At 53.3% G+C, this 115,343-nt stretch carries 113 protein-coding genes and 3 pseudogenes (2 of these 116 cut by a window edge); 73 read left to right on the top strand and 43 right to left on the bottom strand.

What is annotated here, in order from left to right; all coding sequences use genetic code 11:
- Positions 1–768 carry the 3' portion of an ATP-binding protein gene (locus tag OES20_00285; protein MDH3633118.1) on the top strand. 747 nt of this gene lie to the left of the window's left edge, so the window shows 768 of its 1,515 coding nt (coding positions 748–1,515); the start codon falls outside the window, past its left edge; it ends in the stop codon at positions 766–768.
- Between the two features lie 19 nt (positions 769–787).
- Positions 788–2,179, top strand: a complete 1,392-nt coding sequence (locus OES20_00290; protein ID MDH3633119.1) for an amidase — start codon at positions 788–790, stop codon at positions 2,177–2,179.
- Here the strand turns inward: OES20_00290 and OES20_00295 are convergent.
- From OES20_00295 to OES20_00305, 3 genes are all read right to left on the bottom strand, one after another.
- Positions 2,069–2,971: a divergent polysaccharide deacetylase family protein gene (locus OES20_00295; protein ID MDH3633120.1), complete on the bottom strand. Its 903-nt coding sequence runs from the start codon at positions 2,969–2,971 to the stop codon at positions 2,069–2,071. The two genes, OES20_00290 and OES20_00295, sit on opposite strands and share 111 nt — an antisense overlap.
- An 8-nt stretch (positions 2,972–2,979) precedes the next feature.
- Positions 2,980–4,278 (bottom strand): S41 family peptidase, encoded by a 1,299-nt coding sequence (locus OES20_00300; protein MDH3633121.1) that lies wholly within the window; start codon positions 4,276–4,278, stop codon positions 2,980–2,982.
- A 165-nt stretch (positions 4,279–4,443) separates the two neighbouring features.
- Positions 4,444–5,622, bottom strand: a complete 1,179-nt coding sequence (locus OES20_00305) for a peptidoglycan DD-metalloendopeptidase family protein (GenBank protein MDH3633122.1) — start codon at positions 5,620–5,622, stop codon at positions 4,444–4,446.
- A 61-nt stretch (positions 5,623–5,683) separates the two neighbouring features.
- Between OES20_00305 and OES20_00310 the strand changes: the two genes are divergently transcribed.
- The 4 genes from OES20_00310 (at position 5,684) to OES20_00325 (ending at position 7,953) form a co-directional block, all read left to right on the top strand.
- Entirely contained in the window at positions 5,684–6,016 is a 333-nt protein-coding gene (locus OES20_00310) for a metalloregulator ArsR/SmtB family transcription factor (protein ID MDH3633123.1), read from the top strand.
- 63 nt (positions 6,017–6,079) lie between these two features.
- Entirely contained in the window at positions 6,080–6,481 is a 402-nt protein-coding gene (locus tag OES20_00315) for a rhodanese-like domain-containing protein (protein MDH3633124.1), read from the top strand.
- A 3-nt stretch (positions 6,482–6,484) separates the two neighbouring features.
- Positions 6,485–6,955, top strand: coding sequence for a protein-export chaperone SecB (gene secB, locus OES20_00320; protein ID MDH3633125.1), 471 nt, complete (start codon positions 6,485–6,487; stop codon positions 6,953–6,955).
- A 5-nt stretch (positions 6,956–6,960) separates the two neighbouring features.
- Complete coding sequence (locus OES20_00325) at positions 6,961–7,953, top strand: NAD(P)-dependent glycerol-3-phosphate dehydrogenase (GenBank protein ID MDH3633126.1); 993 nt, start codon at positions 6,961–6,963, stop codon at positions 7,951–7,953.
- A 5-nt stretch (positions 7,954–7,958) separates the two neighbouring features.
- On the opposite strand, the gene OES20_00330 is transcribed toward OES20_00325, so the two are convergent.
- A complete protein-coding gene (locus OES20_00330; protein MDH3633127.1) occupies positions 7,959–8,417 on the bottom strand; it encodes a tRNA (cytidine(34)-2'-O)-methyltransferase in 459 nt (152 codons plus the stop codon).
- A 235-nt stretch (positions 8,418–8,652) separates the two neighbouring features.
- Here OES20_00330 and OES20_00335 point away from each other — a divergent pair, with 235 nt between their 5' ends.
- The 10 genes and pseudogenes from OES20_00335 (at position 8,653) to OES20_00380 (ending at position 18,596) form a co-directional block, all read left to right on the top strand.
- Positions 8,653–9,606, top strand: a complete 954-nt coding sequence (locus OES20_00335) for a hypothetical protein (GenBank protein ID MDH3633128.1) — start codon at positions 8,653–8,655, stop codon at positions 9,604–9,606.
- The gene (locus OES20_00340) at positions 9,603–10,205 is read left to right on the top strand and encodes a PilN domain-containing protein (GenBank protein MDH3633129.1); all 603 of its coding nucleotides are present in this window, start codon (positions 9,603–9,605) and stop codon (positions 10,203–10,205) included. The genes OES20_00335 and OES20_00340 overlap by 4 nt, the downstream gene beginning before the upstream one ends.
- Positions 10,198–10,854 (top strand): hypothetical protein, encoded by a 657-nt coding sequence (locus tag OES20_00345; protein MDH3633130.1) that lies wholly within the window; start codon positions 10,198–10,200, stop codon positions 10,852–10,854. The genes OES20_00340 and OES20_00345 overlap by 8 nt, the downstream gene beginning before the upstream one ends.
- The gene (locus OES20_00350; GenBank protein ID MDH3633131.1) at positions 10,855–11,271 is read left to right on the top strand and encodes a hypothetical protein; all 417 of its coding nucleotides are present in this window, start codon (positions 10,855–10,857) and stop codon (positions 11,269–11,271) included.
- A complete protein-coding gene (gene mshL / locus OES20_00355; protein MDH3633132.1) occupies positions 11,268–12,965 on the top strand; it encodes a pilus (MSHA type) biogenesis protein MshL in 1,698 nt (565 codons plus the stop codon). The genes OES20_00350 and mshL (OES20_00355) overlap by 4 nt, the downstream gene beginning before the upstream one ends.
- On the top strand, positions 12,965–13,768 hold the full coding sequence (locus tag OES20_00360; protein ID MDH3633133.1) for an AAA family ATPase: 804 nt from the start codon (positions 12,965–12,967) through the stop codon (positions 13,766–13,768). Before mshL (OES20_00355) ends, OES20_00360 begins: the two co-directional genes overlap by 1 nt.
- On the top strand, positions 13,765–15,141 hold the full coding sequence (locus tag OES20_00365; GenBank protein ID MDH3633134.1) for a hypothetical protein: 1,377 nt from the start codon (positions 13,765–13,767) through the stop codon (positions 15,139–15,141). Before OES20_00360 ends, OES20_00365 begins: the two co-directional genes overlap by 4 nt.
- Positions 15,141–16,879: pseudogene (locus OES20_00370) on the top strand (ATPase, T2SS/T4P/T4SS family). The gene OES20_00365 and the pseudogene OES20_00370 overlap by 1 nt, the downstream one beginning before the upstream one ends.
- Positions 16,879–18,102: a type II secretion system F family protein gene (locus tag OES20_00375; GenBank protein MDH3633135.1), complete on the top strand. Its 1,224-nt coding sequence runs from the start codon at positions 16,879–16,881 to the stop codon at positions 18,100–18,102. The pseudogene OES20_00370 and the gene OES20_00375 overlap by 1 nt, the downstream one beginning before the upstream one ends.
- Positions 18,099–18,596, top strand: coding sequence for a hypothetical protein (locus OES20_00380; protein ID MDH3633136.1), 498 nt, complete (start codon positions 18,099–18,101; stop codon positions 18,594–18,596). Before OES20_00375 ends, OES20_00380 begins: the two co-directional genes overlap by 4 nt.
- Positions 18,597–19,049: 453 nt before the next feature.
- On the opposite strand, the pseudogene OES20_00385 reads toward OES20_00380, so the two are convergent.
- Positions 19,050–19,163, bottom strand: a pseudogene (locus tag OES20_00385) (prepilin-type N-terminal cleavage/methylation domain-containing protein).
- 169 nt (positions 19,164–19,332) lie between these two features.
- Between OES20_00385 and OES20_00390 the strand changes: the two are divergent.
- From OES20_00390 to OES20_00460, 15 genes are all read left to right on the top strand, one after another.
- On the top strand, positions 19,333–19,809 hold the full coding sequence (locus tag OES20_00390) for a prepilin-type N-terminal cleavage/methylation domain-containing protein (protein ID MDH3633137.1): 477 nt from the start codon (positions 19,333–19,335) through the stop codon (positions 19,807–19,809).
- Positions 19,810–19,885: 76 nt separating this feature from the next.
- Complete coding sequence (locus OES20_00395; GenBank protein ID MDH3633138.1) at positions 19,886–20,338, top strand: prepilin-type N-terminal cleavage/methylation domain-containing protein; 453 nt, start codon at positions 19,886–19,888, stop codon at positions 20,336–20,338.
- Positions 20,338–21,204, top strand: coding sequence for a prepilin-type N-terminal cleavage/methylation domain-containing protein (locus OES20_00400; GenBank protein MDH3633139.1), 867 nt, complete (start codon positions 20,338–20,340; stop codon positions 21,202–21,204). The genes OES20_00395 and OES20_00400 overlap by 1 nt, the downstream gene beginning before the upstream one ends.
- A complete protein-coding gene (locus tag OES20_00405; GenBank protein ID MDH3633140.1) occupies positions 21,201–21,602 on the top strand; it encodes a pilus assembly protein MshP in 402 nt (133 codons plus the stop codon). The genes OES20_00400 and OES20_00405 overlap by 4 nt, the downstream gene beginning before the upstream one ends.
- A gap of 210 nt (positions 21,603–21,812) precedes the next feature.
- Positions 21,813–23,207, top strand: a complete 1,395-nt coding sequence (locus OES20_00410; GenBank protein MDH3633141.1) for a sigma-54 dependent transcriptional regulator — start codon at positions 21,813–21,815, stop codon at positions 23,205–23,207.
- Positions 23,208–23,210: 3 nt separating this feature from the next.
- Positions 23,211–24,920, top strand: coding sequence for an AAA family ATPase (locus tag OES20_00415; GenBank protein ID MDH3633142.1), 1,710 nt, complete (start codon positions 23,211–23,213; stop codon positions 24,918–24,920).
- A gap of 28 nt (positions 24,921–24,948) precedes the next feature.
- Complete coding sequence (gene mshL, locus OES20_00420) at positions 24,949–26,529, top strand: pilus (MSHA type) biogenesis protein MshL (protein MDH3633143.1); 1,581 nt, start codon at positions 24,949–24,951, stop codon at positions 26,527–26,529.
- A gap of 10 nt (positions 26,530–26,539) precedes the next feature.
- Positions 26,540–28,660, top strand: coding sequence for a tetratricopeptide repeat protein (locus OES20_00425; GenBank protein MDH3633144.1), 2,121 nt, complete (start codon positions 26,540–26,542; stop codon positions 28,658–28,660).
- Entirely contained in the window at positions 28,657–30,363 is a 1,707-nt protein-coding gene (locus tag OES20_00430) for an ATPase, T2SS/T4P/T4SS family (protein ID MDH3633145.1), read from the top strand. Before OES20_00425 ends, OES20_00430 begins: the two co-directional genes overlap by 4 nt.
- Before the next feature lie 2 nt (positions 30,364–30,365).
- Positions 30,366–31,571: a type II secretion system F family protein gene (locus OES20_00435; GenBank protein MDH3633146.1), complete on the top strand. Its 1,206-nt coding sequence runs from the start codon at positions 30,366–30,368 to the stop codon at positions 31,569–31,571.
- A gap of 43 nt (positions 31,572–31,614) precedes the next feature.
- Positions 31,615–33,180: a hypothetical protein gene (locus OES20_00440; GenBank protein ID MDH3633147.1), complete on the top strand. Its 1,566-nt coding sequence runs from the start codon at positions 31,615–31,617 to the stop codon at positions 33,178–33,180.
- A complete protein-coding gene (locus OES20_00445) occupies positions 33,173–33,769 on the top strand; it encodes a hypothetical protein (GenBank protein MDH3633148.1) in 597 nt (198 codons plus the stop codon). Before OES20_00440 ends, OES20_00445 begins: the two co-directional genes overlap by 8 nt.
- Positions 33,759–34,220: a hypothetical protein gene (locus OES20_00450; GenBank protein ID MDH3633149.1), complete on the top strand. Its 462-nt coding sequence runs from the start codon at positions 33,759–33,761 to the stop codon at positions 34,218–34,220. The genes OES20_00445 and OES20_00450 overlap by 11 nt, the downstream gene beginning before the upstream one ends.
- A gap of 2 nt (positions 34,221–34,222) precedes the next feature.
- Positions 34,223–36,271: a hypothetical protein gene (locus OES20_00455; GenBank protein MDH3633150.1), complete on the top strand. Its 2,049-nt coding sequence runs from the start codon at positions 34,223–34,225 to the stop codon at positions 36,269–36,271.
- A complete protein-coding gene (locus OES20_00460; GenBank protein MDH3633151.1) occupies positions 36,268–37,131 on the top strand; it encodes a type II secretion system GspH family protein in 864 nt (287 codons plus the stop codon). Before OES20_00455 ends, OES20_00460 begins: the two co-directional genes overlap by 4 nt.
- 118 nt (positions 37,132–37,249) lie before the next feature.
- On the opposite strand, the gene OES20_00465 is transcribed toward OES20_00460, so the two are convergent.
- Positions 37,250–38,929, bottom strand: coding sequence for a HAMP domain-containing histidine kinase (locus OES20_00465; protein MDH3633152.1), 1,680 nt, complete (start codon positions 38,927–38,929; stop codon positions 37,250–37,252).
- A 17-nt stretch (positions 38,930–38,946) separates the two neighbouring features.
- On the opposite strand from OES20_00465, the gene OES20_00470 reads away from it, so the two are divergent.
- From OES20_00470 to OES20_00485, 4 genes are all read left to right on the top strand, one after another.
- A complete protein-coding gene (locus OES20_00470; GenBank protein ID MDH3633153.1) occupies positions 38,947–39,726 on the top strand; it encodes a hypothetical protein in 780 nt (259 codons plus the stop codon).
- Positions 39,726–40,463: a hypothetical protein gene (locus tag OES20_00475; protein ID MDH3633154.1), complete on the top strand. Its 738-nt coding sequence runs from the start codon at positions 39,726–39,728 to the stop codon at positions 40,461–40,463. The genes OES20_00470 and OES20_00475 overlap by 1 nt, the downstream gene beginning before the upstream one ends.
- 103 nt (positions 40,464–40,566) lie before the next feature.
- Complete coding sequence (locus tag OES20_00480; GenBank protein MDH3633155.1) at positions 40,567–41,229, top strand: prepilin-type N-terminal cleavage/methylation domain-containing protein; 663 nt, start codon at positions 40,567–40,569, stop codon at positions 41,227–41,229.
- 85 nt (positions 41,230–41,314) lie between these two features.
- Positions 41,315–42,034 (top strand): ABC transporter ATP-binding protein, encoded by a 720-nt coding sequence (locus OES20_00485; protein MDH3633156.1) that lies wholly within the window; start codon positions 41,315–41,317, stop codon positions 42,032–42,034.
- Positions 42,035–42,124: 90 nt separating this feature from the next.
- Here OES20_00485 and OES20_00490 read toward each other — a convergent pair whose 3' ends face one another.
- The 14 genes and pseudogenes from OES20_00490 to OES20_00555 all read right to left on the bottom strand — a co-directional run bounded on the left by OES20_00490 (position 42,125) and on the right by OES20_00555 (position 54,757).
- Entirely contained in the window at positions 42,125–42,769 is a 645-nt protein-coding gene (locus tag OES20_00490) for a response regulator (GenBank protein MDH3633157.1), read from the bottom strand.
- Positions 42,766–43,845, bottom strand: coding sequence for a nitrogen regulation protein NR(II) (gene glnL / locus OES20_00495; protein MDH3633158.1), 1,080 nt, complete (start codon positions 43,843–43,845; stop codon positions 42,766–42,768). Before glnL ends, OES20_00490 begins: the two co-directional genes overlap by 4 nt.
- Before the next feature lie 92 nt (positions 43,846–43,937).
- Positions 43,938–45,347: a glutamate--ammonia ligase gene (gene glnA, locus OES20_00500; protein MDH3633159.1), complete on the bottom strand. Its 1,410-nt coding sequence runs from the start codon at positions 45,345–45,347 to the stop codon at positions 43,938–43,940.
- A 131-nt stretch (positions 45,348–45,478) separates the two neighbouring features.
- Positions 45,479–46,612 (bottom strand): cation diffusion facilitator family transporter, encoded by a 1,134-nt coding sequence (locus tag OES20_00505; protein ID MDH3633160.1) that lies wholly within the window; start codon positions 46,610–46,612, stop codon positions 45,479–45,481.
- Entirely contained in the window at positions 46,602–46,841 is a 240-nt protein-coding gene (locus tag OES20_00510) for a sulfurtransferase TusA family protein (protein MDH3633161.1), read from the bottom strand. The genes OES20_00505 and OES20_00510 overlap by 11 nt, the downstream gene beginning before the upstream one ends.
- On the bottom strand, positions 46,838–47,881 hold the full coding sequence (locus tag OES20_00515) for a tRNA (5-methylaminomethyl-2-thiouridylate)-methyltransferase (GenBank protein ID MDH3633162.1): 1,044 nt from the start codon (positions 47,879–47,881) through the stop codon (positions 46,838–46,840). The genes OES20_00510 and OES20_00515 overlap by 4 nt, the downstream gene beginning before the upstream one ends.
- A 90-nt stretch (positions 47,882–47,971) precedes the next feature.
- Complete coding sequence (locus OES20_00520; protein MDH3633163.1) at positions 47,972–48,295, bottom strand: type IV pilin protein; 324 nt, start codon at positions 48,293–48,295, stop codon at positions 47,972–47,974.
- A pseudogene (locus OES20_00525) lies at positions 48,293–48,373 on the bottom strand (prepilin-type N-terminal cleavage/methylation domain-containing protein). The gene OES20_00520 and the pseudogene OES20_00525 overlap by 3 nt, the downstream one beginning before the upstream one ends.
- Positions 48,374–48,396: 23 nt before the next feature.
- Positions 48,397–48,705, bottom strand: coding sequence for a hypothetical protein (locus tag OES20_00530; GenBank protein ID MDH3633164.1), 309 nt, complete (start codon positions 48,703–48,705; stop codon positions 48,397–48,399).
- Positions 48,702–52,196, bottom strand: coding sequence for a PilC/PilY family type IV pilus protein (locus OES20_00535; GenBank protein MDH3633165.1), 3,495 nt, complete (start codon positions 52,194–52,196; stop codon positions 48,702–48,704). The genes OES20_00530 and OES20_00535 overlap by 4 nt, the downstream gene beginning before the upstream one ends.
- A gap of 26 nt (positions 52,197–52,222) precedes the next feature.
- Complete coding sequence (locus OES20_00540; protein ID MDH3633166.1) at positions 52,223–52,780, bottom strand: PilX N-terminal domain-containing pilus assembly protein; 558 nt, start codon at positions 52,778–52,780, stop codon at positions 52,223–52,225.
- Positions 52,777–53,781 carry a PilW family protein gene (locus OES20_00545; GenBank protein MDH3633167.1) on the bottom strand — a complete coding sequence of 335 codons (1,005 nt, stop codon included), beginning with the start codon at positions 53,779–53,781 and terminating at the stop codon, positions 52,777–52,779. Before OES20_00545 ends, OES20_00540 begins: the two co-directional genes overlap by 4 nt.
- On the bottom strand, positions 53,778–54,254 hold the full coding sequence (gene pilV, locus OES20_00550; GenBank protein ID MDH3633168.1) for a type IV pilus modification protein PilV: 477 nt from the start codon (positions 54,252–54,254) through the stop codon (positions 53,778–53,780). The genes OES20_00545 and pilV overlap by 4 nt, the downstream gene beginning before the upstream one ends.
- Complete coding sequence (locus tag OES20_00555; GenBank protein MDH3633169.1) at positions 54,248–54,757, bottom strand: GspH/FimT family pseudopilin; 510 nt, start codon at positions 54,755–54,757, stop codon at positions 54,248–54,250. The genes pilV and OES20_00555 overlap by 7 nt, the downstream gene beginning before the upstream one ends.
- A 131-nt stretch (positions 54,758–54,888) precedes the next feature.
- Between OES20_00555 and trmB the strand changes: the two genes are divergently transcribed.
- A complete protein-coding gene (gene trmB / locus OES20_00560) occupies positions 54,889–55,569 on the top strand; it encodes a tRNA (guanosine(46)-N7)-methyltransferase TrmB (GenBank protein MDH3633170.1) in 681 nt (226 codons plus the stop codon).
- Here trmB and OES20_00565 read toward each other — a convergent pair.
- A complete protein-coding gene (locus OES20_00565; GenBank protein MDH3633171.1) occupies positions 55,559–57,478 on the bottom strand; it encodes an SLC13 family permease in 1,920 nt (639 codons plus the stop codon). The genes trmB and OES20_00565 overlap by 11 nt on opposite strands.
- Positions 57,479–57,803: 325 nt before the next feature.
- Here OES20_00565 and OES20_00570 point away from each other — a divergent pair, with 325 nt between their 5' ends.
- On the top strand, positions 57,804–58,697 hold the full coding sequence (locus tag OES20_00570) for a phosphoribulokinase (GenBank protein ID MDH3633172.1): 894 nt from the start codon (positions 57,804–57,806) through the stop codon (positions 58,695–58,697).
- 4 nt (positions 58,698–58,701) lie between these two features.
- A complete protein-coding gene (locus tag OES20_00575; protein ID MDH3633173.1) occupies positions 58,702–59,463 on the top strand; it encodes a TatD family hydrolase in 762 nt (253 codons plus the stop codon).
- A 196-nt stretch (positions 59,464–59,659) separates the two neighbouring features.
- Here the strand turns inward: OES20_00575 and OES20_00580 are convergent, their stop codons facing one another.
- The 3 genes from OES20_00580 to OES20_00590 are packed head-to-tail and all read right to left on the bottom strand — an operon-like array spanning position 59,660 to position 62,404.
- Positions 59,660–60,418: an SDR family oxidoreductase gene (locus OES20_00580; protein ID MDH3633174.1), complete on the bottom strand. Its 759-nt coding sequence runs from the start codon at positions 60,416–60,418 to the stop codon at positions 59,660–59,662.
- A 22-nt stretch (positions 60,419–60,440) separates the two neighbouring features.
- Complete coding sequence (locus tag OES20_00585) at positions 60,441–61,646, bottom strand: TauD/TfdA family dioxygenase (GenBank protein ID MDH3633175.1); 1,206 nt, start codon at positions 61,644–61,646, stop codon at positions 60,441–60,443.
- On the bottom strand, positions 61,643–62,404 hold the full coding sequence (locus OES20_00590) for an NRDE family protein (protein MDH3633176.1): 762 nt from the start codon (positions 62,402–62,404) through the stop codon (positions 61,643–61,645). The genes OES20_00585 and OES20_00590 overlap by 4 nt, the downstream gene beginning before the upstream one ends.
- A gap of 133 nt (positions 62,405–62,537) precedes the next feature.
- Between OES20_00590 and sbmA the strand changes: the two genes are divergently transcribed.
- Complete coding sequence (sbmA, locus tag OES20_00595) at positions 62,538–63,533, top strand: peptide antibiotic transporter SbmA (GenBank protein MDH3633177.1); 996 nt, start codon at positions 62,538–62,540, stop codon at positions 63,531–63,533.
- Here the strand turns inward: sbmA and hemH are convergent.
- Complete coding sequence (hemH, locus tag OES20_00600; GenBank protein MDH3633178.1) at positions 63,530–64,489, bottom strand: ferrochelatase; 960 nt, start codon at positions 64,487–64,489, stop codon at positions 63,530–63,532. The two genes, sbmA and hemH, sit on opposite strands and share 4 nt — an antisense overlap.
- A gap of 544 nt (positions 64,490–65,033) precedes the next feature.
- Here hemH and OES20_00605 point away from each other — a divergent pair.
- The 3 genes from OES20_00605 to OES20_00615 all read left to right on the top strand — a co-directional run bounded on the left by OES20_00605 (position 65,034) and on the right by OES20_00615 (position 69,968).
- Positions 65,034–67,229: a primosomal protein N' gene (locus OES20_00605; GenBank protein ID MDH3633179.1), complete on the top strand. Its 2,196-nt coding sequence runs from the start codon at positions 65,034–65,036 to the stop codon at positions 67,227–67,229.
- 481 nt (positions 67,230–67,710) lie between these two features.
- A complete protein-coding gene (gene argS / locus OES20_00610; GenBank protein ID MDH3633180.1) occupies positions 67,711–69,462 on the top strand; it encodes an arginine--tRNA ligase in 1,752 nt (583 codons plus the stop codon).
- A gap of 8 nt (positions 69,463–69,470) precedes the next feature.
- Positions 69,471–69,968 carry an SPOR domain-containing protein gene (locus OES20_00615; GenBank protein ID MDH3633181.1) on the top strand — a complete coding sequence of 166 codons (498 nt, stop codon included), beginning with the start codon at positions 69,471–69,473 and terminating at the stop codon, positions 69,966–69,968.
- 25 nt (positions 69,969–69,993) lie between these two features.
- Here OES20_00615 and OES20_00620 read toward each other — a convergent pair whose 3' ends face one another.
- Positions 69,994–70,725: a M48 family metallopeptidase gene (locus OES20_00620; GenBank protein ID MDH3633182.1), complete on the bottom strand. Its 732-nt coding sequence runs from the start codon at positions 70,723–70,725 to the stop codon at positions 69,994–69,996.
- 9 nt (positions 70,726–70,734) lie between these two features.
- The gene (locus OES20_00625) at positions 70,735–72,693 is read right to left on the bottom strand and encodes a monovalent cation:proton antiporter-2 (CPA2) family protein (GenBank protein ID MDH3633183.1); all 1,959 of its coding nucleotides are present in this window, start codon (positions 72,691–72,693) and stop codon (positions 70,735–70,737) included.
- Positions 72,694–72,894: 201 nt separating this feature from the next.
- On the opposite strand from OES20_00625, the gene OES20_00630 reads away from it, so the two are divergent.
- The gene (locus OES20_00630) at positions 72,895–73,719 is read left to right on the top strand and encodes a sterol desaturase family protein (protein ID MDH3633184.1); all 825 of its coding nucleotides are present in this window, start codon (positions 72,895–72,897) and stop codon (positions 73,717–73,719) included.
- Complete coding sequence (locus OES20_00635) at positions 73,716–74,876, top strand: methyltransferase (protein MDH3633185.1); 1,161 nt, start codon at positions 73,716–73,718, stop codon at positions 74,874–74,876. Before OES20_00630 ends, OES20_00635 begins: the two co-directional genes overlap by 4 nt.
- Before the next feature lie 65 nt (positions 74,877–74,941).
- Here OES20_00635 and OES20_00640 read toward each other — a convergent pair whose 3' ends face one another.
- From OES20_00640 to OES20_00660, 5 genes are read right to left on the bottom strand one after another with little or no spacing between them, the layout of a single operon-like run.
- The gene (locus OES20_00640) at positions 74,942–76,828 is read right to left on the bottom strand and encodes a DUF2207 domain-containing protein (protein ID MDH3633186.1); all 1,887 of its coding nucleotides are present in this window, start codon (positions 76,826–76,828) and stop codon (positions 74,942–74,944) included.
- Positions 76,825–77,352 carry a LemA family protein gene (locus OES20_00645; GenBank protein ID MDH3633187.1) on the bottom strand — a complete coding sequence of 176 codons (528 nt, stop codon included), beginning with the start codon at positions 77,350–77,352 and terminating at the stop codon, positions 76,825–76,827. The genes OES20_00640 and OES20_00645 overlap by 4 nt, the downstream gene beginning before the upstream one ends.
- A complete protein-coding gene (locus tag OES20_00650; protein MDH3633188.1) occupies positions 77,349–77,705 on the bottom strand; it encodes a TfoX/Sxy family protein in 357 nt (118 codons plus the stop codon). The genes OES20_00645 and OES20_00650 overlap by 4 nt, the downstream gene beginning before the upstream one ends.
- 14 nt (positions 77,706–77,719) lie before the next feature.
- Complete coding sequence (locus OES20_00655) at positions 77,720–78,928, bottom strand: L,D-transpeptidase family protein (protein ID MDH3633189.1); 1,209 nt, start codon at positions 78,926–78,928, stop codon at positions 77,720–77,722.
- Complete coding sequence (locus OES20_00660; GenBank protein ID MDH3633190.1) at positions 78,925–79,830, bottom strand: tetratricopeptide repeat protein; 906 nt, start codon at positions 79,828–79,830, stop codon at positions 78,925–78,927. Before OES20_00660 ends, OES20_00655 begins: the two co-directional genes overlap by 4 nt.
- 91 nt (positions 79,831–79,921) lie before the next feature.
- Here OES20_00660 and OES20_00665 point away from each other — a divergent pair, with 91 nt between their 5' ends.
- The 8 genes from OES20_00665 (at position 79,922) to speB (ending at position 86,460) form a co-directional block, all read left to right on the top strand.
- The gene (locus OES20_00665; GenBank protein MDH3633191.1) at positions 79,922–80,818 is read left to right on the top strand and encodes a flap endonuclease; all 897 of its coding nucleotides are present in this window, start codon (positions 79,922–79,924) and stop codon (positions 80,816–80,818) included.
- Positions 80,819–80,822: 4 nt separating this feature from the next.
- On the top strand, positions 80,823–81,359 hold the full coding sequence (locus OES20_00670) for a pseudouridine synthase (protein ID MDH3633192.1): 537 nt from the start codon (positions 80,823–80,825) through the stop codon (positions 81,357–81,359).
- Positions 81,356–82,228 carry a fructosamine kinase family protein gene (locus OES20_00675; GenBank protein MDH3633193.1) on the top strand — a complete coding sequence of 291 codons (873 nt, stop codon included), beginning with the start codon at positions 81,356–81,358 and terminating at the stop codon, positions 82,226–82,228. Before OES20_00670 ends, OES20_00675 begins: the two co-directional genes overlap by 4 nt.
- Before the next feature lie 112 nt (positions 82,229–82,340).
- A complete protein-coding gene (locus tag OES20_00680; GenBank protein MDH3633194.1) occupies positions 82,341–83,126 on the top strand; it encodes an ATP-binding cassette domain-containing protein in 786 nt (261 codons plus the stop codon).
- A 61-nt stretch (positions 83,127–83,187) separates the two neighbouring features.
- Positions 83,188–83,961 (top strand): ABC transporter substrate-binding protein, encoded by a 774-nt coding sequence (locus OES20_00685; GenBank protein ID MDH3633195.1) that lies wholly within the window; start codon positions 83,188–83,190, stop codon positions 83,959–83,961.
- 74 nt (positions 83,962–84,035) lie between these two features.
- Entirely contained in the window at positions 84,036–84,728 is a 693-nt protein-coding gene (locus OES20_00690; protein ID MDH3633196.1) for an ABC transporter permease, read from the top strand.
- Entirely contained in the window at positions 84,721–85,500 is a 780-nt protein-coding gene (locus OES20_00695) for an ABC transporter permease (GenBank protein ID MDH3633197.1), read from the top strand. The genes OES20_00690 and OES20_00695 overlap by 8 nt, the downstream gene beginning before the upstream one ends.
- A 3-nt stretch (positions 85,501–85,503) precedes the next feature.
- Positions 85,504–86,460 (top strand): agmatinase, encoded by a 957-nt coding sequence (speB, locus tag OES20_00700; GenBank protein ID MDH3633198.1) that lies wholly within the window; start codon positions 85,504–85,506, stop codon positions 86,458–86,460.
- Positions 86,461–86,594: 134 nt separating this feature from the next.
- Here speB and bmt read toward each other — a convergent pair whose 3' ends face one another.
- The 4 genes from bmt to OES20_00720 form a co-directional block, all read right to left on the bottom strand.
- On the bottom strand, positions 86,595–87,620 hold the full coding sequence (gene bmt / locus OES20_00705) for a betaine--homocysteine S-methyltransferase (GenBank protein ID MDH3633199.1): 1,026 nt from the start codon (positions 87,618–87,620) through the stop codon (positions 86,595–86,597).
- Positions 87,617–88,618 carry an octaprenyl diphosphate synthase gene (gene ispB / locus OES20_00710; protein MDH3633200.1) on the bottom strand — a complete coding sequence of 334 codons (1,002 nt, stop codon included), beginning with the start codon at positions 88,616–88,618 and terminating at the stop codon, positions 87,617–87,619. Before ispB ends, bmt begins: the two co-directional genes overlap by 4 nt.
- A gap of 55 nt (positions 88,619–88,673) precedes the next feature.
- Positions 88,674–89,858, bottom strand: coding sequence for a sulfate adenylyltransferase (gene sat, locus OES20_00715; GenBank protein ID MDH3633201.1), 1,185 nt, complete (start codon positions 89,856–89,858; stop codon positions 88,674–88,676).
- A gap of 107 nt (positions 89,859–89,965) precedes the next feature.
- Positions 89,966–90,784 (bottom strand): zinc ABC transporter substrate-binding protein, encoded by an 819-nt coding sequence (locus OES20_00720; protein MDH3633202.1) that lies wholly within the window; start codon positions 90,782–90,784, stop codon positions 89,966–89,968.
- Positions 90,785–90,832: 48 nt separating this feature from the next.
- Here OES20_00720 and OES20_00725 point away from each other — a divergent pair, with 48 nt between their 5' ends.
- The 9 genes from OES20_00725 (at position 90,833) to OES20_00765 (ending at position 97,364) form a co-directional block, all read left to right on the top strand.
- Positions 90,833–91,330 (top strand): transcriptional repressor, encoded by a 498-nt coding sequence (locus OES20_00725; protein MDH3633203.1) that lies wholly within the window; start codon positions 90,833–90,835, stop codon positions 91,328–91,330.
- Positions 91,320–92,072, top strand: a complete 753-nt coding sequence (locus OES20_00730; protein ID MDH3633204.1) for an ATP-binding cassette domain-containing protein — start codon at positions 91,320–91,322, stop codon at positions 92,070–92,072. The genes OES20_00725 and OES20_00730 overlap by 11 nt, the downstream gene beginning before the upstream one ends.
- Positions 92,065–92,877, top strand: a complete 813-nt coding sequence (locus tag OES20_00735) for a metal ABC transporter permease (protein MDH3633205.1) — start codon at positions 92,065–92,067, stop codon at positions 92,875–92,877. Before OES20_00730 ends, OES20_00735 begins: the two co-directional genes overlap by 8 nt.
- Before the next feature lie 379 nt (positions 92,878–93,256).
- On the top strand, positions 93,257–93,568 hold the full coding sequence (gene rplU, locus OES20_00740) for a 50S ribosomal protein L21 (GenBank protein MDH3633206.1): 312 nt from the start codon (positions 93,257–93,259) through the stop codon (positions 93,566–93,568).
- A gap of 10 nt (positions 93,569–93,578) precedes the next feature.
- Positions 93,579–93,833 carry a 50S ribosomal protein L27 gene (rpmA, locus tag OES20_00745; protein ID MDH3633207.1) on the top strand — a complete coding sequence of 85 codons (255 nt, stop codon included), beginning with the start codon at positions 93,579–93,581 and terminating at the stop codon, positions 93,831–93,833.
- A gap of 78 nt (positions 93,834–93,911) precedes the next feature.
- On the top strand, positions 93,912–94,931 hold the full coding sequence (obgE, locus tag OES20_00750) for a GTPase ObgE (protein ID MDH3633208.1): 1,020 nt from the start codon (positions 93,912–93,914) through the stop codon (positions 94,929–94,931).
- On the top strand, positions 94,918–96,030 hold the full coding sequence (proB, locus tag OES20_00755) for a glutamate 5-kinase (GenBank protein ID MDH3633209.1): 1,113 nt from the start codon (positions 94,918–94,920) through the stop codon (positions 96,028–96,030). The genes obgE and proB overlap by 14 nt, the downstream gene beginning before the upstream one ends.
- Positions 96,031–96,033: 3 nt before the next feature.
- On the top strand, positions 96,034–96,567 hold the full coding sequence (locus tag OES20_00760; protein MDH3633210.1) for an NAD(P)H-dependent oxidoreductase: 534 nt from the start codon (positions 96,034–96,036) through the stop codon (positions 96,565–96,567).
- Positions 96,564–97,364 (top strand): dioxygenase, encoded by an 801-nt coding sequence (locus tag OES20_00765; GenBank protein ID MDH3633211.1) that lies wholly within the window; start codon positions 96,564–96,566, stop codon positions 97,362–97,364. The genes OES20_00760 and OES20_00765 overlap by 4 nt, the downstream gene beginning before the upstream one ends.
- On the opposite strand, the gene OES20_00770 is transcribed toward OES20_00765, so the two are convergent.
- Entirely contained in the window at positions 97,361–98,359 is a 999-nt protein-coding gene (locus OES20_00770; protein MDH3633212.1) for a DMT family transporter, read from the bottom strand. The genes OES20_00765 and OES20_00770 overlap by 4 nt on opposite strands.
- A gap of 118 nt (positions 98,360–98,477) precedes the next feature.
- On the opposite strand from OES20_00770, the gene OES20_00775 reads away from it, so the two are divergent.
- Positions 98,478–99,338 carry a LysR family transcriptional regulator gene (locus OES20_00775; GenBank protein MDH3633213.1) on the top strand — a complete coding sequence of 287 codons (861 nt, stop codon included), beginning with the start codon at positions 98,478–98,480 and terminating at the stop codon, positions 99,336–99,338.
- A 95-nt stretch (positions 99,339–99,433) separates the two neighbouring features.
- Here the strand turns inward: OES20_00775 and OES20_00780 are convergent, their stop codons facing one another.
- Together OES20_00780 and OES20_00785 are read right to left on the bottom strand one after the other, a co-directional pair.
- On the bottom strand, positions 99,434–99,604 hold the full coding sequence (locus OES20_00780) for a rubredoxin (protein MDH3633214.1): 171 nt from the start codon (positions 99,602–99,604) through the stop codon (positions 99,434–99,436).
- Between the two features lie 10 nt (positions 99,605–99,614).
- Complete coding sequence (locus OES20_00785) at positions 99,615–100,133, bottom strand: gamma carbonic anhydrase family protein (protein ID MDH3633215.1); 519 nt, start codon at positions 100,131–100,133, stop codon at positions 99,615–99,617.
- 94 nt (positions 100,134–100,227) lie between these two features.
- On the opposite strand from OES20_00785, the gene ubiA reads away from it, so the two are divergent.
- Positions 100,228–101,097, top strand: coding sequence for a 4-hydroxybenzoate octaprenyltransferase (ubiA, locus tag OES20_00790; protein MDH3633216.1), 870 nt, complete (start codon positions 100,228–100,230; stop codon positions 101,095–101,097).
- A gap of 12 nt (positions 101,098–101,109) precedes the next feature.
- On the opposite strand, the gene OES20_00795 is transcribed toward ubiA, so the two are convergent.
- Both OES20_00795 and OES20_00800 read right to left on the bottom strand, forming a co-directional pair.
- Positions 101,110–101,550: a GAF domain-containing protein gene (locus tag OES20_00795; protein ID MDH3633217.1), complete on the bottom strand. Its 441-nt coding sequence runs from the start codon at positions 101,548–101,550 to the stop codon at positions 101,110–101,112.
- Between the two features lie 249 nt (positions 101,551–101,799).
- Positions 101,800–102,711 (bottom strand): LysR substrate-binding domain-containing protein, encoded by a 912-nt coding sequence (locus OES20_00800; protein ID MDH3633218.1) that lies wholly within the window; start codon positions 102,709–102,711, stop codon positions 101,800–101,802.
- A 108-nt stretch (positions 102,712–102,819) separates the two neighbouring features.
- Between OES20_00800 and OES20_00805 the strand changes: the two genes are divergently transcribed.
- The 10 genes from OES20_00805 to OES20_00850 all read left to right on the top strand — a co-directional run bounded on the left by OES20_00805 (position 102,820) and on the right by OES20_00850 (position 112,614).
- Positions 102,820–103,959 (top strand): aromatic ring-hydroxylating dioxygenase subunit alpha, encoded by a 1,140-nt coding sequence (locus tag OES20_00805; protein MDH3633219.1) that lies wholly within the window; start codon positions 102,820–102,822, stop codon positions 103,957–103,959.
- 200 nt (positions 103,960–104,159) lie between these two features.
- Positions 104,160–105,287, top strand: coding sequence for a hypothetical protein (locus OES20_00810; protein ID MDH3633220.1), 1,128 nt, complete (start codon positions 104,160–104,162; stop codon positions 105,285–105,287).
- A 15-nt stretch (positions 105,288–105,302) separates the two neighbouring features.
- A complete protein-coding gene (locus OES20_00815; GenBank protein ID MDH3633221.1) occupies positions 105,303–106,244 on the top strand; it encodes a flavin reductase family protein in 942 nt (313 codons plus the stop codon).
- Between the two features lie 196 nt (positions 106,245–106,440).
- Positions 106,441–107,154 carry a corrinoid protein gene (locus OES20_00820; GenBank protein MDH3633222.1) on the top strand — a complete coding sequence of 238 codons (714 nt, stop codon included), beginning with the start codon at positions 106,441–106,443 and terminating at the stop codon, positions 107,152–107,154.
- A gap of 36 nt (positions 107,155–107,190) precedes the next feature.
- Positions 107,191–107,805 (top strand): DUF1638 domain-containing protein, encoded by a 615-nt coding sequence (locus OES20_00825; GenBank protein MDH3633223.1) that lies wholly within the window; start codon positions 107,191–107,193, stop codon positions 107,803–107,805.
- Positions 107,793–108,107, top strand: a complete 315-nt coding sequence (locus OES20_00830; GenBank protein MDH3633224.1) for a virulence factor — start codon at positions 107,793–107,795, stop codon at positions 108,105–108,107. The genes OES20_00825 and OES20_00830 overlap by 13 nt, the downstream gene beginning before the upstream one ends.
- 12 nt (positions 108,108–108,119) lie before the next feature.
- The gene (locus OES20_00835) at positions 108,120–108,590 is read left to right on the top strand and encodes a methylenetetrahydrofolate reductase C-terminal domain-containing protein (GenBank protein MDH3633225.1); all 471 of its coding nucleotides are present in this window, start codon (positions 108,120–108,122) and stop codon (positions 108,588–108,590) included.
- A complete protein-coding gene (locus OES20_00840) occupies positions 108,587–109,594 on the top strand; it encodes a methylenetetrahydrofolate reductase (GenBank protein ID MDH3633226.1) in 1,008 nt (335 codons plus the stop codon). Before OES20_00835 ends, OES20_00840 begins: the two co-directional genes overlap by 4 nt.
- Before the next feature lie 56 nt (positions 109,595–109,650).
- Positions 109,651–110,562: a dihydropteroate synthase gene (locus OES20_00845; GenBank protein MDH3633227.1), complete on the top strand. Its 912-nt coding sequence runs from the start codon at positions 109,651–109,653 to the stop codon at positions 110,560–110,562.
- 57 nt (positions 110,563–110,619) lie between these two features.
- A complete protein-coding gene (locus OES20_00850) occupies positions 110,620–112,614 on the top strand; it encodes an ASKHA domain-containing protein (protein MDH3633228.1) in 1,995 nt (664 codons plus the stop codon).
- Here the strand turns inward: OES20_00850 and OES20_00855 are convergent.
- Positions 112,611–113,618 carry a GlxA family transcriptional regulator gene (locus OES20_00855; protein MDH3633229.1) on the bottom strand — a complete coding sequence of 336 codons (1,008 nt, stop codon included), beginning with the start codon at positions 113,616–113,618 and terminating at the stop codon, positions 112,611–112,613. The two genes, OES20_00850 and OES20_00855, sit on opposite strands and share 4 nt — an antisense overlap.
- A 361-nt stretch (positions 113,619–113,979) precedes the next feature.
- A protein-coding gene (locus OES20_00860) for a trimethylamine methyltransferase family protein (protein MDH3633230.1) crosses the window boundary here: on the bottom strand, positions 113,980–115,343 show its 3' portion. It continues 202 nt past the right edge of the window; 1,364 of the gene's 1,566 nt are visible here — the last part of the coding sequence; its start codon lies beyond the right edge, outside the window; the stop codon is at positions 113,980–113,982.

Here is a 115,343-nt window from a genome sequence, read left to right on the forward strand (position 1 = left end):
CGCGGCAGTTACCGCGATGAAAAATTCAAGATCCTGTTGCAGGCTGATAGCGAAATGCTCGGTAATGAAAACCACATGGTGTTGCTGATCGAGAACCTGCTCAACAACGCGCTTTTCTATGCGCAGCAGAAAGCTTACAAGAATCGCTACAGCAGCGTTTCGATACGCCTGGCACAACGTGGCGGTGAAGTGGTACTGGAAGTCTATAACCGGGGTCCGAGAATCAACGATGACGAAAAAGACAAGATCTATCAGCTCGGTTTTTCATCGCGGCGTATCCGCGAACATCACGGCAAGGGTCTTGGACTGTATTTTGTCAATGAAATCACCAAGGGCTTTGAAGGCTCGATCGTGTTTAACAATATCGACAATCGGGAAGACAGTATTTCGCTCAGCATCAAGCTGGTCAACGGCGAAATTCATAAGGAACAGCTTGAGATCGTCGAGGTAGATGGCAGGCCGATGTGTCGGCTCACGGGGTCGGAAGACAAGCATGCCAGACGTAATGAATGGTCATACGCTGCTCCGATTGCAAGCATAGAAATCAGTCCGGGCGCGGTAAAAAAACCACAGGTTATCTCCGGGTTGAAGAGTGGCGAGGATAGCAGCTACTTAGATGCAACCGATTCATTGCTGCCGCGCTGGGTGCTCGACGTCAAAAATCGCAAGCGCTCAGCGAAGCTGGTATTTATGCCGCTCGACGTGCGCGGTGTCGAGTTTGTAGCGCGCGTCCCCACCGCCAAATCAAGACTGGATAATCAGGACTAAGATCTCGATAATCAGCATCATGTCCGATGCTATCTACTGGTCAGCGAGCAGAATTGCACGTGAAATTCGCGCAGGTAACCTGTCCGCGCGAGAAATGGTTGATACCTGTCTCGACCGCATCGATCAGGTTAATCCCAAAATCAACGCGGTGGTGCAGCTGGCGTGCGAACGCGCCCGCAGCGAGGCCGACGCGCTCGACCGGCAGGCGGCCCGCGGACAATTCAAAGGACCGCTGCACGGGGTGCCAATTACGGTCAAGGATTCGCTCGATACCGAGGGTATAATCTCGACTGGTGGTACCCTGGGACGAAAATCATTTACCCCGGTGCATGATGCACCGGTTGTTGCACGGTTACGTAACGCGGGCGCTGTTTTGCTGGGGAAGACCAATACGCCGGAGCTTACCTTCAGTGGTGAAACCAATAACCTGATTTATGGCAGGACCAATAATCCCTATGATCTTGAGTGCAGTCCGGGTGGCAGCAGTGGCGGTTCAGCTGCCGTGATCGCTTGCGGGGGCTCGGCGCTGGAACTGGGGTCAGATACTGGCGGCAGTATTCGCGAACCCGCGCACCTTTGCGGAATCACCGGGATCAAACCGACTTCGGGGCGTACCCCGCGCACTGGGCATATCGTACCCTTTGGCGGTGGTGTGCTTGATTCTTTAACCCAAGTTGGGCCGATGGCGCGCAACGTTGAGGATCTCACATTGGCATTGCCGTTGATTTGTGGTCCTGACGGAACGGATCCCGCGATAGTGCCAGTCCCGATGCGCGATTCGCATGACGTGGATTTGTCGGCGCTGCGCATTGCCTGGTATGCCGATAACGGTATTGTCTCACCGCACGAAGATATTCAGCGTGTCGTCACCGAGACCGCCCGGGTGTTGCAACAGCGGGGATTAAACCTGACGGCCCAGTTGCTGCCGGGCACACGCCACCTGGTCAACCTCACCACACAATTGCGCGAAGCAACCAATGCCGGTTTCATCCTGCGCCTGCTGGAGCGTTATGGCACCGTTCGGCATGGCCCCGAGCTTGACGGCTACCTGACCGAACAAGGTATCGCCAACGCCAATCATCTTGACCCGGCCCTGCTCGAACAGGTAGACGAGGCGCGCAGTCGTGCGCTGGGATTTTTTAAGGATTTTGACGCGATTCTCTGCCCGGCTTCCTTCGCGGTTGCCCGACCTCACCAGGCTTCCCATGCTGACAGCTTTGACGACTGGGGTTATATCCAGATTCATAACCTACTGGGATGGCCGGGAGCGTCGGTACGTGCCGGTACCAGCACCGGGGGATTACCCGTTGGTGTGCAGTTGATTGCCGCGCCCTGGCGCGAAGATATCGTGCTGGCGCTGGCGCAGGAAATTGAAATGGTGATGGGTGGTTTTCAGCCACCAGGCCTGTAATAACGGGATTACCGACTGCAGTGTGGTTAACGGATTGAGCCAGTTTGCGGACAAACGTCGAACTTCTCGCTCGCGGATCAATTGCGAAAGGTGCATGAATTTAAAATTCCGATCGGCCTCAGGCAGGTTTTGACGCAATACATCGATGGTATGCGTATAGGGGTGTCCAATCGCAATAGCCGAGCCACGTTCGCGCGCCCGGGTTAGCCAGATATTGTACTGCAACCGGATTGCCTCGGGATTGGCGTCGTTGTCGAGAAATATATCGCGCGTGGTTGAACTCAGGCCAGCGTTGAGCGCCTGTGCGTATGCCACGCTGCGGGGTGAAGTGCGGCTATCGAGGAAATACAGCCGGGGATTGTAACCACGAATGCTTTCCATAACCGGGCGCATGAAAAAATCGAACTCGGTCAGGTGGCTGCCCATGTGGTTGTTAACGCCGCGGACAAACGGAATCTGTGCCAGCAGTGAATGTACCCTGGTCGTTAATTCGTCTTCGTCCATCGCCTCATTCAGCGCATTGGCTTCATGGGCTGCTTTCGAATGAATCGATTGCATGGGTAAATGCAGAATAACTTCCTTGTTTCGACTGTGCGCGAGGCGGGCCAGTCGTTGACTATAAACTGCACCCGGGAGTATCGCGTAAGTGTGATCGCCATCGAGGCCGATGGCAGCCTGACCGCTTTCCAGTGAGTACCCGAGATCGTCGATGACGAGCGACAGAACCGGACGCTGATCAGCCTGTGCCCCGAATGCAAATACGATTAGCAGAATCGACCAGGTTCGGGGCATCGCGCGAGCTAGCTGCTGATATTGTTCATGATGATCAGGCCCTTCAGCAGGTTGAGTGCTTCGTACAGCTGGAAGTCGGTTTTGGCTAATGTCTCGCCTTCATCTTTTTCATTGCCTGCACCAGATTTCTCACCGTTCGGATTGCTCAGGCGCCCCTCAAGATCACTCTCGGAATAGGTATCACGCGCTTTTTCGTCAGCTTCCGACAGTTTCACGGTGCTCAATTTGATATCGGGTTCGATACCGGTGGCCTGGATTGAGCGCCCGTTCGGCGTAAAGTAACGCGCGGTGGTCAACTTTACTGCCGAGCCGTTACGCAATTCCTGGATGGTCTGCACCGAGCCCTTGCCGAAAGATTTGGTTCCCATGATGATGCCGCGTTTGTGATCCTGTATCGCGCCGGCTACTATCTCCGAGGCCGAGGCCGAGCCACCGTTGACCAGTACCACCAGCGGCGCGCCATTGAGGCTATCGCCGGGCGTGGCCAGGTAGCGATGACTGGAATCATCGATGCGCCCTTCCGTGTAGACGATCAGGCCATCGTCGATAAACGCGTCGGAGACACCCACGGCACCGTTCAGGACACCGCCCGGGTTATTACGCAGGTCAAGCACCATGCCCTTGAGCCGCTCCTCTTTTTGCAGGTCGGAAACGGCCTTCAGTAAATCGGTGGTGGTGCGTGACTGGAAGTTGGTGATGCGAACATAACCAAATCCCGGTTCAAGCATACGATTCTTGACACTTTTAACCCGGATAATTTCACGCGTTATTGTAATCACCAACGGCTTTGGCTCACCCTCGCGTACGATGGTCAGGTCGATTGAGGTATTGGGCTTGCCGCGCATAATCTTGACGGCTTCGTTAAGCGTCATCCCTTTTACCGATCGCTCGTCGAGCTTGATAATCAAATCGCTAGCCTGCACGCCAGCACGTGATGCCGGGGTATCGTCAATGGGTGAAATAACCTTAACGAAACCGTTTTCCATACCGACCTCGATACCAAGACCACCAAACTGGCCGGTGGTGCCGATTTTCAAATCACTGAATTCACTGGTATTGAGGAATGCCGAGTGCGGGTCGAGCCCGCTTAGCATGCCACGGATGGCGTCTTCGATTAGCTTTTTATCGTCAACCGATTCGACGTAGTCTGATTTAACCTTGGAAAAAACCTCGGTAAAAGCCTGTAAATCCTCGAACGGGATTTGATCGTTTTCCTTGAGCGCATAAACACTGTGGCCGACCGCCAGTGACAGGCCAAGTAAGGTTCCACTCAAAAACCAGGTGGATGTTCGCAGATTTTTTAACATTCGTTTCTCCGATGGCGCGCGCTGTCAGCGGTCGTGATTAAGTATAATAGACCAGATATTGCCGTATAAGTTGTAATCAGTTCAAAAGTTAGGGTTATGACAGACGAATTCTACGGCAAAATTCGAGAATTTTCAGATTTATGACTCTGGCTGACGGGATCAGGGCTAACCCGAAGCAAACTTGTTACGCGCTTTACACCAGCCCGTAGGATTCTGTGGCTTACCCTTTTTACGTATTTCGAAGTAGAGACCGGGTTTTTTCTGTCCACCACTAGTGCCGATCGTGCTGATGATATCGCCGGCTTCAACCCATTCACCCGCGGTTTTAAATAGCGATTCATTGTGGCCATAAAGCGACAGGTAGGAATTGCCATGATCGATAATGATCAGGTTTCCAAGCCCGCGTAACCAGTCAGCGAATGCAATCCGTCCATGAGAGACTGCCTTGACCTCGCGACCGCCGGGTGCCTCGATCATGACACCCTGCCAACGCAGTTGAGACAATGGCTTGGTGCGACCGAAAAGTTTCTTGAGCTTACCCTTGACAGGCCAGGCCAGTTTTCCTTTTAACTCAGCAAAGGCTTTCTGTGAAATCTCGGATTCGGGTGCATCGACGAATATCTCCTCGATCGACTTGATCAGATTCTGTAACTGCCTGGCCTCGTCTTCCAGCCTGGAGAGACTGCCGCTGTGTTGTTTTAACTCTTTGTCGAGTGAACCAATGATTGTTTTGCGTTTTCCGAGATCGACACCCAACTCCTTTTTCTGTTGACCGAGTTGTTGCTGGTTTTTCTCCAGGTCTGCCTTTGCCTGCTGAATCAGCTGCTCTGTTTCGATAATTTTATCGATATTGCCCTGCACTTCATTGATCAAAGCGACCCGGGCGTTTGAAAAATACTGGTAGTAAACAAGGTTACGTTGCAGCGCCTGCGGGTCCTGCTGGGAGAACAGCAGCTTTGCTTTTTCCTGTCTGCCAACGGTAAATGCCGCGTATACCTGTTCGGCCAGGTAATCGTGCTCCTTGCTGAGTTGACGTTGATGTTTCGAACGCGTGGCTCGTAACTTGGAGAGTTCCGATTTCTTGGCCTTGATTTTCTTACCTGTCGCCCTTATTTGTTGATTGACCTTGCCAATCTTGCGCTCAATCGATTTAAGTTCCTTGATTGAACTCGATTTGCTGTCTTCCTTGCGATCGATGTTCTGTTTTAATTTATCAATCTTGCGCAGCAGCGTTTTGAGCTGTTTCTCCTTAGCTGACTTGTCATCCGCCATCGACACCGGATGCACCACGAGAGTGATAAGCAGCAATGGCAGTAACAGTTTATAGAGCGGTGATGTAGACATTGGCTCGATGTTTATCCATAATTATTCTCTAATATTAACGTTTGGTAATACTCCTAGGCAAATGAAAACTGAATCCCAGGCAGCAATTGATAGCGAGCAGCTACTGGCGCGAGCAGCAGACATCGAAGTTGCTTCACGCTCACTGAAGGCCATGTCGCACCCATTGCGACTGAAAATCCTCTGTACACTCGGGAATCGGGAAGTCTGCGTGCAGGGAATCGTCGAAAATGTCGGCACTTCGCAAAGTAATATCTCGCAACATCTCGCCATTTTAAGGGATAAAGGTATACTGTCGTCGCGCAAGGATGCGAACAAGGTTTTTTACCGTGTCGGTGATGAACGCACCCTGCGTCTGATCGGAATGATGCAGGAAGTATTTTGTTCCGCCGACTGAAACTTTACCCCTGACGATTCGTTTTTTTCAGCACGTATGTTGACTCAAATTTCTGAATTTGCGGTGAATCATCCATATCTGGTGATGGCATTTGTGGTGTTGCTGGCGCTGGTTTTTTTTAACGAGTTGAAAATCGCGACCCAGCGCTTTGCCAGCCTGACACCGGCCGCTGCGGTACAGTTGATGAATAAAGAAGATGTCGTCGTGCTCGATGTGCGCGAACCATCCGAAACGGTTGGTGGAAAAATTGCGAAAGCAATCCAGATTCCCGTTAGTGCGATCGCTAAACGCGTGGGTGAACTGGAAAAATATAAAGACAAGACCCTGCTGGTTTACTGTAAATCCGGCGCCCGTGCCGGTATTGCCTGCAAGGAGCTCAGCAAGAGTGGGTTCGACAAGGTGTACAGTTTGAATGGTGGTTTGTCAGCGTGGCAGGATGCCCACTTACCCGTGAGCAATAAATAGCAAATGAACGAGACAACCGAAGCAACAAAGCAATTCGCCATCCAGAAGCTGTATGTCAAGGATGCTTCTTTTGAATCGCCGAATTCACCACGGTTATTCGGTTTTGAAAAGTGGAATCCCAAGATTGAGTTGAACATTAGCAATGAGCAGAAGCACATCGAAGAAGACCTTTACGAAATCGTGTTGAAAATCACCGTAACCGTGTCTCACGAGGATGAAACAGCATTCCTGGTCGAAGTTCAACAGGCCGGTTTGTTCAAGGTTGGTGGTTTTGACGAGGACCAGAAAAAATACCTGCTCGGCAGCCAGTGTTTGAACATTCTTTTTCCCTATGCCCGCGAAGCTATTTCAGATCTGTCGGTGAGAGGGGGTTTTCCGCCCCTGACCCTGTCACCGGTTAGTTTTGACGCGCTGTATCAACAGCACCTGCAGCGACAGCAGGCAGAACAGGGCGAAACAGACGCCACCCATTAGGGCCGATGGCTGAAACCATTGCCGTACTCGGTGCAGGATCCTGGGGAACTGCGCTCGCGATACAGTTGGCACGCAACGAATTACAGGTCAGGCTCTGGGGTCACGACTCTGCTCATATAGAACGTTTACAGACGCTGCGAGAAAATACAGACTACCTGCCCGGCTTCGCCCTGGCTGAAAACATTGATCCGGTAGCGACCCTGGAAGCGGCCGTTGCCCAGGCGCCTTATCTGGTGATCGCCATTCCGAGCAAGGGATTTCGTATGCTGCTGAAGGAATTAAAACCGCTGATAACTGAAGACCAGGCCCTGTTCTGGGCCAGCAAAGGATTCGAGATCGAAACTGGTATGCTTTTGCACGAGGTTATTGACGAGGAACTACCGCTTCATCGCTATGGCGTGATTTCGGGCCCGACTTTTGCAACCGAGGTGGCCAGGGGGCTGCCAGCGGCGATTGCCTGTGCCGGCAATGATGCGCAAACCACGGCAGCCATTGCAGAGCGGCTCCGCGGTCATCATTTTCGCGCTTACACGACCGAGGACATTATTGGCGTCGAGCTTGGCGGGGCGCTTAAAAACGTACTTGCGATAGCGGTTGGGGTTGCGGATGGGCTGGGTTTCGGCGCTAACACGCGGGCTGCCTTGATGACCCGTGGGTTGTCGGAAATCATGCGCCTGGGGAAGCAACTCGGCGCCCACCAGGAAACCATGATGGGACTGGCCGGGCTCGGTGACATTATTCTTACCTGTACCGATGACCAGAGCCGCAATCGGCGCTTCGGGCTGGCGCTTGGGCAGGGTAAAACGATAGCGCAGGCCGAGATCGAAGTCGGTCAGACGGTCGAGGGTCTGCGTGCTGCCAGCGCCATACATAACAAGGCGAAACAGCTCGGGCTCGACTTACCCATCATTCAGGAAGTTTACAGCGTGCTCTACGAGAACAAGGACCCCCATGACGCCGTGCGTGATCTCGAAAAGCGTCCCCAGGGCCACGAGTAGTATCGCTAACGCTTAAAATCCATTTGTCGCCAGGCTTCGTAAACCGCGATCGAAACCGTATTGGACAGGTTCAAACTGCGGGAAGTCGACACCATCGGGATCAGAAGTTTATTGTCACCATTAAGTGACTCGAGAATTTCGAGTGGCAACCCACGACTTTCCGGACCAAATAACAGTGCGTCCCCGGGGCTGAATGTGGCCTCGCTATAAATTCTGCTGGCGCGGGTCGTGAATGCATATAAATTATTGAATTCACAGTTATTTATAAACGCTGTGTAACTTTCGTGACGCTCGGTATCGGCCCATTCGAGATAGTCGAGACCGGCACGACGCAACTGTTTATCGTCAAGTTCAAATCCCAGGGGCTCGATCAAATGTAAGCTGAATCCGGTATTTGCCGCCAGGCGCATGATATTGCCTGTATTAGGCGGGATTTCAGGCTCAAAAAGAACGATGTTCAGCATACCGGGAATTATTTTAGCTAATAACTTGAATAAACCCCACTATGATCTAATATTTCTAGCAATGACAATAAGTTAGGTCAATTTTCTGAAGGAAACTCTAGACTAAATTCGAGTCGGAATGGAGTCATCACCTTGCGTGCTATGCAACGCAAGGTGATTTGCTCGAAGGCAGCCGGTGATCGTGTCCGCTTGCCTGGTCAGCATTAGGTAATAGTGATAACACTTGGAGTAAAAAGTGGGTCTGTTTTCCGCTGCACAAAAAGAGTCTCAAATCGGCGTTGATTTTCTGCCGACTGGAGTAGCAGTCACCCAGGTGCACACCGGGAAGAAGGATCCGGGTGCCGTCATTCGCAGTGAATTCATCGCGGCTGCTGGGACCCAGGCCCAGGTTCAGGCTCTGAAGCAATGGGTGAGCGACAACAACCTGCAAAAAACGCCCTGTGTTTGCCTGGTTGCTGACGATGACTGCGATATATACCAGGTAGAGAGACCCGAAGTCGATGATTCCGAGATGATTCAGGCGGTGTCCTGGAAAATTAAAGACCTTATCAACTATGACGTCACCAATGCGGTAATCGACAGTTATCCCATGCCGGCTTCGAGCAAAAAAAAACAGCAGCAGGTGGGGGTGGTTGCCGCCCGGGAAAACGTTGTCAGTAGCTATGTCGAAAGTATCAAGGCTACCTCCCTCGAGCTGGAAGCACTCGATGTTCATGAACTGGTGCGTTCCAATCTTGAGGCAGTACAAAAAAGCACCGGAGAAAGCCTGACGCTGCTGACGCTGACCTCCGACAAGGGATTACTCAGCGTCTACCACGACACCGATTTATACGTGTCACGCGAGTTCATGATCGGTATCGATCAGCTAGCACAGGCTTCCAGTGACGACCAAGGCATTTTCGATGCATTGTTGCTCGAAATACAGCGCTCGCTGGATTACTTCGAAAGTTTTTACGGTATGGGCAACGTCACCAGTTTGCGCATATTCCCGCAGCTTGACGTGACCGAAAAAATGGCGATGTATCTGCAGAATTTTTCCAACCTCGATATCGACTTTTTGAGCTTCAATAGTGCTCACAATGGAGCGATAAATGACGGGCACACTTCCGGTGAGGTTAAAGAAAGGCCTGTACTCGAACAGCAGTGCTTTCATGCTTACTGTGCAGCCCTGAGGGATTTAAGCCTGTGATCGTTCAGCAAATCAATCTTTACCAGGAACGATTCAGGGAGAAAAAACTCTGGATTTCGGCGACCCAGGTAGCGGCAACATTGTTGATCGTGCTAGCCGCTGGCCTGATTTGGAGTCTCGTGTTGAGCTTCGAGCTGGGTCAGACTGAGCAGCGTAACCTGGCGCTCAAAGCAGACCGGGACAGCGTCGCGGTTGAAGTCGCAGTGGTTAATTCCGAGCTTGCCGAACTGCTTGAAGACAAACGGCTCGATCAGAAAATCGAAGGTACTGCACGCCAGATTTCTGCGCGCAAGCGGGTGTTAAAATTTGTCGAAGCCAACCGGTTTGGTTCTGGAGAAGGGTTCGCGGATTACCTGGTCGCGTTATCGAACCTGCAAGTCGACAATATCTGGCTTAACCGGATCAGGCTGTCAGAGAACTTTGTTCAGCTCAAAGGTAGTGCACTGAGTGCCACGGAGGTTCCGAGTTACTTCGATAGTTTTGGTGAAGAACAGATATTTCAGGGCAATCGCTTCGATTTGTTTCAGCTAAGCCGCGCCAAGGACAGCGACTGGAAAGTGGATTTTGAAATCGCAACCAGTGGTGACTTCAATGAATGACAAGCTGAAACGTTACGCACAGCAGTTTAACGCATATTCCATGCGCGAGCGTGGATTGATTGCGATTTCGATAATTGTTGTGATCTGCTTTTTATGGTGGATTAATTACGCTAGCCCGATGATGCAGAATGTCGAGGCTCTGCAAACGGAAAATCAACGTATCGCTCGCGAAATTGAAAGTAACCGTGCCATTGTGCGCAATACCCGCCAGGCCATCGAAGCAGGAGTTTACCAGGAGAAAGAAAAACAGATACTCAAGCTAAGCAAAGAATTAGCCGCGTTGGAGGATCAACTACAGGTAACCACAATCGAGTTGATCGATCCTGAAAAAATGTTCCTGTTAATGAACGAACTGATTTATCGGGATTCACGCCTGAAGTTGCTAAGTCTCAAGCGCCGTGAAGTCAAACCTGCGATTCCTCCGATCAACGAAGAAGAAGTCGATGAAGTAAGTATTTTCCGGCACGTGCTCGAAATCGAATTTGCCGGTAAGTATCTCGATATTCTCAAGTACATGCAGAAACTCGAGGCGCTCGACTGGAAACTGCTCTGGGACGAGATTGAACTTGCAAGCGACGAATATCCGAATGTTACCGTCAAGGTAGTGATTTCGACATTGTCGACACGCAAAGAATGGGTTGGGATCTAGATGCCGCGCATTGATGCAACATATGTCACGTTAATTGTCTTGATGGCGCCCGCGTTTTCTGGTTTCGGTACTTTGGCCTCGGCGCAGGAACTGCGCGACCCGATGCAACCCCCACCATTTGCGTTGCAGAAATTTCGCGAAGCCAAATGGGCTGGCAAGCCCACGACCTCTAAAGAAAAGGCGGAAAAACCAAAACAGAAACCCCTGCAACTCACATCAATCCTTTATGCAAAGGATCGCAAAATCGCGATCATCAATGATCAGATGCTCGCGGTCGGAGATCGTATCAGGGGTGCCGAGCTGGTTAAGTTGACCCGTGCAACAGCACGCCTTGTGCGCAAGGGGAAGGTGATAAATTTGAGTCTAGACAACAATTTAACAGCGATCAAGAGAAAAGCTGTCGAGAGTGACTTATGATTAGACGACACTTGAGTATTATTTTACTGGCTGGTTTTTTAAGCGCCTGTGCCTCCTCACTAAACCGGGAAATCGCACAACAGAATCGACAAAGCATCGATGATGCATTAAACGAAGCTGCCGCGGTAGCAATACCTGACGTGGAATCACCATCGGATGAAATCCTTGACGACCTGGTGCCGGGAAGCAGTATTGCGGTGCCGGGCCTCGATCAGGATATCGAACTCGAAATCGCATTCGATGTCTCGGTGTCTAATGCTCCGGCGCGTTTATTTTTCATGAGCCTGGTGAAAGATACCAGCGTCAACATGGTGGTGCACCCGAGCGTGGAAGGTGTAATTTCGCTGGATTTGAAGAATGTCACGGTGCGCGAAGTCATGAATCTTACCCGCGAAGTTTATGGCTACGAATACCAGCAAAACCAGACCGGCTATATTGTTTTGCCAGCGCGCATTCAATCGCGAATTTTTCCGGTCGACTATCTCAATGTCAGTCGCGCCGGCGAATCGCTAATGACCGTGAGTTCGGGTCAGATTAAAGATAACGACAACGGAGGCAGCGACAATAATTCGAATTCTGGCTCGACTTCACTTAAATCAAGCAGTATCAATACCATCAGCAAAGCAGATTTCTGGTCTGAACTGCAGTCCACTCTAACTTCGATCGTCGGTGCCGGCGAAGGGCGTTCGATCGTGGTAGATCGTCATTCCGGCCTGGTCATCGTGCGCGCCATGCCGGGTGAGTTGCGTGATGTTGAAGCCTATCTCAATAATGCGCAGGATAACTTGCAGCGCCAGGTGATACTCGAGGCCAAGGTGATCGAGGTCGATCTCAACGACAGTTTCCAGTCTGGTATTGACTGGGCCGCGATATCGTCCAGTCGCGACCTGGCGGTCGGTAACGCCGGTGTAGTCAGGGGCACCGGGCGAGTGCTTGCGGACGAGGCCGGCGCACCCCTGCTCAATGCGGCTGGCGACGCGGTGATTTCATCCGGCCTCGATGTCAGCAATATTCCGTACGCTAATTTGTTTGCCGTGGGCAGTTCTTCGAGCACCTTTGCCTCGCTGATTACTTTTCTCAGCACCCAGGGTAACGTACATGTATTGTCGAGCCCGCGTGTCTCCACGGTCAATAATCAAAAGGCGGTGATCAAGGTGGGCTCAGACGAATTCTTTGTTACCGAAGTTTCCTCCGACAGTACCAGTACAGCCAGCGGGACTACCACGACTCCCGAGCTGACTTTGACCCCGTTTTTCTCGGGAATTGCGCTGGACGTAACGCCACAGATTAGCGAGAAGGGTGAAGTTATATTGCATATCCATCCAAGTATTAGCGAGGTCGACGACCAGTTGAAGGTCATAACCCTGGGTGGCGAAACCTTTGAGCTGCCGCTGGCGTTAAGCACGGTGCGCGAATCGGACTCTATCGTAAAGGCCCAGAACGGTCAGGTGGTTGTCATCGGTGGGCTCATGAAAAACATTACCAGCGATGAGCTCGGCGCGGTTCCGGGTGCTGCCGATATACCGTTTTTCGGCGAGGCATTTAAGCAAAAGCGCAAACTCAATCGACGCAGCGAGCTCGTAATCCTGTTACGGCCGATTGTCGTCGACAATAACAAGGTCTGGACTAACTATATTCAAAAAAGCGCTGAGCGCGTTCAACAGATCAATATAAATCCTGTGAAAGGTGAGTAATGTACGAACAATACTATGGACTCGCTGAAAAGCCATTCGACCTGACCCCGGATACCGGATTTTTCTACCAGTCAATTACCCACAGGGAAGCACTCAACGTCTTACGGGTGGCTATCAGATCCGGTGATGGATTCATCAAGGTGACCGGCGAGGTAGGCACGGGCAAGACCCTGCTGTGTCGAAAATTGTTGCAGGCGTTAGAGAAAAATTTCGATACCATTTACATCCCCAATCCCTACATGGGTTGCAATGCGTTGTTCCACGCAATTTTAGTCGAAATGGGCATCACGGATAGACTGAACAAGGCCAATTATCTTACCTGTATCAACGAGTATTTAATCGAAAACGCGCACCGACATCGCGGCACGGTCATCATTCTCGATGAAGCGCAATCGATGCCGCAAGAGAGCCTGGAGGCGATTCGATTACTCAGTAACCTCGAAACGCGCAAACGGAAACTGGTACAAATCGCTATGTTCGGTCAACCCGAGCTCGATGTCAGGTTGGCACAAAACACCAGCCGGCAACTCAAACAGAGAATCGTGCATTCTTATCAACTCAAACCTCTAAACCAGGCGTCAGTTCGATCGTATCTTCAGCACCGCATCAAAGCGGCGGGCTATCGTGGACCGGAGTTATTTGATAATGCTGCGCAACGTCGGCTTTACAAACACAGCCACGGAATTCCCAGAGTTATCAACGTCTTGTGCAACAAGGCACTGATGCTTTCCTACGCCAGTGGTGAATTCTACGTCAAGGGCAGGCACATTGAGGTCGCCGCTGCCGACAGCCAGATGCAATGAGTGTTATTAATAACGTTCTCAAGGATCTTGAAAGCAGGGAAAGTCAGTTTACCCCAATCGAAATTGATGCGGTCGGACTCAGGCCCGCCCCGGCGCGTGATCTGAAACCACTGTTATTGGCTGGATTGTTGCTATTGCTATTGATGGTGGCGGCAGGGATTTACCTGCTGGATCATTTCACCGGCAGTCAGGTTTTTCCGTCAACGGCGATGCCCGGCCCGGCCCCATCAGTCGCTGAACAGCCGGTGACGGAACCAGAAATCAAGGAAGTCGTGGTCACGGATCAAATGATCGGTAATCAGATTATCGGTTTGCAGATCCGCGAATCCGAAGACGATATGCGTATGGAGTTCGCGTTGCGCGACAAGGTAGTAGCGTTCCTGAAGGAGCGTGGCGAAAATAGGTTTAGTTACCATTTGCGTGATATCGAAAGCCAGATATTGGCACCGGTGATAAGCGATAACCGCTGGATCCGGAAACTCGTTATCACTTCCTCTGATTCAGGGGTAGACGTCAGTTTTCAGACCGCAGAGGATATCCTGGTCGAAACTCGCCAGAGCCTGGTTAACGGCGAACCGAACTGGGTCATTAATTTGCGTAAGCCTGCTGAGCCGGTGGTGATCGATACCGCGGTTAAAAATGTTGCCGTCGATGAACCTGCCACGATCGATACGAAGCGGGTTTTGGAAACAGTAGAACTTGAAGCAAACCAAACAGCTGTGGACGAAGTCGAACCAGAGTCGCGACAATCCCTCGCCCCCGAGGAGTCAGCCGTTGTTAGTCTTGATATAAAATCGACCAATCCGAATGCAAAATCGATCAATCAACTCGGCTATGCGCTCGAATTAATCAACAAACGTCGGTTTGCGAAGGCCCAGGCGATATTGCAGGAACTACTGGGTGGTAGCGAGGACTACGCGGCCCGCCAGCATTTGCTCGCACTTTACAACAGCCAGAATCGGAGCGATCGATTTCGGCGCCTGATACGCGATTCGATGGCGAAGTATCCCGACGATACACTGTTTAAAACCGAGTACGCTCGGTCGCTATACCAATCAGCAGCTTACACCGCGGTGGTCCAGCTGTTTGCCACCGAGGATCCGGTGGACGCAAATCAACAGTCGCTGTTGGCGGCCAGTTATCAGCGCCTTGACGAGCATCAAAATGCGATCAGGCATTACCAACTCGCGCTCGAGCAGGATGTGACCAATGCCAAAAACTGGATCGGACTCGGCATTTCCCAGGAGCACACTGCAGCGTTTGAAGACGCGCTGAACTCTTACCAACGTGCCGCGAAACTGGGTAATTTGAATGCTCGCCTGCAGGCATTTGTTGACAAGAAACGTCGCACGCTAGCGCAGGTGTTGAATTAATGGCGTTCACCAAAAAAATCAGGCTGGGTGATCTGCTCGTTGATAAAGGGCTGATCACCGAGCAGCAGTTGCAGCACGCGCTTAGCGAGCAAAAGAAACTGGGTCGAAAACTCGGTGGCACTCTAGTAGAGCTGGGCATGATCGATGAAGACAGCCTGCTCAATCTGCTGGCCAGCCAATTGAGTATTCCGTTAATCGATATCAATAACTACAACTACAATAACGACGTTGCCAAGCTGTTGCCGGAGTCGATTGCGAGACGCTACCGAGCGCTTGTAATCGAAGATCGTGATCGCGATTACCTGGTGGAATGGCGGATCCCACCGATATTTACGCGCTTGATGAAATTCAGTCCAAATTGAAAAAACCGGTGAGTCAGGCGATCGTGCGCGAGTCCGCGCTACTAGAAAACTTTGACCTGGTTTATCGACGCACCGAAGAAATCAGCGCACTGGCATCCGAGCTCGGACAGGATCTCACCGAATCGGCTACTGATCTCAATGAAATGTTGCAGTCCGAAATGGTCGATGCACCAGTTGCGAAACTGTTGCAATCAATTTTCGAAGATGCGGTTCAGGTTGGGGCTTCGGATATCCATATCGAACCCGACCAGCATGTGATTCGAGTACGTCAGCGAATCGATGGCGTGCTTTACGAGCAAGTCATGCAGGAAACCCAGATCGCGCCGGCGGTAGTGGTGCGCTTGAAACTCATGTGCGGGCTGAATATCTCTGAAAAAAGGCTGCCGCAGGACGGTCGCTTTCACGTATTAGTCAACCATCGCGATATCGATGTGCGATTGTCGACCATGCCGGTGCAATACGGCGAATCGGTGGTCATGCGCCTGCTAGATCAGACCAGCGGTGCGCTTGATCTGGAACAACTGGGTATGCCGCCGGAATTGCTGCACCGATTTCGAAAAAATTTCCATTTGCCCAACGGCATGGTTCTGGTTACCGGGCCTACCGGAAGTGGTAAAACCACCACGCTCTACGCTGCGCTTTCGGAATTAAACGTAAAAGAGTCGAAAATTGTCACGGTTGAAGACCCAGTCGAGTATCGTCTCGATCGCATCAGCCAGGTGCAGGTTAATCCGCGCATCGGCTTAAGCTTTGCCAGCGTACTGCGTTCCGCCTTGCGCCAGGATCCGGACATCATCATGGTAGGTGAAATGCGCGATGCCGAGACCGTCGAAATTGGTGTTAGCGCGGCGATGACAGGGCACCTGGTGCTGTCGACACTGCACACCAATGACACCATATCGACAGCAACTCGCCTCATGGATATGGGTGTCGAGGGTTATTTACTCGCCTCCACGTTGCGTACCATCATTGCCCAGCGCCTGGTGCGTAAGGTTTGCCCAAGCTGTAGTGAAGACTATTCCCCGACCGAGTTCGAGGCCGGTTGGCTGCGCGATGATCTGTTGATTGATATCAACCAGTATCGATATAAGAAAGGCAACGGTTGCAAGCAATGCGGAGAAACCGGGTACCAGGGACGTATGGGTGTTTACGAGCTGCTCGACATGAATGCGGAGTTAGCCGAAAAACTACGCCATGACGATTCGCAGGGTTTTGTCGAGGCGGCCGAGCGCGCGCCCGGCTACCAACCGCTGGTCATGGTCGCACATACTCACGCTGCTAGTGGCCTGACGACGATCGAAGAAATGCTGCGCCTGGCCGGTGAAGTGCCTGATGATGTGCTCGATCATCCTCCGGTGCGGGATATAAACGACTAATGCCTTTTTACGAGTTCAAGGGTAGAAATAGCAACGGGCAACCGGTCGACGGTGAAATCGAAGGCTCGAGCACCAACGCCGTCGCGGGCCTGTTGATGGATCGCGGCATTATCCCGATATCGATCGTCGAAAAGACAGAGCAGATAGACGTCATTGAGGTTATTAAGGATCGCTTCGATCTGCACAAGATCAGTATCGAGGAACTGCTGATGTTTACCCGGCAGATGGGAGCGTTAATTAAGGCGGGTATTCCGATTACGCGAGCGATCACGGGGATCCTTGAATCGGCAGAAAATCCTCTGCTGATAAGATCCTTGCGAGATATCCTTGAACAACTCGAATCGGGGCGCAGCCTGTCGATTTCATGCGCTCGTCATCCCAAGGTGTTCTCGAATCTTTACATCAGCATGATCCAGGTTGGTGAAAATACCGGTCGCCTGGAAGAGTCATTTACATTGATGGCGGACTATATCGATCGTAATCGACGCATCACGCAAAATATCAAGACCGCATTACGTTATCCGACCACAGTGATAATTGCGATTGCAATTGCGATGGCGATTGTTAATTTGTTCGTGATTCCCAAGTTTGCAAGTTTTTTCGAGGCAAACAAACTCGAATTGCCCTGGCAGACGCTGTTGCTGCTGAACACCTCCAACTTTGTCGTCGAATACTGGATGTATATCGGCGCCGCGTTAATTGTCGCAGTTTTAGGATTCAAGCATTACATCAATACCCCGGATGGACGCTACCGATGGCACAGATTTATCGTCAAAGCACCTGTTGTTGGCGAAATACTGCACCGCTCGTTTATGGCACGTTTCGCGCGCTCCTTCGCGATGGCTTATAGTGCCGGGGTTCCAATTGTTCAGGCGATGGGTGTGATTTCACGCTCGATCGGAAATGATTATATTTCAGGTCACGTCAACGGTATGCGCGAAGGCATCGAGCGTGGCGAGGCGTTAACACGAACCGCAAATCAGACTCGCATGTTTACGCCGGTGGTCATGCAAATGTTTGCAGTTGGTGAAGAAGCCGGTAATCTCGACGAAATGATGACCTTCATTGCTGACTTCTATGAAGAAGAAGTCGATTACGACGTCAAAACCCTGTCGGATAAAATTGAACCATTGATCTATGTCGCAATCGGCGGACTGGTGCTGGTGCTTGCACTGGGTATCTTCGTGCCGATGTGGGATGTGGCGAAGCTCGCGGGGCGATGAATACGATCGGCTCCCATCCGGGGGCGATACTATTTCGGCTCAGTATCATGGTTATCCTGATTGCGATCTTGACAGTAATATTCTTTTCCTATGTCGACGATACCGAAAGAGAGCTGGAACGCGCGTCTGTGCTGCAGACCAAGAAGATTATCGATAGCGCGCTTGCGGTTGTTTTTGCAACCTACGCGACCAAGAATCGTCTGCATCAGCTGAACGAACTTGATGGCGGCAACCCCTTCGTTTTTCTCAAGGAATACCAAATACTGCCGCCCGCCTATGTCGGTGAAATCGGCCATGATTTGAGCACAGAAGAGATACCAGGCTGGTATTACCTGAGGCATCGCAGGCAGGTTGTTTACCATTCGAATTTCAATCAACCCGATAGCTATTTCACAATCGTGTTGAACTACCAGGACAACGACAAGTCAGGCTCATACGAGCCAGCTACCGATAAGTTTCAAAGTCTTCGATTCGTCAAGATTGCTGAATTATGAGTTGGTATCACTTTCACCTCGGCGTGCAATAGTTCAAAAGACAGGTAAAAACTGGAGGCCTGTCGGCCAGCTTTACAGGTATTTGATTGGAACGTGACTTGCAGCCAACACAAAAAACCCGCGACTGGCGCGGGTTTTTATTGTGTAGGCAGGAATATCTTCTTAAGGACCGGTGCACACCACTGTGGCGGTAGCTGCTACGCCAAGGGCGGCAGTATCCGTGATGGTGCAGGTATAAGTGTCGCCCGCCGCAGCACAAGCGCCCGCGCCGGCCGCACTGTCGATACCAGTGGGGAAGGCTCCAGATTGAAATAAAGGCGCAAGGCTTGCTTCGGCGCAGTCGTCGTTGGCGCTGGTCATGGCCACGCCACCGCCGTTGACAATGTTGGCTGCATAGTTGATTGCCGCGGCCGATGAAATTTCGGCAGCTACACCACTATTGGCGGCATTGGCGGCATCGCCCGACAAATCTTCGAACTTACCCAGGGCAGTAACTCCGAGAATTCCCAGCAGAACGATAACGACGACCAGTTCTACCAGCGTGAAACCCTTTTGTGTCTTATACATGTTTTATACTCCCTACCGTAGAGTAAAAATGTTTGATGACTTTTTGAGTATAGTTCAAATAATCCAAGTTAAAGTAATATAGGCTATAAATGCTATAAGTAAATGATTTCTGTCAGATTTATTTTGTGAAATTATTCAAAATTGGACCTGAAACGGTGACCTGAATCACATGAGTCTAGTAAAAAATTACCACAATGCAGGATTTTCTCTGGTCGAGTTGTTAACCGTGATTTTATTGCTCGGAATACTCGGTATCGTCGCGCTGGGGCGCTTCACCGACCAGAACTTGATCGCTGCAAGAGGATTTTTCGACGATACCGTGAACGCGGTGCGTTTTGCGCAGAAACTCGCGCTCAGTACCGGTTGTGACGTGCGCGTCATCACCACCGCGAGCAGTTATCAACTGCGTCAATCTTCGACCTGTACTGCCAATGACTTCACCAACCCGGTTGTCAATCCGGCGAATCGTGGCAATAACTACCAGAACGTCGATATTCCCTCAGGTTTTTCGTTGACTGCCGGTAACATCACGTTCGATGCACGTGGCCGACGCGAAGGGGCAACTTCGGATTTCACCGTCAGCGACGGCTCGACAACCTACAGCTTTCGCGTGCACGCCAGCACCGGCCTGGTCGAGGTGCTCTAGTTCGTGTCCTGTTCTCCTTACGGTCAACGTTTTCAAGCCTCGTTGAACTCGACGTTATCAGGGGTATAGAGCACTGATGCGTCGGCAATCTGCTTTCACCCTGATCGAAATTATCGTCACCATCATCGTGATCGGCGTCGCTGCCACCGCATTGTTGGGCGTATTTGCCAACATGATTCGTGGCAGTGCTGATCCGATGATCCAGCAACAGGCAACTACGATTGCCGAAGCCTATCTGGAAGAAATCATGCTGCGGGCATATGACGATCCACAGGTGGCCGAATCGGGCGGGGCCGAGGCCGGTGAAACCCGTCCGACCTATGATGATGTGCAGGATTACAATAGCCTCGGTACTACGCAGGTGCGTGATCAGAACAATAATCCAATCGCTGCATTGAGCGATTACCAGGTTAGCGTTACTGTCAACGGGGCTGTACTCAATGCGGTTGCGGCGATGCAGATTGATGTCAGTGTTAGTCATCCGGCAACGGGTACTATCGTGTTAAGCGCCTTCCGGACCGATTACTGATGCATAGGCCCATCGCTCAATCCGGATTCTCGCTGGTTGAACTGATCGTCGTAGTTGTAGTGCTCGGGGTGCTGGCGGGTGGCGCCGGGCTTTTGATTCTCCAGCCAATCGAAGCTTACGATGACCAGGTGCGTCGCCAGCAACTCGTCGACCAGGGTGAAATGGCGCTGCGCCAGATTGCGCGTGATGTACGCCGGGCGTTGCCGAACAGTGTTCGTGTCGCGCCTTTCGGGGCGGGATTTGCGGTCGAAATGGTGAATACGGTTGACGGCGCCCGCTATCGCGACGAGGTGGGCGGTGAATTCATTACCGCCAACGATACGCTCGAGTTCGCCACAAGTGATACCGATTTCAACCTGCTTGGCCTGTTCAATACTCCGGGCGTGCTCACCCCCGGACGCCGCCTGGTAATTTACAATACCTCGGCCGCCGGGATTTATACCGACGCGGCGTTAAACAACAATCCGGGTATCGTTACCACCGTCGGAACCACGTTAACCCTGTCGACTGTTACGCCGGCAACCGAGGACGACGAACACCATATCAACATGAACCCGGCATTTCAGTTTGCGCAGCAGTCGCCGGGGCAGCGTGTTTTCGTGATCGACGGGCCGACCAGCTATATTTGCGATCCGGCCACAAATCGGATGCTGCGATACAGTAACTACGCCTTTAGTGCGGCGCAACCAACGCCTCCGGTGGGCGGCACCAGCGGTGTGGTCATATCGCAGTTGAGCGGCTGCAGTATGACCTATAGCCCGGGAACCTCGCAGCGAGGCGGTATACTGACCATTGAAATCACCGTTACTGACAGCGGTGAATCGATTAATTTATTGCACCAGGTGCACGTGGTGAACGTGCCATGAAAACTCTGCAGCGCGGTTTTTCGCTGATTACGGCAATATTCCTGCTGGTCGTCGTTGCCGCCCTGGTGGTCTATATGACCAATATACGCGCGGTACAGCAGACCACGCTGGTTTACGGGGTGCAGGGTGCACGGGCAACCCAGGCGGCTCGCAGCGGCATTGAATGGGGAATTTACCAGTCAATTGTCAATGGCAGCTGTGCCGGGTCGGCGAGCTTCACCGATCCTGCATTCGCAGGCTTTAACATCGAAGTCCAATGTGGCCAGACTACCCATATCGAAGGTACTACGCCGATCGATACGTTTCAGTTAACCGCGATCGCGAGCAGCGGCATCTATGGTTCGCTCGACTACGTTCAACGTCGAATCCAGGCAACCGTTTCTCAGGATCCGCCCTAGTGGTATCCGCTTATCAGCGAGAAGCGAATGAGAAACCTTGAAGCAGTTAACAGAGATGCGCGGTTATTGTCGATAAACTCGACACTTACTTGCAGTTCAACTTAAATTTCCTTTTATATTTCAGATACTTTTAATTCAATATTAAAGTATGATTTGAGTTGTTGAAATATAGACACTATACTTGATTGATTAAACGCTGGGTTACTTCGAATGCCGCTGGACAGTGAAAAGAAACCAACACTGTTACTGGTCGACGATGATGCAATTATCGCCGACAGTCTCGAGTATGTGCTCAGTGAAGAATATGAAATCGAGCGCGCTTCAGATCGAGCCTCCAGCTTCCAGTTGATGAGCCAGATGACTGACTCGCCGACGCTGGCACTGGTCGACCTCGGGCTACCGCCCAATACGCATCGTCCCGATGAAGGTCTGGCGGTAATCAGAAAGATATCGCAGTTGCATCCGTCCACCCGTATCCTGGTCCTGTCCGGACAGGACAACAAGAAACACCTGTTTCAGGCCAAGGCCGACGGTGCTGTCGATTTTATCGCCAAGCCCTGTGATATCGCTGAAATCAGGGTGCGCCTGAAACGCCAGATCATCGCCGGCGGTGGCGCCGATTCAGGGCACGATGATATCGAAGGCATTGTCGGTTCCAGCGAAGAAATCGAACTGCTGCGTATGCAAATTCGCCAGCTGGCAGATTCACCCTACCCGGTGCTGATCGAAGGTGAGTCTGGAAGTGGCAAGGAAGTGGCCGCGCGCAATCTACATCGCTGCAGTTCGCGCAACCAGGCACCCTTCATGACCCTGAATTGCGCCGCCTTCAACGGTGAATTACTCGAGTCGCAGCTGTTTGGGCACGTCAAGGGTGCATTTACGGGGGCCACCGACACCAAGAACGGATTTTTTGCAGAGGCTGGCTCGGGGACTTTATTGCTTGACGAAGTGGCCGACCTGCCGCTGGATCTGCAGGCCAAGCTACTGCGTGTACTTGAAAATGGCGAGTACTATCGGCTTGGCGAAACCCAGCCGCGACACTCCTCGGCACGGGTTCTGGCGGCCACTAACAAGGATATTTTTTCGGCCATCAAGAGTAACCAGTTCCGTGAAGATTTATACCATCGCCTCAGTGTTCTGACCCTACGCGTGCCCTCGCTTAAAGAACGCAACGGCGACAAGAATGAATTACTGTTTTACTTCATGCAGCAGGTCGCTGAAGAAGTGGCTGCATTTCAGCTCGATGAAGATGCACTAAGGCTTTGGAATGATTATACATTTCCGGGAAATGTGCGAGAATTGCGCAACATAATAATCAGGCTTTCAGCGAAGTATCCAGGACAGACCATAAAACCTGAGGTGCTGAAGAGGGAAATGTCAGGACTACAGCGACACAACGGTTCGTCTAGCAACGAAGACTGGCTTAATAATGCCTTGCACGACAGCGGTTTTCAGCTTGATCAATTGCTCAAGGCGGTTGAAAAAGAAGTGATCGATCTGGCGATGCACAAGCACGATGGCAATGTCAGCAAGGCGGCTGAAATGCTGGGCATCAACCGGACGACCCTGTATGGCCGCATGGACCGGCTCGAGGTCAAGGAATAGATCATGTACGAAGACTATTTCGGCCTCGAACGTCCGCCGTTTAAAATTACTCCGGACACCAGCTTATTCTACGAAGGCGGCAAACGTGGCGATATTCTCGCCGCGCTGGTATACGCAATTCATCGCGGTGAAGGCATCATCAAGGTTGTCGGTGAAGTCGGCAGCGGCAAGACCATGCTGTGTCGAATGCTGCAGCTCAAGTTACCGGACACGATAGAAATCGTCTACATCGCCAATCCGAGTGTATCGCCTGAGGATATTCTGTTTGTCATCGCACACGAGTTGGCGCTGCCGGTGACCAAGGATGATTCCAAGCATGAAGTCATGCATCTGTTGCAGGATTACCTGCTGCAGCGGCACATGGAAAACAAGCAGGTGGTCCTGTTCATCGAGGAGGCGCAGGGCATGCCGCTCGATACGCTCGAGGAAATCCGGCTGTTGTCAAATCTCGAGACGGATCAAAACAAGCTGCTGCAAATCGTCCTGTTCGGGCAACCTGAACTGGATCACAACCTGGCACAACAGTCGATTCGACAATTACGTGAACGGATTACGCACAGTTTTGATCTTGAGCCATTGACGCAGGATGAAATACATAATTACCTGAATTTCCGCATGCGGGAGGTGGGTTACACCGGCCCAGAATTGATTAATCCCACGGTCGCGAAGAAGGTCGAGCAACATTCGAATGGACTATTACGCCGCATCAATATCATTGCCGACAAAATCCTGCTGTCGGCGTTTGCAGAGGGTACCCACAACCTCAGCGCCAAGCACGTAACCGCGGCCGTTAACGATAGCACTTTTAATCCGAAGGTGCCGCGCAGATCCCGCGCTTTGTGGTGGCTCGGCATTCTGGTCGTCATTGCGCTGGCCGTGGCACTTTACCAGACCCGGTCACAATGGACCTCGATCCAGGTTTCGGATTTGTGGACTTCGACCCAGGCCTCGGATCAGATGCCCAAATCGGAAAATGCTGCAGAAATTGACAATCCGGTCACAGATATTGCGCCCCGGGCATTAGAAACTGATGCGACGTTAAAAACGGATGGGAGCGCTGAAGCCGACTCTAGTGATGCACCGGTTAAGGTTGCTACAGAGCCCGTATTGAGCACGGATGCAACACCGGCCGAAACGGTGACCCAGGAGAGCATACAGACACCAGACCCGTTGGTGCAGGAAGCTGCAGTATCGGATCAGCCGTCCGAAAAAAAGATTACAAAGGTCGATGTGGCCGTGCTGCAGGCGACGGAAAAGGAACCGGTTGAAGCTGCACCGGTACCGGTTGTAGAAGACGAAGTCCTGCAGAGTGCGCTTGATCAGGCCGCCTCGAGCGATGCGCTCGTGACTGATAGCAGCAGTGATCTGGGCTTGACCGCGGATTACGATCAGTGGCTAAATGCAAAGTTGCGTGAGAGCCGTGACTGGCTGGTGAACGCAAACCGGGATAACGTGTCGATCCAGGTCCTGATGCGCAGTAAATCCGCCGCGCGAGAACTGGTCTATTATTTACGTAATGAATGGCCGCTGGATTTGTCGCAAACGTATTTGTACGAGGTAAACACCGATACCAGAAGCATCTATCGGGTTTTTTATAGCGAGTTTAATTCTCTATCCCTGGGCAGGAATCAACTGGAACGTCTGCCCGATTCGGTAAAGAAAAATTCGCCTTACCTGCATTCGGTTTACCGGATGCAGAAAGCCTTGCTGTAGCAGTCCGTAATATAACTGGAATAAAACGATGAAAAAAATTGTATTGTTACTTGCTCTCGTAAACCTGGTAGCCTGTGCGAGTCTCATGGAAGACAGAGACGAACGCCTCAAGGTCGTGGATAGCCACGTCGATACGCCGCCTCCGGCAGTTGAGCAGGCCGCCCCTGGAATACCTCCAGTGGTCGAGCAGGTACCAATCATAGCGGCGCCTGAGCCTGCGGAACCCATGCAAACCTACACCGTCGTTGCGACCGATTTACCGGCGAATGAATTGCTGTTTGCGCTGGCTCGCGATGCCCGACTGAATCTTGATATCGATCCCGCGATCGATGGCCGTGTCAGCATCAATGCCATCGACCAGACCTTGCCCCAGATATTGAAGCGGATCTCGCGCCAGGTTCAGTTGCGCTATTATCTCGACGGCCCGAACCTGGTAGTCGAACAGGATCGACCCTTTGTCCGCCTTTACCGAATTGAATATCTTAATATGTCGCGAGTAACCACCTCTAGCGTTGGTATCGAGACAGCATTAGCTGCTGGCGACGAAGACACCGGCAGCACTGGTGATTCGTCCACCTCGGTCAGTAATGAATCCAATAACGATTTCTGGCAAACTCTGGAGGCGAATATCGGTTTGCTGGCCAATAGCGGCGACGTGGAGGGCACGGTTATCTCGAACCGGGAATCCGGTACCATTTCGGTACTGACAACCTCCAGCGCGCATGAAGATATTCAGCGATTCATTGATTCAGTGATGGGCAGCGCGCGTCGGCAGGTGCTGATCGAAGCCACGGTGGTTGAAGTTACCCTCAACGATGAATTTCAGGCCGGCATCGACTGGAGGCGAATGGCCGTCGGCGATGGTTGGACGGTGGGACAGGAACTGCTAGGCTCGACAACGACGCTCGGATCGCTATCCGGGGGAGGACCCGTTGTGGAGGCCGCTTACCTCAACACCAATTCAGACCGGGATATTACCGCCGCGATAAGGGCGCTGGATACCTTTGGCGATGTATCGGTTATGTCGAGCCCGAAAATCATGGCCCTGAATAATCAGACTTCGTTGCTGAAAGTTGCCGACAACACGGTTTATTTTGAAATAGATGCAACCACTGATACCGATGAAGGCGTGACAACCAGAACCTTTAATACCAATATAAAAACAGTTCCGGTTGGCTTCGTCATGAATGTAACACCGTTCATAACCGCAGATAATGAAGTCATCCTCAATATTCGTCCTACCATCACGCGGATACTGAGATTTGTAAATGATCCCAACCCTACCCTCGCGGAAGCAGGTGTTACATCACAGGTTCCGGAAATCCAGGTCCGTGAAATGGAATCCGTGCTCAGGGTAACAAGCGGTGATACCGCGGTCATCGGGGGCTTGATGCAGGATACCGCCAGTAAAAATGACGCTGGGTTACCAGGGCTGCACGATGCCAAGGGATTCGGACTGTTGTTTGGCACGAAAACACGTGAATTCGATAAATCAGAGCTGGTTATTTTCCTGCGGCCACGGATATTGGACAATGCCAGCATCGAGACCAACCTGAGCGACTTTAAGAAATTTTTGAAACCCGAGGCATTCTCTGGGACCGCGGAATAAGAGATAACTGATGAGTTTACTGCTAGACGCGCTCAAGAAAGCCGCCGAGCAAAAGGCGAAAAAGAGCAAGGAAGATATTCCGGGGGCGGAAACGTCCGACGAGACCATTGTGGTTTCGGCCCCGGAAGATATTTCCGAGCTTGAAGATACGGATCGCAATCTTCAGAAATCTCAGCGTGACATGCAGGATCAGACGGAATTTGACGAATCCAGGTTACAAACTCAGGTTGAAGATACGCATGTTGAGCGCGATGATGAAACTATCGTCGAAACCGCCGACACACAGCTGACGGATTTAAGTACCCAGATGCAAACCGGCGAGGATGAAACCATTGTCTTTGCCGAGGAAGATGTCTCGGATTTTATGGGAGAACCGGAACTAGTCAGGCGTGAGGCAGAAGATGTTACCGAACTGAGCCAGGTTACGACAAGCGAAGATCGAACCGAAGTTCAGACGCATATCGAGCCCGAGGATGAACCTCCAGTTGGCGAAGATACCGAATTTGATCAGACCGCCCTTCAGACGCAGTTGGAATCAACCCAGATCGAGGCGGACAGGGACGAAACCGAGTTCGATCAAACCCTTCACCAAACTAATGTCCAGGCTGATGATGCAGAGTCCACCCGTGCTGAAGTCGAGGATGACCTGACCGAATTGCAGGAAGACATGTCCCTATTACTGGTGGAGCGTGACGACACGCATTTTACCAGTCATACATCGCTGACCGATCCCCGGCAGCAGACGGAGCAGATCCCGGGCGATGCTACCGAAACCGATGGTCTCGGGCTGATGGATACCACGCGGCATCAACCTCCTCCCGGCGAAGCAACCCAGACCAAATCGGCAACACAAACCGGCGTCACCGGTACTGCGCTTGATACCCAGTCGACCGCCACGCGCACAGATTCTACCGGTACCTACACCTATGCCCCGGATAACTACGATCGCACTTTGATGAAACTGCCAAGTGACGATGCGTCCCGATTATTTGCCGGTATGAAAAATGATTCCGAGGCGGTAATGACGCCAGACTATGCGAAGAAGGTTTTTCGCAGCAAATCGTCAGCGCAGCGCATGCATAATGCCAAAATTTACACAGGTATTGCAATCGTGATCATTCTCGCAATCGGCATCTTTGGCGCCTTCGAGTTTCAGTTTGAATCGGACCAAATTGACACCAGTTTACGCCCGTTAAAGCGTGATCCCATGCCGGGCTTGATAAAGTCCGGAAGCCAGGATCAGGATTCGAATTTGTTTGCGCAGCCCGAACCCAGTGTAGACACGCGTGCGATGGAAATAATCGAAAGTGCCGAAAGCACTACCGATACAGGTGAAGTTGCGGTCGGATCTGAAGAAATCGAAGCGGCGATCGAGCCCGAGGCTGTGATCACGGAACCCGAGCCCGAGGTTGCTTATGTAAGCCCGGAGCAGGTTCAGGTTCAGCCTCAAATGGACCAGGCCACGAATACCGAGGTCGCAAGTATAGATCAGGCCGAAACCCCGGCGAAAGAGCCTGAAGGCGCTGTGTCAAACCTCCAGATTTCATTGAGCAGCCAGGTTGGGCAAAAAGATATCTGGCTGCGTGAGGCCTATGCTGCCTATAAATCCGGTAATGACGAACTGGCGATGACGCGCTATAACCAGGTGCTTGATATAGATCCCGGTAACCGCAATGCACTCCTGGCGCGGGCAGCTATCAATGTTCAAAATGGCAACAGCAGAGCCGCGTTTGAGGACTACCAGGCACTGTTGCTGGCTAATCCCAAGGATTCGCTGGCGATGGCATCGTTAATATCCGTTGCCAATTATTCTCCCCTGGAAACCGAGTCGCAGTTGAAACTGATGCTTCGCGATGAACCCGGTTCGCCGCATTTGAATTTTACGTTGGCAAATGTCTATGGCGCGCAAAATCGCTGGCAAGAAGCGCAGGGCTATTATTTCAGGGCGCTGCAGAGTAATCCGGGCGATCCGAATTACGCCTATAATCTTGCCGTAAGCCTGGAACACATTTCCCAACCCGCTAGTGCGATCACATACTATCGACGCGCGCTGGATAATTTCGAGAATGGACCCGCGACGTTCAGCAGAGACGTCGTCGACCAGCGACTGGAGTTGCTAGCAAAACAATGAACGCGGAAAACAAGCCCAAGCGTTTAGGCGAGATCCTGATCGATGAAGGTGTTATCACCGAAGATCAGCTGAACATCGCCCTGACCGAACAGAAGAAGGTTCACGAACCGCTAGGCAAGTTGCTGGTCAATCTGGGATTTGCGACCGAAGCCATCATGCGTTCGGCGCTCGGAGAAGCGCTCGAGCAGGAGAGCGTTGACCTGTCGCGCGTGGTACCTGATCCCGATGCGATCAAGATGATCAATTCGGATACCGCGCGCAAGCACAAGATCATACCGCTCAACTATGACCCGATCCGCAGCACGTTGACGATCGCGATGTCAGATACCTTCAACCTGTTTACGCTGGACCGGATTCGAATTCAGATTGGTCAACATATTGAATTATTACCAGTACTTGCCGGCGAGGCTGAAATCTCCAACGCGATCGACCAGTTCTACGGTTACGAACTGTCGATTGATGGCATTCTGCGTGAAATCGAAACCGGGGAAGCCGACTACACCAATTACCAGGGTGATATCGAGGAGTATAGCCAGCCGCTGGTGCGTCTTGTCGACGTTATGCTTTCCGATGCGGTCAAGCGCGGCGCCTCCGATTTACACTTTGAACCCGAAGAGAGCTTCCTCCGCATCCGTTACCGTATTGATGGCGTGTTGCGCCAGATTCGAAGCCTGCACAAGACTTACTGGCCGGCGATCGCAGTACGTCTCAAGGTCATGGCGGACATGAACATTGCCGAAACCCGGGCGCCGCAGGATGGTCGTATTTCGCGCACCATCATCGGTCGCCAGATCGATTTCCGCGTTGCTTCTCAACCGACCATTCACGGTGAAAATATCGTGCTCAGGGTGCTCGACCGTGAGAAAGGTGTAATTCCACTCGAAAATCTGGAATTGCCCGCGGAGTCATTGCGTACACTCAAAATCATGATGTCGCGCCCGGAAGGTATCATCCTCGTAACCGGTCCAACCGGTAGCGGTAAAACCACGACGCTATACTCGTTGTTGAACTATCTGAGCAGCGAGCAAATTAACGTCATGACACTCGAAGATCCGGTGGAATATCCGTTCCCCTTGATTCGACAGACCTCGGTTAACGAGGCTGCAGGCATGGATTTTGCGAGTGGAATCAAGTCGCTGATGCGCCAGGACCCGGATGTTATCCTCGTGGGCGAGGTGCGTGACGAGGAAACGGCTGAAATGGCGTTTCGCGCCGCCATGACGGGTCACCAGGTCTATTCGACGTTGCATACCAATTCCGCGATCGGTGCGCTGCCGCGACTTCGGGACATCGGTATTATCCCGGAAATCATGGCGGGAAATATTATCGGCGTCGTCGCTCAGCGCCTGATACGCAAGCTGTGCAAGTTCTGTAAAGTTGCTTACGAGCCCAGCAAGGAAGAAATGCAAATGCTCAGCAACTCTCGCGGTGATGTTCCCGCCAAGATTTACCGGGCTAAAGGTTGCACCAGCTGCGATAACACGGGTTTCAAAGGACGTATGGCCCTGCTCGAAATCCTGAAGATGAATTCGGACCTCGACGATCTCCTCGCGCATGGAGCGACCACTAAAGAGATTAGGGACGCGGCTTACAAACAGGGATTTTTCACGCTTGCCGATGATGGAATTCGTCACATCATCGAGGGCGTTACGTCAATCAAGGAAGTCGCGCGTGTTGCCGATCTGACCGAGCGGATGGAATAGGCGTGCCGCTCTATCAATACAAGGCCATTGATGCCAGCGGCAAATTTATCTCGGGCAGTCTCGATGCCGGTAATATCAATGATCTCGAGGTGCGTCTTGAAAAAATGGAGATGGACCTCGTTACCTACAAACAAAAGGATCTGGGTTCAGACCTGTTTGGGCGCAACAAGATCGGCCGCCGTGACTTAATCAACTTTTCGTTTTACCTCGAGCAACTAACCCGTGCCGGGGTGCCGCTGCTAGAGGGGCTAGCCGATTTACGTGATGGCGAAGAGAATCCGACTTTTCGAGATATTGTTACCGGTCTGATTGAAGCGATCGAGGGTGGTAACTCGTTTTCGCAAGCGCTGGATCTATACCCCAAAGTTTTTGACGATGTATTCATCAGCCTGATCCGTGTAGGCGAGCGTAGCGGCAAGATGAGCGAGGTTCTGGTCGACATTACCGAAACCCTGAAGTGGCAGGATGAACTGCTTTCCAAGGCCAAGAAAATAATGACCTATCCCGCGGTTATCGGCACGCTGGTGTTGTCGGTCATCATGTTTATGATGATCTTTGTTGTGCCGGACATCATGGATGCGATTGTCTCGCTGGGCGGAGAGATTCCGTTCGAAACACGAATGTTGATCATGGTGTCGAACTTTCTGATCGATTACTGGTACTTGGTGATTGCCGCACCTTTCGTGATTTTCTTTGTTCTCAAGTATCTCTACCGGACGAGCAGCAAGGCGCGCTTCCGACTGGATGGCCTGTTGCTGAAACTGTGGGTGATTGGTCCGGTAAATGAAAAGATCAAAATCTCGCGCTTCACGCGTTACTTTTCGCTGATGTTTGCCTCGGGAATTACGGTACTGGATGCAATCGACCTGAGTAAGGGTGTCGTCAGTAACGCCGTGCTTGAGGACGGTATCGACCGCGCCTGGCAGCAGATTTCAGAAGGTAGCAGTATTAGCGAAGCGTTCAAGAATATCGGGATATTCCCGCCACTTGTCGTACGCATGTTGCGGGTTGGCGAATCCAGTGGTCAGATGGACAAATCTTTGAATAACGTGAGCTACTTTTTTGATCGTGACATCAACGACAGCATCGAGAAAATGGAGCCGGTATTGCAGACTTCCTTGATGGCAACTATCGGCATCATCGTTCTTTGGCTTGCACTTTCTGTACTGGGGCCGATTTACGACACCATCTCGACGATCGATTTTTAACGGTATAGACATGAGAAGAGTCCTATATTTCACAGGTTACAGAATGGTTGCGCAGGAATGGTCCGGTCGTAAACTAATGAGCAGCGTTTACTTCGAACCCGATGACCAGGGCCTTGATCTGTTCAGTGCCTACCTGCGTTCATTCAAGAACGAGCCGGTGCGCCTGCTGGTTGATTTGATCGAAGAAGAATTCCGTCAAGTCAGGGTGCCGTTACTGAGAGGTTCCGATCGTCAGGCTATCCTGAATCGTAATTTTGCCAAGTATTTCCGCACCTCGGAATACAAGTTTGCGATATCGCAATCGGTGGAGAAGAAAACCCGCAAGGAAGAAAAGCTATTACTGATTGGTCTTACCAATCAATACCTGCTTGAGCCTTGGCTCAAAATAATCGAAGAAACACGTACCCCGTTGTCAGGCATCATCAGCTTGCCCCTGTTATCTGAAAATTACATCAAGGAACTTCAGTCAGATAACAGGGCAGTAATCCTGGTTAGTCAACAGGTACCCAGCAATCTGCGTCAATCGGTCTTCGTCGATGGCAAACTGGTGCTGAGTCGTCTGGTTCCGATCGCAAGCTTTTACCAGGGTGATTATGCTTCTGATGTGCTGCGCGATGTCGAATCGACGCAGCGATACCTGATCAGCCAGCGCATTGTTGAGCGCTCGGAAACCGTGGCGGTCCACATTCTCACCAATAAACGGCATTTCGATAAATTGACGGTACGCTGTGAGCAGGAGAGTTACTTCGACTTCAAGATTTATGAAATCAACCAGTTGCTTGAACGCGAAAAAATCGACGTTGATGACGAACAGGATTTCAGTTCGGGGCTTTATTGCTACCTGGCGAGTAAAAAATTAATGCTCAATCATTATGCCAGACCGAACGAACGCCGCTATTTTCAGCACCATCGTGCAGGACTGGCACTGCGTTTTGCCAGCATCGCGTTGCTTGCGCTGGGATTAGGCATGGCGTTAACCAGCGGGGTCAAAGGCTGGCTTTATCAGGACACCATCAACGAAACGACGCTGATCGAGCAAAAATACAAGGCCAAGTATAATCAACTCAGCGAGAATCGGATTGATTCGACGACGTCGACCACGAGCATGCAGCATGTTGTGCAAACCGTGGACGCTATCCAGGATCGATACCTGCGGGATCCGGAAGAATTGCTGGCCCTGATCAGTAACGATGTCAGCATTTTTCCCGACATTCGCGTCAAAAAGATCGACTGGTTTGTCTCGAACTATTCGGACAGTAAGGTCTATCGAGAAGTCAGCTGGGGCAAACCCAGAAAACGCAGGCGCACGACTGATAATAAGGCAAAGAACCTGCCTAAACCGAAAAAGGGATATTTTGAAATCGCATTGGTTGAGGGCGAATTCCTCAATTTTGACGGCAACTATCGTTATGCACTAAGCGCAGTAGAAGACCTCGAAAAAACGTTGGCCGAATCGGGGAAATACTATTCGGTTGAAATCACTAAGCGTCCACTGAATATAGAATCGGAGAATCAACTGGCTGGCGATGCGGGCACAGGGCGCAGGGACAGTGTGTCGGTTGCTGAACTAGCGTTTCGTGTTGTCAGGGAGGTGCCAGAGAATGAATAAGATAGACTGGTTTTACCTGAGGCGACCCCTGATCATGTTTGGGGTGGCAATCCTGATTGCAGCAGCACTCGTGGTCGCGGGTTTCCAGTATGAAAAGGCGCGGCAGGAAGAATACGAAAAAGCGGTTTCCACGTTACGCTCAACTCATAAACTTTACAGCAATATTATCAACGATATTGACCTGCTCGAGCAGTACCGCAATCTGTATAACGGGTACAAAGCTTCGGGGTTGATTGGCAAGGAACGCCGCCTGAGCTGGATCGAAAGTCTGGAAACCACCAACGAGGTTTTGCGTTTGCCGACTCTGACCTACAACCTGCTTCCCCAGGAAGAATTCAAGCGCCCTGGATTCAAGGTAAAACGCGGCGTTACGGTAAAGAGTTCGCCGATGAACCTGAACATTGGTTTACTGCACGAAGAAGACCTGTTTGCGCTGTTGGAAGGATTGCGCCTGTCGATAAAAAACCTATTTACGGTAGATAGTTGCTCGATCAGTCGGAATACCAATATCAATCGCTCGCTTGATACAAAAAGAGCAAACCTGAGTACCGATTGCACTTTTCGCTGGGTGACCATCGATGCAAGTTAAAAGCGTAAAACAACAGGCAAACACGGGGCTGGTAGCCTTGCTTTTGTTGGTGACGCAAGTGGCAAGCGCGGCCGAATTGTCGACATTGTTCACGACGCCAGAAGAGCGCCAGATTATCAATTCAAATCGTTATAAGAGTGACGAGATAAAGCAAAAACAACTGGTTGTGGTGGAGGAACCGATCGAAGGGCCAATTCAGGCTAGGTTCCAGGAAGAAGTTATCCGCGAATATAAAATTTCTGGAATTACGATTTCGCGCGACGGATCACGCACCGTATGGATTAATTCGCAGGCCTACGAGGATGGCGCGGCACTCGATAACAACAGCAAGATCAGGGTAATGATGAACGGCGATATCCGGGTCAGGATTACCGCACCAGATGGTAAGCATTACTATGCTGCCAGTGGCGAAACAATTGAGATTACGTTCTTGGCCCCTGTCGAGAATTAGTCGTGATGGGTAGCGGCGACAATAGGCAAAACGGTTACGTACTATTGTTGACACTGTTGGCGTTGATGGGAATCGGTGGCGTTGTGGTTGCTGGCTTCACCCAGGATGCCAAGCAGCAGGTTGAACACGAGAAATATCTTCACAACAAGCGCGTACTCGCTGAGGCCAAACAGGCCCTGCTGCAATTCGCTTATAACTACCCGGCGACTAACCAGCGCGGACCGGGGCGCCTTCCCTGTGCGGATACTGATAATGATGGTACACCGAACACGGTTATTGGCACCTGTATACAGCTGGGGAGACTGCCCTGGGGCCAGCCTGATTTAAATCTCTACGATATACGTGACGCCGACGGGCAACGATTGTGGTACGCGGTATCTGATAGTTTTGCAACCAATGTTGCAGGTGGTAATGTCATCAACAGCGACGCTTTCGGTACGATCACCATTCGCGATCAGGTTGGCAATATCATTTTTGATGGCTCGACTGGAAACGGCGTGGCCGCGGTGATTATCGCTCCTGGCGCCCCCACTGCCCGCGCCGGAGTCACTCAGGATCGCAGCATTGCCAACGCCGATGATGCTTTTGATACCACTGCGGATACGGATCCCGGTATTATCAACCCTGTTAATTATCTTGACCTTTTTTTCGGCATCGAGGACAACGCCCAGTTCGCTCAGAGCGCAACCAACGGCTTTATCCTCGGGCGGGTTGACGATCTGACGTCGGCGTCGATTATCGTCAATGATCAATTCGCGGTGATCACCGCCGCGGAAGTGATCGAAGTCGCGGAAAAAGCGACCCTGCAGGCTTATCGAAATGCGTTTACGGCCTACGATTTGCGAATCGATAACGACGTGGCGGCTGGCGATAATTACCCCTGGTTGTATAACTACGCGGTCAATGATTTGGGCGGTGGATACCCGGAGCTCGACGACTATCCATCCGACCCGGTGTTTGCAACCGAGCAGGCTAATTTTCTGGGGCGTATCGGGCGCGTCCCGTCCATTTACAGCAATTACTTTATTGAAGCGGGAAGTCAGCCTATCGAGTCCGAGCTTCAATTTGATTTCAGTCTGAGCTACCCGGTTACCCCTACGAAGGTCGGTTTCGATCAGCTTACCCCGATAGTTACAACCGGTACTTTCGACTTTAACGCGGGAGCTCAGCACGTCTTTAGCGCGATATCGACACTGCCACAAACGATTTCCTTTAATGATATCGCGGATGTGGTCGGGGATGACGGCCGCTTATCGGCTACCGCAATCGTCAATGAGACTTTCCAGGTCGAACGCTGGTTCTGGGATGAGAATGCTCTGGGCCCAGCTACCGGCATTTGGACCATATGCCCTGCCGGTGGGGACCAGTTGTCGGACTGCAATCGTGATGCGATCGGTAATCCGACACCGGGAAGCCCCAATAACCTGGCCGCTGTCGAGGCACTTCGCGTGATTGCCGAAATAGATTTTCCGGTGGGTACGCCGGTCAATTTCGATATGGATTACACCAATGCGCCTGTTATAACAGCTACCAGTGCCGCCGATGGCGGCAGTCACGCGACGATCCAGGGTGTTTATCTTGGGGCGGATATGTTGGCTGTACCGGTAACCTTAAGCTATGAAATCGATCGGTTTTACTTAAATAATTTCGACATACAGGAAACCGGCACCCTAGTGGCCGGCGATATGACTGTCGGTAACGTTACACTTGGTTTGCGCTACTACCCGGAGCTGCCCGACTGGGCCTTTAGCGATGCCTGGTATGACAGTATTCAGATGGCTTACGCCAGCGATTATCTGCCGGGCGGAGCTGGCGGACCCTGCACCGCGGGAACCGACTGCCTGCAGGTCGAGAACTTGGCCGGCGGTAATAATGACAAGATATCGATCCTCGCGATAGCCGGTCAACATGACTGGGTGGATGAAGCTTTGGATAATTTAAGTAATGATGTTAGCGATGTTTTCGACCTTGAGAACGATGATATAGATGATAACTTCGATGTCAGGGCCTTGAACGGCAATGATAAAATCCTTGTGGTGGACGAGTTATGAGCAGGAAACAAGGCCAACTGGGTTTTACCCTGGTCGAAATTGCAATCGTACTGTTGATTGTGGGAATTTTACTCGGCTATACGGTGGCTTTGTTTCCGAAGCAGCAGGACTTGAAAAAGTATCGCGCGGTCGAGGTGGAAATGGACCGGGTGATCGAGGCGATCATCGGCTTTGCGCAGGTTAACGGTCGCTTACCCTGCCCGGCAATTCCGAACTCGAACGGCAACGAAGATGGCGGTGGTGGAGTCGATTGTAACAACTACGGCGGCTTTGTCCCGGTAAATACACTGGGGCTTACCGGAAAACTCAATCAGGATACCCTGTTGCTCGATCCCTGGGGTAATCCCTACCGGTATTATGTGACCAATAATGATGCCAATGGTGCGGGTGGTTCCGATTTTGTGCGAAATGGGCAAATGCGTACCGTTGGATTGGTGGATGTGTTACCTGGTCCACCGGATGGATACATTGATCTCGACGGTCGCTACCTGATCTGCGATGACAATGGCACCACGACCGATGACGAGTGCACCGGGGCGAATCAAGTGTTCGGCAATGCCAACGGTGTCGGAGCTTATGCGGGCGCGCCATTTGTGTTGCTTTCGCAGGGCAAGAACTGGAATGCGGTTGTTCCGGTCAACGATGAACTGGAGAACATTGGAAGTGTTTTAACTACTACCAACCTGGGCATGGTACTCGGACCCAGTGGCAACGAGTACCTGCTCAAGGATGTTGGCGTCGGTCAAACCACGTTCGTACGTCGTCCCACCGGTTTTGCCGACGATTTCGACGACGTCGTCAGGTGGGCATCACCGCATGTCCTCTACTCGAAGATGATCGAAGCAGGCCAACTCCCCTGAAACCTCGCATTCCGGGCAATCGCGCCCTGACCCGGGATCCCATCTTGCAGGAGCCTGGAGTTTTAATGGTACTACTGTTGATACGCGCAGCCCGTCGCCGAGGGTCGTAACCGGTTATTCACTCCCCCAGTTGCTGAATTAAATTGAAGCAAACACGACCGTGTTCATTCTGGCTGAGTTCGAGTTCGTAGTTGAACGCCAGTGCCATGATGGCCGACTGGTACAAGCCGATACCCATGCCACTCCCGGACGATACCGGTTGCATAAACAGGTTCTTTTCGATTTCGGGTTCGATCGCCTCGCCGTCATCGCAAACGGATAACACGATAACGTCTTTGCTGGATAACAGGCGCAGATCGATCAGCTTAGCGGATGGTTTGTTGAGCGCGTTGTTGATCAGATTATCGGCGACGCTGTCGAACAAATCGACCGGTACCGCCACGTTATTGTCAATATCGTGGTGAAAATGCAGGCGCGCGATTGCATTATGCCGCTTGGAAATGCGTTTGATCCACTTTTCGCAATCGACCAGGGTGATCTGGGTGTTGAGCTTTGGTGCTTTCAGCTTGTTGAGCGTATTTTCGAGGCGAATCCCAATTTGATTCAGGTTGGTTTGCAACAGTTTTTGTGAATCTGCGGTTCCACTATCCGTATCGAGAATATCAATCGAGGTTTTGATTGATTGCAGTATGTTCTTGATGTCATGCGTCAGCCGGGCGCCGGTGTGGTGGATGGTAGCGAAATGTTCCTGCGCGCGTATTTTTTCCTGATTTAGTTTGGCCAGATAGAACTGGTAGGCCATGCGGACTAAAAGAAAGGTGTGTTGCTCGAGTGCAGTGCCTGGATCGGCCTTGAAGTAAAGTACAACGCTCAGTTTGTCATCTAGTTGGTGTTTGAGCCGGGTGCCGATTTTTTCACCGGCGCCGATCTTGAAGTGCTCAAATGACCATTCAATCGCGTTGAGCCAGTCGTTGTTGACCAGGTGTTCGCAGGCGGCCTCGAGATATTCGCTAGGCGTCAGGTAGCGCTCTTCAATCAGGGTGGTCAAAGTGTTAATCCAGGCTTCAAATGGTCCCCCGATCGTCATTGCATAGCGATTCCACAAAACTCCAATGCCGGAATAACCCACTCCTGGATTCCAGAACCAGCTAATGCCGATAGTCAGGGTTGCAACGATAAATACCGTCAGCAGCAGGCCATCAATGTAATCAACCCCGTAAAGCAGGTTGATGACAATACCACCCAGTAACACGATAAACAGCAGGGTTGATGCCAGCAGTCCATGCATCAAGTCTACCTGGCTGCGGCCCTGCGTCTGGTGGTCGGGATTGGGCGCAAAGAAAAACAGCAGCACCGGCACCAGGATCACGGTTTGCATGTACTCTGCAAATAAGGATGGTAACTGGATCTGTGGAAACGCTTCCGGAATCACTCCAACCGACATTTCGAGCGTGATAATCAGCAGCGCCAGCAGGTCAAAGGATCGGAATGCGGTCTGACTGAGTAAGCGGCTGCCAATCAAACCGGACAAAATGAGGCCAAAGAAGACCAATGATTCGTCGGGAAAAGAATAAGCCAGCCCCATGAATACCAGTGCCAAAAAAACAACTGGCGCCCGCTTGATTGTTACTTTCTTGCTCCACAGTGGTTGCCAGAGCAGGAATAGGCCATACAATATGAAAGTTAGACTAAACTGCTGTAAAGGCTGATCCACCGCCCAGATCAGTAAATGGAAAAGCAACAAGATGGAGGCCAGGATTTGCTGGCCATGTTGCAGTAACGAATTGATTCTAATCAAAGGTGCAGGAAACTCATATGCTCGCTCAAACTATATCATTGTTCCGTTACCTGATGCTTGGAATTATGAGTAGACGATTGCTTGTGTTGCTGATACTTCTCGTGCTTGCCTCGGTATTGACGGGAAGCTTCATCAGTGAACTGGCAATCATTAATGGCAAGGCGATCGCGAGTGCTTTTATCGCCGATTTTTTACGCTACAGCCTTGCGCTGCTGGCCCTGTTGACGATAGCCATCAGCGTTGCCGAAGACTATGAGTCGGGCCAGTTTGAGCGTTTATTGACAATGCCTCTGGCACGTTGGCAATACGTAGCGGCACAAACCCTGGTGATTGCGAGCCTATGCCTGTTGCTGGTATTACCGGTATTGATGCTGGTGTCGATGTACAGCGGTATCGCAATCGGATTTTACTGGGCCACGGCCCTGTGGATGGAGCTGTTTTTACTGGGTGTGCTCGGATTGCTCGCTATCTTGAGCCTCGAAAAAATACCGCAGGCGGTGTTCTTTGCGCTGGCTATATACCTGCTGGCAAAATTGTCCGGACTGATAACCCTGATGTTGAGCGAAACGGTCAGACTATCAGAAGGCAGTGCTACTAGCCGTGCGATTGAATTTATTTTCAGCTCGATACTCTATATCGTACCGGGCGTCAATAGCTTTGCCGAAAATGATGTTTTCTTTGGCGGCGTCGATCTGTTGACAACGCTGGGGGACCAGTTTGTCACGGTGGCAATCTATGCGCTGTTCATCCTGGCGGTCTGCCTGGTTGATTTTTATCGCAAGGAAATCAGTTTCTAGTGCATCGATCCGAACGTCCGATTCTACAGTTACCGCGACCCGTACTGCTGGGATTCCTGGTTTTACTGGGCATTCAGATCTGCTACTACCACACTGGTAAGTCACGCTTCGAAACCAGCTTCAGAGCGCTTGCGCCACCGTTTGACGCCTCGATTTATCGCAGTATCGCGATGGGGTCGGAACAATTGCTGGGATACTTGCTGGCGGTCCGCCTGCAGCTGCACGATAGCCAGGCCGGGCAACACTTCGTCTACAGCCAGATCGATTACCATGTGCTGATCGATTGGCTCGAGCAGATCACTCTGGTCAGCCCGGGGACAGAGTACCCAATGCTGCTGTCGTCCCGGATTTACACGACAACGCGAGATCATCAGCGGCTGCGATTGATTCTCGATTTTATCCAGCGCCGCTTCGACGACAATCCCCAGCTACACTGGCGCCGGTTGGCGGAGGCCAGCGTGATTGCCAAGCACCGTCTCGCCGACCTGGAGTTGGCGCTGAAACTGGCCGAGAAAATCGCACAGCAACCGACCCACCTGAAAATCCCGCCCTGGGCGCGAGATATCCAGTTCTTATTGCTTGCCGACCTGAATGAACTGGAATCAGCAATCGCAATCGTCCAGTCATTGCTGCAGACGAGTGCGGTGCACGACCCGGACGAAAGGCGTTTTCTCGAAAGTAAGCTGTTGGAATTTCAACAAAAGCTGACTGAATCCCGACAATCAACCCTCAATTGAGTAAAAAATCTGCTGTGTGGCTAAGAATTACATAGATTTATTCGTTTTGGCATGTTAAATGCATACATATTTTTAGACACAACCGAAACATAGGGAGAATTACATGCAGTTAATAAAACAAAAAGGTTTCACGCTTGTAGAAATCGCCATCGTACTGGTTATCGTGGGCCTGCTGATAGGCGGCGTCCTGAAGGGCCAGGAAATGATTACCAATGCCAAGCTCAAGCGTATCGAAAGCGATAACGCGGGTATCGCTGCGGCCATGTTTTCTTACCAGGACCGCTATCTGCAGCTGCCGGGGGATGACAGTGACGCCGTAAATAGGTTCACAGTATACGCGCCCGCCGATAACCCCAATGGTAACGGCGACGGCGTTATTGGTCTTGGAAATGACTGGGATGCTCCCATAGCTGCCCCTCCCTGGGCTGTCGGCGCTGATGAAACGCTAAAATTTTATGCTCATTTGCGCGCGGCGGGACTGGTTCCAGGCGATCCGAAAGACACTACCCGTCCATCCAATGCCTACGGTGGCCAAATCGGGGTCCAGGATGGATCACTGGCGATTTCCGGTCATGTCACCATTTTTGGCGCAATTGAGGGGCCGATCGCGAAAATTATCGAGGGCAGGCTCGATGACGGGACCCCAGATTCCGGGCGTATCCAGTCGGATGTACCTCCCGCACCAATGGATGCTGGCGCGGTTAATACCCAGGCCGGCCTGCCTTATGATGACAATGTGCGCTACAATATGGCTTTTCGTCTATAAATCACAATCTTAGTTTGCCACAATGGCCTGCCCGTTCGGCGGGCCATTTTTGTTTAGGACGGAGATTTTTGAATACTGTTAATTTATGACCCCGGCGCTCTCGATTTCCAATATCAGTTACTCGGTTTCGGGCCTCGAAATCCTTAAAGCCCTCAACCTGGAAGTGGACGAACAGCGATACTGCGCGATCGCGGGTGTAAACGGTGCCGGCAAATCAACCCTGATCAAGCTAATTCTCGATCTAATCCGGCCTCAACCCGGTGGTGAGATACGTGTCTTCGGTTTCGATAACCAGGATCGGCAATGCCGCGATCAACTCACTTACCTGCCGGAAAAATTCAACGTCAAGAAAAACATTACCGGGCGCCAGTACCTCGATTTTATCGCCGCGGTTTACCATCAGAATCCCGGCCGTAAAAAAATAGACGAACTCGCTGAACGCCTCGACTTTCCGTCCCGGCGGCTGGATTCCAGGGTAGGCGGGTACTCCAAGGGCATGGTGCAGAAACTGGGATTGGTAAGCTGCTTCATGCTTGAGCGGCGGTTGCTGATCCTCGATGAACCCTTAAGCGGTCTCGACCCGCGTGCGCGTTACCGGTTCAAGGAATTGATGCGCGATGAAAAATCTTCCGCGCGCACGGTTTTGTACAGCACCCATCTGCTCACCGATGCTGAAGATCTTTGCGATCGGTTCGGAATTTTGCATGATGGCGAAATGAAGTACCAGGGTACCCCGGACGATTGCCTGCAGCACTACCAGGCGGAAACGCTTGAACAAGCCTACATGAAATGCATTTCCGAATGATTCGTTGCTCCTGTGACCTATTCCTGGGTAGCGGGATTTTTTCGCGCGTCCATTAAAGACTGGATTCCGGCTTGTGCCGGAATGACAATTCTAGCCGAGTTCCTTTAATTTACGCGTCAGCGTATTACGACCCCAGCCGAGCAATCGTGCGGCATCCTGTTTACGTCCACGCGTGGCCTCGAGGGCGCAGTCGAGCAGGGTTTTTTCAAAGGTCCGGGCGGCATTTTTCAGAATGTCGGTTTCGCCCTGGGACAATTGCTGCTTCGCCCACAGGCGCAGCTGTTCCTGCCAGTCGCTGATTTGGGCCGGCAGTCGCGATGGCCCCGGGCTGGCTTCGATCACCGGGTCGCAGGCGCGTGCCACGAGCTCGAGCGCGTCGTCGATATCGAAGGGTTTGGGAAGATACTCGAAAGCGCCATCGTGAAACGCCTGCACCGTGGTATCGAGATCGGTATAGGCCGTCATCACGATGATCGGTGTTTGTGGTGATATGTTTTTGATTTGCTTGAGCAATTCAAATCCGTTGATTCCGGGCATGCGGACATCGGTTATAATCAGGCTTGGTCGCGCCCCGGGATCGGTGCGCTTGAAACTTGCCAGTGCTACCGAGCCGGATTCAAAGGCCCTCACCTGGTAGCCATTATTGGTCAGGGTCTTTTCCAGTACCCAGCGCATTGATTGATCATCATCGATGACCCAGATTAAGACAGGTACTTTATTGGTCGCTTGAGTCATGTTTTTTCCATGGGCAAAATGGTGCTGAAGGTCGTTCCGGTTTCCGAACTGTGCAGGTGGATGGTACCCCCGTGTCGGGAGATGATTTCCTGGGCAATCGGCAGACCCAGGCCACTGCCTTCGGGCCTGTCGGTAATCATCGGCAGAAATATAGTTTCGCCGAGATCTGGCGGAATGCCGCGGCCGCTATCAATGATATCGACCTGTACCACCAGCGGATGAGTGACCCGGCCGATTGTAAACTGACGTCCTACGCGGGTTTTGAAGATTACCGCACCGCTTCCGTCGATTGCCTGTACCGCGTTGCGCACGATATTCAGGAAGGCCTGGATCAGCATGTCACGATCCGCCATGATTTCCGGAATGCTCGGGTCGTAATCGCGCTCTATCGTTATTCGATCGGGCTCGGCCGCCAGTATGATCCTGCGGATATGCTCCAGCACCTCGAGGATATTTACCGGTTTGCGCTGCATTTTGTTGCCGGGCACCAGCATCTTGCTGGTCAGGGATTGCAGGCGATCGACCTCGCTGACGATGATCTCGGTATACTCGTTCCACTCGGGACGATCGAGCGCGCGTTGTAGCAATTGTGCCGCACCGCGAATGCCACCCAGCGGATTGTTGATCTCGTGCGCGATCCCGCGCGCGAGCTGCTGAGTGGCCTGTTTCTGCAACTGATTGAGTTCGTCCTGTGCAAACTGTGCCTGGTGCTCGTGCTGACGAATTTCAATGACGAGCGCGTCATCCGACTGCCCCCCGTCGAGCGGATAGATGCTGTAGCTGGCCGTAATGGCCTTACCATTTTCAAGAGTGATCACCGCTTCGTGCTCGGTAAACGCAATTGAGTCGAGTTTCAGCTTCGAGAGGATACTGGAAGGTTCTACCTGGCTCAGCAGGCTGTCGAATCTGCGCCCGATCAGGCTCGAGGCGCTGCTTTCGAACAGCACTTCTGCGGCTGTGTTAACGTAGGTGATGCAACGCTCGCCATCGAGACAGAGTATCGACGAGTTAAGCGTATCGAGAATACGATAACCGTTGTCGATCTCCTGGACCGAATTTAGTTTTGGCTGCTGCATTTAATCGCTGCTGACTCGAATCATGATCATACGGTTGCAGACAAAAAAGGCCCCGCGCGAGGGGCCTTTTTGTCGGTCGTACAAACGAAAGCCTAGCAGCTGTAGTAAAGGTCAAACTCAACCGGATTGGTCGCGAGGCGAAGACGCTGTACTTCCTCGTCCTTCAGTTCGATGTAGCCGTCGATCACGTCATCGGTGAAGACGCCTCCGGCCTTGAGGAATTCGCGATCCTGGTCCAGCGCATCCAGCGCCTGGTCGAATGAAAAGGCGACCTGTGGAATTTCGGCCTCTTCCTCGGGCGGTAAATCGTAGAGATCCTTGTCCATCGCTTCACCCGGGTGCAGCTGGTTCTTGATGCCATCCAGTCCCGCCATCATCAGTGCGGCAAACGCGAGATAAGGATTGGCGGTTGAATCCGGGAAGCGTACTTCGATACGGCGTGCTTTCGGATTACTGACGTAGGGAATACGTATCGAAGCGGAGCGATTGCGCGCGGAGTAGGCGAGCATGACCGGAGCTTCGAAACCCGGTACCAGTCGTTTATAGCTATTGGTGGCAGCATTGGCAAAAGCATTGATCGCGCGCGCGTGCTTGATCACCCCGCCGATGTAGTACAACGCGGTATCCGATAAACCGCCATAGCCTTCGCCGGCGAACAGGTTAACCCCGTCCTTGACCAGGGACATGTGCACGTGCATACCGTTACCGTTGTCACCGACCAGTGGCTTCGGCATGAAGGTTGCGGTCTTGCCGTAGCTGTGTGCGACGTTGTGGACACAGTATTTCAGCACCTGGATTTCATCGGCTTTACGCACCAGGGTATTGAATTCCACACCTATTTCACACTGTCCCGCGGTTGCGACCTCATGGTGGTGAACCTCGACCTTGAGGCCCATTTCTTCCATCGCCAGGCACATTGCCGAGCGAATGTCGTGTAACGAATCCACCGGGGGTACCGGGAAATAGCCCCCTTTAACGCCTGGCCGATGTCCGATGTTGCCGTCTTCGTACATTTTAATCGAGCTCCAGGCGGCTTCCTCGGACTCGATCTGGTAAGAGCAATGCCCCATTTCGGTCGACCACTTGACGTCGTCGAAGACAAAAAACTCGTTTTCCGGGCCGAAGTAAGCAGCATCGGCGATTCCGGATGCCTTCAGGTAAGCCTCGGCGCGCTCGGCAATGGAGCGAGGGTCGCGCTCGTAGCCTTCACCCGTGGCGGGCTCGACCACGTTACAGGTAAGGTTGATGGTGGGTTCATCGGTAAACGGATCCAGCACCGCGGTTGCCGGGTCGGGCATCAGGATCATGTCGGATTCGTTTATGCCTTTCCAGCCAGCCACCGAGGAGCCGTCAAACATTTTGCCTTCGGTAAAGGTATCTTCCCCGAGGGTACTTGCCGGGACCGAGACATGCTGCTCCTTTCCCTTGGTATCGGTAAAGCGGAAATCGACGAATTTCACGCCGTACTCGTTAATCTTGCTCAACACATCAGACGCAGACATGATTCAGTTCTCCAAAATCGGGGCCAAAAACAGGGCAGATTGTACCGATTAATGCCTCGATGCCAACTTATCGTGCAAAAATCCGGGTTTGGGAGTCAATTATGACAAAATTGCACCAATAAAGTGCAAAATCAAGCGACGTAGTAGATATTCACCTTACCCACATAGTCGAGGCTGGCGGCCGCATGCTGCAATTTGCCTATAGTTGCTGCCTGCTCTGGTGTGCACATCGATACCGGCAGCACCAGGTCGACCTCGATGAGCTCATCCAGGTAATGTAGCTTGGTCTGGATGATTTGCGCATGCCCGGGCAATTTATCCCAGGCATGTTGAAGATCCTTTTCGATGGTGTCGCGTTCGGGAAGTTTCGCGAGCACCGAATCCTTGACCGCATCGTCCAGCGGGTCGATGTGGATCTGCACGTCGATGATCTTCGGGAACTGCTTTTTCACGAGATGTTCTATGTTGTGCGCGATAAAATGCGCCTCGGAAACGGTCAGATCCGAATCGACCTCGATATGGGCGTCAATATACCCTAAACCGCCCATCGAGCGGGTGCGCAGGTTGTGGATTCCAACAACGCTCGCGTTAGCCAGCATCGCCTGGCGCACTTCCTCAACCAGGTCGAAGTTGAGACCCGTATCGATCAACTCATACAGTGCTTTCTGTCCCAGGCGAAATCCCATTACCGAAATCATCACGGCGACCACGATCGCGGCCAGTGCGTCCATGTATGGAACACCCAGCAACTGCGCCGAAATACCGATCACGACGACGATCGACGAGAGTGCATCGGAACGGTGATGCCAGGCGTTGGATTCGAGCAGCGTCGAATGCGTTTTACGCGCAGCTCGCAGCGTGTAGTGGTAAAGACCTTCTTTCGCCACGACGGCAAGCAGCGCAAAAACAACAGTTATAACCTCGGGATTTACCGTTAGCGGGGCAAGTATACTTTCTACTCCGCGCAGGCCAATGCCGACCCCGACCATGATAAGAATGCTACCCAGCAGCAGCGATGCCAGGGTTTCGATACGACCGTGGCCGTAGGGATGGTCCTCGTCCGCTTCCTTGGCGGCGCGCCCGGACGCGTAAAGCACGATAAAGTCGGTGCTCAGGTCGGAGAGTGTATGAAATCCATCGGCGAGCAGCGCCTGTGACTTACCGAGAAGACCAAAGGTGATTTGCAGCGCCGCAAGACCGCAATTGACTGCTGCTCCGGTGAGTGTAACCCGGCGCGTTATACGGTGGCGCTGTTTAATTTCCATCGAGGTCTTTTTGCACCAGAAAGACAAACTCCTGCTCCAGTTGCTCGCTCACAAGCACTCGGTGCCCGTTGATCCGGCACCAGGTCGGGATATCGATCATGGTACCCGGATCGGTGCAGGTAATCCTGACCTTAGCGCCGCTGGCCTGTTTCTCGACGCAATCCTGCAAGCGAATCACCGGCATCGGGCAAAGCAGACGACGTGCATCGAGCTCCACCACAGGGCTCATACAATGACCCAGTCCGGATTGATCTGTGCCGCGGGCAGCGGCTTGACGTGAATGCTGCGCGATCCCTGTTCACGGTCGCTGAAACGCAACTCGACCGAATCGGCGTCGCGGCCCTTGCTGTAACGGGCGGTGATCGCGCAGGCGAGTTCCAGCTGTTTGGAATCGAGCGCTTCGCCTTCGATCAGTGTCAGCGGACCGGCATGGCTCACGGTGCTGATCGTCTGAAATTGTCGCTTGTAACCGCTCAGGAACCGGTTTTCGCCTTCTTCACGCGCGATAATCAGTTTGAAGGCCTGGCTCGGGCGTATGTGACGCCCGACTTTGAGCAGCATGATGTCGTCCAGATCGTAAGCGCGTTGACCGCGGTTATCCCAGAGATCCTGCAGTTTGACCGAGTAACTGTGATCGGTCAGAAAGCAGCAGCCCCCAGCGGGTTGCGCATAGTCCTCGAACCCGAGTTCCGCGGCCAGTGTTATCTGGGGTTTACGCGAACGTCCGCCAAAATCCTTCAGTTGTTCGCGATCGATCCAGCCCTCGATTTCGGGCAGCGTCGGCGGCAGGTTCATGGCGCATAACGGCCGCAGCAGCAGATCCTCGGCACCCGATTCCGTCGCCACCACCGGCATCAACCGTTTACGCTGGGATTTGGGTCTCTGACCGATGACTTCACCGGTCACGATAAAGTCGAAATCATGTTGTTGTAACCATTCATAAGCCTTGCGCACCATGAAAATCTTGCAATCCAGGCAGGGATTTAAATTGGCGCCGTAGCCGTGCCTGGGATTGATCACGACGTCCTTGTATTCGTCGACGATGTCGATGATGTGCAACTTGATACCGAGCTGTTCGGCGACCCAGAGCGCATTGTTGCGTTTCGCCCGATTGCGATCGTGCTTGCGAATCGCATGGGTATGTCCTTCGACGCAGAAGCCGGTAAAGAAATTGATACCTTCGACCTGGATGCCTTGTCGCTGGACCAGGCTGGCGGCCAGCAGGGAATCGAGGCCGCCGGAAATAAGCGCAACAGCTTTGCGGGTCATGCGTTTACCCTGACAGGTTAAAACGCGAAGTATACCAATAACAAACGGAGTCGATAAATCGACTCCGTGGTTAGCAGTAAAAAGTCTAGCTTACCAGCATTCAGCGGGGACGGCGCCGGTTCCGGCCTTGACGCCGGTATGGGTCAGTGACAGGCTGGTGCAATCCGTATCGTTTGCCTGGGGCTGACCACCAACCGGGGTTGCGACCAGCGTAAACTGGGTGTTGTTAAGCGTCGTAGCGCTGATCGTGTAGTAGTTGGTAGTCGTGGTAAACGGCAGAATCAGGGTGCAATTGGCGTGGTTGTAAGCGCCGTACAGGCTCTTGCATTTCTCCAGCGTTGCCGCTGCCTGGGTCAATGCCCCGCGACCGTCGGAACGGTTTGCGGCAATAACGTTACCGCCGTAAAAGCTCATGGCGATGGCGCCGAGAATGCCAATAATCGCAAGCACGATCATCAATTCGATCAATGTAAAGCCTTTTGAGTATTTCATAGTATTGCTCTGCATGTAATTGACTAGGACGGTTCCGGAGTATAGTAGATGATCAAATCGACCCAATTGACTCCATTAAGTATCTTGCCCTTTAAATAGATTTCGTCTCCTTTCTTAAAATCCGAAAACTTTTTTCGACTGGCAACACTACTGTGAAGCTTGGCGCCAGAGGCAATTCTGTACACTTGACCATTTACGACAAGCTTGCCAGAACCGATTGAATAGATTCCGCCGGCCTGTTCGAAAGTCTCCTGCGCTTCCGTGGTTGCCCACGGAAGCATCAGAGCCGTAATAACCAGTAGCTGGGTCAGGAAAGATTTAAACTGTTTCATTGGATTAACTCCTGCCACCCGAAGCGGCCGGTTGGGGGTTCTGGAAGCTCAATTACCTTGGACGGTGTTTCCGCGGTATAGGCAATGTCTTCGATAAATACCGGTTCCGGCAGGAAGCCTTCCTGGCGAATCGCGGCAATGGTATCGGTGTTACCCGAACCATCGGACGCCTTGTCGTTGTCATCGATAACACCATCACCGTTAACATCGACCGCGACCTCGTCGGGTGAACCGCCGCTAATCATATCGACGGCAAAGCGATAACCGAAGCCACCGACCGAACAGGGGTCGCTGACCGGGACAAAGCTGTTGAAGAACACGAGTCCGCCCCTTACCACGGGATTGGTCACCGAGCGCTCACCATTAACATCCAGTTCGAAGAACCAGCCGTATTTGCTGCCCAGGTAGTCGACCGCAGTTCGGGTCAGCACGCGTTCGGGCGCATAGGCCGGAATGAAGGTCTGCTCCTGCAGGTCTCCGTCGTCGAGATCGTAATCGCCCCGGTCCCAGACACCGTAGAAGTAGTTGTCATTGATGCTGGCCTTGTCAGCATCAACCAGGTATTGACCTGAACCGAAGTACACCATGACATTCGGCGCATTGGTGCCATCACTCGAGACGGTTGGATGCAAGGCGAGCGTCGGCTTGGAAGTGATTGGCTCATCGCCCTTGGTGGTGAACAACGGCTTGCCGCTGGCATCCGCAAGGTCCCAGGCACCGGGGGAGGAGTTGCTCAGGTCGAACGCCCACATCTGGCCCTTCAAATCGCCGGCATAAACCCGATCGACATCTCCGTCACCGTCGAGATCGGCCAGTGCTGGGGTCGCGAGGCCATTGCGGTCGACGCCGGTCCCACCGGAATTGGTGGTGATTTTGTAGTAGTCAGTACCGAGGATCCAGGCTCCGCCTGTAGTCTTGGCAATGTCAACGATGAAAAGTTTCGCCTTACCATCACCGGTGTCGTTATACCCGTTTCCGAATATCGCAACCCAGGTACCGGCGTTAGTCAACGCGATCTGTGGTCGACTATAGGTGTAACCCATGTCAGCATCATCTGCATTGCTGAATTCCCAAAGTGCGATCTTGTCTGCGTTTACTTCAGAAAAACCACTCGGAACGGTTACATCGAGCGCAAAAATGCCACGCCCGCCACCACGTTGTCCACTGATAAGCACGGTGCTCCATTTGAGACTACTGCCAAGATCGGCATAGATATCGGAAACCGTGGGAGTCAGGTCGTTGTAATACCTGTGACCGTAATTCGGATCGGTCAGGTAGTGTAAACCTGCACTGCTCGCAGTCGAAAACAGGTTGCTGGGAATATAGGCGAGCTTCTCTTCGCCATCTGCCTCGGCAAAACCGTGCAACATGCCGCCGTTGGAACCGGCGTAAACGATGCCGGCCCGGGTCTTGGCCGGACCGTTCTTAAAGTCCGAGTAGCGCTCACCGGGCGCGCTTGGGAAAGGCGCCGTGTCGGGCCAGTTCAGCGCAGGCTCACCGACGAATACCGGGCCGGAATTAACCAGGTCGCTCAGTAACGACAGGCGTTCACGGAAAAAGTATCCGCTACCCTCGTTAGTACGGTCTCCGCGCAGGTACTCAAGGCGCGCCAGGCCGACCGCATCAGGATCAACGCCGCCCGCCGGATTGGTCTTGAGATCATCCTTTTGCAGGGCGCTCAGGTCGGTCCATTGAAACGGCGCACCGTCAGTACCATCGTGGGTCAGGATGGTGCGCGGGTTGGTCACAATATTGCGAGCGTTGAGCTGGTCTGCCGCGGTCCACTCAGGAGTCGGGGAGAGCTCGCCGGTGTCCAGATCGATGATCTTGAAGGCGAATATATTACCTTGCCAGCGGTTGGTATTGAATTGCGCCAGGTAGACTACCGACTGGGTCGTCAGCTTGGCCGAGTTGATCGATACCGCCGCCGCGGTCGCGGTACGTTCCGCGATATCGGCGATTGCCGCATTCAGCGAGTCCTTGAGCTGTTCCGGATCCTGTGCGCTCAGGTACGCACCACGTCCGTTGTAAGCCGCATGCCACATATCGTCAACGGTTGTGTTCGTATTGGCAACCGGTGTCGGCCACCCGGGAAAGCCGACTGCGAGTGGATCATCAACCGTCGGATCGAGCGTGCCGTTCAGACCGAAAGCAATGGTATAGGTCACCAGGTGCTGGTGATCGGCTTCGTCGATGCCGGGTTGAGTCGGTACGTTATCCGCCAGGTCGCCGCGCAAGTCTCGTTCATAATTATACATCGCGACATCGGCCAGGGTGTTGCTGTCGGTATCGGCATAGTTTCCGCCATCGTTGGATTGGGCAGCGTTACCATCGAATATCGTATCATTACTGCCGCCATCACGGTCCCTGTTACCGACATTGGGGCTACCACCATTCCAGAAACCATCCGACATCAGGATGTTGAAGTTTTGCTGACACTCACCACCGCTGGCCGCATCCAGGATCGGCGCACTGCCACCGGTGTCATCAAAGTAATTTCCGGTTGCCAGCAGCGAGGTTCGCGCCGGGGTGCCCTGGCGTTGTGTAACATATTGATAGAGTGTGTCTAGCAGGTCGCGCTTTTTAGCGGCATCACTCATGGTTTCCATGTCTTCCATGTGTCCCGTGTTGAACATGCGCATACCCATGCGTGACGCGTCGGTATTGTTAATGGTGCTACCGATGATCGCCTTGGTTGCATTCATTCTCGAGCGGTAATACTGGAACCAGTTGGCAAAATTCTGCATTTCCGTCGTACCGGCGGCAATCGTTACCCGGTGTGCGGCAATATCAGCTGGCAGGGTGAAGTCGGTGTCTTCGATAATACCATCGCCATCACCGTCGGTCGGGGCCCAGGTATAGTAAACCGGGATCCACTGCGTGACGGTCGCGCCCATATTAGGCGAGGCAGGATCAGTACCGCAGTTAAAGGGCTCGGTATAGAGGTGCGGTACTGTCAGATCGATACTTTCGCCACCCGGATTGTCGGGATGCTCCAGCGCATTGGTCGGATCCGCATCGAGATACATCGGCGAACCATCCGCCTTGGTACCAGGCCAGGGCTCGTAGGTGATGTTGGGATTATAATAATTCCGGTTCGCGAGGTGGGTACGAACGATCCATGCCCGGTCCCATTCGGGAATGACGCCGTTGGTGAACGGCGGCACCATGAAGTACTCCCGGCAGGGGTCATACAGATTATTAAACGTCGGGGTGTAATAAGCGCGACGTCGGGTATCGATAATCGGCAAGCCACCACTCGGAGCGGCTGAAGGGGGAGAGATGCTCGAAGCCGCCTGCATCGGATTCCAGTCCATACTGCCCGAGTCATCGAGCGTGAAATACACGTTGGGCTCGACGATGGTGGACAGGAACAGGGGTGCTGTCGCCAGCGTGCCTGGTCCGGCATAAGCCGACTGGATTGTTGACATACTGAAGACCGTGGTTGAAACGATCACTGCAAGTCCCTTACAAAGTTTTTTGGTAAACATGGCTCTTATCCTAGTAAAAATATGTGTTATGGCTTGTCTTTGCCAAAGTACGACTGCACGTATCGGAACGAATTACCGGTCAGTCCCACGCCGCGCGTGGTCGAACGGTAAATCGATACGGTCTTGCCGGTCTGTTGTGTTCCATAGCCCCCGATATTGACTGCGGCCAGGGGGTTTTGTGAGCGGTCTCCCAGGTATTCGATCATGTATCTTGGTTGTTCATAAGCATCCAGCGAGGTCGTGGATGTTTGTGATGCCGTGGTCCAGGTAGTGTCATCGAAGTAATTCGGACTGTAGTAAGTCGCATCGCTGGCCATTACCGTATACAGTCCCAATGCATTGTTGGGGCCGGTATTTTCAAAATCTGCATTCGTGTTCGAGGCTTCGATAAAATCCTCGGCACTGTCAAGGCCAATTTCGGCCGCCTGAAACATGAGCCCGGTCTCGCGCTGGTTACCCGCCATGGCGAGATCCGTGGTCGTGCGCTGAATTGAAGTCAGGCCGAGCATGGTGAGGCTGACGAGGATAATCAAACTGACTACCAGTGCGACGCCTTGCTGTTTTTGTCGGTTAAAATAAATCATGATGAACCTATGCGATTACGCAGTGCGATAGTGGTCGTAAAAACCTGGCGCAGCCGACGATCGGCCGGCGTGGTTGTTACGCCGTTATAAGAATAAACCTGGGGGTCGTCAGCCACGAAATCGTCGATCGACTGCAACAGCAGCATGATTCTGACCGATACCACGTTCTGGAAATTGGGCCCGACGTTATTCGAGGTTACGTATTGATTCGGAAACTGGTCGTTGTCGCTGTCGATGCCGTACAGGACCTGCATGCTTTGCACACCCTCAACCAGTTCCTGGGCTGCCCCGTTAAACTCCTGGCGAAACAGCGCGGGTAAGCCGCTGGCGCCGGCACCGATGGAATAGGTGACGGTTTGCAGTTCGATGACCATCGCGTCGTTTTCGAATTGCTGGCTCTTGTTCGCGCCCAGGCTAATCAGGCGCTGGTCTGAAGTCGTTCCGGGGACGACGCCCGTTACCGGCAGAATATCGGCCTCGGCTTCGATCAACAGGTCATTCTCCCCGCAGCGCGCTACCAGGATAAGATCGCCGGCACCGATCGTATTAATCGTATCGGTGTAAATTCTTTGATCCGTTGCGGCAAGGAAAGGCGCCTCAACATTGGTCTGGCCCGGCTTGCCGCCGCGAATGATCAACGTGTCCGAGCCGTTAAGACCGGTATCGTTGGTGCCCTGGATCGCTTCCTCGCCGAGGAAATCGTGAAAGTCTGTGTCGTAGCCAGTTACATTGCCGGCGTTTAACGCGTCGTTAATGTTGTCGGTGTCAGCCGGGTTGAAAGAGATGCATCCCCATTGATTGGTGAGACGCAGGTCCTGGCTCATCGAGTCGAGCGCAAAGCGGCCGTTTTCCTGGATTTCGGCGAGTGCATTGGTAAAGGCGAAAGTGGCCTTGTTGCCGACATACACTTGCACGATACCAGCCAGCAGGAACAGGCTGATGACAAGCGCAACCAGTATCTCGACCAGGGAAATACCCATTTGTTTGCTGAAGCGTCTCATTGTGCCACCACCAGTGTGTAACAGGTTAAATCACCCGAATTCGTTGGATCACAACCGGTGCCGGTTGCGCCGGTGCCATCATCATCCCACATGACATTGATCAACAATCCATCGGCGTTGCTGCCGATGATGCCGCGTCCAGCGGGAAGATTGCCAACCATGGTTGCCCAGTCCGCGATATCAGCGGTCACCATTTGTGCATTGGAGCAGTTATTGGTGATGCAATCCTGGGGAGCACTGCTGGCAGTGTCGGCGCCATCGTAAGTCGTGAACTCACTGATATTGGCCCGAATCCGGTCTGACATGTTATACGCCATCCAGACAGCCTGGCTGTGATTAAGCGAGCTGGAATTCTGGCTCATCGCGGTAATCTGCAACGATGCAATACCGAGTAAACCAACCGAAATCACGAGCAATGCAATCATTGCTTCGATCAGGGTTACGCCCTGCTGGATTTGTTTCTTGATTAACATGCTGAACCATCCTGGAGCCTGACGCGACCGGTATTGGAAATAGAAATGGTTTTGCCATACGGGCCGCTACGATTGTCACAAAGCTGAAAGCTGCCGGTGGAAGTGGCAAATCCGCGATAGTCGTAGGTGACCTGGCTTGCAAACGTGGTTGGCGTCAGAGTCTGGCTGGTGTTCAGCGCCTGCTGGGCGCGCAGCACTTCTTCAGACGCATCAAAGGTATTGCTGCCGTCGGCGTCGATGTAAATTATCCAGCCATCTTCCCAGTTGTTGCCACCGGTGCAGGTCGCTGCATCGTTGCTGACGCAGATGGAGACCTGCTGGCTTCGCTTGACCGCTTCACTGCGGGCGTAAGCCAGGTGACCGATGATGGTGTTGATGTTCGTGACCAGCCGGTCGTTCTGGTTAAAAGTTGACATCGACGGTATCGCGATCGCCATGACGACAGATATCATCGTAACCGTCAGAACCAACTCCAATAATGTAAAACCTGAATTCTTTTTCATGCTTGTATCCTAATTCAATCGGGAGAAAAGTCTGCTTAAACAAGATAGGGTATGAAAAAGCACCGATAAACGGTACATAGCTCTAAAAACCGTTAAAATCAAGCACCTACAAGTTGAGAAGCGTGTCACAAATGTCCACCGACAAGCAGTATCCGCGTTCGATCAGAAGCTTTGTTCGCCGGCGCGGTCGCATGACCGATGCGCAGAAAAATGCGATCCAGCTATATTGGCCTTCATACGGTCTGGAGTTTCAGCAAAACGGGCTGGAATTGCCCGCCGGATTCGATGCGCTGAAACTTGAAATCGGCATCGGTAACGGTGATGCGTTACTCCATATGGCCGAGGCAGACCGCAGCAGCCTGTATATCGGGGTTGAAGTGCATACCCCGGGTGTAGGGCGCTGCCTGAACCGCATCCACCAGATGGCGCTGGCCAACGTACGCCTGGTCATGCACGATGCAGTCGAAGTGCTCGAATATATGATTACGCCCGGGACGCTGGACCGAATCCTGCTGTTTTTCCCGGATCCCTGGCATAAAAAACGCCATCACAAGCGGCGTATCGTCAATCAACACTTCCGTGATCTGGTTTACCGGGACCTGAAACCGGGCGCGTCGATCCACGTGGCGACCGACTGGCAGGACTATGCCGAGTCCATCGCGGCGCAGTTTCTGGCGGATGCCCGTTTTTCAAATGAGGGTGATGACAGCGGTTACGCTGAACGCCCGGCCTACCGGGGGCAAACACGCTTCGAGCAACGTGGCCTCAGGCTCGGGCACGGTGTCTGCGACCTGGTGTTCACTAAAAAATAAGATTCATCATCACCAGCATGACGACGATGAACAGGATACTCATAAAAATACCGGCCCGCATAAAATCCGGCACCCGGTAGCCGCCGGGGCCTTTTATCAGCGCATTGACCTGGTGAGTGGGTATCAGGAAAGAATTGGAGGTCGCCAGTGCCACGGTGAGTGCAAATACCGCGGGATTGGCGTCGGCACCGATGGCAATGTTAACTGCTAATGGCACCAGCAAGACGGTGGCCCCCACATTCGACATTACCAGTGTGAAAAAGGTTGCCAGCAGGGCGACCGCCGCCTGGATCACCCAGATCGGCATGTCGCCGACCACCAGCAGGGTTTGTTCGGCGATCCACTTCGCGGTACCGCTGGTTTCGACGGCGAGCCCGAGTGGAATCAGGCTGGCCAGCAGGAAGACGGTACTCCAGGACACCGATTCATAGGCTTCCTCTATTTTAAGTACACCTGAAATAATCATGCCGATGGCGCCGGTCATCAGCGCAATCGAGAGTCGTAAATCGGTAAACAACACCATGAACAGTGCCAGCGAGAAAAAAAACGTGGCCCAGCCGACCTTGTTGGGGCGCGTATGTTCGCGCGGATACTCCGACGTGACGATAACAAAATTGCGATCACGTTCGAGATGAGCCAGGGTTCTCCAGGTGGTGTGGGCCAGAATAGTGTCGCCGGCCTCGAGCGGCATGTCGCGAATGTTGTCACCTTCGACCATGGTTTCGCCATCGCGATACAGGGCCACCATCGCAATTCCGTAGGTCTTGCGCATCCAGACCTCGAGTGCCGATTTACCGATCAGGGCCGAACCGGGTGGGATTACGATTTCGGCGACACCTGCCTGTGTCGACGACAATACCTCGGAGAACACTTTTAGTCCCTTCTGGATATTCAAGCCATAGGCGTCGACGAAATCCTTTAAATGGGCCGGGGAGCAAAGTATTCCGATTGTGGAGTTGGCGGCAAACTCGACATCACGCGATAGATCACCTCGACCTGCGCGCATACCAGCACCAGCTGCCTTGATCGCAACGATACGGATCTTGTTGACCGATTCGATATCATTGAGTGTCTCGCCAACCAGCGGGCTGTCCTCGGGAATATTGACTTCGAAGGTCAGGTAATCAACCCCGTAGACCTCTTCCAGGTACTTGGTGCTGCCGGCAACGGCAGTGGAAGATTCGTGGGTGATTGTTGGCAGCACGTACTTGCCGGCCAGCATGAAGTAAATAATACCGGTTGCCACCAGTGCCAGCCCGATTGGAGTGACCGAGAACAGTTCCCAGGTCTGCATTTGCTGGTCCTGTGGCAGGGCCACGTTCGAGGTCAGGATCAAGTCATTCAGCAGAATTAACGGGGAAGACCCTACCATCGTAACGGTGCCGCCGAGAATCGCAGTAAAGCCCATTGGCATCAGCAAACGCGACATCGGCAGGTTGGAGCGCGCCGAAATGCGGCTCACCACCGGCAGGAACAGCGCGGCAGCGCCGACATTCTGCATGAACGAAGAAATGATTCCGACCGTCCCCGAGACAATCGGAATTATGCGGTTCTCGGAACTCCCGCCGATCCTTAGAATGAATCCCGCGACCGTGCCCATCATCCCGGTCTTGTCGAGGCCCGCGCCGATAATCATGACCGCGATGATCGATATCACCGCATTACTGGCGAAGCCGTCAAACAGGTGCTGGGTATCGACCAGCCCCTGTTCCAGTCCCATTGAAGGGGCCAGCAAGGAAGTCAGGCCGAGTATCACCATGATCGTAATCGCGGTTTCATCGACACTGACGATTTCGAAAACAAACAGGTATATGGTAAAGAGCAGTATGCCCGTGACCCAGGCAATGTCGGAGCTGGGGGCCAGGTCGGTTATAAACCAGCCAAACTCGACAAAAATTATTCCGGCAATCCACTTTACGCTGCGCAGTTTTTTGAGTTTGACTTTTTTAAGCCTGACCCTGAGTATTCTTGTTAATCTGCTCAAGTGTTGGTCGAATCCTCACTAAATTACTACCAGTCGGGGTTACTGTTCCCGCTGGTCCTGCATCGATGTTGCTTATCTGTTTGAATCCAGTAGTGCTAAAGATTTTAGCGCTGACAAGATGAGACAGGAATATCCAAATGAGTGTACACAATATTACCACCAGCCACAAAGACAGACCCGGTTTGCCCGTCACCCTGGTCGAGTATAATAAGTGCCGGAATCTGCAAGGAATTTGACCAGGATTTAAATCATGTCGAAAAAACATCCCGTCATCGTCATCACCGGTTCCTCCGGTGCCGGAACCACGACGGTTAAAAAGGCACTGGAAGCGATTTTTTATCGACAAAAGTTAACACCCGTCGTCATCGAAGGTGACAGCTTTCATCGCTATGATCGTGAAGGCATGCAGCAGAAAGTGATTGAAGCCAATCGCGCCGGCGTCAACTTTAGTCATTTCGGGGAAGCGGCTAACCAGTTTGAGAAACTGGAACAGTTGTTTAGAGTCTATGGTGAAACGGGCGGCGGCCAGAAAAGGTATTACCTGCACGATAAGGAAGAGGCGCAACAGCACGCTAAACGCCTCGGTATCAGGCTCGCGGCAGGGCAATTTACCCCCTGGGAAGATATCGAGTCCGGCACTGATCTATTGTTTTACGAAGGACTGCACGGACTCGTTAAAACCGCAAACGTGGACATGACGCGCTACGTTGATCTGAAGGTGGGGGTGGTTCCCGTGGTCAACCTCGAGTGGATCCAGAAAATTCACCGTGACAGTGCCGAACGGGGATATAGCCAGGACGAGGTTGTCGATAATATTTTGCGTCGCATGCCGGACTACGTGAAACATATCACGCCCCAGTTTTCGGAAACGGATATCAACTTCCAGCGCGTGGCCACGGTAGATACCTCGAATCCGTTCATCGCGCGAGACATTCCAACACTGGACGAAAGCTTTGTCGTGATTCGCTTCAGGAAGCCTGACATACGCAATACCGATTTTACCAACCTGCTGTCCATGATCAGCGGTGCCTTTATGTCGAGGCGCAACACGATCGTGGTGCCCGGCGGGAAAATGGGCATGGCTATGGAAATTATTCTGACCCCGATTATCCGTGATTTGATCAATCGCCGACACGAGGTATGAAATCATGGAGTTGATTGACAGTCACTGCCATCTTGATGATGACCGCTTTGATAGTCGTCGTGAAGATGTCATTGCACAGGCCACGGCCGTCAATGTGACGCGCATGGTTATTCCGGCGACCACCGCTAATCGTTGGGAAAAAGTAAAACAGGTTTGCGAAGGCAGAGACGGGCTATACCCTGCATACGGATTGCATCCGATGTTTATCGAACAGCACCAGGCCAACCATTTACGTGAACTCGACGAATGGCTGGAACGCGAGCAGCCGGTCGCGGTGGGCGAATGCGGCATCGACTTCTATGCGTCACGGGTCGATGAAAAATGGCAGCTGCAGTTATTCACCGAGCAACTGCAGCTAGCCAATAACCACCATCTACCGGTGATCGTGCACGTGCGCAAGGCTATGGATGAAGTCATCAGCCTGGTGCGCAAACAGGCCCGGTTTGGCGGCGTCGTACACAGTTTCTCGGGCAGCCAGCAGCAGGCACAGCAACTGTATGACACGGGATTCAAGCTGGGCATTGCCGCAACCTTGAGTTTTGAGCGGGCGCAGAAGTTGCGCAGGGTGGTCGCCGCGATGCCGAAGGATGCCCTGTTAATCGAGTCCGATGCACCCGATCAGCCGGGCGCCGAGCACCGCGGTGAACTGAACGAGCCGGCGTTTATCGTCGATCACCTGCAAACCATGGCTGAATTGCGCAACTGCGGCGTCGAAGACCTCGCCGTCACCCTCACCCGCAACACCGAATCTCTCTTTAATATATAAAGCTCACCAAAGCCACCCCCGGGGATAAGCCACAAAAGGCGCTCCCAACCGGCGCTGGCGCCGGTTGGTCCATCCATGGAATCGCTTGGAGCGCGGCATCCCTGCCGCGCTACACTTTTGCGGCTTATCCCCGGAGGTGCCTTCGGTTGCCGGCTTGAAACGATTTAGTCATCTTACTTTTGAGGTTGAATAGAGCTCAGGGGCTGACCCAGCCACCGCAGATGTCGAGGATTGCGCCGGTGGCGTAGGATGACTTGTCGGACAGCAGGAACATCGCACCGTTGGCTATTTCGGCCACCTCGGCCGGACGCCCCAGCGGCACCTGTGGCAATACCCAGTCGAGCCATTCGGGATGTTCCTTTGCGTACTCGGTACTGATTTCCGTCATCGTGACACCGGGTCGCAGGCAGTTCACCCGTATGCCCTGGTCAGCCTGCTCCTTGGCGAGACCGACCGTAAACGTATCGATTGCAGCCTTGGAGGCTGCATAGTCGATGTAGCTGAAGGGTCCGCCGTGCCTGGACGCGGCCGACGAAACGTTGACGATCGAGCCGCCGCCGCCGCCGTGACGTTTCGCCATGCGCCTGATTGCGTGCTTGGCGCAGGTAAAAGCCCCCAGTACGTTGATATCGAAAACCCGCCTCGACACCGCGGCATCCATTTCATCGACTCGCGTGCCGCCCCCGTTGATAGCGGCATTGTTGACGAGCCCGGTTAGAGGCCCCAGTTCAAGGTCGATGCGTTCGAACATCCTGATGACTTCATCCTCGTTGGCGACGTTTGCCTGCAGCGCAATCGCAATGCCTCCGCGCTGACGAATCTCGGCAACCACGCGATCGGCTTCATCCTCGGAATGGGCATAGTTGATACAGACCTTCCAGCCGTCGGCCGCCGCCTGGCGACAAATCTCGGCCCCGATGCCGCGGCTGCTGCCGGTTACCAGCAATACTTTCATTTTGATTTCACTGCAGCTTCATTCATCTTCGTCCCCGGTATCCAAAGGATCCGTAAGCCCCCCGCAGCAGCGGGCTATCGTCTCGCGCAAGCCCGAGCCGATCGGCAATGATACGCAGGCTGGAATAAAAATCGCCACGCTCGATTTGAACCCACTGTAACCAGCGTTGACCGTTTATCGACAGGTCGCTGCGCCCGTGTAAAATCCGGTGATTATCAAATATTGCAATATCACCCGGCTGCAGGGTAATTTTCATCATCAGCTTGTCGTCTTCGGCAAGCCCGAGCAGGTACAGCAGGCCTCGATAAAAGACTGCAACCTGGTCGGGTGGAATCGACAGGGGTGCCGCGACGCGATCATTCAAGCGGATTCCGCAGAGGTTGCCGAACTCGTCGACGCTTAGAATCGGAAACTCGGCGATCAGATCGACGTCGTTTTCGAAATGACGCCGGTAGGATTGTGCATGGGTGCATAGCGCCTCAAATCCGTCCGGGTCCCTGGCCCGTAATTGCTCCGCGATTTCGAAACCGTCCATGAAGAGCGATGATCCGGCTCCGGTCTGATCGTGGGCAATGCAGTGAAACAATAGCAATCCGGGAGGCGAAGCCCGGTAAGGTTCATCGGTATGCAGCTTGAGCGCTTTGATATCGTTCGCGATGCTGCGCCTGCCTGGATCGAAAACCAGGTCCTGTACGCGCCCGAAATTGGATTCCTGGGGGAAGCCGAAGCGTCGTGCAAATGCCTCCACGACCCCGGGCTCGGTGGGTGCATTCTGTAGCAGGCAAATTCCGCTATCGCGAACCTGTTGCAGCACCTGTAGCAGGACTGCATCGTCATCTTCGAGCCCGGCGTAATCAAAGCGAGGCGGTGCGTCACGAAAATCCTGGTCCCAGAGCCTGGGTTTAAACACGCGCGCCTCGCGTGCGGTCATGTTGCCGGCATGCACGTGCAACCAGGGCGCGGTAAAAGTCGAGCGGTGGCTGTCAGGCCAGCTGACCGTGAGCAGGTCGGGTTCTAGCGCGAGTGCGCCGGGCATGATGTCGAGATCGAGCGCAGTCAGGCGCAGGTTTCGATAACCGATTGCGGGATCGCCGCAGGATTCACAGCGGCAGTTATCACGCAGCCAGAGCGGGTGAAAGATGCTGCTGCTGGAATCGCTCCAGACTACCTCCACCATTCCGTTGTCGAGGTTGGCGTAGCGCAGTTGAGGAACGGTATTGCTGATCACTGGGTTAGCTCGAATAATTCCTCGACAAGCTTACCGCGATGCTCCGCGTCAGGATAGTTTTGTTCCTTGAAATTAATCCGGTTATTGGTCCCGATAGTCACCACGCTACAAGCACGGGTGCCATACTCGGAGGAGCGGATAAACCGGCTCGATAACATGCGTTCAATATCGAGAGTTACACCGGTACTCGGCAGTTCATGGTCCTGCGCAATCTGGTGGTCGGTGAGTATTTCCATGAGTTCTGCGGTATCAATATCGCCACTGAGCAAGTTCTCGAGTTCGGCCTTGCCCGAGCTGAGCTTGGGCCAGGGTTCGTCGAATCCTCCGTTGCTGATACCGTAAACGCCGGGTTCGATCCTGTGGATTCCGTGATCCCGGTTCGAATAAAACCAGAGTCCCGCTGGATTCCCCAGTAGCAGGTTGAATCCCGCGAAATCCTGGTCGTGCCGCGAAAGTCGGTGCAGATAATCCTCGGGTTGCTCATTTGCAGCGAGGTAATCTCGAGTCAGGTCACCCCGAGACTTTTTGCCCGCGCGCATACCGCCGGGTTCGCGCACGTTGGTGACCGCGGCGATATGGCCCTGGCGATTAACCCCGAGCCAGGTGCCTCCGGCCTCGAGGTCGCGCCCGGCAAAAATTTCTGCGTCATCCCACCAGTGCGCGTCCCGGGTGAGTCGTACGTAGTACTCGTCACGATTGGCGATCAGGATCAGCGGATATTCGGGATGCTGTTGGTAGGCAAACAGGATCAGGCACATGAGCGCGAAGTATAAAGGATTCGGTTATTAATTCGCTGTTATAATGCCGCGCTTCGAGGTATTTAGTCTTCAGATTTGCAACTCGCGGGTTGTCTGGATGTCTGCCCTATAACATTAAATAAAGAGGAATCCGATGTTTCGCTCATTTTTCATGAACAAGAGTTGGCTGCACTGGTCACTGGCGGGATCGATCGTAATTTTATGGTCGATTTGGTACCAGGTCGATCTGTCGGTACAAATTAACGACTGGTATGGTGAGTTTTACAATATGATCCAGAAAGCCCTGTCTGCGCCCAACCAGATTACCCTCAATGAATTCTTCAGCGTCATGACGGGTTTCCTCAAGCTGGCTTCTTTCTGGATCCTGATTCAGGTCGGGACTTCGTTTTTCACGAGTCATTACGTGTTTCGCTGGCGCACCGCGATGAACAACTTTTACATGCAGAACTGGCCCGTGTTGCGCAAGGTAGAAGGGGCCGCACAGCGGGTGCAGGAAGACACCATGCGCTTCGCCAGCATCGTTGAAAGCCTCGGTGTTCATTTTTTTCGCTCGATACTGACCCTGATTGCTTTTTTACCGATCCTGTTCGAGTTGAGCAAACATATTACTGAATTACCCTGGATCGGCCCGGTCGAACATTCATTAATCTATATTGCCATCCTGTCGGCTATTTTCGGAACCGTGGTGGTGGCACTGGTCGGTATTAAGCTGCCGGGACTTGAATTCAACAACCAGCTGGTCGAAGCCGCCTACCGCAAGGAACTGGTTTACGGCGAGGACCACGAAGACCGGGCGGAACCGCTCACCGTGGTGGAGCTGTTCGGCCATGTCAGAAAGAATTACTATCGACTTTATCTGCACTACGGATATTTTAATTTCGCACGCTTCGCCTATATCCAGTACAGCGTGCTGTTGCCACTGATTGCGATGGGGCCGACCATCGTTGCGGGAGCGATTACCTTTGGCCTGTTCCGGCAGATTACGAACGCGTTCGAGCAAGTGGAAAGCTCGTTCCAGTACCTTGTGAATTCGTGGTCGACCATTGTCGAGCTGATCTCGATCTACAAGCGATTGCAGGCGTTCGAGTCGAATATCAAAACTGCGGCCCTTTCTGAAGCGCCGGCCTAGGTGAGGTGAGGTTCGACCAGCTGGCGCATCATTTCGATGTGAGCGTCGCGGTCGTTGAGCGCATGGATATAGCTGAACTGCTCGCCGCCGAGTTCGATAAACTCGTTGCGGTACTCGACCTCGATCTCATCCAGGGTTTCGAGGCAGTCTGAAGAGAATCCGGGGCAAACGACATCAACTGCCTTGATGCCGCGCGCAACCAGTCGCTGCAGCATGTCTGAGGTATAGGGCTGGATCCAGGCCTGCTTGCCGAAACGCGATTGGTAACCGATCGACCAGTCGGATTCGCCGAGTCCGAGGCTGGCCGCCAGCAGGTTGGCCGTTTTTTCACATTGTGCCTGGTAGGGGTCGCCACGGTCGACGTTCGCCTGCGGTAGACCGTGAAAGGACATCAGCAGATGCCTTTGCCCTTGCTGCCAGTGCTCACGAATCGATTCGGCCAGCGCCTCGATATAGGCCGGGTGATCGGGGTAATAACCGACGAACTCGAGCGCCGGCGTGAAGTCCAGGTTTTTCAGTGTGTTTATTAAATGCTTGTAGCTGGTCGCGGTTGTCGTCACCGAGTACTGGGGATAAAGCGGCAGCACTACCAGCTTGTCGATCCCGGCATCGCGCAGCAGGCGCAGTACCGATTCGTAAGAGGGGTTGCCATAGCGCATCGCGAGGTCGACGTGCGCCTGTTCAAGTAGTTTTTGCTGCAATGCCGCGCGCTGTTTGTTTGAGTATGCCATCAACGGGGAGCCTGCTTCACTCCAGACCCGGCTGTAGGCTTGCAGTGTTTTACCGCTTCGTAGCGGCAGGATAATGCCGTAAAGTAATGGCAACCAGAAAATGCTGGGCAGCCGAACCACCAGTGGATCAGAAAGAAATTCCTTCAGGAATCGCTTCACCGAGGCTCGTTCAAGGCGGTCCGGTGTTCCAAGGTTGGTCAGCAGAACCGCGATTTTGGCGGACATGGTGAATGGCTCGAGTGCAAAAACGTCGCTAGTTTAATCGTGGTACCGGGCAAAGTCACTGCGAAACAGGGCGCTGATTTTTTTGGTTTTGGCGGATTTAAGATTTCACTATTAATGAGATACTTTTAATTTATATATTTACTTAAAAATGTGTTGCTTCCCTATTGACAAGGGCAAGATATACACATGAGGTTAATCGATCGGTATCTGTCCCCAATTAGTTTCCACACTATCGATCAAAAATTGACCAGTTGCTATAACCCTTTGATATATAAAAGAAATTTAAATCGATGCAAAAATGAGCAATCTAATAGATGATCAATGGAAATGCGGCTTGCAGCGTGTTATGTGCATTTCATGCACAGACTTATCCACAGAATATGTGGATAAATCCATTTGTTACCATTTCTTAACAATTTAGCTTTTAATTTCCAGAAACAACTTTAACTTTGGACGGTAACTGATGTTCCAACTTCGTGCAAATGTGTCGCTGAGGTCGGTACTCAATTCGAGTATGATTCAGCTTTTCGCTTGAGTAATCCGCGTGCCGCAATCCCGATATGCCTCTTTCGCCATCGCACTGCCGCTGCACCGTGTTTTTGATTACCGGATTACGCCAGATGATTCTGCGGTGGTTGGTGCCCGTTACCGATTGCCCTTCGGCAACGGTGTCAAAACGGGAGTACTGCTGGACTCCAGCGACGTCAGTGAGCTCGATCCCGACCGAATCAAGCCGGTACAAGAGCGGCTTGACGATGCTGCTATTATTAATGAGCACATGCTGGCGCTGGCCCGCTGGATGTCGGACTATTACCTGCAATCGCTGGGTGAGGTCATATTCCAGTGCTTACCGGGCTACCTGCGAGGTTTGCGTCCGCACAATCCGGTACGGGTAAAACGCTGGCGTCTCGTTAAATCTGATCCAGACCTGATTGCAGGGCTCAAACGGCGTTCGCCCAGACAGTTTGAAATTTGCGATGCTCTTTTCCAGCATGAGTCCGGCCTGACTGCAATCCAGCTCAAGCAGATCAATCCTGCCTGGCATACGGTGGTGAAGACATTGGAGTCCAAACAACTGGTGCGCTGGGAGTGGATGGAAAAACCTCTTCTCGAGACGCCGGCCGATAATGTGCCCAGGCTGAGTCACGAGCAGCAAGATTGTCTTGCTAAACTCGAACCACGCGTGGATCGCTTCGCCGTGCACTTGCTGGATGGCATCACTGGCAGCGGTAAGACGGAGATCTACCTGCGGCTGATCCAGGGTCGACTTGCACTCGATCTTCAGGTTATTTACCTGGTGCCGGAAATTGGACTGACCAACCAGCTGATCGAGCGGGTCGAGCAGCGTTTTGGAGAGTGCTTCGCTATTTCGCACTCGGGTCTCACCGAGTTTCAGCGTTACCAGGCCTGGGATCGATTTCGCAGGGGTGAGGTCAGGATTATGCTGGGTACGCGCTCCAGCCTGTTTTCACAATGCGATCGACTCGGCCTGATTATCATCGACGAAGAACATGATCAATCCTATCGTCAGGACGACGGTGTGCGCTATCACGCCCGCGATGTTGCGATCAAACGTGCCCAGATGCTGGATATACCGATCGTCCTTGGCTCAGCTACGCCGTCATTGGAAACCATTGCCAACTGCACGCGTGACACTTATTTCCGTTATCGTCTTAACCAGCGCCCAACCCGGTTTGCACCACCGCCAATCCGGCTTATCGATGTGCGCAATAGTCGCTTCGAATTTGGCTGCGCCGTGCAAACCCTGGCGCAGATCGAGCGGCATCTGGCGCAGGAAGGCCAGGTTTTGATGTATCTGAATCGCCGAGGATTCGCACCGATCGTGATGTGCCACGAATGCGGCTGGCAATCTCTTTGTCAAAATTGCGATGCACGGTTGACCTTGCACCAATCGGTGCAATCCCTGTTATGTCATCACTGTGGCTATGCCCAGGCCGTACCCGAAACCTGTCCGGAGTGTGGCCATGCCGAGATCAGGCATTATGGCATCGGTACCGAGCAGCTTGAACAGGGTTTGATTCAGCGCTACCCGGACACCACCGTGCTGCGTATTGATCGAGACGTGATAGCGTCTCGTGCCGCGCTGAAGGCGCGGCTGAAACAATTGCAGAGTGGACAACCCTGCATTCTGATTGGCACCCAGATGATCGCCAAGGGACACGATTATCCTGCAATTACGCTGAGCGTGATTCTGGATGCAGACCAGGCATTGTTTAGCGCTTCCTACCGTGCCAGCGAACGCCTGGCGCAAACGCTGTACCAGGTTTCCGGACGCTCGGGGCGGGGCGATCGGGAAGGCGAGGCTATCGTACAGACCCGGTTTCAGGATCATCCGTTAATGCAGGCACTAAGCCAGCGAGACTATCGCGATATCGCGAACGAGCTGTTACAGGAGCGTCGCCTGCTCGGATTTCCACCCTTTGCACGGGTCGTTATGTTTCGTGCCGATGCAATCGAGCTTAAGGCAGCGCTTGCCAGGCTCGAAGATATCAGGACGTTGCTCGAGGCAGCGCCTCGTTTCGAGGCACTGTCCTGCGTCGGGCCGATGCCGGCATTGATGACCCGCCGGGTCGGTCGCTACCGCGCGCAATTGACGCTGATCTCGCAGGATTACCAGGCGTTGCGCTCGGTTCTGCAGCAATCGATGCCAGCCCTCGAGCAACTCGCCAGCAGCGCCCGTGTCAGCTGGAGCATCGATGTCGATCCTCCCGACCTCTAACCCCGTAGCTGTCATAAAGAGCTACCCAGTGAGAAAGCGTAATAGTGCGGCACGGTCATCGGGATATCTTTGCAGGATCGCCGTAAATACATTCGTGTAGGCTCGCGCCCGGAGTGCCGTCTCACAAAGATATCCCGATGACCGTGCCTTGTTGGTTCGCAACGAGCTCCAACATTAAAATCATCATTTCCGCGAATGCGGAAATCATTTGGTAAATGAACTTTATAAGATTGCGATGACCACGCCTTTGAAACTGGTAGCTATCTCGGAAGATCGCCCGTAAAAGTGTAGCGCGGCATGGATGCCGCGTTCCAAGCGATTCCATGGATGGACCAACCGGCGCTTGCGCCGGTTGGGAGCGTCTTTTACGGGCGATCTTCCGAGATAGCGAAATGGTTTGCAGAAATGATGGGTGGCCCAGGCAGGACAGCTCGGGTAAAATCCACGATCATTTTTCCCATCCGGGTACGAGTTTTAGCCCTTGAAGCAAATCATCACCGATCTGATCGCGCAGGCTCTACGCGAGCTTGAGCAGGCTTCGCAGATTCCGTCTGAACTCAATGCCAATATCCAGGTGACGCCTGCCAGGGATCCCGGGCAGGGTGACTTTGCTTCGAATATTGCGCTGACACTGGCCAAGGCAGTGGGCACGCCGCCGCAGGCTCTGGCAGAACTGATCGTCGGTAAGCTAGACGCCATCGACACGATCGAAAAGGTTGAAGTGGCCGGCCCGGGCTTTATCAATTTCTTTGTCGCCAGCGCCGCGAGTCATTCGATTATTAACAGGATACTCGAGCAGGGCACCGAATTTGGAAGCAGTGCAATCGGGCAGGAGAGCAAGATCCAGGTCGAATTTGTATCTGCCAATCCGACCGGACCGCTGCATGTTGGTCACGGTCGCGGTGCCGCGATCGGTGCAACGCTTGCCAACTTGCTGGGCTTTATTGGCTACGAAGTGCAAAAAGAGTACTACGTCAACGATGCCGGGCGGCAAATGCATATTCTCGCCACCTCCGTCTGGTTGCGATACCTGGAACTCTGCGGGGAGACAATCAGTTTTCCGAGCAATGGTTACCAGGGTGATTACGTCTGGGACATCGCGGCGACGCTGCACCGTGAAAACGCTGCTCGTTTTCAGAAGCCTGTGCTCGAGGTGATGGCCGATGTCAGTGAAGATGCGCCCGCAGGAGACAAGGAAAAACACATCGATGACTTGATCGAGAACGCCCAGACACTGCTTGGCGACACCGGGTACCGCGTCGTTTTCGACTTGGCGTTGGTGACATTGGTCGATGTGATACGTAATGATCTGCATGCCTTCGGGGTTGATTTCGAAAACTGGTTTTCGGAACGCTCGTTGAGCGACGACGGTCTGATTGAGCAAGCGATACAGCGGTTGCAGGATAAAGGTAGCGTCTATAAACAGGATGGGGCACTGTGGTTTCGCTCCACCGATTTTGGCGATGAAAAAGATCGCGTGGTGCGGCGTGAAAATGGGCAGACCACGTATTTTGCTTCTGACATCGCCTACCATATGAACAAGTTCGACCGGGGATTCGACAAGGTCATCAATATCTGGGGCGCGGACCATCACGGATATACTCCCCGGGTCAAAGCGGCATTGAGCGCGCTGGGTTATGATGCCGACAACCTCGAGGTTCAGTTGGTGCAATTCGCCAATTTGTTCGAACACGGCCAGAAGATTTCGATGTCGACACGCTCCGGGGAATTCGTCACGTTGAGACAATTGCGGGAAGACGTCGGGCTGGATGCCGCACGCTTCTTTTACGTGATGCGCAAATCGGAACAACACATGGATTTTGATCTCGATCTGGCGCGCGAGCAATCCAACGATAACCCGGTTTATTACGTGCAGTACGCGCATGCACGAATTTGCAGTGTCCGACGGCAGTGCGTCGAGAGGGGGATTAACCCGGCTGTCCAGGATGCTAACCTGGAGCGTCTGGAAAACGCACACGAGCAAGCCCTGGTGAAGCAACTGAGCCAGTTTCCGGAGCGGGTAGAAGCCGCCGCGCTTCGCCGTGAACCCCACCTGGTGGTTACCTATTTGCGCGAACTCGCCAATCATTTCCACTCCTGGTATAACGCGCACCAGTTTATCGTCGATGACGCTGAGTTGCGTGCCGCGCGTCTGGCGCTGGCATCGGCCGTACAGCAAGTATTAAGCAATGGCCTCGGGTTAATGGGTGTTTCGGCGCCGGAAACAATGTAACGATTCTGATGGCAAAAAAACAGTCGACATCGCTTTGGGTCTGGGCATTCCTGCTATTGGTGCTGGCCTCGTTTATTGCACTGGTTCTGTTTCTCGATCAAAAAATTGTTGAAAACAGCGGCGCAGATAATCAGCAGCAGGCATCGACCGGCAGTCCGAATAAACCAACCATCGATTTCTACTCGGTGTTGCCAAAGCGTAAAGTCGAAATCCCGATTTCAGAGGAAGACCGTGAAGCCATCGAAAATCCCAGTATCAATAAGGAAGCTGTCGACCGGTCGATACTGCAGGTCGGTTCTTTCCAAAGCGCTGGCGAAGCCGACACCCTCAAGGCGCAGCTGGCATTCCTGGGCCTGCAGGCGACCATCAAGTCCGCCGTCGTCAATGATGAAACCTGGCATCGTGTAGAGCTGGGACCTTTTTCGAGTCAGTCCAAATTGTCACGCACCAAGAACCTGCTGATCGAAAACAGGATCAAGTATATCGAGCGCAACCAGGCAAACTAGCACAATTAGCTGGATTGCCCCCGGCTCAGCTGTAAAGGTCGAGCAGGAACCAGTCAGGTACCAGGTTGCGCGAATCGCTCAGTAATTGCTCGTGTGCTCGAAAGTCGGAGCAATGTTTTTCCACCAGCGTCCAGAAGGCCCTGGAATGATTCAGGTGTCGCGTATGGCAAAGCTCATGAATCATCAGGTATTCCACGGTTTTTACCGGCAGAAATAGAAGCTGATCATTGAGGCTGATGTTACCGCGTCTTGAGCAGCTTCCCCACCGTGTCTTCTGACTGCGAACACTCAGTTTATTGAATTCGAGCCCGGTTCTGGTCGATATCTGCTCGAGCAGTGCAGGAAACGACGCCTGTGCCTTGCTTCGAATCCAGTCGCGTAACTCATGGACACGCTCGCGATGGCCGCTCGCCTGGATAACTATTTGATCTGTGCTGGGCTCGTCGAACAAGTCGAAATTGAACTGTAGCGAATCACCCTTGTAAACCACCGGAATAGAACTGTTGTCGAAAGCTAGAGTCAGCAACCGCGGCAGGCGTATGGACTGACGCAGCTTTGACTGCCGTGCAAGTTGACGTCGTGCCCAGGCTTCGTGTTTTGCGACCAGGTCCGGAACTTCATTGCGTGGGAAACGCGTCGGAATAATCACTTCAAGTCCGCCATACGGTTTGATTTGCAGCCTGGCGTATCGTGCCCGCGGCGATACGCGCAGTTTCCACTTTAGCGCTAACGGCGATACGGTTTCTTCGTCGACCATAAAGTTGCCCTATAAACCTGACATGATTTCTATCTCGACTGCCTGAATATCATCCGGGTGACCTTCGATGACAAAGACATCGTGCGGCTTAAATTCAACATCGATGAGCGGGCTGTCGCAGCTGACTCCGTTACGACGTAACGCAATAATTTTGACCTTGTCGAGACTTTTCAAGGATTCGATGCTGTGACCAACCGAAGCGTAAGTACCGAGTATTTCTATACTGTGCATATGGTGATGATCGGGCGCATCGAGATCGACGTCGTCCACGCTGTGAAAAAATGCACGTACCCGGGCGTAGTGCCCTTCACGCGCCTCGTCGAGCATTTCATCGATGGAATGGGGATCCTCACCCAGCGCTGTCAAGGTATGCTTGGCAAGCATCATACTTGATTCGACCGTATCCGGGATCACTTCATCGGCACCACACTCGAGCAGGTGCTCGAGATGACGATCGTCGCGGGTTCTAATGATCATCGGAATATCCTTACTTAACTCGCGCGCAGTCTTGGCGATATGCTCGCTGGCCTTGAATTCAGTAAATGATATGACCAGTACCCGGGCCCTGGCAAAGCCGGCGCTTTGCAGAATCTCGGGTTTGCTGCTATCGCCATAGAAAACCGGTTCACCCGCCTCGCGCGCCTCGGTGACAATGTCGGTATCGATTTCCAGCGCAACGAAAGGAATGCCGACCCGCCGCAGGAACTGCGCGAGATTTTGCGAGGTGCGGCCAAAGCCGCACAGAATAACGTGGTCCGCGATATCCTTGCAGGCTTCCTCGATACTTGTTTCGACCTGGTTCAGACTGTCGCGATAATCCGGATCAAATCGGCAGGCAATCTTTTCATTGAATTGAATCAGCATCGGTGATATCGCCATGCTCAGGATAATCGCCGCGATGATGGGCTGGCTAAGTCCGAGCTCGAGTAGACCCGTAGCGAGCGCGACTGCCAGCAACGCGAATCCGAATTCACTGCCCTGGCCGAGTAGAATACCAGCACGAATCGCGACTCCCTTGGTAAAGCCGGCCAGATGTGTGATGACTGCGATCGCGATACCCTTGCCAGCGATCAGGCCCAGGGTCAAAATCGCGACCGTCAGGGGTTCATTGATGATGATGCGCCAGTCGAATTGCGAACCGACGGAAATAAAGAACAATCCCATCAGAACATCGCGGAAAGGCCTGATTTCATTTTCGATATGATGCTGAAACTCGGTTTCGGCGAGCATGATGCCGGCGAGAAAAGCACCCATGGCCAGCGATAGCCCCAGTTGCCATGTCAGCCAGGCAGCCAGCAGCGCGATCAGCAGGATAAACAGCGTGAACAGTTCATGCGAATGGGTGGCGGCAACCGCACGCACCGCGGGCCGGACCAGGTATTGGCCGGCGTAGAATATTACCGCGAAAGCGAAAGCGCCCTTGGCCAGGGCCAGGCTGATCGGCATCAGCAAAGATTCTACTCCGGGTGCGGCGAAAATCGGTATCAATACCAGGAATGGCACTACCGCCAGATCCTGGAACAGCAATACGCCGAGCGATATATTGCCATGTGGTTGATGCAACTCGTACTGTTCAGTCAGCAGCTTTACCACGATTGCGGTGGATGACATTGCGAGTGCACCACCAAGGGCGAAAGCGACCTGCCACGACAGTCCCAGCCAGATACCAACCACCACGGTGCTCAAGGTTGACACAGTAACCTGCGCAACACCGATGCCGAAGACGATTTTACGCATCGAGATCAGGCGCGGAATAGAAACCTCGAGACCGATCGTAAATAACAGGAAAACCACCCCGATTTCGGCAATTTGCTCGATCGCATGTGAGTCATGAATCAAGCCGAAAGCATTGTCGCTGGCAAGCAAACCTACCACCAGGTAGCCCAGCACTGCGGGGATGTCGATGAGTTTAAACACAGCGACCCCCATCACCGACAGTATCAATATGATCAGGATATCGTTTAACATCTGAGGACTGGTCTAATTTAATCCGGGTCTGTATAACACACTAATGCATTTAAACAGATAACAACTGTAACAAGTTAGTGACAGGAATAAAAAAGAGGAGTCCTGCGAGTGTGGTTCTAATTACTCGCACACCACGATTCCGATTTGGGGTCTGTTTTTTAAGACTGTCAATGTCATCGATAATGCTCGAAAATGCAGGCCATGGACGCGGTCGAAATCGAAACCTTCATCCTTGAACGCGAGGCCATTATCCGCCTTGGTGTTTTCGGGCTCGTTTTCATCGTCATGTTGCTATGGGAGCTGATAGCTCCTCGACGGGAGCTGAGCGTTCCCAAGGCGCTGCGGTGGAGCAGTAATCTGGGTTTGTTACTGCTGAACAGCATGGTGCTGAGGCTATTGTTTCCTGCAGCAGCGGTAGGGATTGCCTATTCAGTGGCGGAGCAGGGCTGGGGATTGTTTAACCTCGTTGATTTACCCTTATGGCTCGAGGTATCAGCTGCAGTAGTATTGCTCGATTTTGCGATCTACCTGCAGCATCGATTGATGCACCTGGTACCGATCCTGTGGCGTTTGCACCGTGTACATCACGCCGATCTCGATTTCGATCTGACCACCGGTTCCCGGTTTCACACCATTGAAATCATCGTTTCGATGTTGTTCAAATGGCTGGTGATAATACTGCTCGGCCCGGCGCTGATCGCGGTACTCGTGTTCGAGATCGTGCTGAACGGTATGGCGATATTCAATCACGCCAATGTTGGTTTACCGCGCGCTGTTGATCGATTAGTACGTTGTTTTTTGGTCACCCCGGATATGCACCGGGTGCACCATTCGGTGCTGGTGCGGGAGACCAACAGTAACTATGGTTTCAACCTTTCAATCTGGGACCGGGTCTTCAGGACCTATATCGATCAGCCCGAAAAGGGTCACCAGGCAATGACGATAGGGCTCGCAGAATTTCGCAATGCCAGGCAGGTTGATCGATTACCGGGCATGCTGGCGTTACCGTTTGTCGGTAAGCGATGAACAAGCCTTTATCAATCGATAGCCAGAAGTTACTGCTGGTGCCTCAGGGCGAGTTTGAGCTGGTTTGTAATCCGCGCGATGAACTGTTGCAGGCCTGGGACTCCGCCGATGAATTTCTATTGAACTATCTTGATGAAATCAAGGTGCTGTCGCGCCACGGCAAGCTACTGATATTGAATGATACCTTCGGCGCACTCGCCGTAGCTCTCGCGAATCACCCGGTTTATTCCTGGAACGATTCCTATCTGGCGCAGCAAGCACTACGCGATAACCTGACCGCAAACGGTTATCCTGTTGATCAGGTCAAGACCAACCAGGGTATCAATTTTCCCACGGCGTCCGTTGACTGCGTACTAATCAAGATTCCAAAAGCGCTCGCCTTGCTCGAACACCAGCTCTATGCATTACGCCGGGTTTTGCATCACGATACGCATATTTTCGCGGCTGGAATGGCGCGCAATATCCACCGATCGACGCTGGATCTGTTTGAAACCATCCTCGGGCCGACAACGACAACGCGGGCGCGCAAGAAAAGCCGTCTTATCCTGGTTGAGCGTGATCAATCGCTTAACGAGGGTCAAAGCCCTTATCCTGACAGCTACGAATTGCAGGTGGATCGAATCTACCGGATCATAAATCATGCGAGCCTGTTCAGCCGTGATCGACTTGACCGGGGCAGTCAGCTGTTGCTGGAGAATATGCCGGTGGCGGATCGTTTTCGACGTATTGTTGACCTGGGTTGCGGCAATGGGGTCATCGGAATTATCGCCGCCGCCCTGAATTCCGAGGCCAGCATGCTGTTTTGCGACGAATCGTACATGGCGATCGCAAGTGCAGAGGATAATTTTCGCAACGCGTTTGCAGGATCGCGTGCCGCCACGTTCAGGGTAGGCGACGGCCTGCAGGGTGTGGATTCCAATCGCCACGACCTCGTCTTGATTAATCCACCGTTTCACCAGCAGCACGGTGTCGGTGATGCGACCGCATGGCAAATGTTCAGGCAGGCGCAACGCGTATTGACTCCAGGTGGCGAATTGCGGATCGTCGGTAACCGTCACATGGCTTATCACAGCAAACTGAAAAAACTGTTTGGCAATTGCGAAACCATCGCCTCTGACAGCAAGTTTGTTGTCCTCAGCTCAACCAAGCATAAATAGCTCGACATTGATCGAGGCCGCTATCGATATTGGTTCAGGAGGAAAAACGAGGTGTAGAGATTGGTTTACCAGCCGCCGCCACCGCCACCACCGCCACCGCCACCCGATGAGCCTCCGGACGATCCCGACGAAGATCCGGGGGCGACCGACGAAGATGCGATCGCCGAATCGAAAGAACTCGATAGCGCGTTTGAAAAATGATTGTCGCGGTGACCGCGAGCATGATACCAGCCTGGGTGAGAATAGTTGCTTTCGATCAGGCCTTGTGCAATCGCATGATTGAGTTTGGCAGTCCATTCGTTTTCGAGATCGAGCGCAATCGCATAGGGTAGATAAGTTTCATATAAACCGATGGTGAAGCTGGGAGCACCCGATAACGTCATTTCATCTTCTTCGGCCACCTTGAGGTAATGTTTGAAGCCCTCGATCTGATCCAGTAGCCGTCGCCCTGCAAGTGTCGGTGCCTTTAACCACTGGTAGAAAAAATAGTGCATGGCCAGCATCGCGATAACGCCAGTAACCAGGGGCAGGGGTACTACTTCCGAGAACCCCACAATGGGGATACCCGTGCTCAAGATTACCCAGGCAAAGACCAATAGCACCACGACGTTAACCGCAACCTGGATTTTACCTCTCTTCCGAAGGCGCTTTAAACCGCGCCAAATGGCTGAAAGCATGATTATTGGAACGACCGAGAAAACGACGAAGAATATCGTTTTCATGATGACTTCTTCCGATGGCAGCCTCGTGATGGCAGTTGCAATGACAATCACGGTCGCCAGGACGCCCGGAATCAGTAGCCCGCTGTTGGTGTTGAAGTATTTTTTCTCGTAATCGCGCTTGAGTGATTTTTTATGTTTGCCGATAGCCTTTGACAGGATGCCATGGTTTGACTGCACGACACTGATGTTGTCGCGCCCATCCCCGAACAGCCCGTTCAGGACCTGCCCTTCGCCGGGGGCAAGCGGTAGTTCGGTCGCTTCCTGTTTGGTCAACTTGAACTGTCCCTCGTCGTCATTGATATCAGCGGCGCCCTTCACCGCGAGATTAATGATTGCGCTGGTAAAACATTTTTTATCGTAGCCCATGTTCTGCACATACCGCATCGATGCGGGTGAGTACCCCACGGGTGGTTGGTAACGCGGTATAATCACGCCCGACTCGGGATCCCGGCCATACCATAGCCACAGCGTCAGATAATAAGCAAACAGCGCGAGTGCGCCTCCGCCAACTATAAGCGCGGGCTGGTTATCCTCGAAAAACCAGGCGCGGCGCTGGGAAGCGCCGGGTTCGTTAACGATCCCTTTCGGCCACCCCGCGACGATTGTAAGCCCTTCGTGGCGTCCCAGCGGCTGGCTGCTTTCAAAATAAGCCTGATTGCTGGTGCTGCGACGATGTCGCAGGTTCTGCGCGGTCGAGCCCTGCGGGCCGGTATATCCGGTAAGCTGGAAGTCGGTAACGGCATCGGGCAGCGTCACGCGGGCTGATGCCCGGTCGATTCGAAAGGCCCAGCCGTTACCGGTGACATTCCAGTAGAGTTCGTCAAAATCGTCGAAGAAGCCGAGCTGTCGAGTGGTGAGGTACCGAATTTGATACTCATAGAAGCCAGGTGACAGGTAAACATTATGCGCGCCGATATAAAGCCGTTTACCGTTGGATTGATTCTTGATGTGGTAGGGCTCGGAACGGCCGTCGCGTTGCACCGACAGAACTTCGAAATCGACCGACATGGTGCGATCTTTTGCGGTGGTATAACGGGTTGGAAAATCACGGAAAATTCCGCGCCGGATAGATTGACCCTCGGCCCTGACAACAATGGTTTCGGTTACCTGTAAATCACCATTGCGGCGCACTTCGATGTCGCTGTGAAAAGACTCTATATACTCTTCTGCCTGGCCGTTGAAAGACAAAGATAGCAGTAGAGCGGCGAACAGGGCGCGCAGCATTATCATCGCCGAATTTCCTCGAATTCGAAATACTGGGCAGGCCGATAGTTAAACAGGCGGGCTATGAACAGGTCAGGAAAGCTATCGATCCGGGTATTTAAATTCCGAACCGCACCATTGTAGTATCGCCGCGCATGCTGAATGTCGGCTTCGACGGCACTGATGTCATTTTGTAATTGTAGAAAGCTCTGGTTAGCCTTGAGCTCGGGGTAGGCTTCCTGCAGCGCGAAAATCGATAGTAGGCCCTGGCTGATACCGTTTTCCAGTTGACCCTGCTGTTCTACTCCCTGGATATTGCCGGCCTGATTTCGCAGTGTGGTGACCTGGTCAAGCGTCGCCTGCTCGTAAGCCGCGTATTGCTTTACCGCGTCGACCAGTTTCGGTATCAAATCATGACGACGCTTGAGTTGTACTTCGATATCGCTCCAGCCGGCACGGGTGCGTTGGCGATCGCGCACCAGGTTGTTGTATATGGTGATGCCATAAACCACGACCCCGATGATTCCGGCCAGGATTATCCACTCGATCATGCTTTCTGCCGCTTACTTTTTTTACTCGGATTACGCAGGGCGGTGTCGAAGGCCAGCCTCGCCCAGCGCAGGCAGGCGTCCGGGTCCTCGAAAAACTCCTCGGGCGCAAGATAGTAGGAAAGCCGATACTCCTTTTCCTTTTTGTAATAGCTGAAAGCTTCGCAACCTTCGGCGCTAAACAACTCGCGGGTTTCATCGTCAGCCTTGAGATAGAGGCTGCCGTCGGCAATCAGACCAAACATCAATCCCTGGTGAAAAATGCCGTAACCGCCGAACATGCGTCTGGCTTCGCAGGGTCCGAACGAATCCAGCAGGTCGACGATGTGGGTCGCAAATTCCTGCGCTTCGGACATGTTTAAATCCCGGGCTAGTTTTTGACGATCGTATTTTCGATTGACGGAAATCTACGATTGCCCTCGTAGACAATTTGCCAGTTGGTGCCCGTCTTGCGCCAGAAAAGTTCCTTGGGCGATTCGACATTCAAATTGTTGCTGCGATAGTTCTGTTCAAACTGCATCAACATCAGGTTGTCTTCACCGGGATAGTTAAAGATATTAAGCTTGCTGTATTCGACCTCGATCCAGGTCTTGTTGCCGTTTACCCAGCGTTTATGATCATCCCAGCTTTTAAAGTCGCGTCCATAGGCATCCAGTTCGGATTTCGAGTAGTGTTGACGGTACTTTTCATGATCAAGGCTTTCCCAGTCGATTAGCCAGCTCGATAACAGCTGCATGACTTGCTGGCGTTTCGCCAACCATTGCTCGCGTTTGATCCAGTTAACTTGTTCCGCGACGACGACAGGCGTGTGCAGCGAAGGCTGGATATATTTATCGATATGCAGGAAATCGGGGTTGCTGACGACGATACAGCCGTTGCTGGCCCGAGGCGAACGGTTATAGGTGTAAGAGGGAGTGCCATGGATCCAGATCCCGCCACCGGTGCGCTGCTGGCGCTGGTCCCAGGCATTAGGGTAGTTGATTGGAAACGCGCCCTCGCCGTATAAATCCGGAAGCTCCATGCCATCGATGTATCGGGTCACATGATAGATACCGATGGGTGTCTTTTGGTCGCCGCGTTTTTGCTTGCCGTAACCGTTCAAACCGATGGTGATGAAATAATCGGTTTCGAGACGCAGATCGCCGCCCTCGTTGCGGTAGATATAGACGCGAGAGCGCTGTTGATCGACCAGGATGACATAGGGTTGATCGTCGGCCAGCAATAAAATGTTGTCCGGGTACAGGCCCTGATGAGCCGGGCTGGCATCATGTTGCCAGCGTTTTCGGATTTCGTCGCGGAAGTCCTGGATTGCACGATCGGTATCTATGCCGGAGCCAATCCCGGTCAGTGGCTCGGCCTTGGCCAGCAGCAGGTCGGCATAGAGCATGTGTCCGAGCCGGCTATGCGGATATCGCTTGATCAGGTCGCGCGTACTGTTCAGGGCTTGATCGTGATTGAGGCTTTGAATTTCCTTGATTGTTTCAAGGAGACTTTGCTCGTAATTATTCCCGGGCGGGTCACCCGCCATCAGGTTGCAGTGCAAACCAAGCAATAACAGTAATGTAAAAAAAAGTTTCATAAAACAGATAATACCCGCTCTTCGGTAATTTTCCATTGAGAGCCAATACGGCTAAAGGCAAGTCGTTTCACCACCCGGTCGCTGTAGCGTACTGAATCATAGGCCTGTTTGAAATCAATAATAGCTTTATTTTCGCTGCGCCACTTGACTTGTATGTTTTCGATCTCGACTTTTATTTTGCCGGGGCGTGAAATACGTTTGCGTCGTTGTTCAATCCATTGGTCGTGGGACTTGAAATCTGCGTGGTAATCAGCACTATAAAAATCGGTATAGGTAGCAAAGTCTTTACCACTCCAGGCTTTTGCCCAATTCTTGACCCGCTCGATCAACCGGGTTTCCTGGTTGGCTAAGTTGATCAGGGTCTGGTCATCCGGGATCTTATCTGTCACCGGTTCCTCGTCCACCGAATCCAGATTGGTGAGTGCAGTAAGCTGTATATTATGTGTGTATTTGGCTGGTTCACTCGATTCGCTGACGGCACGCCGATAGGCTTCACTCGCGATGCCCTTGTAAATCTGGCTTAGATTATCGTAAGCGGTTGCATAACTGGGACTGGTGTTGAGCGCCTCGACCAGTAGTTGGCTGGCGCGATCATAGTCGCCCTTTGCCAGATAGATCATGGCCAGGTTATTGCGCGGCTCGGGTAAGTTGGGGTTATCCTTGATCAAGTCCTGGTAGAGCATCTCTGCCTTTTCTGGTTGCGCGCTCATCTGGTAGGCATAGGCAGTGAGGAACCGCGCGCGCGCGTGCTGCGGGTTTTGCGCAAGCAACTGCTCGCCCGTATCAGCCGCGTCGGTATACTGTTGTTGTTCGAGCAACTGTTGTAATTGCTGTATCGAGGTTGCGGCCGAGGCTGCGGCAGTGGCAAGCAAGCATAGGAAAATGAGGAGAAAGCGCAGCATCTTGTTTTATGCATTCGAATTATTGCGCGCGATTATAGCAAACACCGTTGTAAAATCTTTACTCCTTAATTGTGGTAATCACTTTTTAATAATGCGCTTGTTCCTGGTCGATTCGAGTATTTTCATTTTCAGGGCCTGGTATGGTCCGTATCCCGAACGGGTAAACCTGCAGCAGCTGCCTAACCAGGCGTTCGTTGGTTTCAGCGATTTCGTGTTCCGGCTCCTGACCGAGCAGGCGCCACGTCATCTTGTCTTCGCGTTTGATGAAAGCCTGTCCAAATCAGCGCGCAAGGAGATATATGCCGATTACAAGGCGAACCGCAGTCCGGCTCCTGAAGAATTGAAGCGACAGTTTGCCTGGTGCCGCGAATGGCTGGAAGCGCTGGGTATTTCCTGTGTCAGCAGCAAGCGCTGGGAAGCCGATGACCTGATTGGTTCACTGGCGAACTACCATGGTTCGACACGGCTACCGGTGACGATTCTGACCGCCGACAAGGACCTGGCGCAATTAATTACCGAGCGTGATATCTGGTGGGCCTATCTCGATAATAGGAAACTCGACTATCGCGCGATTTGCAAAAAGTTCGGCGTGCGCCCGGAGCAGATCGCCGATCAACTGGCCCTGACCGGCGACAAGGTCGACAACATTCCCGGGATTCCGGAAGTCGGACCGAAAACGGCGGCGCGCTTGCTGAAGAAATACGACACGATCGATATACTTCGGCAGCATTTACACGAAGTGGCTGATATGAAGTTTCGTTACGCAGGAAGAATTCAGCGTTCCCTGATCGAGCATGAGGCGTTGCTCGATGTCAGCCTCGCGTTAACCCGGATCAACTGCGAGATCGAGGAGATGCGGCAGGTTGATATCCTGCGCCAGCAGGCGGATATCGAACAGCTGCAACGCATGATGCGCGAGCAGGCTTTCGAGGCAGCGCGCAGCACTCGCTGGCTGAACTACCTGGACGCGGCAATCGCCAGCGGGTAATAACATGACGCGGACATTGCTCTTCAATAAACCCTTCCAGGTGCTGAGCCAGTTTTCGCCATCAGGAGATAAACGGACGCTGGCTGACTATATCGATGTGCCCGGCGTCTACGCGGCGGGGCGGTTAGATTTCGATAGCGAGGGTTTGATGGTACTGACAGATGACGGCGTTCTGCAAGCGCAAATCTCAAATCCGCGTTACCGTCGAGTGAAAACTTACCTGGCGCAAGTTGAGGGTATACCCGAACCGGAGGCTCTGCAGGTGTTGGCTTCGGGCATGAAACTGAAAGACGGTCCGACTCGTCGCGCGAACGTAATTCAGGTTGATGAGCCGAGCTGGCTCTGGCCCCGCGACCCGCCGATTCGGGTGCGCAAGAATATTCCGACGCAGTGGTTGCGGATTAAGATCCAGGAGGGGCGTAATCGCCAGGTACGACGCATGACCGCGGCAGTCGGGCATCCCACGCTGCGCCTGGTCAGGACCGAAATCGGCGATTGGTCATTAGACGGACTGCAGCCGGGTGAGCATCGTTTGTTATGATTAACTGGCAATCACTCAGTGCTTCGCTGGCACAACAGCTGCAACGTTCGCCGACTGAAATTCGCGCAGTAGCGATACACGGTGGCGATATCAACCAGGCCTTTCGGCTTGAATGTGGCGAGCAGGATTTCTTTGTCAAAGTCAATCGAAGTGAATTACTGTCAATGTTTGTCGCTGAAAAAGCGGGGCTTGATGCGATCCGTGACAGCGAAGCGATCCGGGTACCCGAAGTATTCCTGACCGGATGTGAAGGTGATCTTGCCTACATCGTAATGGAATACATCGAGCTCGGAGGACTGCCCGATGCGGATCGATTTGCCACGGCATTGGCCGCGATGCACCGCTGTTTTCACAAACAGTTCGGCTTCGAGTACGACAATACCATTGGCAGCACGCCACAACACAATACCTTTAATGCGGACTGGATTGATTTCTGGCGCCGACAGCGGCTCGACTTTCAACTGGAGCTGGCACGAAAAAAAGGATTTGATACCAGGTTGATTGACGCCGGTAATCGCCTGGCAGGAGATCTTGGAAAATTTTTTACCAGCTATCAGCCCAAACCGTCTCTGCTGCATGGCGATCTGTGGGGCGGTAACCAGGGCGCCGACGAGAACGGCAATCCAGTTATTTACGACCCGGCTTGCTACTTCGGTGACCATGAAGCCGATCTTGCGATGATGGAGTTATTCGGTCATCCGGGGAAGCGTTTCTTCGCTAGGTACAATGAGCATTTTCCAATCGATACCGGCTATGCCGAGCGACGAGAGCTCTACAATCTCTACCACGTACTGAACCATGCCAATTTGTTTGGCGGTGGTTATGCTTCGCAGGCGCGAGGTATTATCGAGCGTCTGTTGGCGTTATAAAGCCGATTTCAGCGGTTCAATTCCGACTGGTTTGCGGGCTGAAAAAAGTGTTACCATGCGCGCACAACTAGAAAATATCGACAAAAACGATAATCCCAGGAGGGGAAACCGAATGAGCGAAGCAGCTGGCGACCAACCGGCGCTTGAGGTCGTAGACCTTCATAAAAGCTTTGGCGATGTTGAAGTAATCCGCGGCGTATCGCTGAGCGCGCATAAAGGTGATGTCATTTCGATACTGGGAGCCTCGGGCTCCGGAAAAAGTACCTTCCTGCGCTGTATTAACCTGCTTGAAATCCCTAACGCGGGCGATGTCTTTGTTGCCGGCGAAAAAATACGCATGCATACCAGTAGATCCGGTCGCTATGAACCCGAAGACATTCACCAGGTAGAGCGCCTGCGAGCACGCCTCGGCATGGTTTTCCAGAGTTTCAACCTGTGGTCGCACATGACGGTAATTGAAAACGTGATCGAGGCGCCGGTGCATGTACTTAAGGTCCCCAAGGCCGAGGCGACCGAGCAGGCCGAAGCCTTGCTCGACAAGGTCGGAATTCTGGAACGCAAGGATTACTATCCGGCGCAATTATCTGGTGGTCAAATGCAGCGCGTTGCCATTGCGCGTGGACTGGCGATGAATCCCGAGGTGATGTTGTTTGATGAGCCGACCTCGGCACTAGATCCGGAACTGGTTGGAGAAGTGCTCAAAGTTATGCGCGATCTTGCCGAAGAAGGGCGCACCATGTTGGTCGTTACCCATGAAATGGGGTTTGCGCGTGACGTGTCATCGGAGGTCGTATTTTTGCACCAGGGTCGGGTAGAAGAGCAGGGCGAACCCCATCAAATGTTTAAAAATCCGAATTCGGATCGTTTTCGAAAATTTCTATCGAGGACGATGCAGTAACCGCCCGTAGGGCATAACAAAACAGTTTCTCAGTGAAACACAACCAAAGTGAGGAAGTAAGATGAAGTTCAGAAAATTAATGACAGCATTGACTGCTGTTACACTGATGCTAGGAATGGGAAGCGTACAGGCCGCGGATCTTCGTGTCGGCGTTGAAGGCGCTTATCCCCCGTTCTCATGGAAAGAATCCGACGGCACCCTGAAAGGTTTCGATATCGAAATTGCCGAAGCCATCTGTGCCGAAATGCAGCGCAAATGCGTGCTGATAGAGCAGGACTGGGACGGCATGATTCCGGCGTTGCTGGCAAAGAAATTCGATACCATTATCGCCTCGATGTCGATTACCGAGGAGCGCAAGAAGCGCGTCGATTTTAGCGACAAGTATTACAACACGCCCGCTAAATTCGTCGCCAAAAAAGGCGCCGGTTTGAAAATTACCAAGGAAGGATTGAAAGGTAAAAGAATCGGCCTGCAGCGCGGCACCACGCACCAGTGTTTCATGGAAAAGATGTTTCCCGATGTCGAGCTGGTGCTCTACGGAACCCAGGACGAGGTATTTCAGGATCTCGCGATAGGTCGTATCGATGCCCAGTTTTCAGACTCGATCGCAGCTGATGATGGCTTCCTTAAAACCGATGCCGGAAAAGATTTCGAGTTTACCGGTGGCGACCAGCATGACGAGGCATGTCACGGTCCGGGTGCCGGCATGACCGTGCGCAAGCAGGACAAGGAGCTGCGCATGGAGCTCAACGCGGCGATCAAGGCGCTTCGTGAGAAAGGCATTTATCAGAAAATAAACGCCAAGTATTTCGATTTCGATATCTTCGGCGGTTAATCGCCGGCACCCAACCCGGCCTGTGTTTTTCCAGGCCGGGTTTTATAACCTGATCGACAGGCATTAAAGTGGATCTGATCATCGAATACCAGGGCCAGTTACTATCCGGCACATGGGTGACGATAAGGCTCGCGCTGCTGTCACTGGTCATCGCGGTATTGTTCGGATTGATCGGCGCCTGGGCCAAGTTGTCCAAGAATATCGTCGCACAGAAAACCGCGAATGGTTATACCGCCATCGTGCGCGGCGTCCCCGACCTGGTATTGATTTTACTGGTGTTCTTCGGCGGCCAGGAGCTGGCCAACTCGATCGGCACACTGACCGGCCTGTGGGACTACGCCGAAATCAGCCAGTTCGCCGCCGGCGTCGGTACCATCGGCGTCGTGTTTGGTGGCTACATGACCGAAACCTTTCGCGGCGCGATCCTGGCAATACCGAAAGGCCAGATCGAGGCCGGCGTCGCCTGTGGCATGTCACGCCTGACCATATTTCGCCGCATTATCTGGCCGCAGATGGTGGTTTACGCACTACCGGGTTTTTCCAATAACTGGCTGGTACAAATCAAATCAACCGCGCTGGTCTCGGTCATCGGGCTGCAGGACGTCGTCTACAACGGATTTGTTGCCGGGCGTTCGACGCGGCAATTGTTTACCTTCATGTTCGCAGTGCTAATGATTTACCTAGTTTTGACCGCGATATCTGATTCTGGATTGCGCTGGCTCGATAAAAAATACAGCAAGGGCATCGTGAGGACCGACGATGGGTGATTCGATCATCCAGTTTCTCGAAACCTGGTCACCGATCGACATTGTATTGATCGCTCAGAATTTCGATCGTTTCCTGTGGGGCGCCCTGACAACTTTGCAATTGACGGTACTGTCGCTAGTAATTGGCGGAATTCTGTCGATTCCGCTGGCGATCGTACGCGCCGGCAATAATCCGTTTTTAAACGCGCCGGTGTGGGCTTTTACCTACCTGTTTCGCGGTACCCCGCTGCTGGTGCAGACCTACCTGATTTATTACGGTCTGGGCCAGTTCGAGTGGATCCGCGAAACATTCCTATGGGGACCGATTCTTTCGCAAGCATGGTACTGTGCGCTGATTGCATTTTCACTCAACACCGCGGCTTATACCACCGAATTGCTGCGTGGTTCGATCGTGAATACCAGCAGGGGCGAAATCGAAGCCGCCAGGGCTTGCGGCTTCAGCAACTGGATGGGCCTCAGACGCATCGTGCTGCCGAGCGCCTTTCGGCGTGCGCTACCAGCCTACTCGAACGAAGTCATTTTCATGCTGCATGGATCGGTGGTGGCAAGCACGATTACGATCCAGGACCTGCTCGGCGTGGGGCGATGGCTCAACGGTCGCTATTACCTCGCCTACGAAGGTTTCATCACCGCTGCGGTTCTTTACTTTATTATCGTGCTGGCGGTGTCCCGTGGATTTCGTCTCTGGGAAAAACACTGGTTGCAGCACCTTTACCCGCGCGAAGCGCTTGAGATTAAACCCGCCAAGGGAGCCGCGTCTTTTCGAATCTAGAGCATGGGCGATAACAAATTCAACCAGCCCCTGGGTGGCAACGAAATGCCGCGTTTCGGCGGTATCGCGACGATGATGCGGTTGCCGCATTCACCTGATCCCGTCGGACTCGATGTCGGTTTTGTCGGCGTGCCTTTCGACATCGGAACTTCCAACCGCGCCGGTGCACGCTTCGGTCCCAGACAGATTCGCACCGAGTCCTGCCTGATCCGCCCCTACAATATGGCGACGCGTGCGGCCCCCTTCGATTCACTGCAGGTAGCCGACATCGGCGATATTGCGATCAACACCTTCAACCTTGAAAAATCGGTAGCGATTATCGAACAGGCCTACGATGAAATCCTGGCGGCCGATTGCAAGCCCATCACACTCGGTGGTGATCACACCATTTCGTTGCCGATACTGCGCTCATTTAACAACAAACACGGCCCCGTCGGTATTGTCCACGTCGACGCGCATGCCGATATAAATGACCATATGTTTGGTGAACCAATCGCGCACGGTACGCCGTTTCGACGTGCCATCGAGGAAGGCCTGATCGAGCCAACACGCATGGTTCAGATCGGACTGCGCGCCAGCGGTTACGAGGCGGATGATTTTGACTGGCCGCGGTCGCAGGGTGTGCGCGTGGTGCAGGCGGAGGAATGTTGGTACCAGTCGTTGGCTCCGCTGATGGCCGAAGTGCGCGAACAGCTGGGTGCCGGTCCGGTTTACCTGACATTTGATATCGATGGTCTTGACCCGGCCTATGCGCCCGGCACCGGAACCCCGGAGATAGGTGGTCTGACCGTGCACCAGGGACTAGAGATCGTCAGGGGCTGTCGAGGGCTCGATATTGTCGGTGCCGACCTGGTCGAAGTGGCACCTGCTTACGATACCTCGGGTAATACGGCGCTGGTGGCGGCCAACCTGCTGTTCGAAATGCTGTGCGTGTTCCCCGGTGTTGAATACCGCAGCTAGTCGCAGCTCTGCAAGAAACTGGCAATCGAAACTGCATTTTAGACTGTCATACCGCGGCTTGGTCTCGGTATCCACGGGAACAGTCGATATAGAAAACTGGGTCCCGCTATCAAGTCGCGAGACGACTATGGGATCTAGCGTCTTCTGCGGCGACGTGAACTGCCACGGGTTTGCACTTCGTGCTGGCCGCTGGCCTGGGCCTGTGCACCTTTAGTCACTGCGCCGAGCTCGCGTTCGACATCTTCAATGCTCGGCGCAGGGCCAGGAGCAGTGCTGTCCAGTGCATGACGCATTGCCGCCACGTGTTCAGCCGTGGTGCCGCAGCAGCCACCGACGATACGCGCCCCGGCATCGCGTGCCATGGTGGCATAACGCGCCATGATCTCGGGTGTGCCGTTGTAATGAATTTCGCCGTCGATAAATTCGGGGATTCCGCAGTTCGCCTTGGCCACGAGAATCGGGTCGCCACTGTCGGCGGGTTTGCTGGACTGCATGTTCAGGATCGTTGCAACCACTTCGGATGCGCCAATACCACAGTTGGTACCGCAGGCGTGCACGCCCAGGCGCTGGTGCAACGCCATCACATCGGAGGCGCCAACGCCCATCATGGTGCGGCCATTGGTGTCGAAGCTCATCGTGAAAATGATCGGTAATGCGGTTTGCTGTGCGCCCTGTACCGCGTACTCGACTTCCTCCTGCGACGACATGGTTTCGATCCAGATCACATCGGCACCACCCTGCTCCAGCGCCAGTGCCTGCTCGGCAAACGCGGTAATGGCATCTTCGGCCTGCAAATCACCCAGCGGTGCGAGAATTTCGCCGGTTGGACCGATCGAACCTGCCACCACGATTTCGCGGCTGCAGCATTCGACAACTTCACGCAGTATCTCCGCTGCAGCGATATTTAACTCGGCCACTCGAGATTCGGCCTGGTGCAGTTTCAGGCGGTAACGGGTGCCGCCGAAACTATTGGTCAGTATCAGGTCGGACCCGGCGTCGATGAATGACTGGTAATGTGTTGCTACCCGGTCGGGGAAGTCGATGTTCCATAATTCCGGAGCATCCCCGCTTTGCAGACCCATGCCAAAGAACGTCGTGCCGGTGGCGCCGTCGGCAAGCAAGGTAGCCTTTTCGCCGAGTAGTTTATCGATCCGATTCAACAGCGTCTTTCAACCGCGTAGTCCGCCAGGAAAATCAATGCCTGTTTATACGGGCTCTGTTCGAGATCGGCAATTTGGCGCTTAGCCTGGTCAGCTTCCGATTGAGCCTTTCCGATGGTGTATTCAAGGGCACCGGTATCCTTAATCGCCTGCAGGATATCTGGGAAACGCTCGGCCTTGCCATTTTCGATCGCATCCCGGATCAATTTTTTTTGTGAAGCGTTGCCAACTTCCATGGCGCGAATCAATGGCAGGGTCGGCTTGCCCTCGGCCAGGTCATCGCCGACGTTTTTGCCGAGCTCATCGCTTTGCGCTGAGTAATCGAGTGCATCGTCGATCAGCTGAAATGCCATGCCCAGATGCTTGCCGTAGGTCTGCAGCGCATGCTCCTGCTCCGCAGGTGCGTCACCGAGCAGGGCGCCAATACGTGCCGCGGCCTCGAACAGACAAGCGGTCTTGGCGTAGATCACCTCTTGGTACTTGGCTTCGTCGGTATCGGGATTCCGGATATTAAGCAGCTGTAACACCTCTCCCTGGGCGATGGTATTGGTCGTGTTTGCCAGCAAATCCATGATCGTCATGGACTGCGCGCGCACCATCATCTGGAATGCGCGTGAATACAGGTAATCTCCGACCAGCACGGCGGCCTCGTTTCCCCAGATAGCGCTGGCCGCTTCCTTGCCGCGACGCATATCCGAATCATCGACAACATCGTCGTGCAGCAGGGTTGCGGTGTGAATAAACTCGATGACCGCGGCCAGCAGTGCGTCCTGTTCCCCCGAGTACCGACAGGCTTTCGCAGAAAGAATAACCAGCATCGGGCGCAGGCGTTTGCCGCCGCTTAGAATAATGTGCTGGCTAAGCTGGTTGATCAGTGCCACCTGCGATGCGAGGTTGTCGGTGATCACCTGGTTTACCCGCAGCATATCGCTATCGGTCAGATTTTTTAGGTCCTCCAGTGTGAACGACTGATTCGATGTAAATGCGGCTTCAGACATAGTGCGGAGTATCGCAAAGACACTGCTTGCGATCTAGCATAAGCGCAGGTTTTATTTAGAGAGACTGGTAGTAATCGATCAGGATTTTGGCGACTTCGGGGCGAGAAAACTCCTTAGGTGGTGCGATTCCCTCGCTCAACATTTCGCGCACCCGAGTGCCGGAAAGCAGGACAAAATCGTCTTTGCTGTGATCGGGTGCCTCGTTCATCATCACCACGCGATTCAGCTTTTTCGACCACGCGGTATGGTCGGCGCGGAAAATTTCTATTTCGAGCGCGTCCTCAGGAACCTCGGTGTCAAATATCGTTTGCGCATCGAAGGCGCCGTAGTAATCACCGACACCGGCATGATCACGCCCAATGATGAAATGGCTCGCGCCCATGTTCTGGCGGAAATAGGCGTGTAACACCGCTTCGCGCGGGCCGGCGTAGAGCATATCGAATCCGTAACCGGTAACGATTGCGCTGTTTTCCGGAAAGTAAAGTCGCACCATGGTGCGAATCGCGTCGTCGCGGACGTCGGCAGGAATATCACCCGTTTTGAGTTTACCCAGTAGCATATGGATCACGAGCCCGTCACAGTCGAGACGCTTCATCGCCATGTGGCACAATTCTTCATGCGCCAGGTGCATAGGGTTGCGCGTCTGGAATGCGACCACGCGTTTCCAGCCGCGGCGCTCGATTTCCTCGCGAATCTGCACCGCAGTCCTGAAGGTATCGGGGAAGTCGGTTTCGAAATAACTGAAATTGAGCACCTGGATCGGGCCGCTGATCGCATAGTGTCCGTGACTGTTGAATGCTGCTACACCGGGATGGTCATTGTCAGTGGTGCGATAGACTTTTTCAGTCATCAGCGCCATCTGCTCATCGTTGACCAGCTCGATCGCTTCAACCTGTTGAATGGCAATGACCGGATTGCCGTCAACGTTCGGGTCACGCAACGCGATCCTGTCGGCGTCCTCGATATCGGCGATCGATTCCACCAGGTTCAGGATCGGCACCGGAAAGAAGCGCCCATCGACGGTATGCATACGCTCGGCAGCGCTGAGCGCATCGGCCAGGTTCATGTATCCAGTCAACGGGGTAAAATAGCCACCTCCGAGCATGACCGCGTTGGCGGCTGCAGCCGAACTGATTTCCACCGAAGGCAGCTGTCGGGCCTCCTCGATGAGTGCGTTGCGCTGCGTTTCGTCAGAAACGTACAGGGGTTTAAGGCTATCTGTGCCGACTGGGTTGGTCATGGGGATTTTTTTAATAATTTTGATATAGCGAAATGTAACGACTGCCGACGCAGTTCGCAATCGAATCTGGTTTTAGGTGTATTCAGAGGGTTTATTAGCGTTGTTCGCTAGAGGCATCCCAGTAGAGCCATGTTGAGTTGTTCGAGGCGTTGCACGGTCGGTGGCATCTGCTGGCCGTCTGTTTTTACAAGCAACACGTTAACGATCTCCAATTGGTATTTTTGTGCGAGGCTTTGTGCGAGCGGTGATGCGGGATATTCCAGAGTTAATAAACAGGCCGCCGGGCTCGAATCAAGCTGGTTTTCGATTCGCTCGAGGTCCTTGAAGCCTCCGTGGCTATCGTGTTGATCGTGAATGGTTGCGATTGCCCTGAGATCCATGTCTGCTTCAAAATGGTTTGTAAAAGCATGATCGGCGATAAAGCGCGGATACTTATCTTGCCATTTAGCCTGTGTATCCTGGCGCCAGCGTGCTATCGCATTGGCCAGCTCGTTAGCACTCAGCCTGTATTGTGCCTGGTGCTTTGGATCCAGTTCCATCAGAGCGGTTGCGATGATTTCTATGCTGCGCAGTAACTGCTTCGGTGAATACCAGATGTGACCATCTCCGTTGTTGATGCCAAGTTCAGGTATCAGTTCAAGCGGGCGCGTCGAGCCTGGCAGAATTTCCGGCAATCGGTTAAATCCGGCTTCAAATTGACTTCCGATCCAGATCACCAGGTCAGCCTGTTGCAGCAGGCGCATATGTGAAGGCCTGAAGGCGAAGTGATGCGTGGAAATCGGGTCCTCGATAATTAAATCCGGCTCTGCAATGCCCTTCATTATTGACGCTGTCAGTTCTTGCAGCGGTACAATCGAGGTAACCACGCGGGGAGCCGCGGACACGGCAGCCGATTGCAGGCATAACAGCAGAATAATAAGACGCATGCGGCAGGAATGGTGGTGAAAGTTATAGTTACGTTATAATATAACATTATGTCCGCAAAAACTAAGTATCCCGATATCGCTTTTCGCAAGCACGACCATCGCCGCTGTCAGCGCCAGTTATTGTCCGAAGCCAGGCAGCTGTGTGATTTGCGCAAGCTGCGCCTGACGTCCCGGCGTCGGCAAGTGCTGGAAATCCTGCTCGTCAGTCACCAGCCCATGGGAGCTTACGATATCCTGGCAGAGCTTAACCGCGCTCATCCCGCCGAAAGAATTGCACCGCCCATCGTTTATCGCGCACTGGAGTTCCTGATGTCCGAAGGATTAATTCATCGGATCGAGAGTCTCAACGCGTTTATCTCCTGTGTGCATCCGGGGCATGAATGTACCGCTCAATTCCTGATCTGTCGGGATTGCGAGCAGGTGGCTGAACTCGAGAGCAGTAATCCCCCCTTGCTGATTGAAGCCAGTAACCTCGGATTTGCGGTAGACCACTCGGTGGTTGAGATTACCGGCGTGTGTGCGGAGTGTCGGAAACATGCAGGTTGAGTTATTGCTGCGTGCAAGCAATCTCAATTACGTGCAGGGTAAACGGCAGATCCTTGATGACATCAGCTTCGAACTGCGGCGCGCGGAGATCACTACGATCATCGGTCCGAACGGTGCCGGCAAGACCACGTTGACGAATATCGTTACCGGCCTGATTGACGATTTCGAGGGTGTAATAGAACGCGCACCTGATTTACGGATTGGCTACCTGCCGCAAAAAGTTTATGTCAATACGTTAATGCCGCTCAGCGTGAGACGCTTAATGCAATTAACTCATAACGCTAGCGAAAGCGAGATCGATCAGGCGTTGTCGCAGACCGAAGTAGCTTACCTGAAGCAGCGCCAGGTGCGTTCGTTATCCGAGGGCGAGTTAAAACGAGTATTGCTGGCCCGCACGACCCTCGGACAACCTGACATGCTCGTACTGGACGAGCCGACTGCGGGTGTCGACGTCAGCGGAGAGATCAGAATGTACCAGTTGATCGTTGAACTGCGCTCCCAACTGCAGTGCGCAGTGTTACTGGTGTCGCATGACCTGCACCTGGTGATGTCGCAAACCGACCAGGTGTTGTGCCTGAATCAGCACCTGTGCTGCTCCGGGTTGCCCGAATCGGTTAGCCAGCATCCGGAATACCTGGCGCTGTTCGGGCAGCAGGCTTCAGATTCAATTGCGATCTACGCGCATCATCACGACCACGAGCACGATGTCGACGTTGAGTCGGCGGGGCATCGTCATGACTGAGTGGCTCGACGATTTCATGGTGCGCGCCGTGATTGCCGGCCTCATCATGGTTACGATTGCGGCGCCCATGGGATGCCTGATGGTATGGCAGCGACTGGCATTCCTCAGTGATACCCTGGGACATGCCGCGGTCATGGGCGTAGGTCTTGGCCTGTTGCTGCAGGTGCAGCCGATTTTTGGTGTACTGGCGGTCGCCTTGTTGATCGTGTATTTGCTGAGCCGGGTAACCAGTTTCAATACCGCGCTTTCCGAGACCACGCTCGCAATCATTTCCCATACAGGACTTGCAGGCGGCATTATCCTGGTGGGCTTGTTGCCGGCAAATACTGTTAATCTCGAGGCGATACTGTTTGGCGACCTGCTCGCTACAACGACCACCGATTTGGCGACATTACTGATAACGACTGTACTGTTGTTGTTTGTGTTGCTGCACCACTGGCGAGGGTTTGTCGCGGTCTCGGTTAGTCGCGAAATGGCCCAGGCCGAGGGCATCGAGGTGCGCAAGGTCCAGTTCCTGATGTACATCATGATTGCGCTGCTGGTCGCGGTGATGATGAAGGTTATGGGTGTGCTGCTGATTGCAGCAATGCTGGTCATACCGACCACCAGTGCCCGCCTGCTCAGTCGCAGCCCGGAACAAATGGTATTGGTCAGTGCGCTTTACGGCCTTGGCGCGCTTGTCGGCGGTATCAGCGGCTCGTTCCATTTCGACTGGCAGACCGGTCCCGCTATCGTCGTCAGCGCTACCGCGTTACTGCTGGTGACGCTCGCCGTCACCCGCAGCTTCAAGCCTTATTTCAATTAGTCCCTCCGATTTGGCGCGGGCATCGTAAATTGTTTGCGAGAACGCCGTGAATACTTCCATGTAGGCTCGCGCGCAACATCCCTGTTGCGCAGCGTCTCGCAAACAATTTACGATGCCCGCGCCTTTACAACTAGCGAACCCAGGCCCTCCCCGGATTATGTTCGCAAAAGTGTAGCGCGGCAGGGATGCCGCGCTCCAAGCAATTCCATGGATGGACCAACCGGCGCTTGCGCCGGTTGGGAGCGTCTTTTGCGAACATAATCCGGGGAGGGCAAGGTGCCTGGATCAATTTGTGACGGCGAGGGGTCTAAGGCATTGACCTGCGGGCTGGCAGCCGCTAGAATTCGCCACCTTTTTCAGTATTGCATCGGAGCCACACATGTACGCTGTCATCGCCACCGGCGGAAAACAGTACAAGGTAACCAAGGGTGAAACCCTGCGTGTCGAAAAGCTCGACGGCGAGGAAGGATCGACCGTCAAGCTCGACAAGGTATTGATGGTTGCCGACGGCGACAAGGTTTCCGTGGGAACCCCGACTCTAGACAAGGCATCCGTGACGGCAAAGATCATGGCACAGGGTCGTGGCGACAAGATCGAAATTATCAAATTCCGCCGCCGCAAGCATTCGCGTACCCAGGCAGGGCACCGTCAAAGCTATACTGAAATCGAAGTAACCGATATCAAGGCATAGGTTCTAAAGCATGGCACACAAGAAAGCAGCGGGCAGCACCCGCAACGGTCGCGATTCCGAATCCAAACGGCTCGGCGTGAAGAAGTTCGGTGGTGAAGCAGTTATTCCGGGTAACATCCTGGTCCGTCAGCGTGGCACCAAGTTTCATCCTGGTATCAATGTCGGTTGTGGCAAGGACCATACCCTGTATGCAAAGGCAGAAGGCAAGGTCGAATTCAGGGTCAAGGGGCCGCGCAACCGCACTTTCGTCAGTGTGGTGAGCTAGCCGGAATCCTGGTCCTAAACGAACTCTGAAAGCCTCGCCTCGCGGGGCTTTTTTATTTCCCGATGGTATGATCCCGCGATGAAATTTATCGATGAAGCCAATATTTTCGTCAAGGCTGGCAATGGCGGTAACGGCATTGTCAGCTTTCGGCGCGAAAAATATATTCCGATGGGCGGACCGGACGGCGGTGATGGTGGTGACGGTGGTTCGGTATATGTAATCGGCTCAAACGATTTGAATACCCTCGCTGATTTTCGTCATACCCGCCGCTTTGTTGCCAGGCGGGGTGCCAACGGGCGGGGCAAAAACTGCACCGGTGCCAAGGGTGAAGATGTCATTATCGAAGTACCACTCGGTACCGTGATAACCACGCTGGATCAGGGTGAGTTGATCGCCGATGTCACATCGCTGACGGAACCGGTACTGATTGCGCGCGGTGGTTTCCACGGCCTGGGCAACACGCGCTACAAAAGCTCGACTAATCGCGCGCCGCGTCATTGCACTAATGGCAGCCCGGGCGAGCAGTTCGATCTCAAGCTCGAACTCAAGGTCATTGCCGACGTTGGCCTGCTCGGTATGCCCAACGCGGGCAAATCGACCTTTATCCGCGCCGTGTCGGCGGCAAGGCCCAGGGTGGCCGATTACCCGTTTACCACTTTGCATCCAAACCTGGGCGTGGTCAGTGTCGGTACCCACCGCAGTTTCGTGGTGGCGGATATCCCGGGGCTCATCGAAGGTGCGGCCGACGGTGTTGGCCTTGGGATACGGTTCTTGAAACATTTACAGCGAACCCGTCTACTACTGCATATAATCGACGTCTTGCCGGACCCTGGTGCAGATACTGCGGTTGAGTCGGCAAGCAAGATACTGCGAGAGTTGAAACGCTATGATGAAGCGCTTTATCACAAGCCGCGCTGGCTGGTGTTGAACAAGCTTGATCTGTTAACCGACGAGGAACGCGAAAACGTGTGCGCTGGCATAACCGCCGGGCTCGAATGGTCAGGGCCGGTGTATGCAATTAGTGCGATCAATCGGCAGGGTGTCGAGCCACTTTGCAGCGATATTATGAGTTTCCTTGAAAACAATGAATCGATATAAAAAAGCTGTCGTCAAGATTGGTTCCGCGCTGATCACGGCGGGCGGTAAGGGACTGGATCGGCAGATGATCGGCGCCTGGGCGGATCAAATGGCGCAGTTGCGTGCCGAGGGGGTCGACGTGGTACTGGTCTCCTCGGGTTCGATCGCCGAAGGTATCACCCGCCTCGGATTAAAATCCCGGCCCCGCAGTATTTCGGAGCTGCAGGCCACCGCGGCGGTCGGGCAGATGGGACTGGTGCAGGCCTACGAGGCATGCTTCCAGGAACACGGAATCAATAGCGCGCAAATCCTGCTGACTCATGCCGATTTATCGAACCGGCAGCGCTACCTGAATGCCCGCACCACGTTGCGCACGCTACTTGAATTCGGCACGGTGCCGGTGGTTAACGAAAATGACAGCGTCTCCAACGAAGAAATTCGTTTTGGCGATAACGATACCCTGGGCGCCCTGGTTGCGAACCTGATCGAAGCCGACTTATTGATTATTCTGACGGACCAGCGGGGTTTGTTTGATGACAATCCCATTGATAATCCACAGGCAAAACTGATTGAACGAGCAGATGCGCAAGATCCCAAATTAGTTGAATACGCGGGGCCCAGCAGCAGCCAGCTAGGTCGAGGCGGCATGCAGACCAAGGTCAGCGCGGCGCAACTCGCCGCACGGTCGGGTACGCACACTGTCATCGCTTCAGGTAAAACTGATAATATAATTACTCGAATCGTCCAGGGTGAAGCCCTGGGTAGCTTCCTGGAAGCGAGTGAAGGCCATCTAGTCGCGCGCAAGCAATGGCTCGCCGGGCACATGCGTTGCGCCGGTGAGCTGCGCCTCGATGACGGTGCCGTTGATGTGCTGGTGAACAAGAATGCGAGCCTGCTGCCGATCGGCGTCAAGGCCGTCAGAGGTGTATTCAATCGCGGTGAAGTGGTTGCCTGCCTTGCGCCAGACGGTACCGAGGTCGCGCGTGGCCTGGTGAACTATCCTTCCGATGAATGCAAGCAAATCATCGGTAAGGCCAGTAATCAAATTCCGGAAATTCTCGGCTACCAGGATGATCCCGAATTAATCAATCGTGAAAACCTGATTCTGATGAAGGTCTGATCAATGAAAAAAGTTATCGCTTTTGGTGCCAGTAACAGCAGTCGTTCGATCAATAAAAAACTGGTGACCTATGCCATTTCGTTACTCGACGATGTCGACGTGGAAGTGCTCGATTTGAACGATTACGAAATGCCGTTATTCAGCGTCGATCGTGAAGACGTATTGGGTCAGCCGGATCTGGCGAAGGCGTTTTTACAGAAGATTGCTGACTGCGATGGGCTCATTATTTCCTTTGCCGAGAACAACGGTACCTACAGTGCCGCCTACAAGAACCTCTATGACTGGGTTTCACGCATACAGCCCAAGGTTTACCGGGACAAGCCGATGGTGCTGCTGTCTACTTCACCGGGTGGTCGTGGCGGTAAATCGGTGCTCGAGCTGGCCTTGAGTCAGATACCCCGCTTCGGTGGACTGGTAAAGGCGAGTGTTGCGGTGCCCTCGTTCGGAGAAAATTTCGATATCGAGGCGGGTGTAATCACCAACGACGAAATTGCAGGGCAGATTCACGCGGCGATTAGCCGACTTTTTGCAGAATGAGTAACGGCACCACCATTCTCTATATTCCGCACGGCGGGGGACCGTTACCGTTACTCGATGATCCAGGTCACGCCAATCTGGAGCGATTTCTGCGCACCCACCCGGCAGCCATCGGTACACCTGATGCCATCGTTGTCATCAGCGCGCACTGGGAAGAGACCGTAATTGCGATTACCGCTGCATCAAAGCCGGAATTGTTGTTCGACTATCACGGATTTCCTGCCGAAACCTACGAGTACCAGTACCCGGCGCCCGGTCATCCCGAGCTTGCCGAACGGATTCAGGGATTATTGCGGCGGGCGGGAATTGATTCGCGTCTCGATCATCAGCGTGGTTTCGACCACGGCATGTTTGTACCGTTATTGCTGATGTATCCCGAGGCCAATATTCCGTGTATCCAGGTCTCACTTGCCGCGAGTCTCGATGCGGCCGAGCATGTCGGTATCGGCAAGGCACTGGCAGCATTGAAAACTGAAAATCTGCTGGTTCTGGGTTCCGGATTTTCGTTTCATAACATGAAGGCCTTGATGAGCAAGCGCGATGACTCTATTGACCCGCGTAACCAGGAATTTGAAAACTGGCTGGCCGAAACCTGCAGCGCTCCCGACCTGTCCGCTGGCGAGCGGGAGCAGCGTCTGATTGATTGGGAATCGGCACCGCATGCGCGCTACTGTCATCCGCGCGAGGAACATTTGTTGCCATTACAGGTATGCTATGGCATCGGTCAGGGTGCGGCGAAGCGGGTTTTCCAGGAGCCGGTCGCCGGATTTATCGCCAGCGCCTACCAGTGGGATTAATTCGGATTCTGCTGCGGCAATTCGGCAGCCTGAACCGGTAACAGCACGGTTTCGTTGTGCTCGATCTGGCGCTCGCGGTACCAGATGTAAAGACTGCTGGAGATCAGCACGAGAATGCCGATAACCGTCGTTGATCCCGGCACTTCGTCCCAGAACAGGTACCCAAAGACTACGGCCCAGACGATGTAGGTGAATTCAAAGGGCGCGATTGCACTCGCCTCCGATGAGCAATAGGCACGGGACAGGCAGTAAAATCCGACCGCGGCTATTACTCCGATTACCAGCATTAACATGAAATCGACATCAGTCGGCATGACCCATTCTCGTCCAAAAAAAGCCAGCGAGGGATGGCTCGACGGAATCGACATAATCCCGCTGACCAGCAGCAGGCTCAGGATTCCGCTGGCAATGGAAAAAACCAGTATCGCGTTGAAGGCGATGGTCATGGGGTGGTCGTGGTTGCCGAGAAAACGAGTGAGGATGGTTTGCGAGGCGTAAGTTATGGCTGCGGTAAACGCGAAAACGACCGCGAGTGAATTGAATTCACCGCGCGGTGATAAAATTATCAGCACGCCAACAAAACCGACCACGACTGCGCTCCAACGCCGCAAGCCGACTTTTTCACCGAGTATCAGCGCCGACATCGCGGTGACAAACAGGGGCATCGTAAACGTTATCGAAACCACCTCGGCCAATGGCATCGCCGCAACCGCGAGGTAGTAGGTGGTGTAGGAACTGAACCCGAGCAAACCTCTTGCCACCATTAAACCCGGGCGACGCGATTTCAGCGTAATGGTTTCACGCGCGAGCTTGATCATTAACAGCAACAGGCCGAGCGCGATCATCCCGCGCACGAAAACGATTTGCAAGACCGAGTAATGATCACTGAAGTACTTGATGATGATGTCCTGAATTGAAAACAGGAACAGCCCGACAACCAGGACAATGGCTGCATTGGTCGCATTGGGGACGGCAATTGCCGGATTGGCGCTCATACTATTCCGCGGATTCGATTTGACGAAGTAGTCTAGTGGCTCGAGAGTATTTGAAAAGTGAATTTTTATGGTTAGTATTATCGATAAATTCGATAGCCCTTAACATTAGGAGTCGCGCTTGAAAATCGATCACATTCGCACTTTCCTCGAGATCTCGGATTGCGGAAATTTTAATCGCGCTGCCGAGAATCTGCACGTCACGCAGTCCACCGTCAGCGCCCGCGTCAAGGCCATGGAAGAGCGATTTGGCAGAACGCTGTTTACACGGGGTCATTCCGGGGTTGAACTGACTTCTGCCGGTCAGCATTTTCGCGAGTATGCACTCAATATTCAGCGACTCTGGCAGCAGGCGCAGCAGCGGGTATCGCTGCCCGAAAATTTCAGCCATGGCATTGGTCTCGGGTCCCAGGTCAGCCTGTGGGATAGCCTGATACTGCGGTGGATACCGTGGATGCGGCAAAACGCCAACGATATCGCGATTCATGTCGAAGCCGACTACTCACCGAGCCTGATGCGCCAACTCTCCGACGGACTGCTGGATATTGGCGTCATGTATAACCCGCGTCAGACCCCCGGACTCGTAGTCGAGGATCTGCTCGAGGAAACCCTGTTGCTGGTAGCAACGAATCCGCGCGAAATGGTGGATGGCTGGGTCGAGGACTACGTTTTCGTTGACTGGGGTGAAGAGTTCCGTCGCCTTCACGGCGAGGCCTTCCCCGATATGGACACGCCCGCGATTTCGGTGGGGCTTGGTTCGCTCGGGCTCGAGTATATAAGGCAAAACGGTGGCTCGGGTTACTTCCCGATGCGCGTGGTGCAGCCGTTTATCGATACAAAGGAACTATTCCTGGTGCAGGGTGCGCCCGAGATGAAGCGCCCGGCCTACATGGTTTACCCAGAAGTGGCACGTTTCCAGGAAACCCTCGACCTGGCCTTAGCCGGGTTACGCGAGATCGCGAGCCAATGGGAAGCTGGGTGAGGGGGAATCTAAAAAATACAGCTTGATCGTAAGATTCCGGCGGTCCGATGCATCGGTAACCCTCGCGGGTTTCCGGGATGATTAGAGATGGAGCCTTAAGTCTCCATCTCTATCATTTCGAAATCGTCCTTGCCCATACCACAGTCCGGGCATATCCAGTCATCGGGAACATCATCCCAGCGCGTACCGGGAGCTATACCGTCTTCTGGCCAGCCCTCGCCCTCGTCATAGATAAACCCGCACACGATGCATTCCCAGCGCTTCATCGAACAAACCTCAGTAATTTTCAGTTAGCAGCCTGTAGTGCTCGGCGACGTAAGACAGATACTCGATTTCACGCTCGCTGAGTTCCCGTTTACGTGTTACCGGATTACCGAGGTAAAGAAATCCGGATTCGAGAACCTTGCCCGGCGGCACCAGGCTGCCGGAGCCGATCATGACGCGGTCTTCGATTACCGCGTTATCGACGATAATCGAACCCATGCCGACCAGGCACTGGTTGCCTATTCGGCAGCCGTGCAAAAGGACCTTGTGCCCGATCGTAACCTCGTTGCCGATATGTAATTCGGCACCATCGGGACTGTATTCACCGTGGTGGGTAACATGCAGCACGCTACCATCCTGGATATTGGTGTTATTACCGATACGGATTTTATTGATATCTCCCCGGATCACGGTCAACGGCCAAACCGAGCAGTTTTCACCGATTACGACATCCCCGATGACAACCGCGGTTTCATCGATATAGCTGTTTGCTCCAATAGTCGGGGTCGTATCCTTGAAACTGCGAATCATTGTTTCGCCCTGCTGAAAGAAACGCGTATAGTAACGATTTTTTCGCGACACGCATCGATTTTTGGTGAAAATTAAAGGGCTGACAATACCTGACCTGCCGCCCGCGCTTGGCACACGGCTAAGCCTCTACGCCCAGTTAATACGCTTTGAAAAACCCATTGGATTTTACCTGGTGCTGTGGCCGACGCTGTGGGCGCTTGCAGTGGCTGGTCAAGGCTCACCGGATGGCTGGATTCTGTTCGTGTTTGTATTCGGGTGTTTTCTGATGCGCTCGGCGGGCTGCGCGATCAATGACTTCGCCGACCGTGATTTTGATCGCCACGTGAAACGCACCCGGGAACGTCCGTTAACCAGCAGGAAAATCACACCAAAAGAGGTGCTTGCGGTATTCACTGTACTGGCCCTGGTTGCCTTTCTGCTGGTATTGAGCCTGAACCGGCTAACGATACTGCTTTCCTTCGGGGGAATTCTGCTAGCCGTGAGTTATCCTTTCATGAAGCGTTTACATTACTTGCCCCAGGTCCACCTGGGGGCCGCCTTTGGCTGGGCGATTCCAATGGCCTTCGCGGCGCAAACCGGGGCGGTGCCGAAGGAGGCGTGGCTGTTGTTCGTGGCGAACATCGTATGGGCCGTTGCTTACGATACGATGTACAGCATGGTGGATCGCGAAGATGACCTGAAACTTGGTGTCAAGTCGACGGCGATCCTGTTTGGCGCGTATGACCGCTCCATGACGGCCATTTTTCAACTGTTATTTTTACTGGCCCTGGTGCTGGTCGGTATGGAGCTCGAATTTAACCTGGTTTACTACCTGGGGCTCGGCGTCGCAACACTGTTCATGGCTTACGAACAATTCCTGATAGCCGATCGGGCACCGGCACATTATTTTTCTGCTTTTCTGCACAACCACTGGGTCGGCGCTGCGGTTTTCGCCGGCATCATGGGGCACTATTACTCGCTTTAGGCCGTTGGAAGCTTAGCCGGTTGAGGCGATGAGCTCCGAGAGTTCCGCGGCCAGCGATTTGATCCGGTCAGCGTCCTGCTCGTCAAACGCTCCGTCACGCTGGGCCATGCTGCTGAAATCGACGCAGCCCCAGGGCTTGCCGTTGACAAGGATTGGCGCACCGATATAGCACTCGATGGGTAGCGACCGATATAGAGGATGGTGTGTTGTCTTTGCCGAGTTGTCGATATGGTTTTTGACAACGGGTAGCTGATTTTCAAATACTTCTCGACTGAAGGTCTCGCCAAGCGCGTATATTTCTCCGGGTATGTAAGCGCCCGAGTTGGACTGCACCGCGAAGATTTCGTAATTATTATTATCGATTCGTGCGACTACCCCGAGCGTCGTCGATAGTTCACGGTTGCCTTTTGCTAACAGGCTGTTGACACGATCCTTGAATTGAGTGTTCTGCATTAAGACGACAGTTTCCGGGGGCTGAACAACCTATATTAGTAGTCAGTCCGGCTAACACTAATTGTAAAATTCTATTCACGAAATTGGGTAAACGGCATGTATTTGGGTGCAAATGGCACCTTTTATTGGCATGGTTAATAAATACTTATGGGAGATTCTTGATGTTGATTGATAAATGTAATCCAACCCGGGACAGGTTATGCGATTAAATTATTAATTTTTAAATATTGTAAGGGCATTTAGTGTTCTCTAGAGTTCGATGACCGGACCAATTTGTTGCACCAGCCAGTCACGAAAGCGTACCACGTTGACATCATTTTCCAGGTTTTCGCGGCATATACAGTAGTATCCCAGATCGGTCTTGAGTGACTGTTTTATCGGACGCACCAATCGGTTGGTTGCGACGAGCTCGTCCACCAGGTATCCCCAGCCCAGTGCTACACCATGTCCGGCGCAGGCAGCGTCGATGACCAGCGGGTAACTGTTTAGTTGCAGGTTACGATTGCCAAGCGGTTGATCGATATTGTTGCCTCCGAACCATAAACGCCAGTTCATCCAGTTCCAGTGGCTGTCGGCAAGATCGATCAACTGCGTCTGCAGCAGCCAGCTTACCCAGTCCTGTTGTGCTAGCTCGTAGTCAAACCCGGGACTGCATATCGGAAATACTTCCTCGTCGAACAGCTTTACGCTTTGAAACCCTGGCCACAGGCCGTCACCGTGCAAAACGGCCACTTGTACCTCGCTGCCGAGGCTCTCGTTGTAGTCATCTGAGGCGATAATGCGTAGCGTAACCGCCGGCATCAATTGCCGCAGTTGCGTGAGTCGTGGGCTTAACCATTGCGTGGCGAAGGACTGGTCGCAGCCGATGACCAGTTGCTGCGCGAATTCGACATTCTGGATATCCATCGTCGCACCGGCGAGTTGCTTCAGTATCGCGACCACTGTGTGCTGGTATTCACGCCCCTCGTTGGTTAATTGCACCGCACGATGCGAACGCGTGAACAGCTTGACCTGTAAACTGTCCTCGAGGCTTCGAATCTGCTGACTGATCGCGGCCTGTGATAAATGTAACTCCTCGGCGGCCCGCGTGAAGCTGAGCAGGCGTGCAGCTGCTTCGAAAGCAATCAACGGGTCAAGCGGTGGCAGGCGATTTTTTAACATCGATCAATAAGATTTCATTATCCATCTTAATAAATATTGACCATTTGAACCAGCTTATTCATTAGTTTAAATTATAGAATTCGAAAGAATCGTATCCCGGAGACAGACATGAGTGTTACTGCCCTGAAAAAGCGAGTCGACGATCTGCCGTTTAATCGCAATCCCGAAAAGTCTTTCACGATAGCGGCGCGTTATTACCTCGACGACACGGTGATGGAACAGGAAAAGGAAGCTGTTTTCTATCGCAATTGGTGGTATGCCGGACACCAGAGTCAGTTGGTGGAATCGGGTTGTTACCTGACGGTACAGGTTTGTGATCAGAACATTATCGTTATCCGTGATCGCAACGGTGAACTCAATGCGTATTTCAACGTGTGTCAGCATCGCGGTCACGAGTTGTTGACCGGCAGCGGCAAGGTGCGCACGATTACCTGCCCGTATCATGCCTGGTCCTATGGTCTCGATGGCGAACTCAAGGTCGCGCGTAATACCGAGAAGATGATCGATTTTGACAAATGCCAGTTTGCGCTGAAACCGGTGCAGGTCGAAGTATTTTGCGGACTGGTATTTGTCAATCTCGATCTTGATGCTGCCCCGCTTAAGCAACAGGCGGCGGATCTGGAAACCGAAATTCGTGCATTTTGTCCACGCGTCGATGAGGTTGTCTTTGCGCAACGTGACCGGTTCGAAGTTGCGAGCAACTGGAAGGTACTGGTCGATAATTTCCTCGAATGCTATCACTGCCATCCGGCGCACAAGGATTTTGTAAACCTGGTCGATATGAAGAGCTATACCACCACGGTGCACGATATCTACTCGAGCCATGTGTCCGATGCTGCCGCCACGACAGAGAGCAGCGCCTATCACTTCGAAAAAGGTGAGGTCGATTTTGGCTATGCCGGATTTTTCTTATGGCCTAACCAGACGATCTGGATCTACCCGGGTGAACCCAATATTTCGGTCTTGCAAATGATACCGGACGGGGTCGGACGCACCATCGAATACCAGGACTGGTACCTGCCGAATCCACAACCGAGCCAGCAGCAACTCGATGCGATGGACTACCAGCGCGACGTATTGCAACCTGAAGACGTTGGTCTTTGTGAAAGTGTTTACCGGGGATTGCAATCGAAAGGCTATAACCAGGGGCGCTTCGTGGTGGATCCCGAGCGCAGTGAATTATCCGAGCACGCGGTGCATCATTTCCAGCAGCTTTACCTCGAAGCGATGGGTGTCAGCCTGGATTAGTCCGCCATTCGCCATCCCACGCAGGGCTGAGACGCCGAGCAAGTCCCTCCCAGCTTAGTCATGTCATCCCGCGGTTTAACCGCGGGATCCAGGCTAAACTCTTCCATGAAGTTATCTTAACAAGCCCGTTTGCAATGGTTGGTGAGCGGCGTAACATTGACTGAATGATGAATTTGAAGCGCTATATTCCAGACCACGCAGTGACGACAGTACCGGCGCTCGCGCTATTGGTTGCGCTGTACTACTTCCTGTCACCCGACGATCCCGCGGATAGTGGAATCGAGTCCACTTCGAGTGTCCCCGCTTATTACGATCACTGGCAGCGTGGCACCGAAGTCGACGAGTTTGACATCGATGCCGAACTGTCGCGGCTCGAACTCGATGATGTCAAACGTGACCGCTTGATTCGCGATTTATTGCACCAGGGGAAATTCAAGCAGGCACGCACCCAGTTACTTGAAGTGGCAGCAGCGTCGATATTGCAGGATGATCAAACCCGGTTGGGCGATACCCTGCAGTTACTCGGTGAAGTCGCGATCAATCAGCAGGAATTATCGACCGCCGAGATTTATCTGCAGGAAGCGCTTTACCTGGCCATGTCGCAAGATAATGTTGTCGGTACCGCGCGCTGTTACCAGTTACTTGGACAATTGAATATCCGTGCACGCGAATTGGCGCGACGCGCAGCCAACACCTATGACGAGCTTTGGCAGGCGCGTAACTCGATAGCGCGCGGGTTCTACCACGGAGTAAACGAAAATCTGCAACAGGTCATTCAGGATAACCTTGAAATCAAGCGCTTCGGTGCCGCTGCCGATGCCTGGGAAGCACTGGCTTCGCTACACGACAAGGTTCACGATGACTACCAGGCGCAACAGGCACGTATCGAAGCGGCCAGGTTGTTTGCCTCAACCGGTCAAATGAGCCATGTGCACCGTTTGATGGACGGTCTGGATCGCAGTTTGATTAGTGATGCCGATTTGGGTGATATCGAGAACGAAATCGAGGGTTTGTTCCAGCAACACCAGCAGGACCTGATAAAAACCTCGCAGGCGCGTGATTACCAGATGCTCTATCATCACTACCTGCGCATAGGCCAGCTTGAGCGCGCCTGGAAGTTCAGAATCAAGTCCAGCGAAACTCTCGCCAATACCAGTGACCGTTCGATGTATCAGCGCCAGGCCGATGTTATCGCGGTGCTTTACAATTCTAATTTCGCGATGGACAGGGCCAAGCGCTATCTCGACCAGGCCGGCAAAATTTACGATGACAGTGACTTGCCAGATGGGCTCGAAAAAACCCGGGAAATGGAAGCGCTGATCTATTAGCCGGAACTCCACCGTATGACCAATAATCAAGAAGCCGAAATCGACGCCCGTGATCTGCGATGCGCATTCGGACATTTCGCCACGGGCGTTACCGTGGTAACTACGCTTGATACAACCGGCGCTCCCTGTGGTTTCACCGCCAATTCGTTCACCTCAGTTTCCATTGATCCACCCCTGCTATTGGTCAATATAGCGAGGTCAGCCTACGGATGTGATGCATTCACCGGGTCGCACGGATTTGCCGTCAACATTCTTGCCGCCAACCAGCGCGACCTGTCGAATCGCTTTGCGAGGGCGGGTACCGATAAATTCGCCAACCAGGATTGGCATGCCGAGATTACCGGTTCGCCGATAATCGAAGGAGTTGTAGCCTGGTTTGATTGTGAGCATTTCGAGCAGGTCGAGGCGGGCGATCACATCATTTTGATTGGCAGGGTGTTGCAGTACGCTTATAACACGCATGCGCCGCTCGGTTTTTGTCGCGGCGCCTATGTTTCATTCGGCATGACACCGGGCATGCTGCAGCTGGTTTCATCTCCGGGTAGTCTGCGGGTTGGCGCCATCATAGAGTCCAACGGTAAGATATTGCTGGAGCGCAATCATGAAACCGGTCAGTTACACCTGCCCGCGTCTGAATCGGTAGGCGATGTCGCAACGCCCGGCAGCCTGCTCGCCAAGCTCGCTTCTGCAGGCATCGAGGTTGATTTACCGTTTATCTATGCGGCTTACCATGAAGATTCACAGCGCTTTGTTTATTACCTCGGCGAATTGTTATCGATAGATGATGCGGTTGAAACCAGCACCATGTGTTTTTACGAGTTTGATAACATCACCTGGGAGGAAATTAGCGATAGCGCGATTATCGCGATGCTCGAACGTTTTATCCGTGAAAAGAGGCTCGGGAACTACAGTATTTATATCGGCGATCGAGCACAGGGTGAGGTTCACCCCGCTTAACCCGGTTTGAGTCTCTAAAATATATAGCGTGTTGTGCAGAAAACTAACTAATAATCAACAATATCCGCACCCCCTGGCAGTGTCGCGTTAAGGCAATGTGAAGTCGCTGCAGTGTTAGCTCAACTGCCAGTTAGAACCTATTCTCAGTAGCTTAACTGCCTGCCTGGGCGGTTATTGAACGCGTGAGGTTTTTTTAATGACAGATTACGATGACGACGACTACGACGAAGAAGACGATCTCGATTTAAGCACTCTGCCCGATGATGAACTGGTCGAGCAAATGCATGACGATTTGTACAACGGCCTCAAGGAAGAAATAGCCGAGGGTACCGAGATTCTGCTCGAACGTGGTTGGGATGCCAACAAGGTTTTGAACGAAGCCCTGGTTGCGGGTATGACGATCGTCGGCATCGACTTCCGTGACGGCATTTTGTTCGTGCCGGAAGTCTTGATGTCAGCCAACGCGATGAAAGCCGGTATGGCGCTCCTCAAGCCTCTGCTGTCGCAATCGGACGAACCCACCGCCGGTAAGATGGTCATCGGTACTGTCAAGGGCGATATCCACGACATCGGAAAAAACCTGGTATGCATGATGATGGAAGGTGCCGGCTTCGAGGTTGTCGATCTGGGCATCAATACGCCGGTTGAAGATTACCTGGCCGCGCTCGAGGAGCATAAGCCCGAGATTCTCGGCATGTCGGCACTGTTGACTACTACCATGCCTTACATGAAAGTCGTCATCGATACCATGAAGGAGCAGGGAATCCGTGATGATTACATCATCCTCGTGGGTGGCGCGCCACTGAACCAGGAATTCGGTGAAGCCATCGGTGCCGATGCCTACTGTCGTGATGCAGCGGTTGCGGCCGATACCGCCAAGCAGCTCGTTGCCGAAAAGCGGGCCGGCTAGGGGCGTCGGGCCAGGCTGCCGGAGTGTTAGCGCGGGATGAAAAAATCAGACTCGATACTGGTAATCACCTGTGCTGCGATCGCGCGCGAAGTCAATGAAATAAAGAAACTCGGGCAGTGGTCGCAAATGGATCTGCAGGCTATCACCGCCGACCTGCATGCCCGACCCGAAAAAATCCCGGCCGCGGTTGCCGACAAGATTGACCGTGCGCGCGACCAGTATGACCATATATTTGTTGCCTATGGTGATTGCGGAACCAGCGGCGAACTCGACCGGGTGCTTGAGGCGAAGGGTGTCAAGCGTTTGCCGGGCGCGCACTGTTACGATTTTCTTGCCGGACGCAAAAACTACGAGCAAATGCAGGAACAGGAACCAGGCACTTTTTACCTGACCGACTTCCTGGCGCAGCATTTTCAACGTTTGGTGATCGAGATACTGGGCATCGATCGCCATCCCGAATTACTGGAGATGTACTTCGGCAATTACACGCGCCTGGTTTACCTGGCGCAGACGGATTCGGGCGAGTTGACGAAGCTGGCGCGCGCTGCGGCCGATCAGCTGGGTTTGCGTTTCGAGCGCAAGTTCACCGGCATGGGTGAAATGGTGCCGGAACTGGATGCGGCGATGCAGGAGGCAATGTGGGGCAGATAAAAATTGTCTACTGGCGCGATATTCCCGGACAGGTCGTGGTTCGTGAAGGACGACGCAGTAAGCGGTTGCGGCTGCCGCTGCGATTCATGAAAGCGATCGAGCGCGCCGGGTATCGTCTCAGGAAAAAACAGCAGGATGCATTATTCGAGCCCTGGCACGATGTTACCCAGTCTTTTGAAGGTGACATCAATGAGCAGGCAGCGCAATTGGTACGACAGCTGGAGGAACGTTACACGGATGACGTTCTGGAAACTTTAATTCGAGCCAGCGGCGTTGACGAAACCCGTAGCCGAAACGCATGATCGGAGTAATCCTTGTATAGATTTCGTCAATGGTCGGTTAAGCATTCGAGAAAACTGGAAGCGGTTTATCGAAACTTTGAACCGGTTTTGATCAAGCTGCACCCGATATTCAAGACGCTTGGTTACGGGCGGCTTGAGAAACCGGTGCGTGTCCTCGAGAAAACGGTAAAGGGATTAATGTTCGATTGCCAGATGTGCGGTAAATGCGCGCTTAGCGCCACCGGCATGTCCTGTCCGATGAACTGCCCGAAATCGATTCGTAATGGTCCCTGTGGTGGTGTGAGGCTCAATGGTCACTGTGAAATCAAACCCGAAATGCGCTGTGTCTGGGTAGATGCCTGGCAGGGCAGTAAGCAAATGCGGGATTCGCAGGCAATCCAGCAGGTGCAGATACCCGTCAACCATTTGCTCAAAGGCAGTTCGTCGTGGTTGCGCGTGGTACGCGACGTGTATGACGCACGTGAAAAAGAGACCGTCCAATGACCGTAACTCGCGAACCGCATTCTGGAAATCCACTGCCGCAAAAAGAAGGTCATGTTTCGACCGGCCGGCTCGAGCGGGTTTTGCGTTCCGGGAAATTCGTGGTTACCGCCGAACTGGCACCACCGGATTCCGCGCTGGCCGAAGACGTTTACGAACGCGCGCGTCTGTTTGACGGGTACGTCGATGGAATGAATGCGACCGATGGGTCGGGGGCGCACTGCCATATGTCCAGTGTTGCAATGTGTGCATTGCTCACCAATGTCGGCTACTCGCCCGTGTTGCAGATATCCTGTCGTGACAAGAATCGCATTGCGATCCAGGGAGATGTGCTCGGGGCCGCGGCGATGGGTGTTTCCAATGTCCTGTGTTTGAGCGGAGACGGGGTTCAGGTTGGCGATCATCCGGAAGCCAAGCCGGTATTCGATCTCGACAGCATGTCGCTGCTTGAAACCATTCGCATCATGCGCGACGAATCGCGCTTCCTGAGCGGCCGGTCAATTACGTCACCACCACAACTGTTTCTCGGCGCGGCGGAGAATCCGAGCGCCCCTCCGTTTGATTTAAGGCCTTATCGGCTGGCCAAGAAGATAGCCGCGGGTGCCCAGTTTATTCAGACACAGTATGTTTTTGATATCGATCATTTGCGTGCCTTCATGGCAAAGTCGCATGACCTCGGATTGCTCGAGCAGTGTTTCATTATTCCGGGCGTGGGACCTCTGGCCTCGGCCCGCACCGCGCTGTGGATTCGCAACAACGTACCCGGCATCCATATCCCGGATGCAATCATAAAGCGGCTCGAGGGAGCGCAGGAACCGAAGAAAGAAGGCCGCAAAATCTGCATCGAGCTGATTCAGCAGATCAAGGAGATCGAAGGTGTCAGCGGCGTGCATGTGATGGCCTACCGCCAGGAAGAAGCGGTCGGTGAAATCATTCAACAGTCTGGCGTGCTTGATGGGCGAGTCCCGTGGTACCCGGGTTGTGAGGTTCAGTCCAATTCTGCCTGAATCCGGGTTCGAATCGGTTCAAGAGTCAGAGAAGTTGATATTTTGAGGATATAACAATGACAGAAACGGTTGTCAGTTCAGCTACCAGAGAATTAGTGATTGGCTTTGAGCGTCCGTTCGTACTGATCGGCGAGCGCATCAATCCAACCGGCCGTAAAATCATGGCCGACGAGATGAAGAATGGCGATTACAGCCGTGTACAAAGCGATGCCCTCGCCCAGGTTGCGGCGGGCGCACATATGCTTGACGTCAACGCTGGTATCCCGTTGGCGGACGAGCCGCGCATTCTGGCCGAATCGATACAACTGGTGCAGAGCCTTACCGACGTACCGCTCAGTATCGACTCGTCCATCATCGATGCGCTTGAAGCCGGGCTCGCCGTCTACCAGGGCAAGGCGCTGGTTAATTCGGTGACCGGTGAAGACGAGAGCCTGGAACGGGTTCTGCCGCTGGTCAAGAAGCACGGGGCCGCGGTGGTCGCAATTTCGAACGACGAAACCGGTATTTCGGAAGATATCGACGTGCGTTATAGCGTCGCCAAAAAAATTGTTGAACGTGCCGCTGATCATGGCATTGCAGCCAGCGACGTTGTGGTCGATCCGCTGGTTATGCCGATCGGCGCGATCAACAGTGCCGGACGCGAGGTGCTCAGGTTGATCCACCGCTTGCGTACCGAACTCAAGGTCAACACGACCTGTGGTGCGTCCAACGTCAGCTTCGGATTGCCCAATCGCAATGGTTTCAACGGTGCATTTATCAGCATGGCGATCCAGGCCGGGATGACTTCGGCAATTACCAATCCGTTGCATGCCGAAGTCGTCGCAGCGAGTCTGGGCGCCGATGTCATGCTCGGTAAGGACCCGGATTGCGCACGCTGGATCAAACATTTTCGTGAGCCTGCACCCGAGGGTAGTATGGTTCGCGGAACCGGTCGTCGTGGCGGACGTCGACGGCGCTCGGTCGCCTGAGTTGATTCTCTGAACCCGGGTTACATTACCTTGGAAGAAGAAGCCAGTGTTCTGTTCATGCCCTCGGGTCTGCGTGGCCAGGTGCCAATCGGGACCACGGTACTCCAGGCAGCCCAACGCCTGGGTGTTGATCTAGAATCAATTTGCGGCGGCCAGGGTAAGTGCCGCAAGTGCCAGGTGTTACCTCAGGAAGGTGAATTTTCGAAACACGGTATTGTTTCGCGCGCCGAGCATCTTTCCGGCCTCACCGAGACCGAGCTTCATCACCAATCCAGGAAACGCCTTAAAAACGGTCGGCGCCTCGGATGTAATGCCCGTATTCTCGGTGACCTGGTGGTCGACGTCCCCGAAGAAAGCCAGCAGCACAAGCAGCATATCGCCAAGGCAGTTACCGCCTACGATATCCAGGTCTTGCCGGCTGTACGTTTGTACACCGTGACCTTGCCAGAGCCTGACATGCATTCCCCGATTTCCGATAAACGACGCCTGCAGCAGGCCCTGGTGAAAGAACATGAATTACCCGTCATGGATTGCGAACTGTCGCAACTGCGATTGCTGCAGCCCGCGCTCGCAAAAGCCGGCCGTAAGATTACCGTGGCGGTATACCAGTTCCAGCAGATAATTGGTGTCTGGCCGGGTGAAAAAAAGGAAATATTCGGGCTGGCGGTAGATCTCGGTTCGACCACAATCGCGGCGCAGCTCTGTGACTTGTATACGGGCGAAGTGGTTGCCACGGCAGACACGATGAATCCGCAAATCCGCTTCGGCGAGGATTTAATGAGTCGCGTCTCTTACGTAATGATGAATGAGGGCGGTGACACCGCGATGACGCAGGTGGTTCGGGAAGCCTTTAACCAGCTTGCCAGGCGTGCTGCCAAGTCGGCCGGCGTACAGCCCGAGGATATCCTGGACATGACCGTGGTTGCGAATCCAATCATGCACCACCTGTTTCTGGGTATCGATCCGACGCCGTTGGGCACCGCACCCTTCACGCTGACGACCGATCAAACCCAAGTATTGCGTGCCGCCGAACTCGATATTCAGCTGCATCCGGAAACGCGCATATGCACTTTACCCTGTATTGCCGGCCACATCGGTGCCGACACTGCCGGGGTCATCCTGTCGGAACGACCAGACCTGGCCGAGGAAAACGTGTTGCTGGTTGATGTCGGCACCAATGCCGAAATCGTGCTCGGAAATCGCCATCGCCTGCTGGCGGCATCCAGCCCGACGGGTCCTGCCTTCGAAGGTGCCCAGATAACGTCCGGGCAGCGTGCGGCTCCTGGTGCGATCGAGCGTGTCCGCATTGATCCGGGGACACTGGAACCGAGTTTTCGAGTGATCGGATGCGATGCCTGGTCCAACGAACCTGACTTCATGGACAAGAGTGCACGGGCCGGGGTTAGTGGTATTTGCGGATCCGGCATTATTGAAGTGGTTGCGGAAATGTTCCTCGCCGGCGTCATAGATCAGGACGGCGTGATTGGACCTGTCCCGGGTAAAAACAGCGAGCGCATTGTTAAAGATGGCCGCACCTATTCATACCTGCTGCAGGATGGCGAGCGTCCGATACGCATTACCCAGAATGACGTGCGTGCGATTCAGCTTGCCAAGGCAGCGCTGCATGCCGGGACCCGCTTGTTAATCGACCACATGGGCATCGATAAGGTCGATCGCATCGGCCTGGCCGGTGCCTTTGGCAGCCATATTGATGTCAAGTACGCGATGGTGCTGGGATTGATACCGGACTGCGATCTCGACAATGTCGGGTCGGTGGGTAACGCGGCGGGTACCGGTGCGCGAATCGCGTTATTGAATTTCCCATCACGTATTGAAATCGGTGAAATTCTGCCCAAGGTGGAAAAAATCGAAACCGCGATAGAGCCCAAATTCCAGGAGTATTTTATTGACGCGATGGCACTGCCGCACAAAACCGATGCTTACGAGGAACTCTCGAAGGTCGTAAAACTGCCCGCGCCCAAAGCCAAGGCTGAAGGTAGCCCGGGCGACGAACGCAAGCGCCGCTCCCGTCGTCGTCGCGATCGCAATTAGCTCGCGAGGTCGGCTTCCTCGGCGGCGGATTTCTGCTGTAGTTTGCGACGCTCATCGCGTGGTGGTATACCGAACAGGTCCCGATAACATTTACTGAAATGTGGCGCAGAAATGAATCCGCAGGCAAGCGCAATGTCGACAATCGATTTGCTGGTTTGCAGCAGTAACAGGCGCGCGCGGTTGAGGCGTAGGTTCAGGTAATATCGCGTCGGAACGCAGTTCAGATGCTTTTGAAACAGGCGTTCGAGCTGGCGCCTCGAAATTCCGACGTAGTTGGAGAGCTCGTCGAGACTGATCGGTTCTTCGATGTTGGCTTCCATTAAAGTCACGGCCTCGGTGAGCTTGGGTTGATTCGAACCCAGTGCCAGGTGCAGGGGTATGCGCTGGCGATCGTCCGAATTGCGGATACGTTCACACATGAATTGTTCCGATATGTGGGTAACCAGTTTATTGCCATGACGGTCCTGGATCAGTTTCAGCATCATGTCCATCGAGGCTTGCCCGCCCGCGCAAGTAATTCGATCCCGATCAATCAGGAACAGATCATCGCTAACGTTAACCTCGGGAAATTCCTCGCGCAGGCTGGCGATGTTTTCCCAGTGAATGGTACATTTGTAGCCGTCCAGTAAACCGGCACGGGCCAGCAGGTAGCTGCCGGTGCAGAGGGCGCCGATGACGATATTGTTGCGCTTGGCGATTCGGCGCAGCGCAAACTGCAGTTGCTTGGACCAGGCATCGACGATGTCGGCGCCGCCGCAAACAAACAAAATGGACATCTCGCCGGCATTTTCGATGCTGTCGTCGGGAGTTATTTCCAGTCCGTTACTGGCCTTTTCCGGTAAACCGTCAATGGTGTAAACGCTCCAGCAATAGAGTTCCTTGCCGGCATCGCGATTGGCCATACGCAACGGTTCGATGGCCGAGGTAAACGCAATCATCGAGTAATTTGGGACTTGTAAAAAACCGAAGTGCTCGGGTTTTGATGCGGTTTTTTCGTCAGTCATAGGGTTGATTGTAGCGGAGCGCGTCTCGAATTTGATCACAAAGTGATCAATCGCCAAAATACTAGCCCCTAATTTCCCCCATTGCACGTCATTTTTACAGCAGACTTTGAGCCCGTCGAGGTGCCTCATCGTATGGTAAGTCTCTCCGAATATAGCTCGCAAAAGTGTAGCGCGGCAGGGATGCCGCGCTCCAAGCGATTCCATGGATGGACCAACCGGCGCTTGCGCCGGTTGGGAGCGTCTTTTGCGAGCTATATCCAGAGAGGGCGTTCGTATAGTTTAAACGCGACGAGCGACCTGGATTTAATGCTCAGTCAAGAAACCGATCACATGTGCAGATTTGTTTCGAGGGGATGGTAAGTTAGACCATGGAGTCGGGCATCGAATCTTTGCGCTGCTTGATGTAGGCCAGCAGGGCTTCGTCGATATCGGGATCGAGAGGCGGTGCCTCGTACTCGTTGAGCAGTTTCTTGAAGCGCTTGTTGCAACGCTGTGCATGATCGAGACTACCCTCGGATTCCCATTGCTCGAAACTATTATTGTCGGTAATCGGTGATCGGTAGAACGCGGTTTTGAAATTATTCTGTGTGTGATTGCATCCCAGGAAATGTACGCCGGGACCGACTTCGCGAATCGCATCCATGGCCTGGCCGTTCTCGGAGAGATCGACACCTCCCAGCAGGATTTCCATCATCGCCGCCTGATCCGCGTCCATGATGAATTTTTCATAACCCATCGCGAGACCACCCTCCATCCAGCCCGCGGTATGCAATACAAAGTTAACGCCGGCCATCACCGCGGGGTAAAGTGTGGCGGCAGCCTCGTAGGCCGCCTGTGCATCGGGTAGCTTGGAACCGCAGAGCCCGCCACCGGAACGGAATGGTACGCCGAGTCTGCGCGCCAGGGCCGCCATGACATAAAGTACCAGCGCGGGTTCCGGAGTACCAAAGGTCGGGGCACCCGACTGCATCGACATTGAACTCGCGAAGCTGCCGAAAATAACTGGCGCACCGGGATTAACCAGCTGTACGAAAGTAATACCGGCGAGTGCCTCGGCGAGAGACTGGGCCGCGGTGCCGGCTACGGTTACCGGTGACATCGCACCGGCAAGGATAAACGGCGTGATGATCGTGGCCTGGTTGTTTTCGGCATATACCTTGGCGGCACCCAGCATGGTATCGTCGAAGGTCATTGGCGAGTTTGCGTTGATCAGGCTGGTTGCGTAGGTGCGCGGGCGTCCGGTTTCGGGATCGATATAATTTTCACCGGCAATGATTTTGATCATTTCGACGGTATCAACCGCACGTTCGGGCGCGGTTACCGAGCCCATAAATGCCTTGTCGGAATACTTGATATGCGAGTAAACCATATCCAGGTGGCGTTTGTTGACCGGAACATCGACCGGCTCGCAAATGGTGCCACCGGAGTGATGAAGGCTTGGTGACAGGTAGGTCAGCTTGACGAAGTTTTGAAAATCCTCGAGGTTCGCGTAACGACGACCCTTGTCCAGGTCAAATACGAACGGGCTACCGTAGGCGGGAACAAAAACAGTATTTTTACCGCCAATCCGAACGCTGCGTGCCGGATTGCGCGCGTGTTGCGTGTATTCAGCCGGCGCCGAAGCCTGGATAATGGAGCGGCACAGGCCGCGGGGAAAACGAACCGTGACACCATCGACTTCGGCACCGCCTTGTTTCAGGATTTCGAGTACCTCGGGCATATCCC

This window comes from Gammaproteobacteria bacterium (assembly GCA_029862005.1).
Lineage (GTDB): Bacteria > Pseudomonadota > Gammaproteobacteria.

Bases quoted from the DNA above. Each gene is read 5' to 3' on its own strand.
- OES20_00290 (MDH3633119.1), top strand. From the start codon at position 788: ATGTCCGATGCTATCTACTGGTCAGCGAGCAGAATTGCACGTGAAATT.
- OES20_00295 (MDH3633120.1), bottom strand. From the start codon at position 2,971: ATGCCCCGAACCTGGTCGATTCTGCTAATCGTATTTGCATTCGGGGCA.
- OES20_00300 (MDH3633121.1), bottom strand. From the start codon at position 4,278: ATGTTAAAAAATCTGCGAACATCCACCTGGTTTTTGAGTGGAACCTTA.
- OES20_00305 (MDH3633122.1), bottom strand. From the start codon at position 5,622: ATGTCTACATCACCGCTCTATAAACTGTTACTGCCATTGCTGCTTATC.
- OES20_00310 (MDH3633123.1), top strand. From the start codon at position 5,684: ATGAAAACTGAATCCCAGGCAGCAATTGATAGCGAGCAGCTACTGGCG.
- secB (MDH3633125.1), top strand. From the start codon at position 6,485: ATGAACGAGACAACCGAAGCAACAAAGCAATTCGCCATCCAGAAGCTG.
- OES20_00325 (MDH3633126.1), top strand. From the start codon at position 6,961: ATGGCTGAAACCATTGCCGTACTCGGTGCAGGATCCTGGGGAACTGCG.
- OES20_00330 (MDH3633127.1), bottom strand. From the start codon at position 8,417: ATGCTGAACATCGTTCTTTTTGAGCCTGAAATCCCGCCTAATACAGGC.
- OES20_00345 (MDH3633130.1), top strand. From the start codon at position 10,198: ATGAATGACAAGCTGAAACGTTACGCACAGCAGTTTAACGCATATTCC.
- OES20_00350 (MDH3633131.1), top strand. From the start codon at position 10,855: ATGCCGCGCATTGATGCAACATATGTCACGTTAATTGTCTTGATGGCG.
- mshL (MDH3633132.1), top strand. From the start codon at position 11,268: ATGATTAGACGACACTTGAGTATTATTTTACTGGCTGGTTTTTTAAGC.
- OES20_00360 (MDH3633133.1), top strand. From the start codon at position 12,965: ATGTACGAACAATACTATGGACTCGCTGAAAAGCCATTCGACCTGACC.
- OES20_00365 (MDH3633134.1), top strand. From the start codon at position 13,765: ATGAGTGTTATTAATAACGTTCTCAAGGATCTTGAAAGCAGGGAAAGT.
- OES20_00375 (MDH3633135.1), top strand. From the start codon at position 16,879: ATGCCTTTTTACGAGTTCAAGGGTAGAAATAGCAACGGGCAACCGGTC.
- OES20_00380 (MDH3633136.1), top strand. From the start codon at position 18,099: ATGAATACGATCGGCTCCCATCCGGGGGCGATACTATTTCGGCTCAGT.
- OES20_00390 (MDH3633137.1), top strand. From the start codon at position 19,333: ATGAGTCTAGTAAAAAATTACCACAATGCAGGATTTTCTCTGGTCGAG.
- OES20_00395 (MDH3633138.1), top strand. From the start codon at position 19,886: ATGCGTCGGCAATCTGCTTTCACCCTGATCGAAATTATCGTCACCATC.
- OES20_00400 (MDH3633139.1), top strand. From the start codon at position 20,338: ATGCATAGGCCCATCGCTCAATCCGGATTCTCGCTGGTTGAACTGATC.
- OES20_00405 (MDH3633140.1), top strand. From the start codon at position 21,201: ATGAAAACTCTGCAGCGCGGTTTTTCGCTGATTACGGCAATATTCCTG.
- OES20_00410 (MDH3633141.1), top strand. From the start codon at position 21,813: ATGCCGCTGGACAGTGAAAAGAAACCAACACTGTTACTGGTCGACGAT.
- OES20_00415 (MDH3633142.1), top strand. From the start codon at position 23,211: ATGTACGAAGACTATTTCGGCCTCGAACGTCCGCCGTTTAAAATTACT.
- mshL (MDH3633143.1), top strand. From the start codon at position 24,949: ATGAAAAAAATTGTATTGTTACTTGCTCTCGTAAACCTGGTAGCCTGT.
- OES20_00425 (MDH3633144.1), top strand. From the start codon at position 26,540: ATGAGTTTACTGCTAGACGCGCTCAAGAAAGCCGCCGAGCAAAAGGCG.
- OES20_00430 (MDH3633145.1), top strand. From the start codon at position 28,657: ATGAACGCGGAAAACAAGCCCAAGCGTTTAGGCGAGATCCTGATCGAT.
- OES20_00440 (MDH3633147.1), top strand. From the start codon at position 31,615: ATGGTTGCGCAGGAATGGTCCGGTCGTAAACTAATGAGCAGCGTTTAC.
- OES20_00445 (MDH3633148.1), top strand. From the start codon at position 33,173: ATGAATAAGATAGACTGGTTTTACCTGAGGCGACCCCTGATCATGTTT.
- OES20_00450 (MDH3633149.1), top strand. From the start codon at position 33,759: ATGCAAGTTAAAAGCGTAAAACAACAGGCAAACACGGGGCTGGTAGCC.
- OES20_00460 (MDH3633151.1), top strand. From the start codon at position 36,268: ATGAGCAGGAAACAAGGCCAACTGGGTTTTACCCTGGTCGAAATTGCA.
- OES20_00470 (MDH3633153.1), top strand. From the start codon at position 38,947: ATGCTCGCTCAAACTATATCATTGTTCCGTTACCTGATGCTTGGAATT.
- OES20_00480 (MDH3633155.1), top strand. From the start codon at position 40,567: ATGCAGTTAATAAAACAAAAAGGTTTCACGCTTGTAGAAATCGCCATC.
- OES20_00485 (MDH3633156.1), top strand. From the start codon at position 41,315: ATGACCCCGGCGCTCTCGATTTCCAATATCAGTTACTCGGTTTCGGGC.
- OES20_00490 (MDH3633157.1), bottom strand. From the start codon at position 42,769: ATGACTCAAGCGACCAATAAAGTACCTGTCTTAATCTGGGTCATCGAT.
- glnL (MDH3633158.1), bottom strand. From the start codon at position 43,845: ATGCAGCAGCCAAAACTAAATTCGGTCCAGGAGATCGACAACGGTTAT.
- glnA (MDH3633159.1), bottom strand. From the start codon at position 45,347: ATGTCTGCGTCTGATGTGTTGAGCAAGATTAACGAGTACGGCGTGAAA.
- OES20_00505 (MDH3633160.1), bottom strand. From the start codon at position 46,612: ATGGAAATTAAACAGCGCCACCGTATAACGCGCCGGGTTACACTCACC.
- OES20_00510 (MDH3633161.1), bottom strand. From the start codon at position 46,841: ATGAGCCCTGTGGTGGAGCTCGATGCACGTCGTCTGCTTTGCCCGATG.
- OES20_00515 (MDH3633162.1), bottom strand. From the start codon at position 47,881: ATGACCCGCAAAGCTGTTGCGCTTATTTCCGGCGGCCTCGATTCCCTG.
- OES20_00520 (MDH3633163.1), bottom strand. From the start codon at position 48,295: ATGAGCTTTTACGGCGGTAACGTTATTGCCGCAAACCGTTCCGACGGT.
- OES20_00530 (MDH3633164.1), bottom strand. From the start codon at position 48,705: ATGAAACAGTTTAAATCTTTCCTGACCCAGCTACTGGTTATTACGGCT.
- OES20_00535 (MDH3633165.1), bottom strand. From the start codon at position 52,196: ATGTTTACCAAAAAACTTTGTAAGGGACTTGCAGTGATCGTTTCAACC.
- OES20_00540 (MDH3633166.1), bottom strand. From the start codon at position 52,780: ATGATTTATTTTAACCGACAAAAACAGCAAGGCGTCGCACTGGTAGTC.
- OES20_00545 (MDH3633167.1), bottom strand. From the start codon at position 53,781: ATGAGACGCTTCAGCAAACAAATGGGTATTTCCCTGGTCGAGATACTG.
- pilV (MDH3633168.1), bottom strand. From the start codon at position 54,254: ATGTTAATCAAGAAACAAATCCAGCAGGGCGTAACCCTGATCGAAGCA.
- OES20_00555 (MDH3633169.1), bottom strand. From the start codon at position 54,757: ATGAAAAAGAATTCAGGTTTTACATTATTGGAGTTGGTTCTGACGGTT.
- trmB (MDH3633170.1), top strand. From the start codon at position 54,889: ATGTCCACCGACAAGCAGTATCCGCGTTCGATCAGAAGCTTTGTTCGC.
- OES20_00570 (MDH3633172.1), top strand. From the start codon at position 57,804: ATGTCGAAAAAACATCCCGTCATCGTCATCACCGGTTCCTCCGGTGCC.
- OES20_00575 (MDH3633173.1), top strand. From the start codon at position 58,702: ATGGAGTTGATTGACAGTCACTGCCATCTTGATGATGACCGCTTTGAT.
- OES20_00580 (MDH3633174.1), bottom strand. From the start codon at position 60,418: ATGAAAGTATTGCTGGTAACCGGCAGCAGCCGCGGCATCGGGGCCGAG.
- OES20_00590 (MDH3633176.1), bottom strand. From the start codon at position 62,404: ATGTGCCTGATCCTGTTTGCCTACCAACAGCATCCCGAATATCCGCTG.
- sbmA (MDH3633177.1), top strand. From the start codon at position 62,538: ATGTTTCGCTCATTTTTCATGAACAAGAGTTGGCTGCACTGGTCACTG.
- hemH (MDH3633178.1), bottom strand. From the start codon at position 64,489: ATGTCCGCCAAAATCGCGGTTCTGCTGACCAACCTTGGAACACCGGAC.
- OES20_00615 (MDH3633181.1), top strand. From the start codon at position 69,471: ATGGCAAAAAAACAGTCGACATCGCTTTGGGTCTGGGCATTCCTGCTA.
- OES20_00620 (MDH3633182.1), bottom strand. From the start codon at position 70,725: ATGGTCGACGAAGAAACCGTATCGCCGTTAGCGCTAAAGTGGAAACTG.
- OES20_00625 (MDH3633183.1), bottom strand. From the start codon at position 72,693: ATGTTAAACGATATCCTGATCATATTGATACTGTCGGTGATGGGGGTC.
- OES20_00630 (MDH3633184.1), top strand. From the start codon at position 72,895: ATGGACGCGGTCGAAATCGAAACCTTCATCCTTGAACGCGAGGCCATT.
- OES20_00635 (MDH3633185.1), top strand. From the start codon at position 73,716: ATGAACAAGCCTTTATCAATCGATAGCCAGAAGTTACTGCTGGTGCCT.
- OES20_00640 (MDH3633186.1), bottom strand. From the start codon at position 76,828: ATGATAATGCTGCGCGCCCTGTTCGCCGCTCTACTGCTATCTTTGTCT.
- OES20_00645 (MDH3633187.1), bottom strand. From the start codon at position 77,352: ATGATCGAGTGGATAATCCTGGCCGGAATCATCGGGGTCGTGGTTTAT.
- OES20_00650 (MDH3633188.1), bottom strand. From the start codon at position 77,705: ATGTCCGAAGCGCAGGAATTTGCGACCCACATCGTCGACCTGCTGGAT.
- OES20_00655 (MDH3633189.1), bottom strand. From the start codon at position 78,928: ATGAAACTTTTTTTTACATTACTGTTATTGCTTGGTTTGCACTGCAAC.
- OES20_00660 (MDH3633190.1), bottom strand. From the start codon at position 79,830: ATGCTGCGCTTTCTCCTCATTTTCCTATGCTTGCTTGCCACTGCCGCA.
- OES20_00665 (MDH3633191.1), top strand. From the start codon at position 79,922: ATGCGCTTGTTCCTGGTCGATTCGAGTATTTTCATTTTCAGGGCCTGG.
- OES20_00670 (MDH3633192.1), top strand. From the start codon at position 80,823: ATGACGCGGACATTGCTCTTCAATAAACCCTTCCAGGTGCTGAGCCAG.
- OES20_00675 (MDH3633193.1), top strand. From the start codon at position 81,356: ATGATTAACTGGCAATCACTCAGTGCTTCGCTGGCACAACAGCTGCAA.
- OES20_00680 (MDH3633194.1), top strand. From the start codon at position 82,341: ATGAGCGAAGCAGCTGGCGACCAACCGGCGCTTGAGGTCGTAGACCTT.
- OES20_00685 (MDH3633195.1), top strand. From the start codon at position 83,188: ATGAAGTTCAGAAAATTAATGACAGCATTGACTGCTGTTACACTGATG.
- OES20_00695 (MDH3633197.1), top strand. From the start codon at position 84,721: ATGGGTGATTCGATCATCCAGTTTCTCGAAACCTGGTCACCGATCGAC.
- speB (MDH3633198.1), top strand. From the start codon at position 85,504: ATGGGCGATAACAAATTCAACCAGCCCCTGGGTGGCAACGAAATGCCG.
- ispB (MDH3633200.1), bottom strand. From the start codon at position 88,618: ATGTCTGAAGCCGCATTTACATCGAATCAGTCGTTCACACTGGAGGAC.
- sat (MDH3633201.1), bottom strand. From the start codon at position 89,858: ATGACCAACCCAGTCGGCACAGATAGCCTTAAACCCCTGTACGTTTCT.
- OES20_00720 (MDH3633202.1), bottom strand. From the start codon at position 90,784: ATGCGTCTTATTATTCTGCTGTTATGCCTGCAATCGGCTGCCGTGTCC.
- OES20_00725 (MDH3633203.1), top strand. From the start codon at position 90,833: ATGTCCGCAAAAACTAAGTATCCCGATATCGCTTTTCGCAAGCACGAC.
- OES20_00730 (MDH3633204.1), top strand. From the start codon at position 91,320: ATGCAGGTTGAGTTATTGCTGCGTGCAAGCAATCTCAATTACGTGCAG.
- OES20_00735 (MDH3633205.1), top strand. From the start codon at position 92,065: ATGACTGAGTGGCTCGACGATTTCATGGTGCGCGCCGTGATTGCCGGC.
- rplU (MDH3633206.1), top strand. From the start codon at position 93,257: ATGTACGCTGTCATCGCCACCGGCGGAAAACAGTACAAGGTAACCAAG.
- rpmA (MDH3633207.1), top strand. From the start codon at position 93,579: ATGGCACACAAGAAAGCAGCGGGCAGCACCCGCAACGGTCGCGATTCC.
- obgE (MDH3633208.1), top strand. From the start codon at position 93,912: ATGAAATTTATCGATGAAGCCAATATTTTCGTCAAGGCTGGCAATGGC.
- proB (MDH3633209.1), top strand. From the start codon at position 94,918: ATGAATCGATATAAAAAAGCTGTCGTCAAGATTGGTTCCGCGCTGATC.
- OES20_00760 (MDH3633210.1), top strand. From the start codon at position 96,034: ATGAAAAAAGTTATCGCTTTTGGTGCCAGTAACAGCAGTCGTTCGATC.
- OES20_00765 (MDH3633211.1), top strand. From the start codon at position 96,564: ATGAGTAACGGCACCACCATTCTCTATATTCCGCACGGCGGGGGACCG.
- OES20_00770 (MDH3633212.1), bottom strand. From the start codon at position 98,359: ATGAGCGCCAATCCGGCAATTGCCGTCCCCAATGCGACCAATGCAGCC.
- OES20_00780 (MDH3633214.1), bottom strand. From the start codon at position 99,604: ATGAAGCGCTGGGAATGCATCGTGTGCGGGTTTATCTATGACGAGGGC.
- OES20_00785 (MDH3633215.1), bottom strand. From the start codon at position 100,133: ATGATTCGCAGTTTCAAGGATACGACCCCGACTATTGGAGCAAACAGC.
- OES20_00795 (MDH3633217.1), bottom strand. From the start codon at position 101,550: ATGCAGAACACTCAATTCAAGGATCGTGTCAACAGCCTGTTAGCAAAA.
- OES20_00800 (MDH3633218.1), bottom strand. From the start codon at position 102,711: ATGTTAAAAAATCGCCTGCCACCGCTTGACCCGTTGATTGCTTTCGAA.
- OES20_00805 (MDH3633219.1), top strand. From the start codon at position 102,820: ATGAGTGTTACTGCCCTGAAAAAGCGAGTCGACGATCTGCCGTTTAAT.
- OES20_00815 (MDH3633221.1), top strand. From the start codon at position 105,303: ATGACCAATAATCAAGAAGCCGAAATCGACGCCCGTGATCTGCGATGC.
- OES20_00820 (MDH3633222.1), top strand. From the start codon at position 106,441: ATGACAGATTACGATGACGACGACTACGACGAAGAAGACGATCTCGAT.
- OES20_00825 (MDH3633223.1), top strand. From the start codon at position 107,191: ATGAAAAAATCAGACTCGATACTGGTAATCACCTGTGCTGCGATCGCG.
- OES20_00840 (MDH3633226.1), top strand. From the start codon at position 108,587: ATGACCGTAACTCGCGAACCGCATTCTGGAAATCCACTGCCGCAAAAA.
- OES20_00845 (MDH3633227.1), top strand. From the start codon at position 109,651: ATGACAGAAACGGTTGTCAGTTCAGCTACCAGAGAATTAGTGATTGGC.
- OES20_00850 (MDH3633228.1), top strand. From the start codon at position 110,620: ATGCCCTCGGGTCTGCGTGGCCAGGTGCCAATCGGGACCACGGTACTC.
- OES20_00855 (MDH3633229.1), bottom strand. From the start codon at position 113,618: ATGACTGACGAAAAAACCGCATCAAAACCCGAGCACTTCGGTTTTTTA.